111 protein-coding genes, 1 tRNA gene and 6 pseudogenes (2 of these 118 only partly in view) are annotated in these 111,943 nt (G+C 71.1%); 85 read left to right on the top strand and 33 right to left on the bottom strand.

Annotation, left to right across the window (positions count from 1 at the left end; translation table 11 throughout):
• Positions 1 to 908 carry the 3' end of a type I DNA topoisomerase gene (gene topA, locus O7626_RS31925; protein ID WP_278066408.1) on the top strand. Its footprint begins 2,002 nt before the window's first position, so only the last 908 of its 2,910 coding nucleotides appear in the window; its start codon lies beyond the left edge, outside the window; the stop codon is at positions 906 to 908.
• 85 nt (positions 909 to 993) lie between these two features.
• Here topA and O7626_RS31920 read toward each other — a convergent pair whose 3' ends face one another.
• A complete protein-coding gene (locus O7626_RS31920; protein WP_278064727.1) occupies positions 994 to 1,917 on the bottom strand; it encodes an N-acetyltransferase in 924 nt (307 codons plus the stop codon).
• A gap of 68 nt (positions 1,918 to 1,985) precedes the next feature.
• Positions 1,986 to 3,308 (bottom strand): D-arabinono-1,4-lactone oxidase, encoded by a 1,323-nt coding sequence (locus O7626_RS31915; RefSeq protein WP_278064726.1) that lies wholly within the window; start codon positions 3,306 to 3,308, stop codon positions 1,986 to 1,988.
• A gap of 273 nt (positions 3,309 to 3,581) precedes the next feature.
• On the opposite strand from O7626_RS31915, the gene O7626_RS31910 reads away from it, so the two are divergent.
• The gene (locus tag O7626_RS31910; RefSeq protein WP_278066407.1) at positions 3,582 to 4,151 is read left to right on the top strand and encodes a TetR family transcriptional regulator; all 570 of its coding nucleotides are present in this window, start codon (positions 3,582 to 3,584) and stop codon (positions 4,149 to 4,151) included.
• Between the two features lie 44 nt (positions 4,152 to 4,195).
• Here the strand turns inward: O7626_RS31910 and O7626_RS31905 are convergent, their stop codons facing one another.
• Positions 4,196 to 5,416, bottom strand: a complete 1,221-nt coding sequence (locus O7626_RS31905; RefSeq protein ID WP_278064725.1) for an amino acid deaminase/aldolase — start codon at positions 5,414 to 5,416, stop codon at positions 4,196 to 4,198.
• 337 nt (positions 5,417 to 5,753) lie between these two features.
• On the opposite strand from O7626_RS31905, the gene tmk reads away from it, so the two are divergent.
• The 11 genes from tmk to O7626_RS31850 all read left to right on the top strand — a co-directional run bounded on the left by tmk (position 5,754) and on the right by O7626_RS31850 (position 14,687).
• Positions 5,754 to 8,012, top strand: a complete 2,259-nt coding sequence (tmk, locus tag O7626_RS31900; RefSeq protein ID WP_278066406.1) for a dTMP kinase — start codon at positions 5,754 to 5,756, stop codon at positions 8,010 to 8,012.
• The gene (locus tag O7626_RS31895; protein ID WP_278064724.1) at positions 8,012 to 9,292 is read left to right on the top strand and encodes a DNA polymerase III subunit delta'; all 1,281 of its coding nucleotides are present in this window, start codon (positions 8,012 to 8,014) and stop codon (positions 9,290 to 9,292) included. The genes tmk and O7626_RS31895 overlap by 1 nt, the downstream gene beginning before the upstream one ends.
• Positions 9,293 to 9,448: 156 nt before the next feature.
• Positions 9,449 to 9,775, top strand: coding sequence for a YbaB/EbfC family nucleoid-associated protein (locus tag O7626_RS31890; protein WP_278064723.1), 327 nt, complete (start codon positions 9,449 to 9,451; stop codon positions 9,773 to 9,775).
• Complete coding sequence (locus O7626_RS31885) at positions 9,776 to 10,096, top strand: hypothetical protein (RefSeq protein ID WP_278064722.1); 321 nt, start codon at positions 9,776 to 9,778, stop codon at positions 10,094 to 10,096.
• Positions 10,096 to 10,761 carry a hypothetical protein gene (locus O7626_RS31880; RefSeq protein ID WP_278064721.1) on the top strand — a complete coding sequence of 222 codons (666 nt, stop codon included), beginning with the start codon at positions 10,096 to 10,098 and terminating at the stop codon, positions 10,759 to 10,761. The genes O7626_RS31885 and O7626_RS31880 overlap by 1 nt, the downstream gene beginning before the upstream one ends.
• 76 nt (positions 10,762 to 10,837) lie before the next feature.
• Positions 10,838 to 11,185, top strand: coding sequence for a hypothetical protein (locus O7626_RS31875; protein WP_278064720.1), 348 nt, complete (start codon positions 10,838 to 10,840; stop codon positions 11,183 to 11,185).
• Positions 11,182 to 11,616, top strand: coding sequence for a MerR family transcriptional regulator (locus O7626_RS31870; protein ID WP_278064719.1), 435 nt, complete (start codon positions 11,182 to 11,184; stop codon positions 11,614 to 11,616). Before O7626_RS31875 ends, O7626_RS31870 begins: the two co-directional genes overlap by 4 nt.
• A gap of 11 nt (positions 11,617 to 11,627) precedes the next feature.
• Positions 11,628 to 11,960, top strand: coding sequence for a YnfA family protein (locus tag O7626_RS31865; RefSeq protein ID WP_278064718.1), 333 nt, complete (start codon positions 11,628 to 11,630; stop codon positions 11,958 to 11,960).
• A 193-nt stretch (positions 11,961 to 12,153) separates the two neighbouring features.
• Positions 12,154 to 13,044: a hypothetical protein gene (locus tag O7626_RS31860; RefSeq protein WP_278064717.1), complete on the top strand. Its 891-nt coding sequence runs from the start codon at positions 12,154 to 12,156 to the stop codon at positions 13,042 to 13,044.
• A 62-nt stretch (positions 13,045 to 13,106) separates the two neighbouring features.
• Entirely contained in the window at positions 13,107 to 14,279 is a 1,173-nt protein-coding gene (locus tag O7626_RS31855; protein ID WP_278064716.1) for a hypothetical protein, read from the top strand.
• 162 nt (positions 14,280 to 14,441) lie between these two features.
• Positions 14,442 to 14,687, top strand: a complete 246-nt coding sequence (locus O7626_RS31850) for a hypothetical protein (RefSeq protein WP_278064715.1) — start codon at positions 14,442 to 14,444, stop codon at positions 14,685 to 14,687.
• 39 nt (positions 14,688 to 14,726) lie between these two features.
• On the opposite strand, the gene O7626_RS31845 is transcribed toward O7626_RS31850, so the two are convergent.
• Positions 14,727 to 14,948 (bottom strand): hypothetical protein, encoded by a 222-nt coding sequence (locus tag O7626_RS31845; RefSeq protein WP_278064714.1) that lies wholly within the window; start codon positions 14,946 to 14,948, stop codon positions 14,727 to 14,729.
• Between O7626_RS31845 and ricT the strand changes: the two genes are divergently transcribed.
• Positions 14,947 to 15,801 carry a regulatory iron-sulfur-containing complex subunit RicT gene (ricT, locus tag O7626_RS31840; RefSeq protein ID WP_278064713.1) on the top strand — a complete coding sequence of 285 codons (855 nt, stop codon included), beginning with the start codon at positions 14,947 to 14,949 and terminating at the stop codon, positions 15,799 to 15,801. The two genes, O7626_RS31845 and ricT, sit on opposite strands and share 2 nt — an antisense overlap.
• A 135-nt stretch (positions 15,802 to 15,936) precedes the next feature.
• Here the strand turns inward: ricT and O7626_RS31835 are convergent, their stop codons facing one another.
• On the bottom strand, positions 15,937 to 16,224 hold the full coding sequence (locus O7626_RS31835) for a hypothetical protein (protein ID WP_278064712.1): 288 nt from the start codon (positions 16,222 to 16,224) through the stop codon (positions 15,937 to 15,939).
• Between the two features lie 473 nt (positions 16,225 to 16,697).
• On the opposite strand from O7626_RS31835, the gene O7626_RS31830 reads away from it, so the two are divergent.
• Together O7626_RS31830 and O7626_RS31825 are read left to right on the top strand one after the other, a co-directional pair.
• Positions 16,698 to 17,480: a helix-turn-helix transcriptional regulator gene (locus tag O7626_RS31830; RefSeq protein WP_278064711.1), complete on the top strand. Its 783-nt coding sequence runs from the start codon at positions 16,698 to 16,700 to the stop codon at positions 17,478 to 17,480.
• The gene (locus O7626_RS31825) at positions 17,467 to 17,658 is read left to right on the top strand and encodes a DUF397 domain-containing protein (protein ID WP_278064710.1); all 192 of its coding nucleotides are present in this window, start codon (positions 17,467 to 17,469) and stop codon (positions 17,656 to 17,658) included. The genes O7626_RS31830 and O7626_RS31825 overlap by 14 nt, the downstream gene beginning before the upstream one ends.
• Before the next feature lie 50 nt (positions 17,659 to 17,708).
• Here the strand turns inward: O7626_RS31825 and O7626_RS31820 are convergent, their stop codons facing one another.
• Positions 17,709 to 19,433, bottom strand: a complete 1,725-nt coding sequence (locus O7626_RS31820) for a metallophosphoesterase (protein ID WP_278064709.1) — start codon at positions 19,431 to 19,433, stop codon at positions 17,709 to 17,711.
• A gap of 228 nt (positions 19,434 to 19,661) precedes the next feature.
• Here O7626_RS31820 and O7626_RS31815 point away from each other — a divergent pair.
• The 8 genes and pseudogenes from O7626_RS31815 to O7626_RS31780 all read left to right on the top strand — a co-directional run.
• Positions 19,662 to 19,735, top strand: a tRNA-Thr gene (locus tag O7626_RS31815).
• Between the two features lie 265 nt (positions 19,736 to 20,000).
• On the top strand, positions 20,001 to 23,348 hold the full coding sequence (locus O7626_RS31810; protein ID WP_278064708.1) for a DEAD/DEAH box helicase: 3,348 nt from the start codon (positions 20,001 to 20,003) through the stop codon (positions 23,346 to 23,348).
• Between the two features lie 58 nt (positions 23,349 to 23,406).
• Positions 23,407 to 23,870 (top strand): annotated as a pseudogene (locus tag O7626_RS31805) (ATP-dependent RecD-like DNA helicase); the annotation flags it as partial.
• Positions 23,871 to 24,362: 492 nt separating this feature from the next.
• The gene (locus O7626_RS31800; RefSeq protein WP_278064707.1) at positions 24,363 to 25,856 is read left to right on the top strand and encodes a fibronectin type III domain-containing protein; all 1,494 of its coding nucleotides are present in this window, start codon (positions 24,363 to 24,365) and stop codon (positions 25,854 to 25,856) included.
• Positions 25,857 to 26,197: 341 nt separating this feature from the next.
• Positions 26,198 to 26,524, top strand: a complete 327-nt coding sequence (locus O7626_RS31795; protein WP_278064706.1) for a PadR family transcriptional regulator — start codon at positions 26,198 to 26,200, stop codon at positions 26,522 to 26,524.
• Positions 26,521 to 26,877 (top strand): DUF1048 domain-containing protein, encoded by a 357-nt coding sequence (locus tag O7626_RS31790; RefSeq protein WP_278064705.1) that lies wholly within the window; start codon positions 26,521 to 26,523, stop codon positions 26,875 to 26,877. Before O7626_RS31795 ends, O7626_RS31790 begins: the two co-directional genes overlap by 4 nt.
• 1 nt (position 26,878) lies before the next feature.
• On the top strand, positions 26,879 to 27,184 hold the full coding sequence (locus O7626_RS31785; protein WP_278064704.1) for a DUF1048 domain-containing protein: 306 nt from the start codon (positions 26,879 to 26,881) through the stop codon (positions 27,182 to 27,184).
• Positions 27,185 to 27,217: 33 nt separating this feature from the next.
• A pseudogene (locus O7626_RS31780) lies at positions 27,218 to 27,743 on the top strand (ATP-binding cassette domain-containing protein); the annotation flags it as partial.
• A gap of 9 nt (positions 27,744 to 27,752) precedes the next feature.
• Here O7626_RS31780 and O7626_RS31775 read toward each other — a convergent pair.
• Positions 27,753 to 30,536 (bottom strand): BTAD domain-containing putative transcriptional regulator, encoded by a 2,784-nt coding sequence (locus tag O7626_RS31775; RefSeq protein ID WP_278064703.1) that lies wholly within the window; start codon positions 30,534 to 30,536, stop codon positions 27,753 to 27,755.
• A gap of 335 nt (positions 30,537 to 30,871) precedes the next feature.
• Here O7626_RS31775 and O7626_RS31770 point away from each other — a divergent pair, with 335 nt between their 5' ends.
• Positions 30,872 to 31,087 carry a hypothetical protein gene (locus O7626_RS31770; RefSeq protein WP_278064702.1) on the top strand — a complete coding sequence of 72 codons (216 nt, stop codon included), beginning with the start codon at positions 30,872 to 30,874 and terminating at the stop codon, positions 31,085 to 31,087.
• An 88-nt stretch (positions 31,088 to 31,175) separates the two neighbouring features.
• Here O7626_RS31770 and O7626_RS31765 read toward each other — a convergent pair whose 3' ends face one another.
• Positions 31,176 to 31,778 carry a response regulator transcription factor gene (locus O7626_RS31765; RefSeq protein WP_278064701.1) on the bottom strand — a complete coding sequence of 201 codons (603 nt, stop codon included), beginning with the start codon at positions 31,776 to 31,778 and terminating at the stop codon, positions 31,176 to 31,178.
• Positions 31,775 to 32,923, bottom strand: coding sequence for a histidine kinase (locus O7626_RS31760; RefSeq protein WP_278064700.1), 1,149 nt, complete (start codon positions 32,921 to 32,923; stop codon positions 31,775 to 31,777). The genes O7626_RS31765 and O7626_RS31760 overlap by 4 nt, the downstream gene beginning before the upstream one ends.
• Positions 32,924 to 33,031: 108 nt before the next feature.
• Between O7626_RS31760 and O7626_RS31755 the strand changes: the two genes are divergently transcribed.
• From O7626_RS31755 to O7626_RS31745, 3 genes are read left to right on the top strand one after another with little or no spacing between them, the layout of a single operon-like run.
• Positions 33,032 to 33,946, top strand: a complete 915-nt coding sequence (locus O7626_RS31755; protein WP_278064699.1) for an ABC transporter ATP-binding protein — start codon at positions 33,032 to 33,034, stop codon at positions 33,944 to 33,946.
• A gap of 24 nt (positions 33,947 to 33,970) precedes the next feature.
• A complete protein-coding gene (locus tag O7626_RS31750) occupies positions 33,971 to 34,690 on the top strand; it encodes an ABC transporter permease (protein ID WP_278064698.1) in 720 nt (239 codons plus the stop codon).
• A complete protein-coding gene (locus O7626_RS31745) occupies positions 34,687 to 35,367 on the top strand; it encodes a GPP34 family phosphoprotein (RefSeq protein ID WP_278064697.1) in 681 nt (226 codons plus the stop codon). The genes O7626_RS31750 and O7626_RS31745 overlap by 4 nt, the downstream gene beginning before the upstream one ends.
• A 141-nt stretch (positions 35,368 to 35,508) precedes the next feature.
• On the opposite strand, the gene O7626_RS31740 is transcribed toward O7626_RS31745, so the two are convergent.
• Complete coding sequence (locus O7626_RS31740; RefSeq protein WP_278064696.1) at positions 35,509 to 37,137, bottom strand: Ig-like domain repeat protein; 1,629 nt, start codon at positions 37,135 to 37,137, stop codon at positions 35,509 to 35,511.
• 345 nt (positions 37,138 to 37,482) lie between these two features.
• Here O7626_RS31740 and O7626_RS31735 point away from each other — a divergent pair, with 345 nt between their 5' ends.
• From O7626_RS31735 to O7626_RS31715, 5 genes are all read left to right on the top strand, one after another.
• Positions 37,483 to 37,986 (top strand): sigma-70 family RNA polymerase sigma factor, encoded by a 504-nt coding sequence (locus O7626_RS31735; RefSeq protein WP_278064695.1) that lies wholly within the window; start codon positions 37,483 to 37,485, stop codon positions 37,984 to 37,986.
• Complete coding sequence (locus tag O7626_RS31730; protein WP_278064694.1) at positions 37,986 to 39,125, top strand: sialidase family protein; 1,140 nt, start codon at positions 37,986 to 37,988, stop codon at positions 39,123 to 39,125. The genes O7626_RS31735 and O7626_RS31730 overlap by 1 nt, the downstream gene beginning before the upstream one ends.
• Before the next feature lie 221 nt (positions 39,126 to 39,346).
• On the top strand, positions 39,347 to 39,862 hold the full coding sequence (locus O7626_RS31725; RefSeq protein WP_278066405.1) for a DUF2231 domain-containing protein: 516 nt from the start codon (positions 39,347 to 39,349) through the stop codon (positions 39,860 to 39,862).
• Positions 39,863 to 40,005: 143 nt separating this feature from the next.
• On the top strand, positions 40,006 to 40,632 hold the full coding sequence (locus tag O7626_RS31720; RefSeq protein ID WP_278064693.1) for an Hsp20/alpha crystallin family protein: 627 nt from the start codon (positions 40,006 to 40,008) through the stop codon (positions 40,630 to 40,632).
• A gap of 11 nt (positions 40,633 to 40,643) precedes the next feature.
• Positions 40,644 to 41,750, top strand: a complete 1,107-nt coding sequence (locus O7626_RS31715) for a glycosyltransferase family 9 protein (protein ID WP_278064692.1) — start codon at positions 40,644 to 40,646, stop codon at positions 41,748 to 41,750.
• On the opposite strand, the gene O7626_RS31710 is transcribed toward O7626_RS31715, so the two are convergent.
• Positions 41,689 to 42,642 carry a glycosyltransferase family A protein gene (locus tag O7626_RS31710; RefSeq protein WP_278066404.1) on the bottom strand — a complete coding sequence of 318 codons (954 nt, stop codon included), beginning with the start codon at positions 42,640 to 42,642 and terminating at the stop codon, positions 41,689 to 41,691. The genes O7626_RS31715 and O7626_RS31710 overlap by 62 nt on opposite strands.
• 71 nt (positions 42,643 to 42,713) lie before the next feature.
• Positions 42,714 to 44,699 (bottom strand): D-glycero-beta-D-manno-heptose 1-phosphate adenylyltransferase, encoded by a 1,986-nt coding sequence (gene rfaE2 / locus O7626_RS31705; RefSeq protein WP_278064691.1) that lies wholly within the window; start codon positions 44,697 to 44,699, stop codon positions 42,714 to 42,716.
• Positions 44,700 to 44,885: 186 nt separating this feature from the next.
• Here rfaE2 and O7626_RS31700 point away from each other — a divergent pair, with 186 nt between their 5' ends.
• Positions 44,886 to 45,434 (top strand): type 1 glutamine amidotransferase domain-containing protein, encoded by a 549-nt coding sequence (locus O7626_RS31700; RefSeq protein WP_278064690.1) that lies wholly within the window; start codon positions 44,886 to 44,888, stop codon positions 45,432 to 45,434.
• 140 nt (positions 45,435 to 45,574) lie between these two features.
• Positions 45,575 to 47,203, top strand: a complete 1,629-nt coding sequence (locus O7626_RS31695) for an MDR family MFS transporter (RefSeq protein ID WP_278064689.1) — start codon at positions 45,575 to 45,577, stop codon at positions 47,201 to 47,203.
• 7 nt (positions 47,204 to 47,210) lie between these two features.
• On the opposite strand, the gene O7626_RS31690 is transcribed toward O7626_RS31695, so the two are convergent.
• A complete protein-coding gene (locus O7626_RS31690; RefSeq protein ID WP_278064688.1) occupies positions 47,211 to 47,705 on the bottom strand; it encodes an NUDIX domain-containing protein in 495 nt (164 codons plus the stop codon).
• 114 nt (positions 47,706 to 47,819) lie between these two features.
• Between O7626_RS31690 and O7626_RS31685 the strand changes: the two genes are divergently transcribed.
• The 4 genes from O7626_RS31685 (at position 47,820) to O7626_RS31670 (ending at position 52,596) form a co-directional block, all read left to right on the top strand.
• Positions 47,820 to 49,448: a long-chain fatty acid--CoA ligase gene (locus O7626_RS31685; protein ID WP_278066403.1), complete on the top strand. Its 1,629-nt coding sequence runs from the start codon at positions 47,820 to 47,822 to the stop codon at positions 49,446 to 49,448.
• A 153-nt stretch (positions 49,449 to 49,601) separates the two neighbouring features.
• Complete coding sequence (locus O7626_RS31680) at positions 49,602 to 50,516, top strand: NADP-dependent oxidoreductase (RefSeq protein WP_278064687.1); 915 nt, start codon at positions 49,602 to 49,604, stop codon at positions 50,514 to 50,516.
• 143 nt (positions 50,517 to 50,659) lie between these two features.
• The gene (locus O7626_RS31675) at positions 50,660 to 51,193 is read left to right on the top strand and encodes a sigma-70 family RNA polymerase sigma factor (RefSeq protein WP_278064686.1); all 534 of its coding nucleotides are present in this window, start codon (positions 50,660 to 50,662) and stop codon (positions 51,191 to 51,193) included.
• 497 nt (positions 51,194 to 51,690) lie between these two features.
• A complete protein-coding gene (locus O7626_RS31670; RefSeq protein ID WP_278064685.1) occupies positions 51,691 to 52,596 on the top strand; it encodes a sialidase family protein in 906 nt (301 codons plus the stop codon).
• A 72-nt stretch (positions 52,597 to 52,668) separates the two neighbouring features.
• On the opposite strand, the gene O7626_RS31665 is transcribed toward O7626_RS31670, so the two are convergent.
• Positions 52,669 to 53,694 carry an NADPH:quinone reductase gene (locus O7626_RS31665; RefSeq protein ID WP_278066402.1) on the bottom strand — a complete coding sequence of 342 codons (1,026 nt, stop codon included), beginning with the start codon at positions 53,692 to 53,694 and terminating at the stop codon, positions 52,669 to 52,671.
• A 249-nt stretch (positions 53,695 to 53,943) separates the two neighbouring features.
• On the opposite strand from O7626_RS31665, the gene O7626_RS31660 reads away from it, so the two are divergent.
• Positions 53,944 to 55,809, top strand: a complete 1,866-nt coding sequence (locus tag O7626_RS31660; RefSeq protein ID WP_278064684.1) for an acyltransferase family protein — start codon at positions 53,944 to 53,946, stop codon at positions 55,807 to 55,809.
• 100 nt (positions 55,810 to 55,909) lie between these two features.
• Here O7626_RS31660 and O7626_RS31655 read toward each other — a convergent pair whose 3' ends face one another.
• Both O7626_RS31655 and O7626_RS31650 read right to left on the bottom strand, forming a co-directional pair.
• Complete coding sequence (locus tag O7626_RS31655) at positions 55,910 to 56,737, bottom strand: FkbM family methyltransferase (RefSeq protein WP_278064683.1); 828 nt, start codon at positions 56,735 to 56,737, stop codon at positions 55,910 to 55,912.
• Positions 56,738 to 57,377: 640 nt separating this feature from the next.
• Positions 57,378 to 58,343: an SDR family NAD(P)-dependent oxidoreductase gene (locus O7626_RS31650; protein ID WP_278064682.1), complete on the bottom strand. Its 966-nt coding sequence runs from the start codon at positions 58,341 to 58,343 to the stop codon at positions 57,378 to 57,380.
• Between O7626_RS31650 and O7626_RS31645 the strand changes: the two genes are divergently transcribed.
• Entirely contained in the window at positions 58,273 to 58,476 is a 204-nt protein-coding gene (locus O7626_RS31645) for a winged helix-turn-helix transcriptional regulator (protein WP_278066401.1), read from the top strand. The genes O7626_RS31650 and O7626_RS31645 overlap by 71 nt on opposite strands.
• A 17-nt stretch (positions 58,477 to 58,493) precedes the next feature.
• On the opposite strand, the gene O7626_RS31640 is transcribed toward O7626_RS31645, so the two are convergent.
• From O7626_RS31640 to O7626_RS31610, 7 genes and pseudogenes are all read right to left on the bottom strand, one after another.
• Positions 58,494 to 58,865, bottom strand: coding sequence for an Mth938-like domain-containing protein (locus tag O7626_RS31640; RefSeq protein WP_278066400.1), 372 nt, complete (start codon positions 58,863 to 58,865; stop codon positions 58,494 to 58,496).
• Positions 58,866 to 58,874: 9 nt separating this feature from the next.
• A pseudogene (locus tag O7626_RS31635) lies at positions 58,875 to 59,498 on the bottom strand (HAD family phosphatase); the annotation flags it as partial.
• A 79-nt stretch (positions 59,499 to 59,577) separates the two neighbouring features.
• Positions 59,578 to 61,557 carry an FtsX-like permease family protein gene (locus O7626_RS31630; protein WP_278064681.1) on the bottom strand — a complete coding sequence of 660 codons (1,980 nt, stop codon included), beginning with the start codon at positions 61,555 to 61,557 and terminating at the stop codon, positions 59,578 to 59,580.
• Positions 61,554 to 62,273: an ABC transporter ATP-binding protein gene (locus O7626_RS31625; RefSeq protein ID WP_347404819.1), complete on the bottom strand. Its 720-nt coding sequence runs from the start codon at positions 62,271 to 62,273 to the stop codon at positions 61,554 to 61,556. Before O7626_RS31625 ends, O7626_RS31630 begins: the two co-directional genes overlap by 4 nt.
• Positions 62,270 to 62,629, bottom strand: a pseudogene (locus tag O7626_RS31620) (SgcJ/EcaC family oxidoreductase); the annotation flags it as partial. The pseudogene O7626_RS31620 and the gene O7626_RS31625, both read right to left, overlap by 4 nt.
• 10 nt (positions 62,630 to 62,639) lie before the next feature.
• Positions 62,640 to 62,801 carry a hypothetical protein gene (locus O7626_RS31615; RefSeq protein ID WP_278064680.1) on the bottom strand — a complete coding sequence of 54 codons (162 nt, stop codon included), beginning with the start codon at positions 62,799 to 62,801 and terminating at the stop codon, positions 62,640 to 62,642.
• Positions 62,802 to 62,951: 150 nt separating this feature from the next.
• Positions 62,952 to 63,455 carry a MarR family transcriptional regulator gene (locus O7626_RS31610; protein WP_278064679.1) on the bottom strand — a complete coding sequence of 168 codons (504 nt, stop codon included), beginning with the start codon at positions 63,453 to 63,455 and terminating at the stop codon, positions 62,952 to 62,954.
• Between the two features lie 296 nt (positions 63,456 to 63,751).
• Here O7626_RS31610 and O7626_RS31605 point away from each other — a divergent pair, with 296 nt between their 5' ends.
• Entirely contained in the window at positions 63,752 to 64,672 is a 921-nt protein-coding gene (locus O7626_RS31605) for a DUF5995 family protein (RefSeq protein WP_278064678.1), read from the top strand.
• A 60-nt stretch (positions 64,673 to 64,732) separates the two neighbouring features.
• On the opposite strand, the gene O7626_RS31600 is transcribed toward O7626_RS31605, so the two are convergent.
• Positions 64,733 to 65,782, bottom strand: a complete 1,050-nt coding sequence (locus tag O7626_RS31600; RefSeq protein ID WP_278064677.1) for a Ku protein — start codon at positions 65,780 to 65,782, stop codon at positions 64,733 to 64,735.
• 167 nt (positions 65,783 to 65,949) lie between these two features.
• Here O7626_RS31600 and ligD (O7626_RS31595) point away from each other — a divergent pair, with 167 nt between their 5' ends.
• From ligD (O7626_RS31595) to O7626_RS31575, 5 genes are all read left to right on the top strand, one after another.
• Positions 65,950 to 66,939: a non-homologous end-joining DNA ligase gene (ligD, locus tag O7626_RS31595; protein ID WP_278064676.1), complete on the top strand. Its 990-nt coding sequence runs from the start codon at positions 65,950 to 65,952 to the stop codon at positions 66,937 to 66,939.
• Complete coding sequence (ligD, locus tag O7626_RS31590) at positions 66,929 to 67,855, top strand: non-homologous end-joining DNA ligase (protein ID WP_278064675.1); 927 nt, start codon at positions 66,929 to 66,931, stop codon at positions 67,853 to 67,855. The genes ligD (O7626_RS31595) and ligD (O7626_RS31590) overlap by 11 nt, the downstream gene beginning before the upstream one ends.
• 112 nt (positions 67,856 to 67,967) lie before the next feature.
• A complete protein-coding gene (locus O7626_RS31585) occupies positions 67,968 to 68,288 on the top strand; it encodes a type VII secretion target (protein WP_278064674.1) in 321 nt (106 codons plus the stop codon).
• Between the two features lie 25 nt (positions 68,289 to 68,313).
• The gene (locus tag O7626_RS31580; protein ID WP_278064673.1) at positions 68,314 to 69,069 is read left to right on the top strand and encodes a hypothetical protein; all 756 of its coding nucleotides are present in this window, start codon (positions 68,314 to 68,316) and stop codon (positions 69,067 to 69,069) included.
• 13 nt (positions 69,070 to 69,082) lie between these two features.
• Positions 69,083 to 69,463, top strand: coding sequence for a hypothetical protein (locus O7626_RS31575; protein ID WP_278064672.1), 381 nt, complete (start codon positions 69,083 to 69,085; stop codon positions 69,461 to 69,463).
• Positions 69,464 to 69,563: 100 nt separating this feature from the next.
• Here O7626_RS31575 and O7626_RS31570 read toward each other — a convergent pair whose 3' ends face one another.
• Complete coding sequence (locus O7626_RS31570) at positions 69,564 to 70,400, bottom strand: IS5 family transposase (protein ID WP_278064671.1); 837 nt, start codon at positions 70,398 to 70,400, stop codon at positions 69,564 to 69,566.
• A 942-nt stretch (positions 70,401 to 71,342) separates the two neighbouring features.
• Here O7626_RS31570 and O7626_RS31565 point away from each other — a divergent pair.
• Complete coding sequence (locus O7626_RS31565; protein WP_278064670.1) at positions 71,343 to 71,693, top strand: hypothetical protein; 351 nt, start codon at positions 71,343 to 71,345, stop codon at positions 71,691 to 71,693.
• Between the two features lie 178 nt (positions 71,694 to 71,871).
• Positions 71,872 to 72,438, top strand: coding sequence for a Uma2 family endonuclease (locus tag O7626_RS31560; RefSeq protein WP_278064669.1), 567 nt, complete (start codon positions 71,872 to 71,874; stop codon positions 72,436 to 72,438).
• 43 nt (positions 72,439 to 72,481) lie between these two features.
• Here the strand turns inward: O7626_RS31560 and O7626_RS31555 are convergent, their stop codons facing one another.
• Positions 72,482 to 72,766: a hypothetical protein gene (locus O7626_RS31555; protein WP_278064668.1), complete on the bottom strand. Its 285-nt coding sequence runs from the start codon at positions 72,764 to 72,766 to the stop codon at positions 72,482 to 72,484.
• Positions 72,767 to 73,134: 368 nt separating this feature from the next.
• Here O7626_RS31555 and O7626_RS31550 point away from each other — a divergent pair, with 368 nt between their 5' ends.
• Complete coding sequence (locus O7626_RS31550; RefSeq protein ID WP_278064667.1) at positions 73,135 to 73,677, top strand: TetR/AcrR family transcriptional regulator; 543 nt, start codon at positions 73,135 to 73,137, stop codon at positions 73,675 to 73,677.
• Positions 73,674 to 73,852: pseudogene (locus tag O7626_RS31545) on the top strand (DUF397 domain-containing protein). Before O7626_RS31550 ends, O7626_RS31545 begins: the two are co-directional and overlap by 4 nt.
• A gap of 6 nt (positions 73,853 to 73,858) precedes the next feature.
• Here the strand turns inward: O7626_RS31545 and O7626_RS31540 are convergent.
• Positions 73,859 to 75,538, bottom strand: coding sequence for a DNA repair helicase XPB (locus tag O7626_RS31540; RefSeq protein WP_278064666.1), 1,680 nt, complete (start codon positions 75,536 to 75,538; stop codon positions 73,859 to 73,861).
• Positions 75,539 to 75,687: 149 nt separating this feature from the next.
• Between O7626_RS31540 and O7626_RS31535 the strand changes: the two genes are divergently transcribed.
• Both O7626_RS31535 and O7626_RS31530 read left to right on the top strand, forming a co-directional pair.
• On the top strand, positions 75,688 to 76,572 hold the full coding sequence (locus tag O7626_RS31535) for a L,D-transpeptidase family protein (protein WP_278064665.1): 885 nt from the start codon (positions 75,688 to 75,690) through the stop codon (positions 76,570 to 76,572).
• A gap of 92 nt (positions 76,573 to 76,664) precedes the next feature.
• Positions 76,665 to 76,919, top strand: coding sequence for a hypothetical protein (locus O7626_RS31530; protein WP_278064664.1), 255 nt, complete (start codon positions 76,665 to 76,667; stop codon positions 76,917 to 76,919).
• Positions 76,920 to 76,979: 60 nt separating this feature from the next.
• Here the strand turns inward: O7626_RS31530 and O7626_RS31525 are convergent, their stop codons facing one another.
• A complete protein-coding gene (locus O7626_RS31525) occupies positions 76,980 to 79,442 on the bottom strand; it encodes a helicase-associated domain-containing protein (protein ID WP_278064663.1) in 2,463 nt (820 codons plus the stop codon).
• A 105-nt stretch (positions 79,443 to 79,547) separates the two neighbouring features.
• Between O7626_RS31525 and O7626_RS31520 the strand changes: the two genes are divergently transcribed.
• Complete coding sequence (locus O7626_RS31520; RefSeq protein ID WP_278064662.1) at positions 79,548 to 80,165, top strand: HAD hydrolase-like protein; 618 nt, start codon at positions 79,548 to 79,550, stop codon at positions 80,163 to 80,165.
• 34 nt (positions 80,166 to 80,199) lie between these two features.
• Complete coding sequence (locus O7626_RS31515; RefSeq protein WP_101368382.1) at positions 80,200 to 80,586, top strand: cold shock domain-containing protein; 387 nt, start codon at positions 80,200 to 80,202, stop codon at positions 80,584 to 80,586.
• On the opposite strand, the gene O7626_RS31510 is transcribed toward O7626_RS31515, so the two are convergent.
• The gene (locus O7626_RS31510; protein ID WP_278064661.1) at positions 80,547 to 81,431 is read right to left on the bottom strand and encodes a 1,4-dihydroxy-6-naphthoate synthase; all 885 of its coding nucleotides are present in this window, start codon (positions 81,429 to 81,431) and stop codon (positions 80,547 to 80,549) included. The genes O7626_RS31515 and O7626_RS31510 overlap by 40 nt on opposite strands.
• A 491-nt stretch (positions 81,432 to 81,922) precedes the next feature.
• Here O7626_RS31510 and O7626_RS31505 point away from each other — a divergent pair, with 491 nt between their 5' ends.
• The gene (locus O7626_RS31505; RefSeq protein ID WP_278064660.1) at positions 81,923 to 82,780 is read left to right on the top strand and encodes a helix-turn-helix transcriptional regulator; all 858 of its coding nucleotides are present in this window, start codon (positions 81,923 to 81,925) and stop codon (positions 82,778 to 82,780) included.
• 8 nt (positions 82,781 to 82,788) lie between these two features.
• Here O7626_RS31505 and O7626_RS31500 read toward each other — a convergent pair whose 3' ends face one another.
• Together O7626_RS31500 and O7626_RS31495 are read right to left on the bottom strand one after the other, a co-directional pair.
• Positions 82,789 to 83,433, bottom strand: coding sequence for a futalosine hydrolase (locus tag O7626_RS31500; RefSeq protein ID WP_278064659.1), 645 nt, complete (start codon positions 83,431 to 83,433; stop codon positions 82,789 to 82,791).
• The gene (locus O7626_RS31495; protein WP_278064658.1) at positions 83,433 to 85,163 is read right to left on the bottom strand and encodes an MFS transporter; all 1,731 of its coding nucleotides are present in this window, start codon (positions 85,161 to 85,163) and stop codon (positions 83,433 to 83,435) included. Before O7626_RS31495 ends, O7626_RS31500 begins: the two co-directional genes overlap by 1 nt.
• A gap of 98 nt (positions 85,164 to 85,261) precedes the next feature.
• Here O7626_RS31495 and O7626_RS31490 point away from each other — a divergent pair, with 98 nt between their 5' ends.
• On the top strand, positions 85,262 to 86,101 hold the full coding sequence (locus tag O7626_RS31490) for a DUF3027 domain-containing protein (RefSeq protein ID WP_278066399.1): 840 nt from the start codon (positions 85,262 to 85,264) through the stop codon (positions 86,099 to 86,101).
• Positions 86,102 to 86,137: 36 nt separating this feature from the next.
• Here the strand turns inward: O7626_RS31490 and O7626_RS31485 are convergent, their stop codons facing one another.
• Positions 86,138 to 86,341: a DUF2530 domain-containing protein gene (locus tag O7626_RS31485; protein ID WP_278066398.1), complete on the bottom strand. Its 204-nt coding sequence runs from the start codon at positions 86,339 to 86,341 to the stop codon at positions 86,138 to 86,140.
• A gap of 171 nt (positions 86,342 to 86,512) precedes the next feature.
• Between O7626_RS31485 and O7626_RS31480 the strand changes: the two are divergent.
• Together O7626_RS31480 and O7626_RS31475 are read left to right on the top strand one after the other, a co-directional pair.
• A pseudogene (locus tag O7626_RS31480) lies at positions 86,513 to 87,418 on the top strand (NCS2 family permease); the annotation flags it as partial.
• A gap of 35 nt (positions 87,419 to 87,453) precedes the next feature.
• A complete protein-coding gene (locus tag O7626_RS31475) occupies positions 87,454 to 88,944 on the top strand; it encodes a recombinase family protein (protein WP_278064657.1) in 1,491 nt (496 codons plus the stop codon).
• 1 nt (position 88,945) lies between these two features.
• Here O7626_RS31475 and O7626_RS31470 read toward each other — a convergent pair whose 3' ends face one another.
• A complete protein-coding gene (locus O7626_RS31470) occupies positions 88,946 to 89,875 on the bottom strand; it encodes a helix-turn-helix transcriptional regulator (RefSeq protein ID WP_278064656.1) in 930 nt (309 codons plus the stop codon).
• Positions 89,876 to 90,168: 293 nt separating this feature from the next.
• Here O7626_RS31470 and O7626_RS31465 point away from each other — a divergent pair, with 293 nt between their 5' ends.
• From O7626_RS31465 to O7626_RS31340, 26 genes are all read left to right on the top strand, one after another.
• Positions 90,169 to 90,378, top strand: coding sequence for a helix-turn-helix transcriptional regulator (locus O7626_RS31465; protein WP_278064655.1), 210 nt, complete (start codon positions 90,169 to 90,171; stop codon positions 90,376 to 90,378).
• 234 nt (positions 90,379 to 90,612) lie between these two features.
• Positions 90,613 to 91,140, top strand: a complete 528-nt coding sequence (locus O7626_RS31460) for a hypothetical protein (RefSeq protein WP_278064654.1) — start codon at positions 90,613 to 90,615, stop codon at positions 91,138 to 91,140.
• On the top strand, positions 91,137 to 91,754 hold the full coding sequence (locus O7626_RS31455; protein ID WP_278064653.1) for a hypothetical protein: 618 nt from the start codon (positions 91,137 to 91,139) through the stop codon (positions 91,752 to 91,754). The genes O7626_RS31460 and O7626_RS31455 overlap by 4 nt, the downstream gene beginning before the upstream one ends.
• Before the next feature lie 134 nt (positions 91,755 to 91,888).
• Entirely contained in the window at positions 91,889 to 92,284 is a 396-nt protein-coding gene (locus O7626_RS31450) for a hypothetical protein (protein ID WP_278064652.1), read from the top strand.
• A complete protein-coding gene (locus tag O7626_RS31445) occupies positions 92,281 to 92,730 on the top strand; it encodes a hypothetical protein (RefSeq protein WP_278064651.1) in 450 nt (149 codons plus the stop codon). Before O7626_RS31450 ends, O7626_RS31445 begins: the two co-directional genes overlap by 4 nt.
• On the top strand, positions 92,727 to 95,117 hold the full coding sequence (locus tag O7626_RS31440) for a bifunctional DNA primase/polymerase (RefSeq protein ID WP_278064650.1): 2,391 nt from the start codon (positions 92,727 to 92,729) through the stop codon (positions 95,115 to 95,117). Before O7626_RS31445 ends, O7626_RS31440 begins: the two co-directional genes overlap by 4 nt.
• A gap of 837 nt (positions 95,118 to 95,954) precedes the next feature.
• A complete protein-coding gene (locus tag O7626_RS31435; RefSeq protein WP_278064649.1) occupies positions 95,955 to 96,314 on the top strand; it encodes a hypothetical protein in 360 nt (119 codons plus the stop codon).
• A gap of 79 nt (positions 96,315 to 96,393) precedes the next feature.
• Positions 96,394 to 96,600 (top strand): hypothetical protein, encoded by a 207-nt coding sequence (locus O7626_RS31430; protein WP_278064648.1) that lies wholly within the window; start codon positions 96,394 to 96,396, stop codon positions 96,598 to 96,600.
• A gap of 485 nt (positions 96,601 to 97,085) precedes the next feature.
• The gene (locus O7626_RS31425) at positions 97,086 to 97,475 is read left to right on the top strand and encodes a hypothetical protein (RefSeq protein ID WP_278064647.1); all 390 of its coding nucleotides are present in this window, start codon (positions 97,086 to 97,088) and stop codon (positions 97,473 to 97,475) included.
• A gap of 103 nt (positions 97,476 to 97,578) precedes the next feature.
• A complete protein-coding gene (locus tag O7626_RS31420) occupies positions 97,579 to 99,045 on the top strand; it encodes a terminase (protein WP_278064646.1) in 1,467 nt (488 codons plus the stop codon).
• Positions 99,046 to 99,124: 79 nt separating this feature from the next.
• Entirely contained in the window at positions 99,125 to 102,277 is a 3,153-nt protein-coding gene (locus O7626_RS31415) for a phage portal protein (protein ID WP_278064645.1), read from the top strand.
• A 23-nt stretch (positions 102,278 to 102,300) separates the two neighbouring features.
• The gene (locus O7626_RS31410; protein WP_278064644.1) at positions 102,301 to 102,687 is read left to right on the top strand and encodes a hypothetical protein; all 387 of its coding nucleotides are present in this window, start codon (positions 102,301 to 102,303) and stop codon (positions 102,685 to 102,687) included.
• Between the two features lies 1 nt (position 102,688).
• Positions 102,689 to 103,048, top strand: a complete 360-nt coding sequence (locus O7626_RS31405) for a hypothetical protein (protein WP_278064643.1) — start codon at positions 102,689 to 102,691, stop codon at positions 103,046 to 103,048.
• Entirely contained in the window at positions 103,045 to 103,425 is a 381-nt protein-coding gene (locus O7626_RS31400; RefSeq protein ID WP_278064642.1) for a hypothetical protein, read from the top strand. The genes O7626_RS31405 and O7626_RS31400 overlap by 4 nt, the downstream gene beginning before the upstream one ends.
• 9 nt (positions 103,426 to 103,434) lie before the next feature.
• Positions 103,435 to 103,851, top strand: a complete 417-nt coding sequence (locus tag O7626_RS31395; protein ID WP_278064641.1) for a hypothetical protein — start codon at positions 103,435 to 103,437, stop codon at positions 103,849 to 103,851.
• Between the two features lie 56 nt (positions 103,852 to 103,907).
• A complete protein-coding gene (locus O7626_RS31390; protein WP_278064640.1) occupies positions 103,908 to 104,195 on the top strand; it encodes a hypothetical protein in 288 nt (95 codons plus the stop codon).
• A 9-nt stretch (positions 104,196 to 104,204) separates the two neighbouring features.
• The gene (locus O7626_RS31385) at positions 104,205 to 104,507 is read left to right on the top strand and encodes a hypothetical protein (protein ID WP_278064639.1); all 303 of its coding nucleotides are present in this window, start codon (positions 104,205 to 104,207) and stop codon (positions 104,505 to 104,507) included.
• Positions 104,508 to 104,665: 158 nt separating this feature from the next.
• Entirely contained in the window at positions 104,666 to 105,109 is a 444-nt protein-coding gene (locus tag O7626_RS31380) for a hypothetical protein (protein WP_278064638.1), read from the top strand.
• Complete coding sequence (locus O7626_RS31375; protein WP_278064637.1) at positions 105,109 to 106,653, top strand: hypothetical protein; 1,545 nt, start codon at positions 105,109 to 105,111, stop codon at positions 106,651 to 106,653. Before O7626_RS31380 ends, O7626_RS31375 begins: the two co-directional genes overlap by 1 nt.
• Positions 106,653 to 107,432, top strand: coding sequence for a hypothetical protein (locus O7626_RS31370; protein ID WP_278064636.1), 780 nt, complete (start codon positions 106,653 to 106,655; stop codon positions 107,430 to 107,432). The genes O7626_RS31375 and O7626_RS31370 overlap by 1 nt, the downstream gene beginning before the upstream one ends.
• A complete protein-coding gene (locus O7626_RS31365) occupies positions 107,429 to 108,505 on the top strand; it encodes a DUF5047 domain-containing protein (protein WP_278064635.1) in 1,077 nt (358 codons plus the stop codon). The genes O7626_RS31370 and O7626_RS31365 overlap by 4 nt, the downstream gene beginning before the upstream one ends.
• Entirely contained in the window at positions 108,502 to 109,221 is a 720-nt protein-coding gene (locus O7626_RS31360) for a hypothetical protein (RefSeq protein WP_278064634.1), read from the top strand. The genes O7626_RS31365 and O7626_RS31360 overlap by 4 nt, the downstream gene beginning before the upstream one ends.
• 3 nt (positions 109,222 to 109,224) lie before the next feature.
• Positions 109,225 to 109,755 carry a hypothetical protein gene (locus O7626_RS31355; RefSeq protein ID WP_278064633.1) on the top strand — a complete coding sequence of 177 codons (531 nt, stop codon included), beginning with the start codon at positions 109,225 to 109,227 and terminating at the stop codon, positions 109,753 to 109,755.
• A 12-nt stretch (positions 109,756 to 109,767) separates the two neighbouring features.
• Positions 109,768 to 110,709 carry a hypothetical protein gene (locus tag O7626_RS31350; protein WP_278064632.1) on the top strand — a complete coding sequence of 314 codons (942 nt, stop codon included), beginning with the start codon at positions 109,768 to 109,770 and terminating at the stop codon, positions 110,707 to 110,709.
• Positions 110,709 to 111,563 carry a peptidoglycan recognition family protein gene (locus O7626_RS31345; protein ID WP_278064631.1) on the top strand — a complete coding sequence of 285 codons (855 nt, stop codon included), beginning with the start codon at positions 110,709 to 110,711 and terminating at the stop codon, positions 111,561 to 111,563. The genes O7626_RS31350 and O7626_RS31345 overlap by 1 nt, the downstream gene beginning before the upstream one ends.
• A 3-nt stretch (positions 111,564 to 111,566) precedes the next feature.
• Positions 111,567 to 111,943: the 5' portion of a hypothetical protein gene (locus O7626_RS31340; RefSeq protein ID WP_278064630.1), read on the top strand. The gene runs 34 nt beyond the window's last position; 377 of the gene's 411 nt are visible here — the first part of the coding sequence; its start codon is at positions 111,567 to 111,569; its stop codon lies beyond the right edge, outside the window.

Here is a 111,943-nt window from a genome sequence, read left to right as displayed (position 1 = left end):
ACACCGGCGACGGCGGCCCGCCCGAGGACGCGGCGGCGAGCGGCGACCGGGCACCGATCCCGGACGGGCTGGCGCCGGACGAGCTGACCCCGGAGAAGGTGCACGAGCTGTTCCTCGGCGGTGGCGGCGAGCGCAAGCTCGGCGAGCACCCGGAGACCGGCGAGCCGATCGTGCTCAAGTCCGGCCGGTTCGGCCCCTACGTCTCCAGCGGCGAGCGCAAGGCGTCGCTGCTGCGCACCCAGTCCCCGGATTCGCTGACCATGTCGGAGGCGCTGCGCCTGCTCACCCTGCCCCGGGTGGTCGGGGTCGGGCCGGACGGTGCCGAGGTGCTGGCCGCGAACGGCCGCTACGGCCCGTACGTCAAGCGCGGCGACGAGTTTCGCTCGCTGGAGTCGGAGGAGCAGCTCTTCACCGTCACCCTGGACGAGGCGCTGGCCCTGCTGGCGGCGCCGAAGACCCGGCAGCGCCGGGCGGCCGCCCCGCCGCTGCGGGAGATGGGTGCCGACCCGCTGACCGAGAAGCCGCTGGTGATCAAGGACGGCCGGTTCGGGCCGTACGTCACCGACGGCGAGACCAATGCGTCGCTGCGGCGCGGCCAGACTCCGGAGGCGCTGACCCTGGAGGAGGCGTCGGAGATGCTGGCGGAGAAACGGGCCAAGGGTCCGGCGCCGCGCAAGCGGGCGGCGAAGAAGACGACCGCCAAGAAGACGGCGGCCAAGGCGACCGGCGACGGCTCGGCGGCGAAGAAGACGACGGCGAAGAAGACGGCGGCGGCGAAGAAGACGACCGCCAAGAAGACCGCCGCCAAGAAGGCGACGACGTCGAAGGCGACGGCCGCGAAGAAGGCGCCGGCGAAGAAGGCCGCCCCGAGCAAGGCGACGGCCGCAGCCGCCGAACCAGCCGACTAGCCCCCCACCCCACCCCGGGCGCCATGATTCTTGTTGAGCTGTGGTCTCGGGCGGACCACCAGGCAACAAGAATCTTGCTCTGGGTTCAGGGGCGGGGGCGGCGGAAGCCGTACGTCTGGTGTTCGCGGCGGAAGCCGAGCGAGGTGTAGAGCCTGGCGGCCGGCAGGTTGTCGGCGTTGTGGTTTACGGTCGCCGTCGCCATCCCGGCCGCCCGCATCCGGTGCATCCCGGCCAGCATCACCGCTCGGGCCAGCCCGCGCCGGTGGAAGTCCCGATGCGTGCCGACCGGCTCGAAGTGCCCGACCCGGTTGCGCCCGTCCAGCCAGCAGACGGCGAAGGCGGCTATCCGGCCGTCCGGCGCCTCGGCGACGATCTCCCACTCGGCGGCGTAACCGGGTCGGGTCATCACCGCCGACCGGTAGAGCTGCCCGGTCCAGTCCGCCTCGAAGGCCGAGTTGCGGGCCGCCGCGAGCTGGTCGGCGTCGCCCGGCCGGGCGGTACGCAGTACGAAGCCGTCCGGCGGGGCCGGCTCGGCGACCGGGTCGGTGAGGTCCCGGACGGTCACGTCGTCCCAGGTGCGGAACCTGGTGAAGCCGAGCCCGTTGAGCAGCTGGATCCGGGTGCTGTCGCAGTCGAAGACGTCGGTGAGCACGTACGGCTCGGCGGTCCGGTCGGCGGTCATCGTCCGGGCGGTGGTCTGGTACGCCGTACGCAGCATCGCCAGCTCGGCCCCGCCGCCGCGCAGCGCGGGTGCGCAGAAGACGTCGAAGGCGGCGCCGAAGCGCAGGTTGACCGCCAGCCCGACGATCTCGTCCCCGAGCTCCCAGAGCTGGACAAGCTCCGCGATCGGTTTCCCGCGCAGGTTCTCGTAGATCCGGTGCGGCACCTCGCCGACGTGGTCGTACCCGCAGCTGCCGGCCTCGGCGATCCAGCCGGCGAAGGTCTCCACGAGCCGGGGCAGGTCGCCGTCGGTGTACGGCCGCATCCGGGGCAGGCTGCTGCTGTTCACCGGGCCTGTATACGGCATTGCCACCGGCCGGCTCGAACGAATTCCGCCCGCCGGGGCCTGGACGGACCTCAGGCGCCGAGCACCTGCTCGGTGTAGGAGTTCGCGAAGATCCGGTCCGGGTCGAGCCGGTCCCGGACCGCCAGGAAGTCGTCGAACCGGGGGTACGCCGGCCGCAGCGACCCGGCGTCCCGGTAGTGCAGCTTGCCCCAGTGCGGCCGGCCGCCCAGCCCGGCGGCGACCCGTTCGAAGGCCCGGAAGTACGGCTCGGCCGGCATCCCGGCGTACTGGTGGATCGCCACGTACGCCGACTCGCGCCCGTGGCCGTGCGAGAGCCAGATGTCGTCCGGGGCGGTGAACCGGACCTCGACCGGGAAGAGTACCCGGAACGGCAGCTCGTCGATCACCCGGCGCAGCCCGGCCAGCGCCTCGGGCAGGGCGGCCCGGGGCAGCGCGTACTCCATCTCCTCGAAGCGGACCCGTCGCGGAGTGCAGAAGACCCGGTCGGAGCGGGCGGTGTAGCTGCGTGCGGTGAGTGCCCGGGCGGAGACGGCGGAGATGGTCGGCACCAGTGCCGGGGCGGCCCGGCCGAGCCGGCAGGCTCCGGCGAAGACGCTGTTGGCCAGGAAGTCGTCGTCCAGCCAGCTGCGGAACCGGCGCAGCGGCTGGTCGTCGACGGGTACCCGGTTGTTGACCTTCACCTGCACCCGGTCGGTGTACGGGAACCAGTAGAACTCGAAGTGGTCGTTCCCGGTGACCAGTTCGGGGAGCCCGGCGAGTACCTCGACGAGCGGGGCGGGGCGTTCGTCGGCGCGCAGCACGAAGGCGTCGACGCAGTTCAGGGTCACCTCGACGATCACGCCGAGGGCGCCGAGCCCGACCCGGGCCGCCGCGAAGACGTCCGGGTGCCGGTCGGCGGAGCACTGCAGCAGTTCGCCGGTGCCGGTCACCAGGGTCAGTCCGGCGACGAACGTGGAGAGGCAGCCGAAGCCGGCGCCGGTGCCGTGGGTGCCGGTGGAGATCGCCCCGGCGATGGTCTGCGCGTCGATGTCGCCGAGGTTGGCCAGGGCCAGGCCGTGCGCGGCGAGGGCCTCGTTGAGCGCGTGCAGGGTGATCCCGCCGGGTACCGTGATCAGCCGACGCCCGGGATCGACCCGGACGGGTCCGGCCAGCGCGGTGAGATCGACCCGCTGGTCCTCGGCTCGGGCGATCGCGGTGAACGAGTGGCCGCTGCCGACCGGCTTGACCCGCCGGCCGGCGGCCCGGACCGCCCGGACCGTGGCGACGACCTCGTCCACGGTCGACGGTCGCAGCGCGTCGCCGGTGGCATGCTGATTGCCGGCCCAGTTGGACCACGAGGAGGTGACTCCGGGTGGCGCGGTTCGCCCGCTCATCTGACCTCCCCTGGCTCTGACCAGGTTACCGATCCACAAACACGAATTAGATTCGCGTCAAGGTGTGCCAGGGCGAGTAAATCAGGATCGTCACGGCGAGTAAATACCGATATCCGCTCGGCTCGTTAGTCCGGATAGCGTTCCGAAACCGTGACGCCTAGTAACCTTCACCCCGTCGAAAGGGAGTGGCGACGAGTGTCCACGTCAACCGCCACATCCGGTCCACTGCGCCGCGTACCGGTGCAGGGCCGCAGCGTCGCCCGGGTCCAGCGCATGCTCGACGCCTGTGCCGAGATAGTCGACGAGGTCGGCTACGAGGGGCTGACCACCACCCTGCTCGCCGAGCGCGCCGGAGTGGCCATCGGGTCGGTGTACCAGTTCTTCCCGGACAAGCGAGCGATCGTGCAGGCGCTGACCCTGCGCAACATGGAGGCGTACCTGGAGCGGCTCAGCGACCGCTTCTCCCGGGGCGACCTGACCCACTGGTGGGACGGGGTCGACGCCGCGATCGACGAGTACATCACCATGCACCGGAGGGTGCCGGGGTTCCGCACCCTGCACTTCGGCGACGTCGTCGACGTGCACCTGCTCGACGAGGACCGGGACAACAACGGCGTGATCGCCGAGCAGTTGGCCCGGGTGCTCGTCGAGCAGTTCGGCACCACCGACGCGCCCCGGCTGCGCTTCGCGCTGGAGATCGCGGTGGAGGCGGCCGACGCGCTGATCAAGCTGGCCTTCCGGCGTGATCCGGAGGGCGACGAGAAGGTGCTGGTCGAGGCGACCGCGCTGATCCGCGAGTACCTGCACCGGCACGTCGACGCCGCCCCCTCCTCGGCCGGCTAGCCGGCAGCCCGGCTCGGCCGGCTGGCCGGCAGCCGGGGCAGAGGTCAGAGGAAGGCCCGTCCCTCGCCGCGGTAGGTCGGGACGGTGTCCACCACCCGGTCCGACTCCACCAGGTGCAGTTCTCCGACATGTTCGGCCAGCTCGCCGGCCTTGGCGTGCCGGAACCAGACCCGGTCGCCGACCCGCAGTGACTCGGCGGGAACACCGGTCACCGGGGTCTGCACCTCCCCGGCGCCCTCGGTGCCGGTCAACCGCAGACCCGGCGGCAGCCACGGGGTGGGCAGCCGGGTCCGGTCGGCCGGCCCGGACGCCACCCACCCGCCGCCGAGCAGGGTCACCACCCCGGGGGCGGGCCGGCGGACCACCGGCAGGGCGAAGAACGCCGCCGGTCGGGGCCGCCAGCTCCGGTAGGCGTCGAAGAGCGTCGGCCCGTACAGGCCCGACCCGGCGGTGATCTCGGTTACCGCCGGGTCCGCCGCGGTCAGCGCGATGCTGCCGGTTCCGCCGCCGTTGACGAACTCCAGGTCGGCGTGCTCGCGTACCGCCGCGACCGCCGCCGCGCGCCGGTGCAGGAGTTCCCGGTACGACCGCCGTTGCAGCAGCCGGATCGTGGCGGCCCGTACCGCCTGCCGGGGCGGTGCGTCGCCGAGCCCGGCGATCTGCGCCTCGTACGCCATCAGCCCGACCAGCCGGAAGCCCGGCCGTTGCCCGATCGCGGCGGCCAGCGCACCGGCCTCGCCGGCCGAGCGCACCGGCGAGCGGCGGACGCCGATGTGCAGCCGGCCGCCGAGGGAGTCGGCCAGCGGGCGCCAGGAGGCGTCCAGTTCGAGGCAGATCCGGATCTCGGCGCGGCTGCCCGGCGCGGCGACCGCGTCGACCAGGTCGAGCTGGGCGGGGCTGTCCACCATCAGGCAGACCCGACCGGCCAGTTCCGGGTCGGCGGCGAGCTGCGCCAGTGCCTGCCGGTCGGCGCTGGGATAGCCGACCAGCGCGTCGTCGGTCACGCCGGACCGGACCAGCCAGATCGCCTCGGCCAGGGTGTACGCCAGCGCGCCGTGCCAGCCGGGTCCGGCCAGGGCGCGGCGGAGCAGGGCCCGGCAGCGCAGCGACTTGCTGGCGATCCGCAGCGGCCGGCCGCCGGAGCGGTCGACCATGGCCCCGGCGTTGGCGTCGAACGCGTCGAGGTCGACCGCGGCGAAGGGTGGTTCGAGGTGTGCGGTCGCCTCGTCGAGGCGGTTGCGCAGCAGGTCGCGTTCGGTGGCCATTCGAGCACGCTAACGCCCAGGACGATAATGCGAAACTGTCTCGCGTATCCGGGCGTGGCGTGGGACCGGCCGACCCCTAGGCTCGGGTTCCGGGGAATGTCGGGGTCGGGACGGCTCCGTACCGCGATTAGAGTGTGTGACCGGGGGAGCCCAGCCATGGGCCGGGGCGTGGAGGGGTACGGCCATCGACGACAACGACAGCAGCGCGGAGCGCGCGGCAGCGCCGCCGCCGTCCGGCGCTGGCACACCCTCCCCCGCCAGCGGCCCGGTCGACCGGACCGGCTACCAGGCACTCCGCTCGGTGATGCGGATCCGCCCGTTCCGCCGGCTCTGGCTGGTGCTCGGTGCCGCCTCGTTCGGTGACTGGCTCGGCCTGCTGGCCACCTCGGTCTTCGCCTCCAGCCAGGTCACCGGGGACACCGCCAAGGGCCTGGCGTTCGGCGCCGTGATCGCGGTACGCCTGCTCCCGGCCCTGGTCCTCGGCCCGGTCGCCGGAGTGCTCGCCGACCGGTTCGACCGGCGCTACACGATGGTCATCTGCGACCTGCTCCGGTTCGTGCTCTTCGCCTCCATCCCGCTGGCCGCCCTGCTGGACGTCGGCGGCGGCCTGGTGGTCGGCTGGGCGGCGGTCGCCACCTTCCTGATCGAGGCGATCACGCTGATCTGGATCCCGGCCAAGGAGGCCGCGGTCCCGAACCTGATCCCCCGGTCCCGGCTGGAGATGGCCAACCAGCTCACCCTGATCACCACGTACGGGCTGACCCCGGTGCTCGCCGCCGTCAGCATCGCCGTACTGGACCGGAGCATCCGGACGGCAGCCGGCGGTCCGCCGCCGGGCTGGGCCGACCCGACCCAGTTGGCGCTCTACTTCAACTCGCTGAGCCGGCTGGCCACCGCGCTCGTGGTGTTCTTCGGCATCCGGGAGATCAGCGGTCGCAGCGGTCGCCGGGACAGCGCCGGGCGGGCCGAGCAGAGCGTACTGCGCCAGTTCGTCGACGGCTGGCGGTTCATCGGCAAGACCCCGCTGGTCCGCGGGCTGGTGCTGGGCATCTTCGGCGCCTTCGCCGGTGGCGGCGTGGTGATCGGTACGGCGAACTTCTTCACCAAGTCGCTGGCCGCCGGTGACGCCGCCTTCTACCTGCTCTTCGGCGCGATCTTCCTCGGCCTGTCGCTCGGCATCGGGCTGGGGCCGATGATCGTCCGGGAGATGTCCCGGCGCCGCTGGTTCGGGGTGAGCATCGTGCTGGCCAGCGCCTCGGTGCTGATGCTGGCCGGCTCCATCCACCTCTCCATGGCGATCCTCGGCGCGGTACTCGTCGGCGCGGGTGCCGGGATGGCCTTCCTGGCCGGCATCACCCTGCTCGGCGGCGAGATCGCCGACGATATGCGCGGCCGGGTCTTCGCGGTGGTGCAGACCGGGACCAGGCTGGTGCTGATCCTGGCGATCTCGGTCAGCAGCCTGCTGGTCGGCGTCGGCGGCTCCTGGCAGCTGAACATCGCAGACCTCGGCATCTCGGTCTCCTCGACCCGCCTGTTGCTGCTGGCCGCCGGGCTGGTCGGCATCTACACCGGGATCAAGGCGTTCCGCCAGATGGACGACAAGCCGGGCGTACCGGTGCTGCCCGATCTCTGGGGCTCGGTCCGGGGCCGTCCGCTCTTCCCGGCCGAGCCGTTCGCCGCGACCGGTGCCTTCGTGGTCTTCGAGGGTGGTGAGGGCGCGGGCAAGTCGACCCAGGTGAACCGGCTGGCCGAGGAGTTGCGCCGGCAGCGGCACGAGGTGGTGGTGACCCGGGAGCCGGGCGCGACCGGGGTCGGGGAGCAGATCCGCGGCCTGGTGCTCGGCCGGACCAGCGGCCCGGACACCATCGCCCCCCGGGCGGAGGCACTGCTCTACGCCGCCGACCGGGCGCACCACGTCGCCACGGTGGTCCGCCCGGCGCTGGCCCGGGGCGCGGTGGTGATCAGCGACCGGTACGTCGACTCGTCGCTGGCCTACCAGGGCGCCGGCCGGACCCTGCCGGTCGAGGAGATCTCCTGGCTCTCCTCCTGGGCCACCGGCGGTCTCAAGCCCGACCTGGTGGTGCTGCTCGACATCGAGCCCCGGACCGGCCTCGGTCGGGTGACCGCCCGGGGTGGTGAGAAGGACGTGGTGGAGACCGAGTCGCTCGACTTCCACGACCGGGTCCGGTACGCCTTCCTCGACCTGGCCGCCGCCGACCCCAAGCGCTACCTGGTGCTGGACGCCTCCCGACCGGTCGACGAACTCGCGGCGACGGTGGTCGAGCGGGTCGCCGGGATGCTGGCCGACCCGGACCCGGACGGCCGGCCCGAGCCGGCCGACCCGCCGGACACCTCGACCCGACCGGAGTTATCCGAAGCCGAGCGCCAGGCGGCAGCACAGGCGGCGCAGGCCGCGCAGCCGGCCCAGGCAGCACAGCCAGATCCACGGGACGCTGCGGATTCGCGGGCCCGGACGGAGGTGCCGGCACCCACCGAGGCGGCCGAGGCGCCGGAGCGGTCGGCCCGGGCCGGCACCGGGAGGCGCGGCGGCGCGGCCGGCGCGGCGGGTGCCTTCGAACTCGAACGGCGCCCCTGATGGCCGACGTCTTCGCCGACCTGGTGGGCCAGCCGGAGGCGGTGGACCTGCTCCGCCGGGCCGCCGCCGCGGCGGAGGCGATCCGGGCCGCAGCCGTCGAGGGCGCTGGCGCCGACACCGCTGCCGCCGCTGCGGCCGAGACCCCTGCCGCTGCTGACACCGGTGCCGGTGTCTCCGACATCGGCGCCGCCGTCGGCAGCGCGATGACGCATGCGTGGATCTTCACCGGGCCACCCGGCTCCGGGCGGTCCGTCGCGGCCCGAGCGTTCGCGGCGGCCCTGCAATGCCATCGGGGTACCGGTTGCGGCGAGTGTGCCGGCTGCCACACCACGCTGGCCGGGACACACGCCGACGTCCGGTTCGTGGTGCCGGAGGGGCTCTCCATCGGAGTCGGCGAGATGCGGGCCCTGGTGCTGCGGGCGGCCAGCACGCCGAGCGGGGGACGCTGGCAGGTGCTCGTGATCGAGGATGCGGACCGGCTCACCGAGGCGGCCGGCAACGCGCTGCTCAAGGCGATCGAGGAGCCGCCACCGCGTACCGTCTTCCTGCTCTGCACCCCCTCGACGCACCCGGACGACGTCTCGGTGACCATCCGCTCCCGGTGCCGGGTGGTGGCGCTGCGGCAGCCGCCGGCCGAGGCGGTGGCGACCGTACTCCGGGATCGGGACGGGATCGCGCCCGACGTGGCCGCCTGGGCGGCAGCGGCGGCCCAGGGGCACGTCGGCCGGGCCCGCCGGCTGGCCCGGGACCAGGAGGCGCGCAGGCGGCGGGAGGCGGTGCTGGCCCTGCCCCGCAAACTGAGCGGCGTCGGTGCCTGCTTCGACGCCGCATCCGCGCTGATCGAGGCGGCCGAGGCGGAGGCGGCGGCAGCGGTCGCCGAGGCCGACGCCGCCGAGCGGGCCGCGCTGGAGACCGCGCTCGGTGCCGGCGGGACCGGGCGGGGCGCGGCCGGCGCGATCCGGGGCGCCGCCGGACAGCTCAAGGACCTCGAACGCCGGCAGAAGTCCCGGGCCACCCGGGCCCAGCGGGACGCGCTGGACCGGGCGCTCGTCGACCTGGCCGGCTTCTACCGGGACGTACTCACCATCTCGCTGCGTGCCCCGGTCGAGCCGGTGCACACCGATGTGGCCGGGTTGGCCAGCTCGGCCGCCGGAAAGTGGACCCCGGAGGGCACCCTGCGGAGGCTGGAGGCGGTGCTCGGCTGCCGTGCGGCGATCGAGACGAACGTCAAGCCACGGATCGCCGTCGAGGCGATGATGCTCGCCCTCTGGCGGGGCTGACCGCCGGCTCGGCCCCCTGGTGCGGGTTCCGTCCTGATCAGGGAGATCTTGGGGTGAAGGGTTCCCTTCGGGCGGGTCGCCCGGTACGGTTCGGTGCCGTAACGCAGCGAAGGCGGCACATTCGGTGAGCCGACGCGCCGACAGGAGGACCGGCCGGTGACGCGGGAGATCGACCAGTCGTGGGTCGAGGAGGCGATCGAGCGGTACCGGCGCATCGAGGCGCTGCGAGCCGAGTTCGACGAGGCGATCCGGCGGGTCGAGGTCACCGTCCGGTCGCCGGACGGCCTGGTCGAGCTGGTCGTCACCGCCGACGGGTCGGTCGGCGACGTACGGTTCGTCGGTGCCCCGCAGGTGCGTACCGGGCCGGAGCTGGCCCGCTCGGTCCGGGCCGCCATCACCGCCGCGGACGACGCCGCCCGGTGGGCCCGGGAGAAGCTCTACACCGAGACGTTCGGCGAGTACCGCCGGCTGGCGGAGGACTGAGTGGACGGCCTCCGGGACCTCGCCGTCCAGTTGGAGAGCGCGGCCGGCGTCCTCGCCGACCTCGCCCGCCGGGTGCCGTACGCCGGGCCGTCCGGCAGCGCCTTCGCCGCCGACGGGCCGGGGCGGCTCGGCGAGGTCGGCGCGATGCTGCACCGGCAGTGGACGGCTGCGCTCGACGACCGGACCCGCGAACTGCTCGGCACGGCAGAGCGGCTGACCGACACCGGCGCCGCGCTGCGGACCGCCGCCATCGGGTACGCCGACGGCGAGGTCGAGGCGTACCGGCGGGTGGTCCGGTCGGGCCGTCCGGAGGAGGCGTGATGGACGTACTCGACCAGCTCGCCGAGCCCGCCGTCGCGTTGACCGGGCGGGTCGACGACCTGCTCGCCGCCGCGGGTGCGCCGGACGGGCACCGGATCTGGCCGCTGCTGCGCCGGCTCCGGGTGCTGCCCGGTGACGCGGTCCGCGCCGTGCTGGAGTTGCGTCCCGAAGCGCTGGCCGGTGCGGGTGAGGTGGGCGCGGAACTGCGCCGGGCCTACCACGAGACCGGGGCGGTGCTCGCCGACGGCGGCTCGTGGCAGGGCCCGACCGCCGAGGTCTACGCGGCACACCGCAGCGGCCTGGCGGAGCACGTCACCGGGCTGACCGGCCGGGTCGACGCCATGACCGGGTACGCCGAGGCGGTCGCCGGTTGGATCGAGGAGACCCGGTACGCGCTGGCGCGTACCCTCGCCGACGTCCTCGGTTCGGCGGAGGCCGTCGCCGTGCTGACCACTCCGCCCCGGGCAGCCGGCGTCGAGCCTGGCGGGTTGCCGCCCGGTCCGGCCGCGGCCGAGATCGGCGCCCGGATCCTGGGCACGGTCGACGAGGCGTACGACCGGGCGGAGGCGCTGCCCCGGCGCTGGGCGGCGGAGCTGGACCTCCTCGACCACCGCCCCCCGGACCTGCCGACCGTACGTCCCGACGCCGGACGCATCGCCCTCTGACAGCGGTGCGGTCGGGGTGACCCGGTCGACGTCACGGGTTGCATCCGGTACCCGGGTACAGGGTTACCGTCGGAACATGACGGAGAGATCGCTTGTCGAGGAGTCGTGGGTGTCGCAGGCGTGCACCCTGCCGACGGCGGAGCAGCCGTTGCGGCTGGCCGAGTTCGACGACCTGGTCGCCTCGGCGGTGCTCGGGGTGCACCGGGTCGACGGGCTGCGGGTACGGCTGGAGCTGCGGCCGGAGCCGGAGACGGCCGGGCGGGTGGCGGAGCTGATGGCCCGGGAGACCGGCTGCTGCTCGTTCTTCACCTTCACCCTCGCCGCGACCGGCGGGCAGCTCGCCCTGGAGATGGCGGTGCCGGCCGGGCAGGTCGAGGTGCTGGACGCGCTGGCCGCCCGTGCGGGGGCGGGTGGCCGAGCGTGAGGTCAGGGCTGCGGTCGGGGCAGCTGGCCGAGGCGGCCGGGGTGAACCAGCAGACGCTGCGCTACTACGAGCGGCGGGGCCTGGTGGCCGAGCCGGACCGGACGCTGGGCGGGCACCGGCTCTATCCGCCGGAGACGGTCACCATCGTCCGGGTTATCAAGACGGCCCAGCGGCTCGGGTTCACCCTGGACGAGGTGGCCGAGTTGTTGAGTGTCGGCGCCCACCGGCACGGCCGGCGGCCCGAGGCGGGGCTGCGGGCCCGCGCCCAGGCCAAGCTGGCCGAGGTCGAGCGGAAGATCACCGACCTGTCGGTGATCCGGGAGACGCTGCGCGAGGCGGTCGCCGCCGGCTGCGACGACCTGGTCGCCTGCGCGGAGAGCCCGCGCTGCCCGCTGCCGTTCGTCGAGCTGACCAGTCAGGCCGGTTGCTAGGGGTCCCGGTGGTGACTGTCGCGCGTTCCCTGGTCCTGTTCGTGCTCGCCGCGCTGGCCGAGATCGGCGGTGCCTGGCTGATCTGGCAGGGCTGGCGGGAGCACCGTGGCGTGCTCTGGATCGCCGCCGGGATAGTGGCGCTCGGCGCGTACGGGTTCGCGGCCTCGTTGCAGCCGGACCCGAACTTCGGCCGGATCCTGGCCGCGTACGGCGGGATCTTCGTCGCCGGCTCGCTGGCCTGGGGCATCGTGGTCGACGGGTTCCGCCCGGACCGCTGGGACGTCACCGGCGCGGTGATCTGCCTGGTCGGCGTCGCCGTGATCATGTACGCCCCGCGCGGCTGACGCCCCTGAGGTCGGTCCCGTCGCGGACGAACATGCCCGACGAGCGTGATACCACCCTGTCATCATGATGACAGGGTGGTATCAGCGCGGAAGCGATTGTCCCTCGGCAGCGGTCACCGTCCCGCAGCCGGTGGGGGCGCCGGATCTTGATCACTCAGCGAAGCCTGTCGTACACGCCTCGTATTCTGTCGCGATGCCGAGTGGAGAGCACGAGTCGCCGATCGCGTTGGCCAGGCTGGACCCGGATCTGGTGACCTGGCTGCTGACGAACCTGTTCGACGTCAAGGTGCCCGACTATCACCACGCCCGGGCGCAACCCACCGACGTGCGGGTGCTGGTTCCGCGTACCTACCACGCCGACGGCATGCTGCTGTTCTGCGACGCGGCCGACAAACCGGTACTCGCGGTGGTGCTGGAGGTCCAGCGTGGCTGGGACACCCGCAAGCGGTGGACGTGGAAGCTCTACGTGGCCCAGTTGGAGGCCGAGCTGACGGTCAACGCCGCACTGGTCGTCTACTGCCCCGACGCCGCGATCGCCCGGCGCTACCGGGGAATGTTCGAGTTCGAGGGACTCAGCCTGCCGCTGCGTCCGTTCATCTTCACGCCGCGTGACGTGCCGCTGGTCATCGACGTGGACCTGGCCCGAGCCAACCCGGCGCTCGCGGTGTTCTCGGTGATCTGCCACGGCACGGCCGCAGACGTGGACGCCGTGTTCCCGGCGCTGGCGGAGGCGCTGCGAGCGCTCGGCCCGAAGCGGGCGATCTCGTACTATGACATTGTCTTGGCTGGGCTGCCGCAGGCGCCCCGTGCACGCTGGGAGGCTTACATGAGCACCACCGTCGGCTCGGAGTTCCGTAGCGAGCTGCTGCGCGAGGTCGACGCCCACGGCGAGGCCCGGGGCGAGGCCCGGGGCGAGGCCCGCGGGGAGGCCCGGGCGGTGCTGGCTGTTCTCGACACCCGGGGCGTGTCCGTTCCCGAGGTTGTCCGCGAGCGGATTCTCGGGTGCACGGACCTCGCTCAACTCGACATCTGGCTTCGCCGTGCGGTCACCGCCGGTACGGCCGAGGATGTCGTCAGCGGATAGTCCGATGCTCTGACGCGGGCACGCCGCTTGGTCAGCTGTCGTGGATCGGTAGGCTCCGGCCGATGAGCGAGTTCCAGTACTACGAGTTTCTGGCGGTCGACCGGCAGCTGAGCAAGCGGGAGATGGCCCAGGTGCGGTCTCTCTCCACCCGGGCGACGATCACCCCGACCAGCTTTGTCAACAGCTACCACTGGGGCAATTTCAAGGGTGATCCACAAGGGCTTGTCGAGCAGTACTACGACGCATTTCTCTACCTTGCGAACTGGGGCACCCGCCAGCTCATGCTCCGGTTGCCCATCAGTTCGCTGGATCTCAGCACCGCGGAGCAGTACTGCTGGGGTGGTTCTGCCTCGGCGTGGGCAACAGGCGACCATGTCGTGCTCGACCTGTGTTTCGAGAACGACGGAGAGGAGTGGGACTGGGAGGACAGCGACGGCAGCGGACTGCTGGCGTCCATCGCCCCCGCCCGTGCCGAGCTGGCCTCCGGGGAAGTCCGACTGCTCTATCTGGCCTGGTTGTTGAGCGTCTGTCGGGATGATATCGACGAGGGCGAATTTGAGCCGCCCGTGCCGCCGGGGCTGAGCGAGCTGAGCGGAGCATTGGACTCCCTCGTCGACTTCCTACACATCGACCGTGACCTGCTCGCGGCTGCGGCCGAAGCGAGCCAGCCGCTGACCGAACGCCCCGAGTCGTCGGCGGAACTGGCCAGTTGGCTGCGACAATTGCCGACCACCAGGAAGGATGCCCTACTGCTACGCGTCGCCCGGGGCGGCGCGAGCGGCGTACAGGCAGAGGTGTTGCGAGACTTCCGGGCCGCGACCTCCGACGAAGGCCCGGCGGCCGGCACGGGTGCGACCGGGCACCGCACCGTGGCCGAGCTGTGGGTCGCGGCCGAGGTACGCGGAGCTGAACGGATACTCCAGGCCGAGCGGGCGGCGGCGGAGGAGCAGGTCGCCCGGGAACGGGAGGCGGCGCTGGCCCGCGAGAGGCGCCTCGACGCGCTGGCGGCGAACGGCGGAGAGCGAGCCTGGCAGCAGATCGCCGAGCTGATCTCCGCGAAGAAGACCAGCGGGTACGACGCGGCCGTGGCAATTCTAGAGGACCTGTACGCGCTCAGCGAGCGGGATGGGTGGACCGACGAGTTCGCTCGACGTCTCGACGCGCTCCGGTCGGAGCACGCCCGGAAACCCTCCTTCGTGCAACGCGTCGACCGGGCACTGCTCCCACTCGGCTAGGCGCGGACACCGACAGGTCGGAAGCGGGACCCGGGAGAGATGTCGGCCGCGAGTGCACTGGCGGATGCGCTGCGAGCGGTCGGCTCGACGCGGGTGATCTCGTGCTATGACATTGTCCTGGCAGGGCTGCCTAAGGCGCCCCGTGCACGCTGGGAGGCTTACATGAGCACCACCGTCGGTTCCGAGTTCCGTAGCGAGCTGCTGCGCGAGGTCGAGGCGCGGGGCGAGGCGCGGGGCGAGGCGCGGGGCGAGGCGCGCGCGGTGCTGGCCGTCCTGGAGATCCGGGGCGTGCCCGTCCCGGACGCCGTCCACGAGCGGATTCTCGGGTGCACGGACCTTGCTCAACTCGACATCTGGCTGCGCCGCGCCGTCACCGCCACCACGATCGAGGACGTCGTCAGCGGATAGTCCGCTGGCCGGGCCGACAGGCGGTCGCCTCGATCTCGATCACCCGGCCGTCCCTCGCTCGATCAGCAGGGCGACTTCGCGTCGCCCGTTCGCGTCGCTCAGGTGGAACATGTCCGCGCCGACGACGCGGATCGCGCGTTCGGCGCGTAGCTGCGCGGTGACGAGGGTGTCGAGTAGCCGGCCAACAGGTCGCTGTCCCGGAGGACGGGAGGTGGCCACCAGGTTCGCGGGGCGTCGGATCCGTCGTAGGGTGGGCGGCATGGGGATGCTGTGCGCGGTCAGTTTCAACCGGTACGGCCGCCTCTACTACCTCGACCCGGGCGAGCTGCGGCCGGCGGTCGGTGACCGGGTGCTGGTCCCCACCGACGAGGGGACAGAGGTGGCCGAGTGCGTCTGGGCTCCGCAGTGGGTGTCCGAGGACACCAGCGGCTTTCCCCGGCTGGCCGGGCTGGCCGCCGAGGACGACCTGCGGCGTGACGAGATGCTTCGCAGGCGCAAGGCCGAGGCGAAGGTGGCCGCGAAGCGGCTGATCCGGGAGCACAAGCTGCCGATGAAGGTGGTCGCGGTGGACCACGTCGTCGAGCCGGCGGCGAACGGTGGCTCGAACGGCTCTCGGACCACGATCTACTTCACCGCGCCGCACCGGGTCGACTTCCGGTCCCTGGTCCGCGACCTGGGCGCCACCCTGCACTGCCGGGTCGAGCTGCGCCAGCTCTCCGCCCGGGACTCGGCCCGGGTGCAGGGCGGCATCGGCTCCTGCGGGCGGGACCTCTGCTGCGCCACCTTCCTCACCGACTTCGAGCCGGTGACCATCCGGATGGCCAAGGACCAGGAGCTGCCGCTCAACCCGCTGCGCATCTCCGGCGCCTGCGGCCGGCTGATGTGCTGCCTGAAGTACGAGCATCCGCTGTACGCCGAAAGCAGCAACTACCCGAGCCCTGGTCAGCGGGTCGAGACGCCGGACGGCACGGCGAAGGTCGTCTCCCGGCATCCCCCGAGCGAGACGGTGACGGTCCGGCAGCTCTCCGACGGCTCCGTCAACCGATGTGCCCTGGCCGACGTCTGCGGACCCCGCCGGGCCTACGACTCGCGTCCCGCGACCGCCACGGAATAGTGCCGCAGCCGCGGTGACCCCCGGCGGGGGGAAGGCCGGGGGTCACGCGGGCGGTCACCGCTGCAACGGTTTCCGCCGCCCCGACACGGCTGGACCGGCGTGCCGGGGCTGGGTGGGTGATGAGGAGATAGGTCGTCAGCGGCGCCGGGGGACCCAGTAGAGGATCTGGCCGGCGATCAGCGCGGGGTGTGTGTCGGGCATCGCCTGCATGGCGCGGGTGAGGTGCGCGCCGAGGTACATCATCAGGCCCACCCGGTTGCCTTTGAAGCCGATCAGCAGGGCGAGCCGGGCTGGGGCGCAGGGCCAGGGGTCGTCGCAGGTCAGGCAGCGGTACGTCGGCGCCGGGTTGTGCCGGCCGGCCGGGTGGCGGCGCTGGGCGAGCCGGCGCATGTGCCGGTACCAGCGCTCCTGCGGCCCGATCACGGCTACGTCCGACCGGCTCGTTGAACCTGGGACCGCCGTTCCCCGTAGCGGGCCCGGTGGGTCTGGGCGGGGGTCAGCGCGCCGACCCGGCCGATCTGGTGCCTGCCGGACGGCGAGTTCCAGAACGGGTCGTTCGTGGCCCGGCTCCGCGCAACGGCCGGTGAGGGCGGGGCGACGGGCTCTCGGAGGTACGGCGGCCACGGCCCCGGGACTCGTGTGCGGGTGAGTGTTTCCGGGCAGCGCCAACGGTGGCCGCATCGGCAGTACAGCCAAAGCCGCCGCCAGTCCCGTCGGTGTCGCCTTCGCTTTACCGGTCGCATTTCTGATCACCTCTCGGGCTTTCGCGGAATCACCATTTCTGCCTGTCGTCCACTCTGTACTCCCGGCGCCGGATGCCGGAAGATGCCTGGTGGTAGTGGTGGGCGAGAGATGAGTGGCGAACCCCAGTAGGCCGTAGCTGTGGAGTAATCGGAATGGACGATCTTCGGAAGACAATCCGTCGGGAGCGCAACCGGAAAGGGCTGACGCAAGATCAGGCGGGTGCGGCCGTCAGTGTCTCGGCTTCGTCCATCGGGGCGTTCGAGACCGGTCGCATGGTGCCCATGCCGGACACGGCGATGGCCCTGGACGCGCTCTTCGAGACCGGCACCGAGATCCAGGAAATGTCTGCCAAGGCCCGGGTCGACGGGGTGGCTCCGTGGCTGCGGCCGTGGACCGACAACGAGCAGCAGGCAACCCTGCTCCGCTGGTTCGAGCACTCCCTGATCCCCGGACTGTTGCAGACCGAGGCGTACGCCCGGGTGATCCTCGCCGCCGGGCCGCACCGGCGGGACAAGCTCGACGAGCTGACCGCGGCGCGGATGGCCCGGCAGACGGCGGCGCTGGACCGCGACGATCCGCCGACGCTTGTGGCGATCATCGGCGAGGCGGCCCTGCGGTTCGGCGACGGGGCGCTGATGAAGGAGCAACTGGAGCACCTGGTCGACGTCGGCCACCGGCCGAACGTGCACATCCGGGTGCTGCCGTTGTCGGCCGGCCTGCACGCCGGCCTGACCGGCGCCTTCGTCATCGCGAGCCTGCCCGGGTCTGGAAGTCCCCGCCTCGCCTACTTGGACGACCAGTTACGCGGGCGGACTGTCGCGGACACCGAGGAGGTAGGCGAACTCGACCGGACGTGGGAGAGTTTGAGTGCGCTGGCGCTGCCGTGTGACCAGTCCCGAGACCTGATCCTGAGGATTATCGATGAGTACAACTGAACCGACCTGGCGGAAGTCCAGTCGTAGCGGGTCGAACGGTGGCGCCTGTGTCGAGGTGGCCGACAACCTTCCGGGGCGCGTACTGGTGCGGGACAGCAAGGACCCGGCCGGGCCGGTGCTGACCTTCGGTCCCGGGCAGTGGCGCGGTTTCGTCAGTCTGGCGAAGTCTGCGGGCTGAACCGCCGGCTGACCCCGGCTGACCGGCCGACCGGCTGCCGAGCAGCCGGTTCAGCGGAGCGTGAACGGGGCTTCGGCGAGCCGGTATGTCAGCGGCTGGTCCGGTGCCAGCCAGGAGTCGTCCGGGGCGCCGCCCGGGTCGGCCCGCCAGCGCCGGCAGATTTTGTCCACCGCGACCGGATAGCCGGTGAGGGTGCCGTCGGCGGCGATGTGCAGCCGGAGGAAGCACTTCGCGTCCTCGATGCCCTGGCCGGCGAAGAGTTCGTTGAGGTTCACCCCGAACGAGCCGGCGACCAGCAGATAGAGTGCGGTGAGCTGGCTGGCCACCAGGCCGGCGATCGGCCCGTAGACCACCGCCGCCGCGACCACCGACATCGGCCACGGCCAGGCGTGGAAGAAGAGCTGGAGCCAGAGCCAGGTGCCGGCGGCGGCGAGCCCGACGTGCGCGAAGCCGTGGCAGAGCCCGAGGATCCAGTGCCGGGCGTGCCGTTTGCCGGTGGCGCTCGGCGGCTTGGCGAAGAAGACCGCACCGAGCACCGTGACGAGCAGCATGACGACCAGCGGGATGCTGAACAGCCGCTGCGCCGTCGCCTCGGAGCGCGGGGCGACCACGCCGGCCATCGCCAGCATCAGCAGGATGTGCAGCCCGCCGAGCAGGGTGGAGAAGCCCGGGTTGCGCAGCGGCAGCCGGCCGAAGATCCCCCAGCCGTACCGCCGGGAGCTGGCCGCGTCCGGATAGCGGGCGGCCAACTCGTACGCCTGGCTGGTGCTGGCCCGGCGGACCAGGGTGTCCTTCGGCGGCACCTCGATCCGGTCCGGCAGCTTGTGGGTGGGGTAGAGGTAGGCGCCCCCGCCGCCGCAGGTGACCAGGTCGCGGTCGGGGCCGCTGTAACGGGCGTAGTGGTGCAGGTCGCCGGAGAGCAGCAGCCGGACCTGGGCGCCGGTCGGCGCGACGATGGTACGGATGAAATAGTCGATCGTGTCGTACTCGTGGGGCTTGTCGACGGCCTTGACCCAGGACGGCTCCGGCACAGCGATGATCACCCGCGACTCGGCGGTGAGCTGCTGCGCCGCCTCCTCGAAGTAGCGCAGTTGCGGGTCGTCGAGGTACGCCCCGGACTGGCCGTCGAGCCCGAACAGCCACCAGTCGGCCGGCAGCTCGACGGCGAAGTAGGAGCGGCTCTGCGGGGTACGCCAGCCGCCGACGTTGTCGTCCCGGGAGCGGACGAAGAGCCGGAGGAAGGCGGTGAGGCCGTCGTACCAGTCGTGGTTGCCGGGGACGGCGTAGAGCGCCGGGGGCGGGCCGTCGGCCGGCGGCAGCGGCAGGGCGGCCTGGTAGGGGCCCTTGCACCTGTTCTCGTACGCCTCGCCGCTGGCGGTCGGATAGACCTGGTCACCGCCCATCAGCAGCATCCGGCCGCGCGGCAGCCGGTGCCCGTCGGCCTCCAACTCCCGCCGGCTGAGCAGGTAGGCGACCGAGTAGGTGGCGTTGAACCCGTCCCCGAGGTCGGCCACGAAGTCGAGCCAGAGGTCGCCGTCCGGGCCGACCTGCCGGCTGACGGTGCCGGGCAGCGAGTTCTGCAACTCCCGTTTGTCGAGGTATGCCCCGAAGAGCAGCGCCAGTAGGGTACGCAACCCGGTGCTGATCAGCAGCAGCGGCGCCAGCCAGGGCACCGGGCGCTGCGGGGTGAAGCCGAGTTCGCGCGGATCGAGGCTGCCGGGGCGGGGAGGGGCCGCCGGCTGCGCCGGGACCGGCGGAGCCTGGTGATCGCTCATCGATGGCAGCCTACTGGGGCACCCTGACGGACCACTGTCCGCCTGCCGACCGTTCCGGCCGCCCGGATGCCGATGGAGGCCGCTGACCGCCGATGGAGGCCGCTGAACGCCGCTGGCGGACCGCACCGGGGCGGTACCGGACGGGGGTACCGAATGATCTTCCGGGGGCTGGCCGTCGGGAAACCCCTGAGCCGGGTCGGCGCCCGGTGTCGTACACTTGCCGGCGTTGCCGCCTTAGCTCAGTCGGTCAGAGCGACGCACTCGTAATGCGTAGGTCGACGGTTCGATTCCGTCAGGCGGCTCAAGCTGATGCCCTGACCAGCGGATCTGCTGGTCAGGGCATCGGTTTCATCGATGAAAATTTGAGTCGGCCACCGAAAACGCCCCTGTTGTCGGCTGAGTGGAGTCAGATCGGGACGTCGTGCGAGCGTGGGTGGCCGGCGGTGACGATGCACCGCGGACGAGGCGTGAGGTGCGGACGCAGTTGCGGGTAGGCCATTGGTCACGTCGTCCAGCCGGACCAGAGTTCCCCCCAGCCGGGACCGGACTGTGGTCCCAGCATCTCGGATGGGTGACGCCTGGATCGGCGGCGCCTGTTCGCTCGGTAGCGTTGATGTCCGATCACAGATCTGGCGGAGGTTCCTTGTGGGGCGGCTGGTGCTGACGGCTGATGAGGCGGCGGTATGTGAGGCCGTTGGGGTCAGATCGTTCGTGCAGGCTCGTTCACTCGTGGCGAGCGGCGCGCTGGCCGAGGTGAGCTGGGACCCGCGTTCCGGCCGTGGGCGGGCCGCCGTGCAAGGCGAGAGATCTGGTTGGGTGACGGTGTCGGTCGTCGTCGGCGTCGACGGCGCGCTCAAGAGCGTCAGGGGCGCGTGCACGTGCTCGGCAGCTCCGGTGTGCGCGCATCCGGCTGCCTTGGCGTTGATCGCCTGCACCTCCGAGGCGTCTAAGCCGCAGCCGCCGTCGTCATGGGAGTTGGCGTTGACTGGCCTGGTCAGCGCTGACAGCCCGGCCGTCGTGCCAGGTGCTCCGGAACTGGCGTTGCAGTTCGAGCTCGAAGACGGCGACGGCCGTGGGAAGTGGCGGATCGGGCTCCGGCCAGTAGTGCCGGGCAAGAGGGGCTGGATCCGTAGCGGTGTCTCGTGGGGGACCCTCGGCTTTGGGAACGTCCCTGATTCACCGCACACGCAGCATCATGTGGATCTCTTGGCGGAGTTGCTCGCGCTGGCGGACGACGAGGGGGGCGACCCGTACGGTTATCGCTACTACGGCTCGGGTCAGCGCGTCGTCTACCTGGATGAGTTCCGTAGCCGGCGGGTGTGGGACGTTCTGGCCGAGGCGCGGGAGGCGGGGCTGCCGCTGGTGCAGAGTGGCCGCGCGGCGTCACCGGTTCAGGTCTCGGCAGGGCCGGTGCGATTTTCCGTGCGGGCCGATCGAGTCGCTGCGGGCCTGCGGCTCCGTCCGGCCCTGAGCGACGATGCGGGGACGATCGATCCCGAGAAGTTGATCGTGGTCGGGCGACCGGCGCATGGCGTTGCCTGGTGGGGTACGACGGGGCCGGGTTCCTCGACGGATCCGGGTACCCTGCGGCTCGCGCCCCTGGCGAGACCCCTGCATTCGCGGGTCATCGAGGCGCTTGCTGCGCCAGAGATCGTCGTTCCGGCCGCCGAAGAGCCTCGTTTCCTGCGGCAGTACTATCCGGGGCTCGTCCGTCAGGCCGCGGTGGTGCCGGCCGACGAGACGGTGGGTCTGCCTGAGCTCGGGAAGGCGATGCTGACGCTGTCGGTGCGGCCGCTACCGGATCACCGTATGTCGTTGTCCTGGGAGTGGGTGGCCGTCGTCGGTTCGGAGAACCAGGTGGAGCCGCTGCACGCCGGTGTGCACGACGACCCCGACCGGACCGCGACGTTGCAACGCGTCACGGCGCTGGTGGCGGACCCGGCGTACGGGCTGACGGAGCCGTTCCCGGCCGGACGGCGGCTGCTGGAGCATGCTGTCGTCGCCGACGACGCGATGCTGCGGCTCGTACGCGACGTGCTTCCCCGACTTGGCGCGCTGGACGGCGTCGACGTGGTCGTCAAGACGGATGACGACGTTCCGGAGTATGTCGAGACGCAGGAAGCCCCGGTGGTTTCGTTTGCGGGCGCGACCGAAGCCAGCGCCGGCGCACAGGACTGGTTCGACCTGTCTGTCCGTGTCACCGTCGATGGTGAGGAGGTCGGCTTCGAAGGGCTGTTCCTTGCGCTCGCCGCCGAACAGGAGTTCATGATCCTACCCAGCGGTCGCTACTTCCGGCTTGAGCAGCCAGAGTTCCGGCAGCTGCGCGACCTGATAGCGGAGTCCCGTGAGTTGGAGGACGCCCCGCCCGGTGTGCTGCGGGTCGGACGCTTTCAGGCGGGGCTGTGGCAGGAGTTGTCCGAGTTGGGCGAGGTCACCGGTCAGGCGGCGGTCTGGAAGGAGTCCGTGCGCGCGCTCAGCGATGCGAAGGCTGGTCCCGCCGACCCGCCCCCGGTGGGGCTGGACGCTACCCTCCGGCCGTACCAGCTGGAAGGCTTCCGATGGCTCGCCACCCTGCACCGGCATGATCTCGGCGGGGTGCTTGCCGACGACATGGGGCTGGGCAAGACGCTGCAGGCGCTGGCCCTGATCTGCCACGCCGTCGAACAGGCGCCCGCCGGGGCCCCGTTCCTGGTGGTCGCCCCCGCCAGTGTCGTCAGCAACTGGGCGCACGAGGCGGCGCGCTTCGCCCCGCATCTCACCGTCACGCCCATCGTTCAGACCGGCGCGCGTCGGGCCGGCGCGCTGGAACAAGTGGTCACCGGATCGCACGTCGTGGTCACGTCGTACACCCTGTTCCGGCTCGAGTACGACGACTACGCGGCGTTGCCGTGGACCGGACTGATCCTCGACGAGGCGCAGTTCGTCAAAAACGCTCAGTCGCAGACGTACCGGTGCGCGAAGCAGTTGCCAGCCGCGTTCAAGCTCGCGATCACCGGCACACCGATGGAGAACAACCTGGCCGAGCTCTGGGCCCTGCTCTCCATCACCGCGCCCGGCCTGCTGCCCCGGCTCGACCGTTTCACCGACTACTACCGCCGGCCGATCGAGAAGGACCACGACGAGGCGCGGCTAGCGCAGCTACGTCGCCGGATCCGCCCGCTCATGCTGCGCCGCCGCAAGGCTGAGGTGGTCACCGAGCTGCCGGCAAAGCAGGAACAGGTCATCGAACTGGATCTGAACCCCAAGCATCGCCGGATGTACCAGACCTATCTGCAGCGGGAACGGCAGAAAGTCCTCGGCCTGCTCGGCGACATGCAGAAGAACCGCTTCGAAATCTTCCGGTCGCTGACCCTGCTGCGCCAGGCCAGCCTGGACCTGACCCTGGTCGACCCGAAACACCACGCCATCGCGTCGACGAAACTCGACGCGCTCTGCGACCAGGTCACCAATCTCGCCGCCGAGGGGCACCGGGTTCTCATCTTCAGCCAGTTCACCCGGTTCCTGGCCACCGCCCGGCAACGTCTCGAAGAGGCCGGCGTCGCCTGCTGCTATCTCGACGGCAAGACACGGCGGCGGGCGGAGGTCATCGCCGACTTCAAGAACGGGACGGCGCCGGCCTTCCTGGTCAGCCTCAAGTCGGGCGGCTTCGGGCTGAACCTGACCGAGGCCGACTACTGCATCCTGCTGGACCCGTGGTGGAACCCGGCGACCGAAGCTCAGGCGGTCGACCGTGTTCACCGCATCGGTCAGACCCGCAAGGTCATGGTCTACCGCCTGGTCGCCAAGGACACCATCGAGGAGAAGGTCATGGCGCTTCAAGCCAGGAAGGCCGAGCTGTTCAGCAGCGTCCTCGACGGCGGAGAGTTTACCTCCGCCGAACTGACCGCCGCTGACGTCCGCAGTCTGCTCGACTGACTTTCGACGAGGTCGACCATACGCCGGGAATTGGTATCCAAGCACCACCAACGGCACGATGGTCTGCGTGCCCACGACTGTCTCTTCTCGCCCGTCTCCGCATGTCGTTGAGGCGGTGCTGGAGCGGCTGACGTACGTCAACGAAGAGACCGGGTACACCGTCGCCCGAGTGGCGACCGGGCGTGGTTCGGATACGGCCGCCAGTTCGAGGTCGTCTCCTACACCACCGTGCTCCCCGCCACGATCCAGGGCATCCGCCGCTACCTTGGTTCCGGGCTGGTCAAGGGCATCGGGCCGGTGTTCGCCGAGCGGATCGTCGAGCATTTCGGCCTGGACACGTTGCAGATCATCGAGGACGAGCCGGGTCGGCTGGTGGAAGTGCCGGGGCTGGGCCCGAAACGCACGGCGAAGATCACCGCCGCGTGGGCGGAGCAGAAAACCATCAATGAAGTGATGATCTTCCGCCAAGGTGTCGGAGTGTCCGCCTCGATCGCGGTACGAATCTACAAGAAGTACGGCGACGCGTGCTCGTCGGCTCCCGCCGGGCGCTCGCCGCCGCCGTGCGCACCGTCGGCGCCGGCCGCCGCCACACCGCCCTCACCCACCGCCTCAAGCCATAGCCGGCGATTCGGTGACGACGTTCCGATCGCCCACTCGAACGCGAATCCCGATCCCGCGTTGGGTAATCGGTCAGACACGGCGCGCTCCCTGGTTCGGTGACATGTCGACGGTTCGATTCCGTCAGGCGGCTCCAGGTGAGGCCCTGACCAGCAGATTCGCTGGTCAGGGCCTCATTTACCGATGTAGTTCTGAATCGCCCCCGAAAGCCACCAGGACGGAGGCTTGCAGGGCCGCACGAGCTGAGCGCCGGTGGCGGGGCTGATCCGGCGCCGAAGCCCTCGCGGCGGGTCTTCAGCCAGGAGCACGAACGCGCTTGACATGGCGTCGATGCGCCAGTTTCCTGGATATGATTGATTGCAGTCGATAAACGGTCGTGTCAATGGAGGGACAGCCGTGCGTACCCCATCCCACTGGCGCGGCACCGCCGTGCGGACCAGCGCCGCACTCATCGCCGTCATTCTGCTCGGCGCATCCCCCGCCGCCGCGCGGTACGGCGGACCGACCGGCCCAACGACCCCGACCGCGCTCTGGGCCAGCACCAACGGCACCGCGATCAGCCTGACCTGGCAGCAACCGCCCACCGGGACACGGGTCCACTCCTTCCGGGTGTACGAGGGCGGAGAAGTGGTCGCCCGCACCACCACCACGTCGGCGACGACGAACGTGCCCTTCGGCTCGTCGCACGCGTACACCGTCACCGCTGTCGACCGGCACGGGCGGGAGTCGGCGCCGACCGACCCGGTGACCGGCCGGTCCTGGCTCTCCGGGGTCAACCCGGAGTGCCTGCCGACTCCGACCCTGCCGATCACCGTCACCGCCGTCACCGCGTCGGCGGTCTCGCTCTCCTGGCCCCGGCACCCGCTCGGCGGCGAGTTGGAACTGCGGGTGGACGGCGTCAGCGTGGGCTGGACATCGCTGACCAGCGCCCGGGTGGGCGGTCTGGCGCCCGCCACCGATCACCAGATCCGGCTCTACCGGCTCAACCAATGCGGTCCCGGATCGACCGAACCGGTCGGTTCGACCAGCGCCACGACCGCCGCCGGTGATCCCGCCCGGCCCGCCCCGCCTGCCGGGCTCACCGTCACCGGGCGCACCGACACCACAATCAGCCTGGCCTGGACCGCGCCGGCCGGACCGGCGCCGGACCGGTACGCGGTCTACGAGGGCGGCACCCGGGTCGCCGTCACAGTCGGCACCACGGCCACCGTTCAACGGCTCTTCCACGCCACCTGGCACCGCTTCACCATCGCCGCGCTCGATTCCGCCGGCAACGAGTCGACGCACAGCCCAGCGGTGTCGGCCAGTACCGAGACCTGCCTGAGCAGCCCGACCCAGCCGGTCGGGCTGACGGCGACCGCGCTCTCCCCGTCGTCGGTGCGGCTCGGCTGGACCTTCGACGCCACCGCCACCTCGTACACCATCTGGGACGGTGACACGGCTGTCGCCACCTCCCGCTACCCGGAGACGGTCGTCTCCGGTCTGCCGTCCGCGTCCCGACACGTCTATCGGGTCAGCGCGACCCTTCCCCAGTCCTGCGGCGAGACCCCACGCTCCGCCCAGGCGCGGGTCACCACCACACCCGGTCCCGCCGCCCGGCCAGCGGCACCGGCGTCGCTCGAGGTCACCGGCAACGCCCCCGGCAACTGGCCCACCGACGCTCGGCTCACCCTGGCGTGGTCTGCCTCCACCGGAGGCGAACCCGCTGTCAGCTACCGGGTGTACGAGGGCGCGACCGTCGCCGGAGCGGCCGACGGGACCCAGCTGACGTTGGCGGTGGGCGGGGCGACTTGGCACACGTACACGGTGGTCGCCGTGGATGCCGCCGGCAACGAGTCGGCGGCTAGTCCGCCGGTGACCGCGCAGGGCATGTTCTTTCCGCCGCCGTAGGGCAGGCGACGCCGCCCGAAGGGTTCCGGCCGCGTCGGTCCGTAGGGCCGGTGACGGCCGGACCCAGCCGGGACAGACGTTGAAGGCCGCTGACTGGGCTTGCCCTGGTCAGCGGCCTTGTCGTGCAGGTCAGGACGAGTGCCCGGCGGGATGCCGACCTGCGCAAGCCGGTTCGACCGGCGCCTGCGCGGGTTGGACCCGCCTTCTCGCACAGCCTGACTCGGGCCAGCTTCCTCCGCTGACCGCCGGAAATCCCCGGTACTCGGTACTACCGGCTAGCGGTACTCGGTGCTACCGTATACCAGTACCCGGTCATACCGAGTACCGGATTGGGGGTCGGGGTGGAGGATCTGACCGAGATGCTGAAGGGCACGCTTGAGGGCTGCGTGCTCGAAATCATCGGCCGTGAAGAGACCTACGGGTACGCCATCACGCGCCGGCTGAACGAACTCGGGTTCACCGACGTCATCGACGGCACGGTGTACACCATCCTGCTTCGCCTGGAACGCAACAAGCTCGTCCAGGTGTCGAAGCGGCCGTCCGAGGTGGGGCCGCCGCGCAAGTTCTACGCGCTCAACGACGCCGGGCGCAGGGAGCTCGCGACGTTCTGGACGAAATGGCAGTACATCTCCTCGCGGATCGACAAACTCAAGGAGGGCGGGGCATGAAATTCTGGGAGACCATCACGGGCAGCGATCTGACCCGGGAGTGGAAGGCGTTCGAGGGCCGGGCGCAGGCGTTGCCGCCCGACTATCAGGCCGCGTGGGGACGGATCGTGACCCACCTCTTCCCGTACGGGAGCTTCACGGGCCGCAACCTGACCCCTGTCGCCGACGCCGCTCTCGGGTTGCTCGAGGAGGCCGCGGCCGACGGGCAGCGTGTCGACGAGGTGCTCGGCGACGACATCGCCGGTTTCTCGGCGGCGCTGGCCGGCGGAGCGGGGGCCGGCACCTACCGCGACCGGTGGCGGGAGCAGTTGAACCGGAACGTCGCACGCAAACTGGCCCGGCTGGGAGACTGACATGAGCATCAGGGACATCATCGAGGGCAAGAAGCAGTGGCGGGCGCACGTCGCCCGGGTCAAGGCTCTCCCGCCCGACTACCGGATCGTCTACCAGGAGATGCAGCGCTACCTGTTCAAGGTCGGGCCGACCGATCTGCTGGACGGGGGCCTGCTGCCCGGGATCGTCGACTTCTTCGAGGAGGGCGTCGCGGCCGGCAAGGGCGTGCTGGAAGTCACGGGTACCGACGTCGCCGCCTTCTGCGATGACCTGATCAAGGACTCGCGCACCTACGCCGACGTCTACCAGGAGTCCCGCACCCGCTAGCTCGGGCATTGGTTGTACGTATAGGTGTACGTATCGATCAGCCTGACCGGGCAGTTCGCCGCCGTCGACGAGGTCCTGACCGGCCGGGAGAACCTGGTCATGGTCGGCCGGCTCCGCCGGTCGGTGACCTCCGCGAAACCGCGGACGAACTGCTCGACCGGTTCGGACTGCCCGATGCCGGCGGACGCCGCGTCGGGACCTACTCGGGCGGCATGCGTCGCCGGCTCGACATCGCGATGAGCCTCGTCGGCAACCCTCCGATCATCTTCCTCGACGAGCCGACCACCGGCCTCGACCCAGAGGGGCGCATCGAGGTGTGGACGAGATCCAGAAGCTCGCCGGCGACGGGACGACGGTGCTGTCGACCACGCAGTACCTGGAGGAGGCCGAGAAGCTCGCCGACCGGATCGCGATCCTGCACGAGGGCACGATCATCGTCTCCGGCACCCTGGTCGAACTGCGAAAATTGCTTCCGCCAGCCAAGGTCGAGTACGTCGAACGGCAACCCACCCTCGAGGAAGTGTTCCGCCGGTCAGAGCCTCATGTGTCAATTCGGTGACCGTCGGGTTCAGCGGGCGAGGCGGGGCCGGAGCGCCTCCGCGTCCGGGTGGTCGAGCTCGTCGAGGATCGCCACGGCCTGCGACCAGGCGTCCCGCGCGGCGTCGGCCGCGCCCCGGGCGTGCTGGGTGTCGCCGAGCTTGGTCAGCACGCCCGCCTCGTTGTAGCGGTCGCCGAGTTCGCGGCACAGGGCGAGCGCCCGCCGATAACTGGCGAGCGCGTCGTCGTACCGGCCGAGGTGTTGGTGGGCGTGGCCGAGGCTGTCCCAGCCCGCCGCCTCGCCGTGCCGGTCGCCGATCTCCTGATGCAGCGCGAGCGCCTGCTCGCAGTACGTCACCGCCTCGCGGTGCCGGCCCAGCAGGGAGTGGTGCCAGCCGATAGTGCTCAGCGTGTTGGCCTGGCCGAGACGGTGGCCGCTGGCCCGACACAGCTCCAGCGCCGCCTGCGCGTGCCGGAGCGCCTCCTCGTACCGGCCGCGGCGTTCCGACACCTGGGCGCGGTTGTAGTGCGCGCGTGCGCGACCGGCGTCGTCACCGAGCTGCCCGAAGATGTCGAGGGCCTGGCGCAGGTGTGCGTCGGCGTCGTCGTACCGGGCGAGCTTCTGGTAGACCCGGCCGAGGCTGGTGTGTGCCTGGGCCTGGCCGGGCAGATCGGCGAGCGACCGTGCGGCGGCCAGGGCTGTCTCCTGGCTGCTGGCCTGGTCGGCCCAGTGGCCACGGCGGTCCAGGAAGTCGTCGAGGGTCCAGGCGAGTTGCCAGGCGTGCGTGTCGAATCCGGCCCGTACGGCCAGTCGGATCATCGCCAGCAGCGCCGGTCGTTCGGCCGTGAGCCAGCCGAGCGCCGCGTCGTGGTCGGCCGGGGCGTCGAGGCTCGTGCCGGGCGCGGGCGGGGAGAGCGCGATCGGGTCGCGTGGCGGGTTCAGGCGCAACGCGGCGGCGCGCGACGTGTGCAGGTAGTGGTCGAGAAGCCGCCGCAGCGCCGCCCGCCGTTCGTCGTCGGCGTCCTCCTTGTCGGTCAGTTCGGTGGCATAGACGTGCAGCAGGTCGTGTGTGGTGTACCGCCGGTGGTCGTGCACGGTGGCGAGGCTGGCCGTGGCCAGCTCGGCCAGCAGCGGCCGGATCTGGTTTGCGGGCAGCCCGGCGAGGCTGGCGGCGGCGTGCGGACCGACGTGCGGGCCGGGATGCAGGCCGAGCAGTCGGAACAGTCGCGCCGCTTCGGCTCCGAGCAGGTGGTACGACCAGGAGAAGACCTCGCGTACGTCGACCGCGCGGTCGTCGCCGGCCAGGGCGTCGAGCCGGTCGCGGGCGTCGCCGGCGTGCAGGTCGGCGGCGAGGCTGTCCAGCGACAGGTGGCTGCTCGTCGCCGCCCGTGCGGCCACGACCGCGAGCGCCAGCGGCAGGTTGGCGCAGCCAGCGATGATCATGTCGAGTGGGCGGCGGTCGGCGGTCCGTTGCGCGCCGATGCGCCGGGCGAGCAGCTCGCGGGCCTCCGCGTCGCTCATCACGTCCAGGAACAGCGCGTGGGCACCCTCGGCGGCGACCAGGCTCGGCAGCTGGTTACGACTTGTCACGATCACGGCGCAGCTTGCCGCTCCGGGCAGCAGCGGGCGCACCTGCTCGGCGTCGCGGGCGTTGTCGAGCAAGACGAGCATCCGGCGGCCGGCCAGCATGCTGCGGAACAGCCCGGTGCGGGCATCGAGGCTGGCCGGGACGCGGTGCGGCGACACCCCGAGCGCGTCGAGGAACCCGTGCAGTGCGTCCTCCGGCGAGACCGCCGCGCCACCCTGGTCGTAGCCGCGCAGGTTCAGATAGAGCTGGCCGTCCGGGAAGGCGCCGGCCGTCCGGTGGGCCCAGTGCACGGCCAGGGCGGTCTTGCCGATGCCCGCGATGCCCGAGACAGCGGCGATCATCACCGCTGTGGGGTGGCTGCTCGCGGCGCTGAGGAGCGCGTCGAGACGCGCGATCTCGGTGGCACGTCCGCTGAACCCGTACACGTCCGGCGGCAGTTGGGCCGGAACCTCGACCTCCGGTGCCGCCGGGGCCGGTGCCGCCGGCGCCAGCTCGCCGCGGAGGATGGCACCCTCCAGTCCGGTCAGCACCGGCCCCGGATCCAGGCCGTGCTGCTCGGCCAGCGCTGCCCGCAGGCGCCGGAACCGGTCCAGCGCCTCGGCGGTACGCCCAGCGCGGTGCAGCGCGCGCATGAGCAGGCCGCAGAACGCCTCGTGTAGCGGGTACTCGTCCATCATCGGTGCGAGTTCGCTGAGCACCTCGATGTCGTTGCCGATCGCCAACTCGGCCTCGGCCAGGGTCTCCAGAGTGGCCCGGCGGCGCTCGTGCAGGTGTTCGCGGGCGGCCGGGACGAAGGCGCCCCGGGCATCGCCGAGCGGCTCACCCCGCCACAGCCGCAGACCGGCCCGTGCGGCGCTTGCCGCGTCGGCGAATCGCCGCCCGACCAGGTGTCCCTTCGCCTGGGTCAGGTGACTGGCGAAGCGGGCGGCGTCGAGTTCACCAGGCTCGACGTGGATGGTGTAGCCGCCGGCCGACCACGGGATCGATACCTCGCAGCCGGCGTCGCGCAGCTGTGCGCGCAGCGCGTAGACGGCGGAGTGGACCTGCGCTCGCGCCGTCTTCGGTGCGGCTGGGCCCCAGAGCGCCTCGGCGGCCGCGTCAGGGCTCACCGCGCGGTTGGCGTTGAGCAGCAACAGGGCGAGTAGCGCCCGCCGCTGCGGGCGGGCCACGACCACTGGCCGCCCGTGCGCTGACACCTCCACCGTGCCCAGGATCCTGTACCGCATCGGTCCCGCCCCCGTGGATCTTCCGATCGTCCGTCCCCGGCGCGTGTAGCAAATGTATCGCCGACGTGTAGCTGGTGTAACTGCCCTACCAAGAAAGATCGTTGACGACCGGGACGCCCGCACGACCTGCTCGCGGTGCTGGGTGGACTGTCGGACCGGCTGCCAAGGCCGCAACCCCGGCGGTGACCCGTGGTGCGGCTGCACCATCCGGGCCGGCAGCCGCTGATGTCACGCTCCGGCGACGGCCAGCCCCCCTGGCCGTCGCCGGTCCAACTGCCGTCGGAGGTCACGTTGCAGCCGTACCTCGTTCCCGCCTGCCTGATCAGGTGGGCGGGGTGCGGCTCGTGCGTGCCGTGCGGCGGCCGGCAGGTGCCTCGTGCGACTGCCTGGGCGTGGGCACCGAGCCGGTGTCGGAGCGGCATGTCGTCCGCGACGTCGCGCTTCCCGCCGCCACGGCGGTGGGCGCGGCGGGCACGACGACGGGGGATGCTGCCCCGATCGATCCGGCCGGTGCCGCGTTCAGCGTCGCGGGCGCGTCCTCGCCGTACTGATGATCGTCGTGCACGACGTCCGGGCAGGCGTGCGGAAGCCCGCCGAGACCGGCTGGTGGCATGCGGCGTCCACAGCCGCACGTGACGTCTACAGCCAGTCGTGTTCGCGGGCGTACCGCGCCGCCTCGTGCCGGGTCTGGGTCTGGGTCTTCTGCATCGCGCTGGAGAGGTAGTTGCGTACGGTGCCCTGCGCGAGGTGCAGGCGGGTGGCGATCTCGGCGACCGAGTACCCCTCCCCGGTCACCCGCAGCACGTCGAGTTCGCGGTCGCTGAGCGGGCAGTCGTCCATCACGGCGAGCGCGGAAACCTCCGGGTCGATCCAGCGCCGGCCGTCCCGCAGGGTGGCGATGACCGAGGCGATGTGCGCCGGCTCGGCGGACTTGCTGACGAAGCCCTGTACGCCCAGCTTCAGGGCCCGGCGCAGCACCCCGGGGCGGGCGTGCCGGGTCAGCATCAGGATCACCTGCCCGGGTCGTACCCGGCGGATCTCGGTGATCGCGGCGAGGCCGTCCACGTTCGGCATCTCAAGGTCGATGACCAGCACGTCGGGCTGGTGCCGCAGGGTCGCCTCGACGGCGCTCTCGCCGCCGTCCGCCTCGGCGAGGACGGTGATGTCGCCCTCCAGCGGAAGCAGCGCGGCCAGGGCCTTGCGGAGCAGGGCCTCGTCGTCGGCGAGCACCACTGTCGTCATCGGGCCTCCTCTTCCAGGGTGGTCGCGGGCGTCCCGGACCGGGCGAAGGTCGCGGCGGTCCGGAACTCTCCCGCGCGCCGCTCGGCCGTCAGCTCGCCGCCGCCCTCCGTCACCCGCTGCCGCAGGGCGGAGAGCCCTCTCAGCTCCGGGCGGGTGTCGCCGGGCGCCCCGTCGTTGACGATCGCGATGCCGGCGGCGGAGAGTGTGATCCGCACCTGGCTGGCCTGGGCGTGCCGCAGGATGTTCGTGGTCGTCTCGCGCAGCACCAGGCCGAGCAGTTCGCCGAACCGGGAGTCGACCTCGGACCGGCGAGTTATCCGCACCCGGATGCCGGCGGCCTCGAACAGGTTCCGCGCGTTCTCGAGTTCGGCGGAGAGGTTGAGCCGCCGTTGGGCGTACGCGAGTTCCTTGGTCTGGGTGATGGTGTCGCTGACCAGGTCGTGGATCTCGCGAAGCTCCTCGTCGGCGCGTGCGGCGTCGCTGCGGACCAGCCTCCGGGCCAGTGCGAGTTTCAGCTTGACCACGTGCAGGGTGTGGCCCTGGATGTCGTGCAGGTCGCTGGCGAAGCGGACCCGTTCGCGGGTGACGGCCAGCTCCGCCTCGCGCTTTCGGGAGGCTTCCAGCTCACGGATGATGTCGTAGAACCGCTCGCCCAGCAACGTCAGGACGGTCACGACCACGGTGGCCGCCGTCGGGACGACGACGTAGCTGACCAGGGTCCGGCGTACGTCGTCGTGGTCGAAGAGCAGCCGTGCCGAGCCCACCGCGGCGACGAACCCGAAGAGCCCGGCCGCCGCCAGCCCCCGATGCCGGCGCGGCCGGGTGAGGGCGAAGGAACCGACGGTGCAGATGCCCCAGTACGAGTTCGGGGCGCCGATCAGCAGCGCCCCCGGCGGCCAGACGGCCCCCGCCACGATCACGCAGGGCAGGGTGACCCGGTCGAGGTCGTCCGCCGTCCACCGTTCGTAGGTCAGCAGAGCCGCCACGACACCCGGGGTCAGGATGACGGCGTGCCACCAGGCGCGGGTGTCGACGATCACCACCACGGCCGCCCCGATCACCAGCGGCGGCATCGTCGTCAGGAGGTTGAGCCGGCGCAGCCGTCCCTGCGTCGCCTCGTCGATGCGCAGCGATCTTGCTGTCACCCACCCAGTATGCTGCGGCTCCGGACCGGCAGGCAGTGACACCACGTCACATCTGGTCGTGACGTGCCTGCACTGACGGTTGGGCCGGACCGCTGCTGTCATTGGGGCATGTCCAGCACACCAGTAATCGAAGTCGAAGGACTGAACGTCACGTACGGTGACTTCCGTGCCGTACGGGACCTCTCCTTCGAGGTGCGGCCGGGGGAGCTCTACGCCCTGCTCGGCACGAACGGGGCGGGGAAGACGTCGGCCCTGGAGACCATCGAGGGCCACCGGACGCCGACCTCCGGCACCGTGCGCGTCTTCGGGCACAGCCCACGCGACCGACGCCTGGTGCGTCCCCGGATAGGCGTAATGCTCCAGGAGAGCGGATTCTCCCCGGACCTCACGGTTCGGGAGTCGGTCCGCCTGATCGGCCAGCTCACCCGGCGGACCGACGACGTCGACCGGATACTCGACCTCGTCGACCTGACCGGAAAGGCCAGGACCAGGGTGTCGCAGCTGTCCGGCGGGGAGAAGCGGCGGCTGGACTTCGCCACCGCGATCTACGGTACGCCGGAACTGATCTTCCTGGACGAGCCGACCACCGGGCTGGACGTCCGGTCCCGGGACGCCCTCTGGGCGACGGTCGACCGGCTGCGTGAGAACGGCTCGACGATCGTGCTCACCACGCACTACCTGGAGGAGGCGCAGCAGCGCGCCGACCGGATCGGGCTGATGCACGAGGGCACGTTCCACCGGGAGGGGACGGTCTCCGAGCTGACCCGTACCCTGCCGGCGGTCATCCGCTTCACGCTGGCCGCACCGGCACCCGCGCTGCCCCTGGCCGGCACCGTCGACGGCGACGGCAAGGTCGTGATCGAGACCTTCGGACTCCAGAAGGACCTGCACGTCCTGCTCGGCTGGGCGGACGAGTACGCAGTCGAGTTGCGGGACCTCCAGGCCGGGCCGACCCGGCTCGACGACGTCTTCCGGGCCATCGGCAACCGACCCGCCGACACCGCGGCCGCCGCCGCCAGCTGACCCGTCCCCGAGAGGAACGACACCGTGTTGTCCATCGCGTCCAGCGAGTTGATCCAGATCTTCCGGAACCGGCTGGTACTTGTCACCAGCCTCATCATGCCGGTAGCCGTCAGCGTGTACTTCGTCCGCCAGCGCGACACCTTCACCGCTATCGGCAGCCTCGGCTACATCGCGGCGATCATCCTGTTCACGGTGGCGGCGTTCGGGCTCTACGCCACCGCCGTCACCACCCTGGCTTCCCAGCGGCAGAACCTCTTCCTCAAGCGGCTGCGCTCCACCGCCGCCGGGGACAGCGAGATCCTCACCGGCCTGCTGCTGCCCGCCACCGTGCTCGCCCTGGTGCAGGCGACCGCGATCCTGAGCGCGCTGGCCGTGGTCGCCGACGGACCGGCCAACGTACCCCTGCTGGTGGTGGCGGTCCTCGCGACCGTGGCCATGATGGTCGGCCTGGCGCTGGCCACCGCCGGACTCACCAACTCTCCCGAGCACGCCCAGGTGACCACCCTGCCGGTCTCGCTCGGCGTGATCGCCGTCGCCAGCTGGGTGGGCATCAGCGGCACCGAACAGCTCACCCTGGTCAAGCGGCTGCTGCCCGGCGGCTCCGCGACCGAACTGGTGTTGAACGCCTGGAACGGCGGCGTCGCCGTGACCGACTCCCTGCTGCTGCTCGGACCGACACTGGGCTGGGTGGTCGTCGCCGTCCTACTCGCCACCCGACTCTTCCGCTGGGAGCCCCGCCGATGACCACCGACTCCGAGTTCACCCCGCCGACCCTGCCGGAAGACCTCCTGCTCCTGCTCTTCCAGCCCAGCTCCGGGACGATCGCGGGCGAGAACACCCTCTTCTACGTCCTCGCCGGCGCCGTACTCGCGGATCTCACCCTCGGACAGCGGGTGGAGATGGCCGGCCGGAGCCGGGTGCGGGTCGTCGAGGGCGCCGCCCCGTCGGACGACCTCCTCCGCCCCGCCTGGGACTACCTCTCCGGCAAGCCCCGGGGCGTGCAGACGCTGCTTGCGGCAGTCGGGCCGGCGCTGCGCCAGCCGGTGTTGGAGCGGCTCGTCCAGCGCGGCGACATCGAGCGGGAGGACCGCAAGGTGCTCGGCCTGTTCCGGACGACCGCCCTGCGGGAGGGCAGGAACGGACGCCGGGCCCGCCTGCTCGAAGAGGTCCGGCAGGTCCTGGTCGAAGGCGCCGAGCCGCCGGCCCGGGTCGCCGCACTCGCGGCACTGCTGTCGGCGAGCGGAACCCTTCCGCAGTTCCACCGCGAGATCCCGTGGAAGTCACCCGTGATCAAGCGGGCCAAGGAACTCGAGCAGGGCAACTGGGGAGCTGGCGCCGCCGCGGAGGCCGTGACCCGCACCGTGACGGCGACCGTCGTCAACAGCGTGGTCGTGGCCACCACCGTGATCCCGCGAAGCTAGGTCCTCGCGGAGCTGGGTCCTCGCGGGGGCGGGCGTGGGCGGCGCGGCGGATGCGTGACGGGACGGGCTGTCGTCGCCGGAAGGGCGGGCCGCGGATGGTGGACCGGCCACGGGAGATGGCCGGCCCACCATGCCGGCCGGCTATCGGACGCGCAGCTGTTGCAGGACCGCCCTGCCGGGCGCGTAGGTCGGGTCACCGGAGTAGGCGACGTGGACCGGGTAGGACCCCACGGGCAGTCCGGTGGTCGGCAGCTTGACGACCGCCGCACCACCGGTCAACGGAACCAGCCGGGTGGCGCCGCCGAAGGTGACGGCGACCTCACCGGTCGGCTTCGGCGCCTTCCGGTGCTGGGTTCGCGGTCTGACCTCGACCTGCAACGTGAACGTGCCACCACGGACGACCGACGCGGGCGTGGCTTTCGCCTTGACCACGACCCGTGCGGTGCCCGGCACGGAGTCGACCCCCGACCACAGGTGGTCCCGGGCGAAAATCGTGAACAGCTGCCCCGCCGTCATCCCGTCGTGCGCGCCGGGAACCTGGGCCGTCGCGGCAGCGTACCCGCGCGCCCTGAAGTTGTCCGCGATGGCGTTCTGGGCGTCGAGGTTGCCCTCGAAGACGCCGTTGCCGAGGAACACGAAGAGGTCGTCGTCCCCGACCGCGTTCGCGATGTTGTCGTAGTCCTGCGCGCTGAGGAACGGATTCCCGGAGAAGTGTCCGTAGAACGCGAACGTGGTCGGGTAGGCCCTGATTACGTGGGCGCCGGTCATCCCGCCGTAGGAGAACCCGGCGTAGGCGCGCCCGGCCCGCTCGGTCGAGACGTTGTAGTTGCTCTCGACGAGCGGAAGGATCGTCTGGACCAGGTTGTTGGCGGCGTTGGTCTGGTTGTAGGAGGCGAAGCCGAGGCTGGTGCCGGTGAAGTGGTTTCCCATCGTGACAACCACCGTCGGTTCGATCTCGCCCTTCGCCGTCATGTTGTCCAGGATGTTCGGCACGTTCGCCGGAACCATGAGGTCGGTCTCGTCACCGAAGATGCCGTGCGCCAGATACGCCACCTTGTAGGGCTCCGCGCGGTCGGGATCGTAGCCGGCCGGCAGGTAGATGCCGAGGTAGTGGCCGCTGTCGCCGAGGATGGTGGTGTACGGCACGTACTGGACGGTGCCGCGCCGGGAGGGGTTGGCCACCGGCAGCTCGTACTCCGCGCGCTCCTTCAGCACCGGGTCGTTCTGCTTCCGGGCGTACGGCACGTACACGGCGTCGAGCACGTCGTTGTTCCGAACCCGGAACGAGGACTCGCCGGGGGGTCGGGGGTTCGTCGAGGCGGGATCCCAGATCCGCTTGTTCTCCCAACCCCGGGTCGGGTCCCAGACCCGGTACCAGTAGCTGAGGGCTCCGGCGTGCAGGGGTACGGAGACCGACCAGTATCCCTTCGAATCCCTGGTCATGTCCCTGAGGAACTCGGTACCCCCGGAGTGGTACCGCCCCGTCTGCCACGCTTCCGGCTGATACCGCGTGTTGCCGGTGTCGACGTCTAGCAGGGTCAGGTCCCCGGCCAGGCGGACCTGGGTGGCGTGGGGATTGCGGTAGACGAACCTGACGGTGTATCCGGTCGGCGAACCGCGATCCGCCCGGACGGTCGCGCCCTCCACGATCCGGTGTCCACCTGCCGCCGCGACGGCCGGCGCGGGGACGATGGCGCCCGCACCGAGTGACATGAACGCGAGCAACGAGATCGCACGCCTGAGCCTGCGTCCTGCGATCGCCATCTTCATCTGCTCCCACTCCTCTGTGGTCTGGCTCTGTGGTCCGATCCCGACTCCGTCGTGTTGTGCGCGGGCCAGCTGGGTTTTCCTCACTGTTCGCCCAGTTCTGCCATGTTATAAACCTGAATCTCTGCTAAATCGAATTAGCAGGCGTAGTGTGGCTGGCTGTGCCCGACGGTGTCAAGGGTGTCCACGGCGACGACCGTCGGGTTGCTCCTGGTCACGGTGTTCCGCCAGGATGTCGCGGCACTGTGGCGGGTTCGCCGGGAACATCTCGGAACCTTCGACGTCGCTCGGTTGTGGAACCTTTCGACGCCTCTCGATGGTGGAAGAGGTGAGGGAGAGGGGCGACTGGTGACGCATGCGATCGCGATTGCCGAGGTGTACGCCGCCAGCTTCCGGCGCCTGACCGTCCAGCTGTATGCCGTAACCGGCGACCTGAACGAGGCGCAGGAGGTGGTGCAGGAGGCGTTCGTCCGGGCGCTGAGCGCGCCGGAGAGGTTCGCCGACCTGGAGAACCCGGAGTCGTGGCTGCGCCGGGTGGCGGTGAACCTGGCGCACACCCGGCACCGGCGGCGGCGGACCCTGGACCGGCTGCTGCGCCGGGTCGGGCCACCACCGGTGGTGCCGGACTCCTCTCCCGAGCACATCGCGCTGATGACCGCGCTACGCAGGCTGCCGACCGGCCAGCGACACGCCATCGCCCTGCACTACCTGGTGGACCTGCCCGTCGACGAGGTCGCCCGCACCCTCGACGTGTCGGTGGGCACGGTCAAGTCGCGGCTGTCCCGTGGCCGTACCGCCCTGGCCGCTCTCCTCACCGGGCCGGCCGAACTCGTGCGCTCCGGGAGCAAGTGATGCAGACGTACCCGTTCGACGTCGTCGAGGTGGCCCGGACCGTCCGCCAACCGCCCCTGACCGACCTGGTCGGCCGGGCGGCCCGCCGGGTCCGCCGCCGCCGGGCGCTCCTCTCCGCCGCCGCCGTCGCCATGACGGCGCTGGTCGCGGTGACCGCGGTGCCGGTGCTCCGCGGCGTCAACCTGACCGCCGTGCCGGCCGAGGACGGCACCCGGGCCGGCGTCCGCACCGCGACCGCCGTGCTCGACCGGGGCACCGTGGTCACCGTCCGGTACGGCGAGTGCGCGGCAGAGTTCAGCGTCACCACGGACGGCGGCCGGACCTGGTCGCCGTACCGGGGGCCGGTCCCGTGGCGGGACTGTGGCGCCCCGACCACCACCTCCTACCGGCTGCTCGGTCCCCGGGTGTTCGCCGCCGAGGTGCAGGGCGCGCGGTACCTGACCCGGGACGCCGGGGAGAGCTGGCACCGGGAGGAGGAACGGGTCCGGACCGGCGGCAGCGTGCCGCCGCAGGCCCGGGAGCAGGGGGACGTGCCCGGCCAGCTCGTCGACCCGGACACCGGCACGCTGTACCAGCCCGACACGCTCGCCGGACCGGCGGACGGCGCCGGTCTGCTCCGGCGGGCGTCCGACGGCACCCTCTGGGCGCTGCTTCCCGGCAGCGCCCCCGGCGGGGACGGGCAGCCGGCGGTGCCGAAGGTGGCCCGCAGCGACGACTCCGGGCGGAACTGGCGGTGGTCCGCCCCGTTCCCGGCCAGCGTGGCACGCGCGCTGCTGGTGGCCGTCGGGCCGGAGCAGGCGTACGTGGTCGGCGACTGCCCGGACGGGGCGGCCGTCTACCGCACCGACGACGGCGGCGAGGCGTGGTTCGCCACCTACGTGGCCTGGGAGTCGGCGGAGGCCGCCACCGTCAACTCCGGCGGAGACCTGCTGGTCGGCGGCTGGGAGGAGGACGGTAGGTTCGCCGCCTGGGTCAGCCGGGACGGCGGCCGGTCGTTCAGCAGGGGAGAGGCGATCACGGTGCCGGACGGTTCCGCGGCCGGGGTGGCCGACGGGCGCCTCTGGGTGGCCGGCGGCAGTGGCTGGGCCGCGACCAGCACCGACGGCCGCTGGCGGGTGACCGAGCCGAGGCGCGACTGACGCCCGCGCCCCGACTCCCTGGCAAGCAGCGAGGCGCGACGGACGACCTGCCCGACGCCCCTGCCGAGCAGCGAGGCGCGGCCGACTCCCCGCCGGCCTCCCGGCCGAGTAGCCCGGAAATAGCGGATGACCTCGGTACGGAGGGTTTGCTGGCGGACAATTCGGGTACCGCGTCAGCAGCGCGTGCAGCCGTCTCGACCGGCGCCTGGGAGGCGACGATGATGGAGAGCCGATTCAAGGTGCTCGGGCACCCGGTCCATCCGATGCTGGTGATGTTCCCGATCGCCCTCTTCGTGGCCGCCACGATCTTCGACGTCGTCGACGTGGCCGGCGGACCGGCGTTCCTCGGCGAGTTGGCGTACTGGAACATCCTGGTCGGCCTGATCGGCGGCGTACTGGCGGCGGCGGCCGGCGCCGTCGATCTGCTGGCCGTGCCGTCCGGTACCCGGGCCAAGCGGGTCGGGGTGGCACACGCCGCGACCAACTTCGCCGTGCTGCTGCTCTTCGCCGCCGTCTGGGCGGTACGGCTGGCCGCGGAGACCCGGGCGGCCGGCGGAGCGCTGGTCGCGATCGAGGTGGTGGCGGTCGCCGGCGCGGGGCTCGGCGCCTGGCTCGGCGGCGAACTGGTGGACCGGCTCGGCGTCGGGGTGGACCCGGACGCCGGCCTGAACGCGCCGAGTTCGCTGCGCCCCCGGACCACCGCCGCCGCCTCGGCGGACCGGACCGATCAGGGCTGAACCGCACGGACGACCGCGCCGACCGAGCTGCCCGGGTGCCGGGTGCCGGGTGCCGGGCGGTTGCGCGGTGGGCGGTGGGCGGTGGGCGGCGGCCGGGTGGATCCGGCGAACGGCAGGACGACAACGGGAGGAGAGATGGCGGCATGACTGAGCCAGGACGCGGCGGGGAGCAGAGCACGGGCCGGGGCGGGGACCAGAGCGGGGTGCGCTTTGGCGACCGGGGCGGAGACCGGGGTTGGGACCCGTTCGGCGAGTTGCAGGCGCTCCGCGCGGAACTGGGCCGGCTGGTCGGCTCCGCGCTGGTCGGCGGGCGGAGCGGGCAGCCCGACGTCGAACTCCGGCCGAGCGAGGGCGGCTGGACGGTGCTGGCCCGGCTGCCCGGGGTGGCACCCGAGGAGGTTGCCCTGGAACTCGACGACCGGGAACTCTGCATCCGGGCCCGCTCCGAGGCCGAGGTCAACGCGGATCACGGGATGGCCGGCAGCGGATCGCAGACCCGGGCCTTCGAGCACCGGGTGCAGCTGCCGGCACCGGTCGACCCGGACCGGATCGACGCCGTGATGGACCACGGACTGCTCACCGTCGTCCTGCCGAAGACAACCCGGCCGGGCCGGCGGACCATCACCATCGGCAGCCGGAGCTACGACCCCGGCCAGCGCGCCGGGCGTACCGGTGGGGGCCGGCCCGGAGCCGTGGACCCGGCCGCCGACCGGGAACTGCACCGGCCGGACACCGCGGCCGGCACCCCGACGCCCCCGGTCGCGCGCTGAGCGGACGGCGGATGATCGGCAGGGTGCGCGATCTGGTCGACGGCGTCGAGCGGATCGCCGTACTCCGGGCCAACGCGCTCGGCGACTTCATCTTCGCGCTGCCGGCGCTCGACGCGCTGCGCGCCGGCTATCCCGACGCCGAGCTGGTGCTGCTCGGTGCACCCTGGCACGAGCGCCTGCTGCGGGACCGGCCCGGCCCGGTCGACCGGGTACTCGTGGTGCCGCCCGCGCACGGCATCCGGGTGGCCGGGATTGGCGAGGCGGAGCCGTCGGCGGAGTCGATGGCCGGCTTCCTCGACGCGGCCCGCCGGGAGCGCTTCGACCTCGCGCTCCAGATGCACGGCGGCGGCGCCAACTCCAACCCGCTGGTCGCGGCGCTCGGCGCCCGGGTCACCGCCGGGCTGCGCAGCGAGGACGCGCCGCCGCTGGACCGCTGGATCCGGTACGTCTACTACCAGCCGGAGGTGGTCCGCTATCTGGAGGTCGCCGGCCTGGTCGGTGCCGGCCCGGCCGGCCTGGTGCCCCGGCTGGTCGCCACCGAGGCGGACCTGGCCGAGGCGCGGGCGGTGCTCGGCGAGCCGGATCGCCCCCGGATCGCCCTGCACCCCGGGGCCAGCGACCCGCGCCGCCGCTGGCCGCCGGACCGGTTCGCCGAGGTCGCCGACCAGCTGGTCGACGACGGGTACGAGGTGCTGGTGACCGGCACCCCGGAGGAGCGGGAAATCGTCGAGCAGGTGGTGACGGCGGCCCGCCGACCGGTCCGTCCACTGGTCGGGGCGCTGTCGCTGGGCGGGCTGGTCGGCTGTTACGCCGGCTGTCGGGTGGTGGTCTCCAACGACACCGGGCCGGTGCACGTCGCCGCCGCCCTGGACACCCCGACCGTCGGCATCTTCTGGGTCGGCAACATGATCAACTGTGCGGTGCCGCTGCGCGACCGGCACCGGCCGATCATCTCGTGGACCCTGAACTGCCCGGTCTGCGGCCGGGACTGTAGCCGGGAGATCTACCCGGCCCGGGGCGGCGGCGGCCCCGCCTGCCCGCACCGGGTCTCCTTCGTCACCGACGTACCGGTGGTGGAGGTGCTGGCGGCGGTGGCCGATCTGACCGGCCCGCGGTGACCTCCCACGCCTCCATGGTCCGCTCGGTGACCGTGGTCGGCGCCTCCAGGTGGTACGCGCCGCTGGGCAGGATGCCGGCTCCGGCGTACTCGGCCAGCACGGCGAGCTGGGCCGCCACGTCCTCGCCCTGGTGCCCCGGATCGAGCCGGGTCCAGAAGTCGAACCCGCCCGCCGCGCACAGCCGGGACCGGTCGTAGAGCACGCAGCCGCCGATCCAGGAGACCTTGTACGCCCGCCACTGCCCGGCCGGCAGTGCCCGGGCCCGCGTGACGTGCAGCAGGTTCGCGGCCGAGTGGATCTGCGCCCGGTGCCACTCCGGCGTCCCCGGGTGCAGCCGCTCCGGCACCGGCCGGCCCGCCCACTCCACGTAGTGTCGGTGCGTCTCCGGGCGTACGTCGTCCAGATAGGACAGCCCGTGCACCGCGTTGCCGACGAAGCCGCAGTCGAGTTCCCCGATGGCGGTCAGCAGCCGGTCGACGGTGCCGGGTTCCAGCCAGACGTCGTCGTCGAGGAAGAGCACGTACCGGGCCGCCGAGGCGGCCAGCAGGTAGGCGCGGTGTTCGGCCAGGCCCCGCCGGGGCAGCCGCCGGGTGAGCAGCACCGGGTGCCCCCGGTGCCGGAGTACCCGGACCATCGTCGCCGCCGCCGGTGCGGCCCAGCCCGGCTCCCCGTCGGACTGGTCGCTGACCACCACGCCGAACGCCGCCGACCCGCTCCGGCCGTCCTCGGGCGCCGGCCCGCCGGCGGTGCCGGGCTCGGCTGGGTACTGGGCGGCCAGCCCGGCCAGCGTGACCGCGAGTTCGGCGGGGCGGTCGCGGGTCGGCACCAGCACGTCGAGCAGCCGGGGGTTACGGAACTCCGTCGGGCAACCCGGGGCGAGCGGCCGGGTCAGGGTCCTCGGTGCCGCGCCCGTGCCGTCCGGTGTGCCACCCGGGGCGTCGGGAGCGTCGTCCGGACCCGCGTTCACGCCCGGTGACTCGCCCCGGCCGCCGAGCCGTCCTCGTCGACGGAGCCGGCCGCCACCGCCTGGCGGCGGTCGTCGCCGTGCGAGCGGATCCGGTCGATCACGGCCGAGGTGGACCTGTCGGGTACGTAGCCGAGGGTGCGGACCTGGCCGCCGAGCCGGCGTACCAGGGGTGCCTCGGGGACCATGTCCGGCGGGTAGTCGCCGCCCTTGACGTACACGTCGGGGCGGATCGCCTCGATCAGGGCGACCGGCGAGTCCTCCTCGAAGACCACCACGTGGTCCACACAGGAGAGTGCGGCGAGCACCGCGACCCGGTCCTCGACCGGGTTCACCGGCCGGTCCGCGCCCTTGAGCCGGCGTACGCTGTCGTCGGAGTTGACCGCCACCACCAGCAGGTCGCCGAGTTCCCGTGCCTGGTCGAGATAGCGCACGTGCCCCCGGTGCAGCACGTCGAAGCAGCCGTTGGTGAAGACCACCGCCCGCCCCTCGGCCCGGTGCCCCGCCACGAGTTCCAGCAGGGCGTCCCGGTCGAGCACGGTCCGGCCCGGTCCGCCGCCGGCCGGGTTGAGCGCGGCGAGCAGGTCCTCGCGCAGGCAGACGCAGGTGCCGGTGTCCGAGACGGTGGTGGTCGCGGCGAGCTGGGCCAGCTGGGCCGCGCTCGGCAGCGGCGCACCGGCGGCCAGCGCCAGCGTCATCGCGGCCAGGTACGCGTCACCGGCGCCGACGGCGTAGCTCGCCGGCACCGGTGTGGCGTGGCTGCGCCGGGAGTGCCCGTCGGCGCCGCCCACCACCGCGCCCTCGGCGTCCAGGGTCACCGCCACCACGTCGGCTCCGGTGCGTTCCCGCAGCTCGGCGAGGCGGGCCTGGGCGACCAGCGCCCGGCTGAGGCCGCCGCCCGCGACCGGGCGACCACCGGCGGCTCCCGGCGCACCGGCGGCACTGGACGACTCGTCGCCGGCCACCACGATGTCGTCGCCGGAGACCCCGATCTCGTCACCGGTCACCGTGATGCCGTCACCGCCGGCCGGGCCGGTCTCCCCGCCGCCCGGCGTCGTACCGTCCGGTGCGGCGGAGCCGTCGCCGTCCCGGCCGCCGTCGTCCGCGCCGCCGGCGGCGAACGTCGGAGCCGGCCGCCCGGCACCACATCCGGTACCGGTCACCTCGGCCGCGCCGCCGTCCGCGTCCTTGCCGGTGTCCGGCCCGGCCCGGCCGCCGACGGCCACCGTGCTGCCGTCCTCGGCGACGCTGACCCGGGTGCCGGCGACCGCCGCCGTCGGGCTGGCCGGACCGGTGGCCACCGCCTCGTCGAGCAGCCGGGTCGCCTCGGCGAAGCTCGGGGTCACCACGGTCGGGGCGAGCCCACGCCAGTAGGCCAGGTCGTGCGCGTCCAGGGCGACGGTGGCGAACGAGTCGCGGTGCCGGACCAGCCAGCTCCGGACCGCCTCCGGCAGCGCGCCCAGGCCGTAGTCGCAGACCACCAGGGTCGGCGGTTGGCCGTCCCGGTCCGCCCGCAGCTCCTCGGTCGCCCTGGCCAGGGCGTTCAACATCCGGTGTACGCCCTGCTCGGGCAGGGTCTCGTCGGCGTCGCCCTCGTCCTCGCGGAGCAGGATCTGGTCGGCGGCGAGCAGCCTGCGCTTCACCGGGGTCGGCCGGCCGGGCTGGCTGATGGTCCGGTCCCAGACCCCGGCCCGGTCCAGGCAGTCGTGCAGTTCGTCACCGGCGACGTCCGCACCGACCGGGGCGACGAGTGCGGCCCGGCCGCCCAGCGCGGTGAGGTTCACGGCGGTGTTCGCGGCGCCTCCGGCGGCGGTCAGCCGGCGACGCAGGGTCAGCACCGGCGCCGGCGCCTCCCGGCAGAGCCGGTCCGACTCGGCGAACCGCCACTCGTCGAGCATGGCGTCGCCGACCACCAGTACGCCCCTGCCGAGCCAGCTCTCCACCACCGAGGCCAACCGGCGCTGTTCCGCTGCGTCTGTCGCCATGTGGCGCGGGTCCCCGGTGCCCGACCGGGCAAACCTGCTTCCGCCGTACCCGTCCCGAGGGTGGTGGTGGCAGGTGCGGCGGGTTTGGCCCCCGGCGTACCGGGAACGTCATTTCCATGCCGACGTGACCGATCAGGTCGTCGCGGCACATCCCCCTGTTCCCAGCTCTCGGAAAGGAGAATCGACATGACCGCGACGTTGCAGGGCAAGCGCATCGCGTTCCTGGCCACCGACGGGGTCGAGGAAGTCGAGTACACCAAGCCCCGGGAGGCGGTCGAGGCGGCCGGCGGACAGGTCGAGCTGGTCTCCCTGGAAAGCGGCCAGATCCAGGCTTTCCAGCACCTGGACAAGTCCGGCCGGTACGACGTCGACACGACCGTGGCCGACGCGGACCCGACGGCCTACGACGGGTTGGTGCTGCCCGGCGGGGTGGCCAACCCGGACGCGCTGCGGGCCGACCCGGACGCGGTCCGGTTCGTCCGGGCGTTCTTCGACGCCGGGAAGCCGGTCGGGGCGATCTGCCACGCGCCATGGACGATGATCGACGCCGACGTGGTGAAGGGGCGTACCCTCACCTCCTGGCCGAGCCTGCGCACCGACCTGTCGAACGCCGGCGCGAACTGGGTCGACGAGGAGTGCCACGTCGACAACGGCCTGGTGACCAGCCGCAAGCCGGACGACCTGCCGGCGTTCTGCGCCAAGCTCGTGGAGGAACTCGCCGAGGGCCGGCACTGACCCTCCGGCGCCGGGGAACCAGCCGTACGGTTGCCCGCCGGGCCCCGTCGACCGCTCGTGCGGATCGGCGGGGCCCGGCCGCGCGGACAGCCGGGGACGGGCGGTAGGCATTTTCCGGGCCAACGGGGGGAGAAGGCACTATGAGCACCGCCGACGGGGCGCGCCCGTCCCTGACCCACCGGCAGATCCTGCTCCTGATGAGCGGCCTGATGACCGGCATGCTGCTGGCCGCCCTGGACCAGACGATCGTCGGTACGGCGCTGCCGACGATCGTCGGTGAGCTGGGCGGGATCAACCACTACTCCTGGGTGGTCACCGCGTACCTGCTGGCCTCCACCGCCTCCACCCCGCTGTACGGCAAGATGGCCGACCTGTACGGCCGGCGCCCGGTCTTCCTCTTCGCCATCGGGGCGTTCCTGGTCGGCTCGCTGGCCGCCGGCTTCGCGCAGGACATGACCCAGCTCATCGTCACCCGGGGCGTGCAGGGGCTCGGCGCGGGCGGCCTGATGACGCTTGCCTTCACCATCATCTCCGACGTGGTGTCCCCTCGGGACCGGGGCCGCTACCAGGGCCTCTTCGGCGCCGTGTTCGGGGTCTCCTCGGTGGCCGGGCCGCTGGTCGGCGGCTACTTCGCCGAGCACGACTGGCGGTGGATCTTCTTCCTGAACGTGCCGCTGGCGGTGGTGGCCATCATCGTCTGCTACCACGTCATGCGGCTGATCCCGTTCCAGCGCCGGCAGCACACCGTCGACTGGCGCGGCGCCGGGCTGCTGGTGGCCGGGGTGAGCGCGCTGCTGCTCGCGCTGAGCTGGGGCGGCAACGAGTACGCCTGGGGCTCCGGGATCATCGTCGGGCTCTTCGTCGCCGGTGGGGTGCTCGGGGTGCTCTTCCTGGTCCAGGAGGCCCGGGTCGCCGAGCCGATCCTGCCGCTCAAGCTCTTCCGCCGGTCCACCTTCGCGCTGGCCAACGCCGCCGGCTTCATCCTCGGCCTGGTGATGTTCGGGTCGATCATCTTCATCCCGCTCTACCTCCAGATCGTCAAGGGCGCCTCGCCGACCGACAGCGGCCTGCTGATGCTGCCGATGATGGCCGGCGTGATCGTCACCTCGGTGCTCTCCGGGCGGGCGATCAGCCGGATCGGGCGGTACAAGTGGTTCCCGGTGGCCGGTGCGGTCGTACTGGTCGCCGGGATGCTGCTCTTCACCCGGTTGCAGGTCGACACCCCGCTCTGGAACGCCTTCGTCTACATGGTGATCATCGGCGTCGGGCTGGGGCTCTGCATGCAGTCGCTGATCCTCGCCGTGCAGAACGCGGTGGAGGTGCGCGACCTCGGCGCCGGTACGTCGGCGGCCACCTTCTTCCGGTCGCTGGGCGGCTCGTTCGGGGTGGCGATCCTCGGCGCGGTGCTCTCCACCGGGCTCTCCGGTGCGCTGGCCGACCGGCTGCCCGGCGCCGTCGCCCAGCTTCCGCCCGCCCAGCAGGCGCAGTTCGCCGGTGCCACCACGGGCTTCTCGGTGAACGAGCCGTCCCGGATCCTGGCCCTGCCGGCGCCGATCCGGGCCGCCGTGCAGGAGTCGTTCGTCGACGCGCTGCACACCGTCTTCCTGGTGGCCGGGTTGATCGCCCTGCTGGCCGTGGCGGTCACCCTGGCGATGCCGAACAGCGAACTGCGCGGCGGCCCGCCGGCCGGCTCCGACGAGGGGCTGGCCCGGGAACGCCGGGGCGACGCGGCCACCGAGATGGAGGCGAACGCCCAGACGATGATCTGAGCCGGGGCTATTTCAGGACGATCTGGCTGGTCCGCTCGAAGACGGCCAGGTCGTCCAGGGTTTCCGGCACCGTGCCGGCGAGCGGCGCGGGCAGCGAGCGCGGGGGGAAGAAGCCGGCGTTCGTGGTCTCGTCGGTGCTGGTGAGCAGCTCGCCGGACCAGGCGTCGACCCGGAAGGCGACCACGAAGAGCTGGTACGTGTCGCCGTACATGTTGGTGAAGGTGCGGTCCGGGCCGGTGTACATGGCGAACGGGGTCACCGCACCGGCGGTCAGCCCGGTCTCCTCCCAGACCTCGCGGACGGCACACTCGGCGATCGACTCGCCGAGTTCCATCGCGCCGGCCGGCATCGCCCAGTAGCCGTTGTCGGAGCGTTCGATCAGCAGCACCTGGCCGGCCGCGTCGCGCAGCACGGCGCGGGCACCGACGAACATCAGCGTACGGTCGCCGGCCAGGGCGCGAAGCTGACCGAGGTACGACTCGGCCCATGGGATGCTGCTCATCGACTCGTCCCCATGCCTTTCATCGGCTCGTCCTCCGGGTGCTCATCGGCTCGTCCTCCGGGTGGTCAGGATGTGAGCTGCGACACTAGGTTGTGATCTATGCGTAGCACGATGATGGACGCGCCCCTGCTCATTTCCCGGATCCTCGAACACGGCAGCACGGTGCACGGCCGCGCCGAGGTGGCCACCTGGCTGGGCGAAAGCTCCCGCCGGACGACGTACGCCGAGGTCGGTGCGGCGGCGGCCCGGCTCGCGCACGCGCTCCGGGACGACCTCGGGGTCACCGGTGACCAGCGGGTCGCCACCTTCATGTGGAACAACGCCGAGCACCTGGTCGCCTACTTCGCGGTGCCGAGCATGGGCGCCGTGCTGCACACCCTCAACATCCGCCTCTTTCCCGGCCAGGTGGCCTACATCGCCAACCACGCCGAGGACCGGGTGGTGCTCGTCGACTCGACCCTTATCCCGCTGCTGGCCATGGCGTTACCCGAGATGTCCACTGTAGAGCACGTCGTGGTGGTCGGCGACGGTGACCCGGAGCGGCTGCTGGCGGCCGGCGGCGGGCGGGTCGCCGTACACCGGTGGGACGACCTGCTGCGCGACAGGCCGGACCGGTACGACTGGCCGGAGCTGGACGAGCGGGACGCCGCGGCGCTCTGCTACACGTCGGGGACCACCGGCAACCCGAAGGGCGTCGCCTACTCGCACCGGTCGATCTGGCTGCACTCGGTGCAGATCTGCCTGCCGGAGTCGTTCGGGCTCGGCCCGACCACCCGGGAACTCGCCATCGTGCCGATGTTCCACGCGATGTCCTGGGGCATCCCGTACGCCGCCTTCATGTGCGGTGCCTCGCTGGTGATGCCGGACCGGTTCCTCCAGGGTGCGCCGATCGCCGAGATGATCGCGGCCGAGCGGCCCACCCTGGCCGGCGCGGTGCCGACGATCTGGACCGACCTGCTGAACTACCTGGACAACAACGAGGTGGACACCTCCTCGCTGACCGAGGTGATCGTCGGCGGCTCGGCCTGCCCACCCGCGCTGATGCACGCCTTCGCCGAGCGGCACCGGATCGACGTGATCCACGCCTGGGGGATGACCGAGATGTCCCCGCTCGGCTCGGTGGCCCGCCCGCCGGCCGGGGCGACCGGCGAGGCGGCCTGGCGCTACCGCTACACCCAGGGCCGGGTGCCGGCCGGGGTCGCCGCCCGGATCGTCGGCCCGGACGGCAGGCAGCTGCCCGCCGACGGCAGCTCCGTCGGCGAGCTGGAGGTGCGCGGGCCGTGGGTGACCGCCCGGTACGTCGGCGACGACGCACCCGACGAGGAGAAGTTCCGGGACGGCTGGCTGCGTACCGGTGACGTCGGCACGCTCTCGGCGGACGGCTTCATCACCCTCACCGACCGGGCCAAGGACGTGATCAAGTCCGGTGGCGAGTGGATCTCCTCGGTCGAGTTGGAGAACGCGCTGATGGCCCACCCGGCGGTGCTGGAGGCGTGCGTGGTCGGCGTACCGGACCCGCGCTGGGAGGAGCGTCCACTCGCGACGGTGGTACGCCAGGAGAACGCCACGGTCGGTGCCGAGGAACTGCGGGACTTCCTCGCCGACCGGGTCGCCGGATGGCAGCTGCCCGAGCGGTGGTCGTTCGTCGACGGGGTGCCGAAGACCTCGGTCGGCAAGTTCGACAAGAAGCGGGTACGCGCCGACTACGCCGCCGGCACCCTGGAGGTGATCGAACTGCCCTGACCGTACGTCCGGCTGTCGGCCGTCACCCGTGAGCCGTCGGCGCTCGGCCGACCAGCGCACCTGCCGTCACCTGCCGGTCCGTTCTTCCCGGGTGACCCGTTGCCAACCCGAAGTCGCGCCGGAAGGATGTTGGCCACGCGGAAGGGGTTGGCGATGCGAGCGGTGGCGGTGACGGCACTGGGCGGTCCCGGTGTGCTGCGGGTGGTCGAGCGACCGGACCCGGTCGCCGGCCCCGGCGAGATCCTCGTCCGGGTACGCGCGGCGGCGGTGCACCCCGCCGACCTGGCCGCCCGGACCGGGCACATTCCCGGTGGACCGGTCGAGCCGCCGTTCCTGCTCGGCTGGGACTTCGCCGGTGACGTGCTGGCGGTCGGCGACGGGGTGCCCGGACACCGGCCCGGCAGCCGGGTCGCCGGGATGGTGCCGTGGTATCTCACCCGGGGCGCCGTCGGGGCGTACGCCGAGTTCGTGGTGGCCAAGCCGGACTGGCTGGTCGGCGTACCGGACGAACTGGACGCGACCGAGGCGGCGACCGTACCGCTGAACGCGCTGACCGCCCGGCAGGCGCTGGCGATGATGTCGCTGGCTCCCGGCTCGACGGTGCTGGTCACCGGCGCCAGCGGCGGGGTGGGCGGCTTCGCCGCCCAGTTGGCGGCCCGGGCCGGACACCGGGTCATCGCAGTCGCCAGCTCCGACGACGAGGAGTGGGTACGCGGCCTCGGGGTGGCCGAGGTGCTGCCCCGCTCCGCCGACCTGTCCGACCTCGAACCGGTTCCGGCGGTCCTCGACGCGGTGCCGGTCGGGGCGCCGGCCGCGGCCCCGCTCGCCGACGGCGGCATCCTGGTGACGACCCGGCCGGTCCCACCGCTCGACCCGCCGCGCGGGATCCGGCAGCAGACGGTGCTGATCCGGCTCGACCAGCCGAGGCTGGCGGAGTTGATGACCGAGGTCGCCAAGGGGCGGCTGCGGACCAGGGTCGCCGCCTCGCTGCCGCTGGCGGAGGCGGCCCACGCGCACCGGTTGGTGGCGGCGGGCCGGCTGCGCGGAAAGATCGTCCTCGTCCCGTAGCCTCGTCCACCGCCTCCAGGGGCGGAGCCGTGGCACCACCACCAGCACCGACCGGCCACCGCAGGCGGCCATCGATCCCGGATGTCACCGGACTCCCCGGCCAGGGGTCGTAGGAGTGACACGGTCGGTAGGCAGGGGATGGTGTGGACGGACAGCAGGCAATTCGAGAGGTGTACGCGGCTTCGGCGGCCCGGCTGGTGGCCCAGCTCTTCGGGGTGACCGCCGACTACGCCGAGGCGCAGGACGCCGTGCAGGAGGCGTTCGTCCGGGCGCTGGCCCGGCCGGGCCGGTTCCGCCAGGTCGAGAACCCGGAGGCGTGGCTGCGCACCGTCGCGCTGAACGTGGCCCGGCGCCGGTTCCGGCGCCGGCTGTGGCTCGACCGGCTGATCCGCTCCGGCCGGCTGGGCAGGGCCGACCGGGCCAGCCCGGAACTGTCGCCGGACCACGTGGCACTGGTCGCGGCCCTGCAACGGCTGCCCCGGGCCATCCGGGAGACCGTGGTGCTGCACCACCTCGGCGACCTGCCGGTGGCCGAGGTAGCCGCGACGCTCGGCTGCTCGGTGGATGCCGTCAAGGCCCGACTGGTACGCGGCCGGCAGGCCCTCGCCGGGCACGTGATCGAGTCGTCCGGTCCGGGAAGCACCGCCACCGTCGGTGGCAGGACGCAGCGTCGCTGAACCGTCCGGTTCTCATCCATCGTGACCGATACCCGCTCCAACCGGAGGTTCTCCATGTCCGAATTCGATTTTTCCGGCCTCGGCCAGACGGCTCAGGCCGCGTTCCGGCCGCACTTCGCCGACGTGGAACGCCGAGCGCGGCAGCGGCAGCGGCGTACCCGGGCAGCCGGTGCCGCCACGCTGGCAGCCGTGGTCGCCGTCGGCGCCGGGGCCGTCTGGCGTGTCCTGCCGCCCGGTGACGGCGGTGGTGACCGGTCGCACCCTCGGCCCGCCGCTCAGACCCGACCGCACGCCAGACCTGGTGCCGACGCCGGGACCGAGCGCCTCGGCCGTCGGCGGTGTGCCGAATCCGTCGACGCTGACCGGCCGGATACTCGCCGGCGACCTGCGCCACCTCTACCTGCGGTACAGCGACTGCCAGGGTGACAACAACTGCGCGATCCGGCTCGCGGCCAGCGTGGACGGGGGGCGCGAGTTGGAGGTCGTACCAGTTGCCGGTGCCGGACAACAGCGGGGTCCACCTGCGGGTGGTGGCGCCCCGGACGCTTGTCGCCGAGGTGCAGACAAATCCGCGAACCGCCGAGGGGTGGATCGACATCCAGCGGCGCGAGGAGTTCTGGCTGGCCAGCACCGACGGCGGGGTCAACTGGCGGAGGACCGGGATCACCGAGGTCGCCGCGGTGCCGGAGACGTTCCGGCCGGTGGAGCGGAGGTCCGGCATCGACGGGTTGACCGTGCTCGCGGCGGACCCGACGACCGGGGACGTCGTCAAGCTCGCCCGACTAGTGCCGCTGCACGGCGCCCGGGTGATCGAGGGCCTACCAGCCGGGGCCGGACTGTGGGCCACCGGCTGGACGGACAAACGAGTCGGCTCGGTGCAGGAGCCGAACGGCACCGTCTCGGAGGGGGCGGTCATCTTCAGCGGCAGCGCGATAAGCACCAGCCGGGACGGCGGGCGGACCTGGCGGCGGTCGGTCCTCCCCGAGGACGTCGCTGCCGGCGGCAACTTCGGTGCGGCTGACCTGGCGATCGGCGACGGGGTGGCGTACGCGGTCGGTCAGGTCGACGGCGACCTGCGGGTGTACCGCAGTGCGGACCAGGGGCGGAGCTGGCAGCGTACGGCCGCGCGGGCCGAGGTCGGCGACCGGAGGATCGAGGCAGCGCTCCGGCCGGACGGCACACTGCTGATCCAGGCTGGCATCCTGGCCGGCGAGAACCCGCTGATGTTCGAGGGCCTCGACCGGGGTGAGCGGCTCCGGGAGATCCCGGTCGGGCCCGGCGCGTCGGCGGTCGCCGTCCCCGGCGGGTACGCACAGTCCGGCAACCAGGACTCCTCCGTCGGATGGCTCTCCGCCGACGGCAGGCAGTGGTGGCACGTCAACCCGCCCACGGTCCGCCGCTGACTGGCCCGTCGTGGCGGCACCCGGCCCGTCGTGGCGGCACCCGGCGGACCGGCGCCGCCGCGCGGGGCGGGGTCAGGAGTCGCTTGTCACCACCAGCACCTTGCCGACCGCCGAGTTCTGCACGGCCTCGTGCGCCCGGGCCACCTCGTCCAGCGGGTAGTAGTGCAGCGGCAGCCCCGCCTCGGCGCCGACCCGGAGCACCCCGGCGGACGCGGCGGCGGCGACGTCGGTCACCGCGTGCGCCTTGGCGACCGTCGGCAGCGTGTAGACGAGGACGAACTGCCAGCGGGCGTTCGGCACCATCAGCGGGCGGACCGGCAGAGTGAGCGCGGCGCCGCCGTCGTCGGCGTACACCGCGACCGCGCCGTTGGCGCCGATCACCTGGCAGTCGACCTCGGCGTTGCGGGCGGCGGCGACCTCGACGATCGCGTCCACCCCGCCCGGCGCGACCTTCCGGACCTCGGCCACCACGTCCTGCTCACGATAGTTGATCACGTGGGAGGCGCCGGCCGCGACCGCCAGCTGCGCCTTCTCCGGGCTGCTGACCGTGGCGATGATCGTGGCATCCGCCCAGCGGGCGAGCTGGATGGCGGCGTTGCCGACCGCACCCGCCCCACCCTGGACCAGTACGGTGCGCCCGGTCAGCGCCCCGACGTCGAGTCGGTCCGGCATCGTCTCGCCGGCCGTCAGACAGCGGTGCGCGGTCATGAACGGGATGCCGAGGGCGGCGCCGAGGTCGAACGAGGCGGAACCGAGCCGCACCACCTGGCGTACCGGTACCACCGTGTACTCCGCCGCGGTGCCCCAGGGCCGCTGCCAGGCCGCCTCCCAGATCCACACCCGCTCGCCGAGCAGCTTGGCGTCGACGCCGGTACCGACCGACTCGACGATCCCGGCACCGTCCTGGTTCGGGATCTGCCAGCCGTGCGGGGGCGGTGCGCCGGAGCCGTCGCCCTGCCGTGACTTCCAGTCGGTGGGGTTCACCCCGGAGACGGCGACCCGGACCAGCACCTCGCCCGGACCCGGCTCCGGCACCGGCCGGTCCAGCACCTCGATCACGGACGCATCGCCGGTGCGCTGGTAGACGGCCGCCTTCATCGTCGACTCCTCCGGTGCTGCCACGTCCGACCACCTCTCGTCTCGATCCGCCGGCCCGGGGTACGCGCCACGGCCGATCACCATCTTGCTGCCCGAACGGGTGGATCGCCGGGTTTCCCCGCCGCCGGGCCGGTGGCTGGCGTCACATTCGGCGCACGGCATGAACGCCTGCTCAGGGTTCGTTCAGGTTTGTGGGATAGGACTGTTGGGCAAGGGTCCGTCGGGCCGACCGGAGACGTGGAGACGCCGATGAGAACCTCAGCCGAGCCTTCGATGGCGGCTGCGGTCCCGGCGTCGGCCGAACCGGTGAGCCACGACACACCCGCCCCGCCCGGTGGCCCGCCGGGTGGCCGGGACCGCTGGCTGGACCTGTGGCGGGCGGCGGCGCTGGTCCGGGTGGTGACGTACCACGTACTCGGCTGGATCTGGCTCACCGTGCTGTTCCCGGCGATGGGGCTGATGTTCGCCCTCGCCGGTTCGCTGATGGCCGGTTCGTTGGACCGTACCGGCGGGAAGGCGGTCGGCCGCCGGCTGCGCCGGTTGCTTCCCCCGCTGTGGGGGTTCGGGGCGGTGGCGGTCACGCTGCTGCTGGTCACCGGTTGGCGTACCGCACCGGGGGCGGCGCTCGGCTGGGGCGAGCTGGCCTGGTGGATCTTCCCGGCCCGTACCCCGCCGGTCGGGGACCAGCCCTGGGCCTGGGCCTGGAACGTGGTGCTCTGGTACATCGTCACCTACCTGTGGCTGGTGCTGCTCTCGCCGGTCCTGCTCGCCGCGTTCCGCCGCTGGCCCTGGTACAGCCTGGCGGTGGCGGTCGCGCTGCCGATCGCCTTCCGGTTCGACGTGGTCAACATCGGCGGGTACTTCAACGAGCAGGCGCTGAACGTCAGCACCTACCTGGCCTGCTGGATGCTCGGGTTCGCGCACCACGACGGTCTGCTGCGCCGCATCCCGGCCCGGCGGTACGCGCTCGGCGTCGGGCTGCTCGCGGTCACCGGCGCCGGCTGGGTGCTCGCGGTCGGCTGGTCGACCGGCAACTACGACCTGAACCGGATCGCGGGCGGCAACACGCTGTGGTCGATGGCGTTCGTCGCGGCGGTGCTCCGGTTCCGGCCCCGACTCGACTGGCTGGCCCGGCTCCGCCTGCTGGACCGCCTGGTGGCGCTGCTGAACGCCCGCGCGGTCACCATCTATCTGTGGCACCTGCCGCTGGCGGTGGTGGCCGGGGCGCTGATCGCCCCGCTGGCCGTCTCCGGCTGGGTGCAGACCGTCACCGTCCGGCTGGCCGCCGTCTGGCTGCTGGTGGCGGTGGCGGTGGCGCTGTTCGGCTGGATCGAGGACCTGGCCGCCCGCCGCCGCCCGGCGCTGCTGCCTGCCGGGGTCGGCCGGTCCCGGCGCCGGCCCGCCACTGCCGCGCCGTCCGGCCGGGGTGCCGCTGCCGGCGTACCCGCTGCCGTGGCCGGCCCCGCACCGGCCGGGCCTCCGCCGCCCGCCGCGACCCGGACGGCGCTGCCCGCCGTGGCGCCGCCCGCCGTAACCCGGACGGCGCCGGCTGTCGCGGCCCGGACGGCGCCGGCCGGGTCGGTGCGGCGCTGGCACCGGGCGATGGCCGCGACCGTCGCGGTGCTCGCCGTCGGCCTGGGCGTGATGGCGCTCAACCTGTGGCCCGGGGTGACGACCCGCAGCCAGGCCCAGCCCGCCCCGCCCGAGGTCACCTACCACCTCTCCGACCTGCCGATGCTGGTGGACGGCGACTCCGAGCGGCCGTCGCCGGCCCCGGCCACCGGGTCGGCGCCGGGTTCCGTCACCGTGCAGGGCCAGGTCTATCCGCGCGCGGTGCTGACCGCCGCGCCGGGCCGGGTCCGGGTGCAGCCGCCGGCCGGCTGTGAGCGGCTCCAGGCCGTGATCGACGTCGGTGCCGACGACGTCGAGGTCGCCTTCGCGGTGCGCGCGGACGACGTGACCGTCTTCGAGTCGGGCGTACGCAGCCGGGCGGACACCGCCGAGCAGATCGACGTGGTGATCGCCCAGGCCAGCGTCGTGGACCTGGTGACCAGCAGTTCCTCGGGCGGCGCGGTCGGCGTCTGGGCCGATCCCCGGTTCGTCTGCGCGTCGTAGCGGCCGGCGCTCGCCCGCCCCGTCGGCGATCGGTGGCCGTCCGCCCCCGTCGGTGGCCGTCCGGCCGCGCGCTCGGCTGGCCCGGGGAGCGGATCGGCGGTCAGCGGGAGCGGAGTACGACGTCCTTGCTGAGGTCGCCCCAGCCGGTCTCCCTGGCCCGGGCGACGGTGTCGCGCAACTGCGACTCGTCCACCGGCTGCTCGCGGCCGGCCTGTTGCAGGGCGACCGCGAAGGTGGCACAGAGATATTTCAGCAGGTCGTCGTCGGCGTGCAGCACCTCGCAGATGCCGGCGACCCGGCGCCGGTGGAAGAGCCCGGCCATCCCCTCCAGCGCGGCCTGCTCGTGCCCCTCGACGTCGATCTTGAACAGCAGCGCGTCGTCGGCGCCGAGCCGGATCCGCTCGTCCAACCGGAAGCACTCCACCTCGACGCCCCGGTCGTTGGGCACCCGCAGCGAGGCGACGCCGGTGTGCTCGTGCAGGTAGAGCCTTGCGGTGCCGGCCCGGTCGCTGGCGGCGCCGGCGTGCAGCACCGTACCCGGGTAGTCGCCGGTGGCCGCCGCGACGGTCTTGCGCAGCCAGGGCAGTACGGCCGGGTTCGGCTCGACGAGGTGCAGCTCGCGCAGCCCGTAGTAGCAGGTCGAGAACGCCACCTCGCCGTAGTTGGCGCCGACGTCGACCGCCACCGTGGGCCGGACCTCGGCGACCAGGCGCCGCCAGGCCGCCACCGCCTTCCGGTCGAGGTTGCCCTTGTAGACGGCGAGTTCGGTGCCCCTGATGTCGGTGTGGTCGGCGTGCAGTACCACGCCGATCTCGTTGCGGAACGCCCCTGCCCGGGTGCGCAGGGCGATCCGGTGTGCGGCCCGGCGCACGTGCTGGGCGCCGGACTGGTGGAAGGCACGGCGCAGTGTCGATCGAAAAGATGACATACCTTGACCGTTCTCGCGGATCGGGTCGGGGGCTGTTCCCCGGGCATGTTAAGCAGACAATCACCTAGAGCAACAGTGCAGATACTCAGTGAAGTGAGACGCGGAATCCTCTCGCGTTATCCCTGCTGGTGACTGGTGCGCCGGACAGTCCCGGCGCATCCGGGCGTACCCCGGCACAAACTCCGTTGTCCGGCACCGTTCCGCCGGCCCGGTGACCCGTCCCGGCATGCCCCGTCCGGCCGCGCGCACGGCGGGGGTTGGCCGCACGCACCTCCGAAGGGTCGGAAAGCCGACACGGCGCTGGCGCGGTTCCGAGACGGTTCGGGCGCGGCCCCGGCGCGGCTCCGGCGGGAGAACCGGAAGCGGCTCGGGAAGCTGGCCGGGGTAGTCCACCGACGAAGCTTTAGAGCTGGGCGCACGAATAGGACACCAGTCCGGCCCGAGTTCGGGGTGCGGAGGTTCGCCGGTGGCGCGGACCGGTCCGGCTGCGCCTCCGGCTGCCCCGGAGGGGGTCGGTCGCGCCGACCCGGGTTGGGTGCACAAACGGGGCAGCTCGACAGTCTCGCGAACAGGTATACCGCCGCCGGGAGACGGCGCTGCCGCTGGCGGGAACTCGTGCCGACACCGGGCCGGTGAGCGATCAGCGGTCAGCGGTCAGCTCGGCGAGCACGCGGTGCAGCCGTAGGGCGGTCTCCTGATCGAACTCGGGGCGGCCCAGGTCGACCGGCGTCTTCCGGCGGAAGGCCGAGAGCGGCCGGGCCGGTGGGTCGGTCAGCAGGTCGAGCAGCCCGGGGGTGATCTGTTCCACCCGGGTGGCGAAGAGCCGGGCCGCCAGCCGGACCAGCGACCTGGCCGGCTGCGGGAACGGGTCGGCCAGTCCGGTGTCGACGAAGAGCGGGTTGTAGAGCACGTACCGGATCCCGCTGTCGCCGTACCGGGCCGCGAAGGAGACCCCGAGCAGGTCGTTGACGCGGGCGCCCTGCATGGTGGCCCGCAAACCGCTGTACCGTCGCCGCAGCTGCGGGTCGTCCCAGTGGATCCGGCCGGCCCGGATCCCGCCGGTGCCGCAGAGGTTCAGGACCACCGGTCGTACCGCCCTGGCCAGCGACTCGCGCAGCAGTTCCGGCAGCAGGAACCGGCTGAGGGTGTAGAGCGCGAAGGTCCGTTCGAAGCCCTCCGCGGTCTCGACGCGCCGGGTGTTGAAACGCCCGGCGCCCAGGACGAGGGCGTCGAGCACCTCGTGCCGGTCGCGCAGTCGCTCGGCGAGCGCGGCCGTGCCGGCCATCGAGGCGAGATCGGTCCGGTGGAAGTCGAGCCGGTCGGCGTGGCCGGCCCGGACCGCCTCGGCGCGCAGTGCCGCACCGCCGGCAGCGGTGCTGCCGACCACCACCACCCGGTCGCCGCCGGTCAGCAGCCTGCTGATCCTCGGTCGGCTGACGAAGGCGGGAAAGAGGGCACATCCATGTTCCCTGAGGAGCGGTCGGTGGCGGTGGCGGCCGGCATCCGGGTGCCGGTGACCGAGGCGGACCGGACGGCTGGTCCGGGACGGGCTGGTCAGCCGTACCGGGCCGGTGGCGGTCGCCGGCCGGGTGGAGTACGCCCTCACCGGGTTGGGGCGCTCGCTGCTGCCGCTGGTGGTCGCGCTCGGCGAGTGGGCGATGGCCAACCAGCCCGCCATCGACCGGGCCCGGGCCCGGCACGACGACCGGGCCGGCTCGGGTGCCGCCGGGGCAGGATAAGCCCGGCGTCGGGTCGTTCAGCAGGTGGAGTGGAAGAGGCCGCCCACCGGCTCCCTGGCGGCCAGCGTGTTGTACAGCTCGACGGCCTCCTCGGTCCGGGCCACGTGCACCTCGACCGCCCGGTCCTGGAGGAACCGCAGCGTCGCCGGATCGACCCTGAGCCGCCCGTCGAAACCCTCGGAGAGCACCACCAGGGTGGCGCCGTTGTCGAGCAGTTCCTCGACGTCGGCGGGCTGGATCCCGGGCTCGTGCCGGGTGCCGGTCTCGGTCCAGTCCCACGGCCGGCCGCCGCCGGGATAGAGCTTGAAGTCCTTCCCCTCGCCGAGCCCGTCGACCGTCATCCGGCCCCAGGAGATCTCCTGGATCCGTGGCGACCGGGCCGCCGGCACCGTCTCCTCGGTGAGTTCCGTGACGTGTGCCAGGACCACCGTGGCGAGCTGCTCGGCGTCCGGGTCGAGCGGGTACGACCCGTGCGGGACCGCCACCACCCGCATGCCGGCGGCGGCGGCCGAACGTACCCCGTTGCTGGAGTCCTCGACCGCGACGCAGCGGCCCGGCGGCACGTCGAGACGGCGCGCGACGGTCAGGTAGGCGTCCGGGGCCGGCTTGCCCCGGGGCACCTCCTCGGTGGAGAGGGTCACCCGGAACTGGTCGGTGAGCCCCATCGCGTCCAGCGCCACGTCGATCAGCCGGCGCGGGGACGAGCTGGCCAGCCCGAGCGGCCAGCGTTGGGCGAGCCGGCGGACCACGTCCGGCGCACCGTCGATCACCGGCAGGTGGTTGCGGTATTCCGCTGCCATCGCGTCGACGACGTCGGTGGCGATCTTCTCGGGGCCGCCGGGTACGCCGAGTTCGCCGAGGTAGCCGCTCCACTCGGCGGTGTTCATCCCCATCAGCCGGCGCTGGGTGTCGGGCTGCCACCGGCCGCCGACGGCGTCGACGTAGCGCCGCCGGACCCGCTCCCAGACCGGTTCCGAATCCACGAGTACGCCGTCCAGGTCGAAGACCACCGCATCCACCACGGCTCCATCCTGCCGCCGCCGCTCGCCGCCGCCCGGGCCGCCCCGAACCTTCGGTGGCCGGCGACGGTATCCCGGTGACCTACGGCCGCTCGGAGAAATCGGTGGAGACTCGTCGCAGGATCGGGCGTGTCGTCCGGTCGGCGAGTAGCAGGGCCATCGCACCGACCCCCAGGAGGCCCGCGAAGATGCCGAGGCTGTAGGGGTTCAGCAGGCTGGCTGCTCCGAGGGACGATCCGCTGGCGAGTCCCGCGACCGCGGCTGTCCCGCCGAGCATTGCGGTCGGCAGCACCACCTCGCGACGTTGCGCCGCGAGCAGGACCGGTTGGGGAGTACCGGCCAGGTTGAGGGCGATCAGGGTCTCCCGTTGGTCGAAGATCCGCGCGATCGCACCGACGACCATGGAGGTGAGTGCGACAAGTGCGGCGATCAGCAGTACGAGGAGGCCGATCACGGTTCCGTCCCGTACCAGCCACACGGTCGGCAGGTCCTCGGCCATCCTCATCTCCGGCCCCCAGAGGCCAGCCTCGATCATGGCGGTGCGGGCCAGGTCCCGCTCCGTGGACTGCGGCCCGACGAGGGCGAGTGTGGCCCATCCGTCGTCGAGCCAGGATGGTGGCGCGGTCGCCTCGACCTTCGCCCGGACGGCCGCGGTCCGCAGCACCGCCTCGGCTCCCCGAACGGTGGCGTCGAGGGAGTCGGCAGGTATGACGATCTCGAGCCGGTCCTTTCCGGCCGCGTACTGGCCGGCGTTGCCGAGCCCGACCGGGAGGCCGGCGGCGGCGAAGCCGGCCACGAAGGAGGCCAACGCCATACCCGCGACCGTCCGCCATGCGCTCTGCGGGCTGTCCGAGAGGCGCCGTCCGGCAAGGAAGGTCGCCGGCCCCCGGGCTCGTCCGGCGAGCAGCCTGCCGAGCGCGGCGACGATCCACGGGCCGGTCGAGACCAGGCCCCAGCCGAGGACCACCACTGCGGTGAACCCGACGCTCACGAAGGGGTTGCTGCTGCGGATCCAGAAGAGTGCCACCGCGGCCCCGATGAAGACAACGCTCCACCAGCGGGTCCGTGCCGGACGAGGGCGGGCCTCGCGGTAGGTGGCCAACGGGTCGCGCACCGCCGGTAGGAGGCCGATCAGTGCACCGAGGGTCAGCACGACAACCACCGCGACGACCGTGGCGACGGTGAGCGGAACTCCCGGGGTGACGTCCGGCGGAAACCAGCCGCCGCCCTTGATCGGTACCCGGGCGGCCGTCGGCCCGAAGATCCGATGGAGCAGAGCGCCGCAGACGGCTCCGACACCGGTGAACGTGGCCAGTTCGAAGCTGGTCAGTCGGGCCACCTGCGAGGTGGTGGCGCCGAGCAGCCGAAGGGTGGCCAACCGCCGGTGGCGGCGTCCCGCCATCAGGCGGGAGGCGAGCCCGCCGAGGCCGCTGAGCGGAAGGGCGGTCAGGACGACGGCGAGCAGAGCCATGTCCCGATACGTGGTCTGGTAGAGGTCCGGCGTGGTCGACCAGCCGTCGATCCTGGTCGGGGTCATCGAGGCGGCATGGTTCCACTGATGGGGTGCCCGGTCGTCCGTCATCGAGGGATCGTCCGGGCTCCGACCGACCACCGCGACGAGTTCGTCGGGACCCTCGAGGACGGCGGGACCGAGTTCGGCGGTGACCGGGCCGGGGAACCTGTCGGCGAGCTGGTCCGCCGGCCGCTTCGCCATCAACTCGGCGAGGGCGGGTGAGGCCCACACCTCGCCGGGGGCGGGAAACCTGCCCATGCCCGGCACGGCAGGCGGCTCCCGGGTCAGCGCGGCGAGTTCGATGACCGCCAACGGTTGCTCTCCGACGTAGTCGGTGAATCCGCCCTGGACCGCAGTTGGCTCGCTGGTGGCCGCGTCGGGGGTGCGCCATGCCGTCCGATCCGCTCGATCGTCCAGCCCCTGCTGAAGCCCCAGCAGGATCAGTAGGACGAACGTGATGACGCCGCCGGCCACGACGGGCAGGCCGACCTCGAGGCGGGCGGACCGCCCGCTGCCGCGCAACAGCCGCAGCCACAGCCCGTCCATCATCCCGCACTCCTCGAAGGGGAGGACGTCCGACCGTCGACCACCCGAACGATCCGGTCACATCGGCCGGCAACCCGCTCGTCGTGGGTGACCAGGACCAACGCCGCCTGTCTGGCCCGCAGCGTCGAGACCAGCAGTGACATGACGTGGTCGCCGGTCTCGGTGTCGAGCGCGCCGGTCGGCTCGTCGGCGAACACCACCGCCGGTTCGAGGATCAGGGCACGGGCTATCGCCACCCGCTGGGCCTGGCCGCCCGAAAGCTCGCCGGGGCGTCGTCGCTCGAGACCGTCGAGGCCCAGCGCCGGGAACATCCGCCGGGCCCGCGAAACCGCCTCCCGGCGGCGGGTACCTGCGAGCATCAGCGGAAGCGCCACGTTCTCGTCGGCGGACAACTCCGGAAGCAGGCCGGGAAACTGGAAGACGAACCCGAAGTCGGACCGGCGCAGCTCGGCCCGTCGGGAGTCCGAGAGTTCGTTGACACGAATCCCGTCGAAGAACACGTCTCCGCTGTCGGGTGTCAGAACGCCTGACAGACAGTAGAGAAGCGTCGACTTCCCCGATCCGCTCGGTCCCATGACGGCAACCGACTCCCCGTGATGGACCGTCAGTGAGGTCTGGTGCAGGACGGCGTTGTCGCCGTACCTCTTCGTGAGTCCCGCGCCGGACAGCACCGGCCGAGGGCGCGGTGCGCGGCGGTGGGTGTGCGACACCGGCCTCATTCCTGGCCGGCCTGGATGCGGGTGTTCTGGAATGCCGCGATCAACCATCCGTCGGCACCCTTCGTCGCCACGAAGGTCTGCACCGACTCGTCACCGGTGGGAACGATCTTTCCCTCGGTGTGGAAGATCGCCACCGCGGGCGACAGGAACCGGAAGTCGACGATACGTGCTTCCACCCGGGTGTTCCTCAGTACGGTGTCGAAGGCCGGCTGGAGAAGACCGACGATTCCATCCCGGCCGACGACGTGGGTACCGCGGAAGTCGACGAGGTCGGCATCCGGGGTGTGGAACGAGGCGTACGCCGCCGCGTCGCCGCGCGCCCACGCGTCGTTGATCTGGTCGAGGAGACGCCGGACGGCGGCCTCGTCAGTGGCTGTGGGCGCATCCTGGGCGGACGTGCCCGGGGGGCGTGGACGCCGAGAACCTCGCCTTCTCGTCGCTCGTGCCCGGCCCGCAGGCGGTCAGCGCGACGATGGCGGCCAGCAGGACCGCAGAGAACGAAGCGAGGGTGGAACGTCTGGTTTCCATGGGGCACCTTCCGCTGACGGGTCGGGATCTCGGGTGCCGAGACCGGGTGTCTGCGGAAGCAAGTCAAGCATTAGCTGCTTCAAGCAACTAGTGCTTCAAGCAGGAATAGGGGCCAACTCGGGGTGATCCCTGAGTCGGCTCAGTGGCCGATCAGTCGTCACCGCTGGTCCGGCGGCGTCGGCTGCCGTGCGCCCGCCCGTCGGTGCGCAGTCTCGCGGTCTCGGCCTTGCTGTCCTCGCGCCCCTGCCGGAGGAACTCGAGCAGGAACTCCAACTCGGCCTCGGAGTACCGGTCGATGTTCCGCTGCCAGCGGGCACCGATGGGTGCGTAGAACTCCGCGATGTCAGCAACGCGCTCCGGAACAAGTTGCAGGAGAACCCGCCGTCGATCGACCGGGTCCGGTTGTCGCCGTACGTAACCGCCGCGTTCCAGCCTGTCCACCAGGCGCGTCACCGCCCCGGTGGTCATGCCCAGCAACTCCGCCAGCCGGCTCGCCCCCGCCGGCCCGGTCTCCAGCAGCGCCCCCAGCGCGTGCAGGTCGGTGACCGGCATGTCGAGCTGGTGGGCGATCGCAACCTGGAGTCGCACCGCGGCGGAGATGTACCACGGCATCTCCTCCACCAGGGCCCCGATCAGCTCCTCGCGGCTACTCATCGTCCGCCCATCCTTCCTGGCCCTGTGCCGGCCGCCTACCCAGACCGTAACGACCGGGCCCGGGAGCCGCGTTCGGGGCGACGCCGGGGCGCACCGGGTCGTGGCAGGCGCCTGCGGCGGCGACAACCCGGGCGAACCGGACCAGTGGCATCCGAGCAGGTCGTGGATCATCGAGGTGTTCTCACCGGTGGAGTCGGGTATCGGACCTATGTTCCTGACTGGTCACTCAGATCCGAGATGATGTCCATGCATTGACGTCGATCATCATCTGAGGAAGGCGGGCCATGGGACGGTGGGTGGCGACACGGACCCTGCTGGTGGCGACGCTGGGCGTGACCGGAGTGCTTCCGCCCGCCCCGGTGGTCGCCGCCGCGCCGTCGGGCTCCGGGACGGCCGGGGCGGCGGTGCGGGCCGTCATCCCGGAGACCTGCCCGGACGGCGACGACGACTGCGTGGCCGACACGATCGCCCGGCTGCGGGAACGGTTCGGCGCCCTCGGGCGGTCCTGCGACCACCATGCCACCTTCACGCTGGCCTACCTGCGCACCACCGAGGGCTTCAGATGGGGGCGGGACCAGGACGGGTACTTCGCCGACAACGCCTGGGTCAACCGGGAGGGCGCACTCTTCGCCGAGTACTACTACCGGGCGTACGACGACTGGGCCGCCGGGCGGCGCTCCGCCGTACCGGGCGCCTGGCTGGCCGCCCTCGACGCGGCCCGGTCCCGCCGGCTCAGCGGTGCCGGTGACCTGCTGCTCGGGATGAACGCACACATCAACCGCGACCTGCCGTACGTGCTGGAACGGGTCGGACTGACCGCGCCGGACGGCAGCAGCCGGAAACCCGACCACGACAAGGTCAACGAGATCCTGGCCGCGGTGATGGACCCGCTGCTCGCCGAACTGGTCGCCCGGCTCGACCGCGCCGGCTTCGACACCGGCATCCCGACCAGCGCCGCCCTCGGCCTGCTGGTCGGCTGGCGGGAGCAGGCCTGGCGCAACGCCGTACGGCTGACGAACGCCCGTACGCCCTTCGCCCGCAGCCTCGTAGAACTCGACATCGAGGCCGGTGCGGTGGCGATCGCGACCGGCATCGCCACACTGACCAGCTACGTCCCGCCGTTCACCGGCCCTGCCCCCCGGGCGGCGTACTGCGCCGCGCACAACGCCGACCCGCCGCCGGTGGCATACCCGTTCGGCATCCCCCCGCCGTACTGACGTGTAAGGAAGGGCCCCCGCTACAACAGAAAACGATAACGGGGGGCCCTTCCTTACACGTCAGGCGGATTTGCGCGGTGCCTTCTTAGGGGCGGCCTTCTTCGTCCCGGCCTTCTTCGCCGTACCCGACTTCGCGGCGCCCGACCCGGCGGCGCTCCCGCCGCCCTCGGCCGCCTTCTTCGCCCCGGTGGACTTCTCCGCCGTCTTCTTCGCCGCAGCCTTCTTCGGGGCGGTCTTCTTCGCTGCCGCCTTCTTCGCGGCGGCGGCCTTGGCGGACTTCGCCGACGAGATCGGGGTGGGCTGGCCGGCGCCGGCTCCGGCCGGCTCCTCGCCCCGGGCCGCCCGGGCCCGGTCCACCGAGGCGCGCAGCGCGGCCATCAGGTCCACCGCTGCCGCCGGAGCCTCCTCGACCTCCTCCGGCTGCACCACCTCCCGGCCCTCGACCTTGGCGTCGATGACCTCCTGGAGGGCGGTCCGGTAGTCGTCGGTGAAGACGTCCGGCTCGAACTCGCCGGCCATCGAGTCGATCAGCGAACTCGCCATCGCCAGCTCGGGCGGCCGGACCTTGATGTCCTCGTCGAGGAAGCCGAAGTCGGGCCGGCGGATCTCGTCCGGCCAGAGCATCGTGTTGAGCAGCAGTACGCCCTCCCGGACCCGCAGCGTGGCGAGCTGTTCGCGCTGCCGCAGCGCCACCTTGACGATCGCCACCCGTTCCGAGTCGGTGAGCGCGTCCCGGAGCAGCACGTACGGCTTCGCGGCCGCACCGTCCGGCTCCAGGAAGTACGCCTTGTTGTAGAGGATCGGGTCCACCTGCTCGGCCGGGACGAACTCCAGTACGTCGATCGCGTGCGAGGTGCTCAGCGGCAGCTCGGCGAAGTCGGAGTCGGTCAGGATGACCATCTCGCCCCCGCCGATGTCGTATCCCTTGGCGATGTCGTCGTAGCTGACCTCCTCGCCGTCGATCGAGCAGACCCGCTTGTAGCGGATCCGGCCACCGTCGGTGCGGTGCACCTGGTGGAACCGGATGTCCTTCTCCTCGGTCGCCGAGTAGACCCGTACGCCGATCGAGACCAGCCCGAACGAGACGGCCCCGCGCCAGATAGCCCGCATGATGTCGTACCTTCCCCTCTCCGGGCGGTTATTCACCCCGTCGAGTGAAAGTGCCCCCGAGCAGCCGGTACTCCGCGTTGCTGCCGGTGCGGACGACCGGTTCGATCCAGGATCGCACCGGATCGAACCGGGCGCGAGTGTTTCGGTGCGGACCTAGAGTGGGGACCGTGCCCGGCACCCCGGTCAAGCCGATGCTCGCGGTCACCGGGGAGCTGCCCGCAGGCCCCGGCTGGGTGCATGAGTTCAAGTGGGACGGGGTCCGCGCCATCTCCGACTTCGCCGGTGGCGAGCTGCGGCTCTACGCCCGATCCGGGGTGCAGATCACCGCCGCCTATCCGGAACTCGCCGGCCTGCGCGACCAGCTCGGCCGGCTCGGACTCGCCGGGGCGGTGCTGGACGGCGAGGTGGTGGTGCTGACCGAATCGGGGCAGCCGTCGTTCACCGCGCTCGCCGAGCGGATGCACGTCCGGGAGCCGGGCCGGGCCGCCCGGCTGGCGGCGAGCCTGCCCGTGACGTACATGATCTTCGACCTGCTGGGCCGGGACGGGACGGACCTGACCGGCTGGCCGTACTCCCGGCGCCGGGCGGCGCTGGAGGACCTTGGGCTGGGCGGGCCGCGCTGGGCGGTGCCGCCGGTCTTCCCGGACGGCCCGGCGACCTACCAGGCGGCCGGCGAGCACGGGCTGGAGGGCGTGGTCTCGAAACGGGTCGACGGGGTGTACCGGGCCGGGGCGCGCTCGCCGGACTGGGTGAAGGTGAAACTGGAGGTCACCGACGACTTCGTGGTCGGCGGCTGGCGCCCCGGCGTACGCCGGATCGGCGGGCTGCTGGTCGGGGTGCCGGCACCGGACGGCGGGCTGGTCTATCGCGGCCGGGTCGGCGGCGGGATCGGCGCGGCGATCGAGCGGGAACTGCTGGCGGTGCTGGAGCCGCTGCGCAGCGGCGTATCGCCGTTCGTGACTCCGGTGCCCCGGGAGGATGCCCGGGGCGCGATCTGGGTAACCCCGAACATCGTGGTGGAGGTGAAGTACGGCCAGCGCACCCCGGACGGGCGACTGCGGTTCCCCCGGGTCCGCCGGCTGCGCGCCGACAAGACCGTGGCGGACGTGCTGGACGTCTTGGACGTCCCGGACGTGGGGAACGTCGATGGCAGGTGAGCAGCGGGCGCGTGAGCAGCGGGTCCGGGTCGAGGTCGAGGGCCGGGCCCTCGAACTGTCCAACCTGGACAAGGTGCTCTATCCGGCCTCCGGGTTCACCAAGGGCGAGGTGATCGACTACTACACCCGGGTCTCCGAGGCACTGCTGCCGCACCTGCGGGACCGGCCGCTGACCCGGATCCGCTACCCGAACGGCGTCGACGGCAACTTCTTCTTCGAGAAGAACGCCCCGGCCAGCACCCCGGACTGGGTACGCCTGGAACGGCTGCCCGTGCCCGGCTCCACCAAGGGCCGGGAGATGCTCGACTACGTGGTCTGCGACGACCTGCCGACCCTGGTCTGGCTGGCCAACCTCGCCGCGCTGGAACTGCACACCCCGCAGTGGCAGGTCGGCGCCGACCCCGACCTGATGGTGATGGACCTGGACCCGGGCGCGCCGGCCGGGCTCGCCGAGTGCTGCGGCGTCGCCCTGCTGATCCGGGACCGGCTGGCCGTCGACGGCGTCGACAGCTATCCGAAGACCTCCGGGCGCAAGGGCATGCAACTGCTCTGCCCGATCTCCGGCCGGCAGTCCGCCGACACCGTCTCCGGGTACGCCCGGCGGGTCGCCGACGAGCTGGCCCGGGAGGCGCCGAAGTCGATCACCGCCCAGATGGCGAAGCGGCTCCGCCCCGGCAAGGTCTTCATCGACTGGAGCCAGAACAACGCGGCGAAGACCACCGTGGCGCCGTACTCGCTGCGGGCCCAGCCGGTGCCGTCGGTCTCCACCCCGCTGACCTGGGCCGAGGTCGAGGCCGCCGCCGGGGGCGAGGCGGGCGCCGTCCGCCAGTTCCCCGCCGCCGAGGCACTGGCCCGGATCGAGGAGTACGGCGACCTGCTGGTCGGGCTCTTCGACGGCGGCCCGGAACTGCCGTAGCCCGCTGACCCGTACCCGGGTGGGGTTCGGTTCGGGTTCCGGGTGAAGCCGGTTTGAAGCCGCCCGGTGGCACCCTCGGGATCGTCGTCGTGTCCGACGACCGTGTGCAGACGTGACCCGGGGGGAAAGGGTGCCGTACTTCAAGGCGGAGCCGGCCGTCATCCGCGAGTTCGGCGCCGAGATCGCCGGGCTGATCGACGACGCCGAGGCCGCGCAGCGCTACACCGACCGGTGGCTGGAGATAAGCGGCGCCAAGGGGCCGCTCTACCAGACGGTCTTCGATGCCGTCAGCCGGGTCAGGGGGACGCTGACGATCTCCTACGCCCAGCTCGCGAACGTATTCACCCTGTCCGCCGAAGAGGTCGACCGGGCCGCCGACTACTACCAGAACACGGACGTCGCCTCGGCCGAGAAGTTCGACCGGACGTACTGAGCGGGCGAGGAGGAGCACGACCGGCATGGCCGCACCCATCGACGACCTGGTCGAGCCGAAGGCGCAGGACCCGATCCCCGACACCCTGGAGAACGTACTCGGGCTGCCGCAGTACATCAGCCCGTCGTACTGGCTGGGCCGGGCCGCCGAGTTCGTCTGCGGCACCAACCCGTGGCAGTGGCTCGCCGAGGAGCTGACCGGCGACTGGCAGGCGCTACAGACCGCCGGCCAGGCGGTGCAGCATCTGGGCGCCTTCAACGACGCCTGTGCCAGCACCGTCAACTCCGCCGTCGCCACCGTCGGCTACGGCTGGGAGGGGAACGCCGCCGACGCCGCCGACGAGTACTTCAGCGGGATCTCGAAGGTGCTCCGGGGGCAGATCAGCGTCCTCGTCTCGCTCGGCCACCAGTTGGAGACGACCGCGTTCAGCGTCTACGAGACGGCCGGCGCCCTGAAGGGGCTGCTGGAGGGGTTGACCGACCTGCTGATCGCGATCGGGATCGAGATGGCCGCGACCGCCGCCTCGGCGGTGACCGTCATCGGGCCGTTCCTCGGCGGTGCCAGCATCGCCTTCACCGCCGGTCAGGCGGCGGCGAAGTGGCAGCAGATCCTCAGTGTGCAGAACCACCTCTGGAACATCGCCCAGGCGTACACCGGGGTGGTCGCCGGGCTGCTCGGCGAGGTGGAGAACGCCAAGCTGCCGTACCTGCCGTCCCGGGAGTACGACCACCCGGCGGTACGGCCGCCGAAGGAACCGCCCGTCTCGCACCACCGGGAATGAGCCGGAGGACCAGATGACCCGACCGAACAAGCAGGACGAGCAGGACGAGCCGATGCTGGACGTGGCCGGGGGCGACCCGGCGCTCTCCCGACACCTGCGCGAGTCGCTGAAGGTGCTCAGCGAGCGTACCGACGACCCGGAGTTCCGCCGGCTCGTCGCCGACGTACTCGCCGGCCGGCGCGGGCTGCGCGAGGCGGCCGGCACACCGGTCTTCGCCTCGGCGGTCGACGCGCGGGTGGACCAGTTCATCGAGCGCTGGGCGGAGATCCCCGAGGAGGAACGGGCCGAGCTGGCCGCACAGGGCGAGCGGGAGTTCGCCGCGCTGCGCGAGCGGCTGGCCTGGGAACGCCGGGACCGGGAACGCTGGCTCCGCGACCACCCCGACGGGTACTGACGGCACGCGGGGACGACACCGTCGAACCGCTGCCTCGCGGGTACGTGCTCTGGCCGCGATCGAGAGCCACAGCCGATGTGAGTGCGCGTTTTAGATGTGGCTACTCCGGCGTGTGGAAGGTGCGTCGGGGTTGGCGGGTGGCGGGTCCGCCGCGGGCGAGGTAGCCGAGCATGCCGTTGATCGCGGCCCAGCGGATCATGTGTTCGGAGACCTCCGGGTGGGTTTCGTAGTCCCGTGCCAGGCGGCGGTGGAGCATCAACCAGCCGAACGTGCGCTCTACCGGCCAACGGCGGGGGATCAGCACGAATCCCTTCTGCCCTTTGGGTTTGCGGACGATCTCCAAGGTCAGCTTCAGGAACCGCTGGCACCAGTCGACGAGTACACCCGCGAAGCCGCCATCGGCGAGGACGTATCGGACTCCGAGGGCGTGGTAGAGGCTCAGCAAGGTGCCCTTCGCGCCGTCTCGGTCCTGCACGCTCGCCGCGACCACGCACACCACGAGCAGCAGCCCCAACGTGTCGGTGACGACGAACCGTTTCCTCCCACTGATCTTCTTGCCCGCATCGTAGCCCTGGGTGGTCGTCGGGACGGTGTCGGCGGTCCTGACGCTCTGGGAGTCGATGATCCCCGCACTCGGTTGCGGGTTGCGGCCCTGGCTGATCCGGACCTGTTCGCGCAGCTCGTCCAGGATTCTCTCGGTGGCGCCGGTCTTGTTCCACTGCCGGAACCGGCCGTACACGGTCTGCCACGGCGGGAAGTCCGCTGGCAGGTACCGCCAGGCGCAGCCCGTCCGCACCACGTACAAGATCGCGTCAACGATGGCCCTGCGGGAGTGCTTCTCCGGGCGGCCCATCCACTTCGGCGGCGGTAGCACCTGCTCGATGAGCGCCCACTGTAGGTCCGTCAGGTCGGAGGGGTACCGGCGCGATCGATCCATACCGGCACATCGACCACTGCCTCACCTACCGACGCACACGCCGTGCGACCACATCTAAAACGCGCTCTTACAATCACTGCGGCAACACTCGCGTGGTTCTCCGGGCGACGGATTTCTGGGGCACGGACTACTATCCGTGTGTGGGGCCAGGGGAAACCCACCTGGGTCACCTTTCGACGTGGGTCATCCGGTACGCCGTATACATCGGATACACCTGCTGAAACCCTCTTCGGAATGTCCGGCAGATACCGGTGTGGACCGCGCGGAGCAACGGGCAGCCACGCCGGTATCTGGGCCGGGGCCGATCGCAGGAACAGCCGTTCCGTAAGTACTCCGACTCCGGACGCCCCTCCCGCACGGCAGCCTGCTTGATGACCCTCAGGTCAACCTTGCTGCCTCGCTCCCAGTCAAGGTCGACGGGTTCGGCGTCGTCGCACTCTCGTGCTGAGTCGCCCGCCGCCGCATAGATCACCTGTCGAGTATCGGCCGGTCGGCGGGTCGCCGCCAACCAGTGCCGGGGCCTGCCGGGCGTTGCAGACGCTGACAACGCAACCCTTCACTGTTCGGACGGATACGAACCCTTGAGGTGAAAATCTCGAGGTCGTACCCGATCCTGCCGCCTACACTCGGCCGGTGATGAAGGGGCGCTTCGTTGACGATGGGCGGCGGCTGGCCCGCTTTTCCGGTGAGTTCGTCGTTCAATGCCCGCAGTGCCGCGCGGCGGCGAGGGTCTCGCGGGAATGGGACGGCGCCGGGCGGACCTGGCGGCCGGCGGCAGTCGCCTGCGTGACCTGTGGGTTCTCGCGCCGACAACACAGGCCCGCCGGCTGTGAATGTGGCCACTGTCGACGCCACCTCCCCGACAGCTGGGCTGGTCCGGCAGTCATCAGCATGCGGCAGCGGTGCGGTCACTGCGGGCGCCGGATGTACGTGGATCGCCAGGTGAAAACGGCGCCGAAGCATCGATTCGTCACCCTGCACTGCGACGGCTGCGGTGCCACGACCAACGCGATCTACGAGTTGCGTCCGGTCATGGTGCCCGCAGCTCTGGTGGACAACTGCTTCGGTCTGCCGTTGTGGCTGCAGACCCCTTGCGCCGGTCACACATTGTGGGCCTTCAACACGCATCACCTCGATTACCTCAAGGAGTTCCTGCGGGCCGGGCTTCGAGAACGGCACGGCACGGCGAACGCCTCGGTGGTGTCCCGACTGCCCGGCTGGCTGAAACAGGCCAAGCACCGGGGCGAGGCACTGCGTGCTGTCGAGCGCCTTGAACGACTGCTCCTGCCCTGAAATGTGGCGGCCGACTGCATCCAGTCCAGATTGCCCTGGTTCAGATTGCCGATGATTGAGGGCGCTGAGTCGGAGGTTGAATCGGGGACAAATCGGCATAAAAGTGTCGAGAGGTCTGCTTGTCGCCAGAGCCACGGTACCTTGAGGTTGGCAGCCGGCCACGATTCAGGAGGTGTGTATGACTGTCGAGATGGTCGCGCCGGCCTGGATGCATGAGCAGGTCACGGCCGAGCAATACGCGACGTGGACAGAAGAGCAGTGTGTGGGCATCGAGATCGTGGATGGGATGGTCCTCGTGAGTCCGAGCGCCTCCAAGCGGCATAACCGCCTGGCCAGGCTTCTGGCGAACGCCTTGGACGCCGCTGCGGGGCCTGATTGGAACGCCGACACCGACTTCGATGTCCGGCTCCAGGACGTGCCGCTGAACAACCGTCGTCCTGACGTCACGGTCTACCGGGCGGACACCATCGACGTCACTCCGACCCGGCCCGAGCACGTGCTCCTCGTGGTCGAGGTGGTCTCTCCTGGCTCGGAGACGACCGATCGGATCGTCAAGGCTGATCAGTACGCGAGGGTTGGCATCCAGTTCTATTGGCGTGTCGAACAGGCCCTGACCGGGGCGCCTCTCGTCTACACGTACGTTCTCGACCCGGCGACCGGACGCTACCGCGATGGCGAAATCTTCACCGGCGTCGTGAAGTTGACCGTGCCCTTCTCTGTCGAGGTCGATCTCAACCAGATTTGACTTCTAGTCCCAACGCCGTTCAGTTAGGGCGGTGGCTGGTTGGTCAAGGGTCGTTGGTGATGACGTCGATGCTGGTGGTCGCTTTGTAGGTGCGGCGGTCGACGTTCGGTCCGCGGGCTTGGTATTTGGAGTTCGAGCGTTTGATCATGCGGGTCTTCGTGCGGACGCGGCGGTCGGGCAGCTTCCCGAGCGCCTCGACGTGCGTCTGACCGCCCCGGCTGACCAGGGCGACGAGCCCGGGAATCCTCCTGGACTCGACGTGCCGGGCCAGCACGTCGCGCAGTCTGCGCAGCCCTGACTCGGAGAAGCCCCTGTTGCCTGTGTCCATCGTGTATCTCCCTGCGTCCAGTGTTCCGATCTGCGAGACCTGACCCGCGTGGCCCTGATGGCCCCGGTGAGCTGGGCTCGCAACGTCGGTCTTGCGGCAGCGGCCTGCCGTGACGTATGTGCCTGCACGGCGATGTTAACGAAACCATAGTAGCGTTAAGCGTGTTCAAGGTGGCACCGCAGCACCGCTAACGCAACCGTCGTTTTCTTAACGCCTCGATGGGGGTGGGCAAAAGAGAACGTGGTTGCGTTAAGCTAGCTGGACAGGACGCCGATCACCCGAGAGAGGAGCCGCTCTTGTCCGACGACCGCCCGGCCCCTGGAACAGTGCGACCCCGCGGGCGCACCGAACGTGTCCGCGCCGCCGTCTTGGCCGCCACCCGCGCCGAACTGGAGGCCCACGGGTACCCCGCCCTGAGCATGGAACGCGTCGCGGAGATCGCCGGAGTCGCCAAGAGCACCGTGTACCGTCGATGGCGCGACCCGGTTGGCCTACTCGCCGAACTCCTCCACGACCTGTCCATGGCCGAGGTGCCCCTGCCGGACACCGGTTCGATAGAGCTGGACCTGCACGGTTTGGCGTTGGGTATCTACCGCTTCTACACCCACCCGGCCTGGCGTCCGATAATGCTCGGCCTGATCGCCGCGGGCGTACACGACCCGCGAGCCGCGCAGGCGCTGCACGATTTCTTCCAGGCCCGCAACGACCTGGCAGCCGAGCTCGTGCGACACGCCATTAAGCGCGGGGATCTACCCACCGACACCGACCCGGTAGAGGTGATCCGAACTCTCGGCGCACCCTTCTATTACCGGATGCTCGTCACCCATGAACCGATCGACGAAACCGTCGCCGAACAGGCCGCAGCGGCCGCCGTCGCCGCAGCGAAGGCCGGAACGTGTTCGACGCGATGACCGCGCGCTGGCGGACCTAAACTCGCAGCACCGGCACCGGACCTGCGTGGAGGTCGCCGACAACCTTCCCGGTCGGGTGCTGGTCCGGGACAGCAAGGACCGGCAGGGGCCGGCGCTCACCTTCGAACCGGAGGCCTGGCGGGCCTTCGTCCGGCTGACCCGTGAGGGCGCCTGACGCTGCTCAGTCCACGCTGGGCAGTGGCGGCCCGAGTACGTCGTCGGCGTCCACGATCGTGTACGCGTACCCCTGCTCGGCCAGGAAGCGCTGCCGGTGTGCGGCGTACTCGGTGTCGATGGTGTCCCGGGAGACGACGGTGTAGAAGTGCGCCTGCCGGCGGTCCGCCTTGGGTCGGAGCACCCGGCCGAGCCGCTGCGCCTCCTCCTGGCGCGACCCGAAGGTGCCGGAGACCTGGATCGCCACCGCCGCCTCCGGCAGGTCGATGGAGAAGTTGCCGACCTTGGAGATGACCAGGGTGGAGACCTCGCCGGCCCGGAACGCGTCGAAGAGGCGTTCCCGTTCCTTGTTGGTGGTGGAGCCCTGCACGATCGGCGCGTCGAGCGTCTCGCCCAGCTCGTGCAGCTGGTCGATGTAGCCGCCGATCACCAGCACCTGGTCGTCGGCGTGCCGGTCGACGAGCGCCTTCACCACCGGCAGCTTGGTCCGGGCGGTCGCCGCCACCCGGTAGCGCTCCTCCGGCTCCGCGACCGCGTACGTCATCCGCTCGGCGTCGGTGAGCGTGACACGCACCTCGGTGCAGTCGGCCGGGGCGATCCAGCCCTGCGCCTCGATGTCCTTCCACGGCGCGTCGTACCGCTTCGGGCCGATGAGCGAGAAGACGTCGCCCTCCCGGCCGTCCTCCCGGACCAGCGTGGCGGTCAGGCCGAGCCGGCGGCGGGCCTGGAGGTCGGCGGTGAACCGGAAGATCGGCGCCGGCAGCAGGTGCACCTCGTCGTAGATCACCAGGCCCCAGTCCCGGGCGCCGAACAGGTCAAGGTGGGTGAAGGCGCCGCCGCGCCGCGCGGTCAGCACCTGGTACGTCGCGATGGTGACCGGGCGGATCTCCTTGCGCTCGCCGGAGTACTCCCCGATCTCCTCCTCGGTCAGCGAGGTGCGGGCGATCAGCTCCCGCTTCCACTGCCGGCCGGCGACGGTGTTGGTGACCAGGATCAGCGTGGTCGCCTTCGCCTCGGCCATCGCGGCGGCCCCGACCAGGGTCTTGCCGGCCCCGCAGGGCAGCACCACCACGCCCGACCCGCCGGCCCAGAAGGTCTGCACCGCCTCCCGCTGGTAGGACCGCAGCTCCCAGGCCGGCTTCCCGTCGGCACCGGCGGTGGCCAGCTCGATCGGGTGCGCCTCGCCGTCCACGTAGCCGGCCAGGTCCTCGGCCGGCCAGCCCAGTTTGAGCAGCGCCTGCTTGAGCCGACCCCGCTCGGACGGGTGCACGACCATCGTGTCGTCGTCGACCTTCGCGCCGAGCATCCCGGCCAGCTTCTTGCTCTTGGCGACCTCGATCAGCACCATCCGGTCCACCGCGCGCAGCACCAGGCCGTGTGTCGGATGCGCGACGAGTTGCAGCCGGCCGTACCGGTCCATGGTCTCGGCGACGTCGACGAGCAGCGCGTGCGGCACCGGATAGCGGGAGAACCGCAGCAGCGCGTCGACCACGCCCTCGGCGTCGTGCCCGGCCGCCCGCGCGTTCCACAGGCCGAGCGGGGTCAGCCGGTAGGTGTGCACGTGTTCCGGCGAGCGCTCCAGCTCGGCGAAGGGCGCGATCGCCATCCGGCAGGCGACCGCGTCCGGGTGGTCGACCTCCAGCAGCAGGGTCTTGTCCGACTGCACGATGAGTGGTCCGCCGCTCACGCTCACGCCCTTCCGTTCCGGGTCGGGCGTCCCACGCGCCGACCCTCAAGTCTTGCACGACGCGGATCAACCCGGAAAAATTCTTCACCTGGTGCAACCAGAGCGGTACTCCCGTGCGTCTAGCTGTCGACGGCTTCTGGGGAGGGCAGATGGTACTGGCGCGTCATGGCACCGGTCTGATCACTCTAGCGGCGGTCGTCCTGTTCGGCGCCGGTGCGTGCGCGTTTGATCCGCAGTCGGACCAGTCGGGAGCAGCTGGAGGGCTCCCGCCGGTCGAGGTGGCGGAGGACGCAACGGGGGCGAGCGCGCCGCCCGCGCCGGACCGGGAAGCATCGGCCACCCCGAGTCCGCGTACCACCCCGCCCAAGCGGGCACCCGGCACCGGCACGCCGACGGAGAAGCCGAAGAAGCCGGCCAAGAGCGGTTCGCCGAAGGCGCCGACCGGCTGCCCACAGGGGGAGCGGCAGCGCGAGGTCGAGGGCTACCTCGCCCGGCTCGGCGGGTTCGGCCGGGTCACCGTCGACGGCCGGCAGTCCGCCGCCGACTGCGCCGCGATCAAGAAGTTCCAGCGCCGCTACGACATCCGCCCCGCCGAGGGCCGGGCCGGGCCGACCACCGCCGACGTCGCCCGCCGGCTGGCCCGCACCGACACCGGGAAGTGCAGGACCGGCAGCGGTACGACGTTCTGCGTCGACCTGACCCTGCAGACCGTCTGGGCGATGCGCGGCGACACGGTGGTGATGGCGCCCACCGTCACCCGCACCGGCATGTCCGGGTACGCCACCCCGGCCGGCACCTACAAGGTCAACTTCCGGAACACCAGGGAGTGGTCGGACCCGTACGAGGTGTGGTTGCCGTACTGGCAGCGTTTCGTCGGCGGGATCGGCTTCCACGAGACCACCACCTACCTGCACAACAAGGGGATCGGGTCACACGGCTGCGTCAACCTGCTGCCGGCCGACGCCCGGCGGATGTGGCAGCTCGGCAAGGTCGGCACCCGGGTGCACGTGCTGGGGCGGCGTCCGGGGACCTGACGTGACATTCGGGCGGTGAGCCTGTCATATCAGCCGGCCAGGTGCGAGTCTGGACTATCGGACGCAGACGCGGCGCGGCGGGAGGTTCGCAGATGTCGGTCGACGGCGAGGTGAGGTCCGAGACAGGCCCCCCGTCCGATCCCGCCCCCGCACCGGCACCCGTCTCCCGGGCCACCGTGCTGGCGTACGCCGCCGTGGCGGTGCTGCTGGCCAGCTGGGTGCTCTTCGGCTGGCTGGTGCAGCAGCAGGGCTTCGTCAACTCCCTCGGCGAGGGGCTCGGCGCCGCCTTCACCCTGCTGCTCATCGTCTCGGTCGTCGGCTCGGTCCGCCAGCACCGCCGCGACTGAGGTGTAAGGAAGGGCCCCCGCTTATCGCTTTCTGTTGTAGAAGGGCCCCCTCCTAACAGCTCACTCGTCGAGGACCGCCGCCGTGATCCGGTGCAGGGCGAAGGTGTGCAGCATCTCGGTGCGCTCGTCCTCGGCCCGCAGGTAGCCGGCGCCGATCGACACCGGCCGGACCAGCCGGGACGCGGTGGCACCGTGCGCGTCGACGTAGCCGACCCAGACCAGCGCCTTGTCCCGGACCGCCTGCTGGAGCACGGCAAGCGCCTGGGTGTGCGCGTGCGCGGCCGGCAGCCCCGGTCCGGCGGCACCCGGCCGAGCGGCACCCCGGACCGTACTCGGCGCCCGGCGGGCCGCCCTCGCCGCGGCGTCGCCCCGACGGACCTGCTCCACGATGCCGAGCAGCCGGGGCGTGGAGAGCCTCGGCTTGGCCAGCGGGTCGCTGCCGCGGTTGGCCACCGAACCCCGGGCGGGTGCCCAGCGTATCTTCGGCCGGGTCAGCACCGTCGCCCCGGTGGCGTCCTCGGAGACCGGCGCGTACCCGGCCTCACGCAGCGCCGCGAGCAGCCGCCCCACCAGGTGCGGGGTGGTGAGGACGGTCGGCGCGAGCCGGCGCAGCGACATCGGGGCGAGCCGCCGGTCGGCGAGTACCTCGGTCAACAGTGCCTCGTCGTCACTGCGCAGGTACGCCCCGGCCGAGCCGACCCGGAGCCCGCCGTGCTTGCGGGCCACGTCGTCGATCAGATAGGTGAGGCCCTGCGGGACCGGGGTCCGGGACCGGCGTTTGAAAAGTGTGTGCAGGTCCTCGGCCGCATAGCCGGCGTCCAGCGCCCGGCGCACGCTCGCCCCGGTCACCCGGTGCACGCTCGCCCCGCCGGCCGACTCGGGCTCGGCCACGGTGGCCAGCTCGGCGGCGACGGTCGGCTCCGGCGGGCCGGGCACCACAACTGTCAGGTCGGCCTGCACCAGGAAGTGGTCGACCGGCGCCGGCAGCAGCGCGTCCAGTGCCCGGACCGCGGCGGAACCACCACCGGCTGCCCCGGCCGCGTCCGGCCGCACGCCGAGCGGGTCGTCGCCGGACTCGCCGAGCCGGACGTCCCCGGCACTCCACCGGGCCAGCAGCAGCCGGCCGTACGTGGTGAGCGCGCCGAGCCCGGTCACCCCGAGCAGGGCCGCCTCGGCGAGTACCTCCCGCTGCCCGGCCTCCCGACCCAGGCTGCGCCGGGGTGAGCGCCAGGCGAGCAGGTCGACCACCTCGTCGACGCTCGGCGCGGTACCCGGTTCCAGGTCGGCAAGCGTGTCGAGGACGGCCCGGCGCACCGCCGGCGCACCCGCCCGCTCGGCCTCGGCCGAGAGCACCGTGACCGGCCGGTCCCGCTCGTCGCGCTGGCCGACCAGCCCCACCTGGCGGGTCATCCCGAGCCAGGCCCGGGCCAGGTGCTCCCAGCGGTGGGCCAGCGAGCCGTCCCGCCAGCCCTCGTAACCGGCGGCCGGCAACATCTGCTGGTCCGCCCCGTTGCGACTGGTGGCGGCGCCGGGCAGGTCCAGTTCGCCGAGCAGGCCGGCCCCGTACGCCACCTCCAGCAGCAGCGCGGCGGTCGACTCGTCCAGCCCGGTTGCCCGGGCCAGCCGGCGCAGGTCGCGCACCCCGAGCCCGCCGGAGCGGAGTATCGGGGCGGGTTCGGCGGCGAGTTGTTCGAGCAGCGCCTCGGTGTGCCGTACCGCCTCCATCGCCTGCCCGGCCCCGGCCGAGTCGGCGGCCTTCGGCTCCCGGGCCGCGCCCGCGACGGCCGGCGGGGTGGGCCGGAGCGGCCCGAGTGGGCCGGAGTCGCGGCGCAGCAGCAGGCCGATCTCCCGGGGCAGTTCGACGGCGGTCGGCGCCCCGGCCGGGCTGCCCGGCTCGGTGACCGGCACCAGCAGGTGGTTGTCGACCAGCCAGGAGACGGGGGCGGCGGCGCCGGTGCCGGCCGGGGCGGCGGCCGGCAGCGTACCGATCGGCGGGCCGGCGGCGAGCCGGTCCAGGATCGCCCGGGCCGGTGGCGGCGCGGCCAGCAGCGTCCGGCGCAGCCGGGCCGGGTCGGCGACCAGGGCCGCCGTCGCCGGGTCCAGTTCCGCGGCCGGCCGGCCGAGTCCCGCCGGGTACGGCGAGCAGACCTCGTCCACGCCCGGCACGACAAGCAGCGCCTCCTCCGGCCCGTGGAGCAGGAAGAGCGCCCGGAGCCGGTCGACGGCCGACCGGACCGGGGTGCGGTCCGCCCGGCGGTCGGTCCCGACGGCCAGGGTGAGGATCTTCTCGGTCGACGTCTCGCCATGATCTGCGTCACGGCTGAGCCGGGCCGCGTCCAGGATCCGCAGGGTGAACTCGTCGAGCCCGTCCAGGGCGCGGGCCACCGACACCCGGGACTGGGCGCGGACCGCCAGGGCGGACAGATCGGTCGGTACCGGCACGGCGAGATCCGGACGCAGCCGGAACAGGGCGGCCAGCGCCTCGTCGGGCAGCGCCCGCAGGTGATCGGCGAGTGTGGTCATCGTCTTTCCACGCTATCCGGCCGGGCGCCGGTCGCGCCTGTCGGTCGTGTGCCTTTGCCCGAGCGGAACGCGGGCGGTCGCCACCCAGCATGCGATCATGGCCGCGTGACTGCCGCTGCGGTCGGGTTCGACCTCGACATGACCCTGATCGACACCAGGCCCGGCATCGCCGCCGCCTTCCGGGCACTCACCGCCGAGACCGGGGTGTACGTCGACACGGACCTCGTGGTGAGTCGGCTCGGCCCGCCGCTCGCCACCGAGCTGCGGAACTGGTTTCCGGCCGACCAGCTGGACGAGGCCGTCCGGCTCTACCGGTCGCTCTACCCGGAGTACGCGATCACGGAGTCCCGGCCGCTGCCCGGCGCGGTCGAGGCGATCGCCGAGCTGCGCGCGGCCGGTCTGCGGTCGATGGTGGTCACCGCCAAGCACGGTCCGCTGGCCAGGCTGCACCTGGAACACCTCGGCATCCGGGTGGACGAGCTGGTCGGCGATCTTTTCGCGGCCGAGAAGGCGACGGCGCTGACCACGCACGGCGCGGAACTCTACGTCGGCGACCACGTCGCGGACATGCTGGCGGCGCGGGCCGCCGGCATCCCCGCACTCGGTGTGACCACCGGCTCGCACGACGGTGACGACCTGCGAGCGGCCGGTGCCGACCTGGTGGTCGCGGACCTTACCGGATTCCCACAGGCGCTCCGGCGGTTGATGCGGCTAGCCTTGTGAGGACAGCAATCTCATCAGGGAGTCGAGGTTTCAGGTGCCGACGGGTCGAGTGAAGTGGTATGACGCGGCCAAGGGCTACGGGTTCGTCACCAGTGACGAGGGTGGCGACGTGTTCCTGCCGAAGGGCGCGCTGCCGGCTGGTGTCACCGACCTGAAGGGCGGCCAGCGGGTCGAGTTCGGCGTCGTGGACAGCCGCCGGGGCGCGCAGGCGCTCGGGGTGAAACTGCTGGACGCGCCACCGTCCATGGCGGAGCTTCGCCGCCGGCCGGCGGAGGAGCTGCACGGCCTGGTCGAAGACATGATCAAGGTGCTGGAGGCGAAGGTCCAGCCGGACCTGCGCCGGGGCCGGTTCCCGGACCGGAAGACTGCGCAGACGGTGGCTCAGCTCGTCCACGCGGTCGCCCGCGAACTGGAGATCTGAGGGGTCAGCCCGGCAGCCGCGGCCCGGCCGAGCAGGGCGTCGACCGCGGCCTGCCCCTCGGCGCCCAGCTCGGCGGTGAACTCGTTGACGTAGAGCGCGATGTGCCGGTCGACCACGTCGCGCTCCATCTCCTGGGCGTGCGCGAGCACGTACTCGTCAGTGCCGGCCGGGTCGGCCCAGGCCCGGCGTACCGAGTCGCGGATCCAGCGGGCCGCCTCGGCGGGGTCGACGGCACCCCGGCGAGCCAGGATGGCGCCGAGCGGGATCGGCAGGCCCGTCTCGACCTCCCACCACTGTCCCAGGTCGACCAGGGCGGTCAGCCCGTACCGGGGGTACGTGAACCGGGCCTCGTGGATGACCAGCCCGGCGTCGTAGCGGCCGGCCGCCACCCCCGGCATGATCTCCTGGAACGGGACGACCTCGATCCGCGCCGGAGGTCGCCGCGCCGACCAGAGCCGGAACAGCAGGTACGCCGTCGTCCGGTCGCCCGGCACCGCCACGGTCGCCCCGGTCAGGTCGGCGAGACCGCCCCCGCCGCTGCCCGGTGTGCCGCCGCTGCCCGGTGTGCCGGCCGCCTGGTCGCCCCGGGTCAGCACCAGCGGACCGCAGCCCCGGCCCAGCGCCCCGCCGCAGGGCAGCAGGTGGTAGTCGTCGAGCAGCCACGGCAGCGCCGCGTAACTCACCTTGACCAGGTCGTAGGCCCCGCGTTCGGCGGCGGTGTTTGTCACGTCCACGTCGGCGTAGGTCACGTCGACCGCAGGTGCGCCGGGGACCAGCCCGTGCACCAGGGCGTGGAACACGAAGGTGTCGTTGGGGCAGGGCGAGATCGCCAGGGAGAGCGCCACGCTCCAACGCTAACCCCGGCGCCTCCCGCCGCCACCCTGCCGTCCCCGCCCGGTTGGCCAGGTCACGTCCGCCGCAATTGGCCGCACCCACGCGTGCGGCCTGCCGATCGGGCCCGCCCCACGCCTGCCGATGGGAGCCCGCACGTCGAGCTGTCGATCGGCAGCATCCGCATGTCGAGGCTGCCGAGCGGGACTGACCGCAGGTCTAGGCTGCCCGAGCGGTACTACCTTCCACGGAGACTGTCGAGCTGGGTGCACAAACGGGGCAGCCAACTCCTGGCGGCCTGGCGGCCCGCCGGCGGCCGGCGCGGCGGAGGCTCAGCGGGCGCACAGGCGGGGCAGCTCGACAGTCTCCGAAACAGGAGTTGCCCGGCCGCGCTCCCAGGTTCGGTGAGTGGTTGTGGCGGAAGTTATCCACAGGGTGCGCTGTTGTCCACAGCCCGCTGAAGCGGCCTTGGCGGGTGCGGCGGGGCCTTGGATCATCGATCCCCATGACACGGCAGAGCGAGCCGCCGCGCCTCGACGAGCCGCTGGATTCTGATCGGCCGCTGGATCTCGGCGGGCTGCTCCGGAGGCTTCGGCGGCGGGCCGATCTCAGCCAGCGTGAGCTGGCCCTCCGGGCGGGGGTGCCGAAGAGCACGGTCTCGCGGATCGAGGCGGGCCGGCCCGGCAACCCGAGGTTCCGCACGGTCGAGCGCCTGGTGCTGGCGGCCGGCGGCACGTTCGGGCTCGGCGGCACGTTCGGGCTGGATGACCTGCCCGCGCATCCGCACGAGCACCGCCGCGACGAGGGCGGCCGGCGCTACCCCGCGCACCTGGACGTGCGGGACGTCCACGGGCCGAAGGACTGGCCGGGAGCGTGGTGGGCGCACTGGTACAACCTGCCGCCGGAGCAGTGGCCGCTCAGGGTGCCGGAGGCGACCTTCGACCTGTGCCGGGAGCGGCGGGACCGGCGACGCTGGCGCGAGGAGATACGCCGCCGGGTGCGGGTGCGCGCCGTCACCGGGGCTCTCCCGCCGGACGCTTGGCAGTGGGTGGCCGAACTGCCCGACGGTGAGCTGATCGGCGAGCTGCGGGCGCACCTGCGTGGCCGGCACCCGGTCGAACTCGGTTGCCCGGGCGAACCGGACCAGGAGGTGGTGCTGGACGGAGTGGTCGTCGTCGCCCCGTGCCGAGGGCTCGGTATCGGGCGCCTGCTCTTCGCCGAGCTGGTGGCCGAGATGGACCGGGTCGGGATCCGGGTCGCTCGGGCGGTGACCGAGTTCGACGGCGTGGAGTTCCTGGTCCGCTGCGGGTTCCTGCCCGAAGCGAGCCGCCCGGTCCGGCTGAGCCTGCACCGCCCCGGCTGACCTCCCGGTCAGAGCTTCGGGCCGACCGTGCCGAAGGCGGTGGTCAGCGCCGCGAAGGCGTCGCCGATCCGCCACGCCGACCGGTCCCGGGGGCCGATCGGGTTCGAGATCGTACGCAGTTCGGCGAAGGGGAGACCGGCGGCGACGGCGGCGCTCGCCACCCCGTACCCCTCCATCGCCTCGGCCACCGCGTCCGGGTGCCGGGCCAGTAGGGCCGCCGTGGTCGCGGCGGTGCCGGTCACGGTGCCGAGGGTGAGGACCGCGCCGGTGACCGCCTGTGGCAGCCCGGCCCGCAGCACGTCCAGCAGGCCCGGGTCGACGGGCAGCGTGCTGGTGCCGAAGCCCAGCTCGTCGAGGGGAAGGAAGCCCTCCGGCGACTCGGCGCCGAGGTCGGCCGCGACGCTGCGGGTCGCGACGACGATCCCGCCGACCGGGGCGCGGCCCGGGAAGCCGCCGGCGATGCCGGCACTGACCACCGCGCGGTACGGCCGTCCGGCCGCCTCGGCCAGCGCGATCAGCCGGGCGGTCCCGGCGGCGGCCGCCGCCGGCCCGACCCCGACCGGTTCGACGGTGACCGCTTCGGCGACCAGTCCCGCACGTACCGCTTCGGCTTCGGCGGCGACCGCCGTGGCCACGAGTACTCCGTCGCCCACTACGTCCCCCGGTTCTCCCGGCGCGAGCCCTCCTCGCCGGTCCCCGGGCTGGGTACCGCGGACGACGGTCGGTAGATGTGGTAGCCGGGCGGCGCGAGCTGCGGATCCTCGTCGCGGTCGTCCGGTCTGCCGTCGGGCGGCTCGTCGCCGGTCCGCCGGGCCATGGCGGGGGCGGGGGAGGTGGGTGCCGGATCGCCACCGGGCCGTCGGTCGGCCGGACGCTCCCGCTCGGCCCGTCGGTCGGCCGGCGGCTCGCGGTCGGGGCGCCGCTCGACAGAGTGCTTGTCGGTCGGACGGTCCGGTGCGGTGCCGCTGGCGGGCAGAAGATCGGCCTCGGCCATCGCCCGCCCGGAGAGCCGCTCGCGGCGCAGCCGGGTGGCGGCGACGAACGCCCAGACGGTGCCGGCGGCGGCGAGCCCGGTGAGCAGGCCCACTCCGATCCGGCCGTCCAGCGGCACCAGACCGAGGCCGCCGCCGGCCACGAAGGCGAGCATCAGCACCGTCTCGGAGTGCGCGAACCCGGTCGCCCGGAGCCGCTCCGGCACCCGTTCCTGGATGGAGGCGTCGACGGCCAGCTTCGCGATGCCGCTGATCACGGCGGTGACCAGGCAGAGCAGGGCGACAAGCAGCAGCGAGAACCGGAGCGTGGCGAGGATCCCGACCACGGTCACCAGGACCAGCCCGCCGGCCTGGAGCGCGACCGGTCGGTGGATGCGCAGCCGGGTACCCACGGCGGTGGCCAGGAACGTCCCGACGCCGAGCGCGCCGCCGACCGCGCCGAGCGCGACCTCGGCGCCGTGCTGCCGGCCGAAGAGTTCGGTGTCGAGGTCACCGCCCTTGATCGCGAAGGCGAGGAAGAGCAGCAGAAAGCCGTAGATGCCGCGCAGGGTGGCGCTGCCGACCAGGGCGCTGATCACCAGTCGGCCGCCCGGCCCGCTGCGGCTGAGCGCCCGCTCCCGCCCGTTCCGGCCGGGACGGAGTGCATGGAAGGCCCTCGGCACCGTCTCCGGCGGGTCGGAGTCGGCCCGGGGTGGCAGCCGCAGCGCGATCACCATGCCGACCAGGAAGATCAGCGAGGCGACCCGGAGCGGCCACTGTGGACCGAACCAGAACGCGGCCAGCCCGATCGGCAGCACCAGACCGCCGGCGATCGAGCCGTAGACGCTGGCCCGGGCGCCGGCCTGGGAGAGTCCGATCCCCTCTGGCAGCAGCCGGGGCACGGCCGCCGACCGGGCCACCCCGTACGCCCGGGACAGCGCCAGTACGCCGAAGGCGGCCGGGTAGAGGCCGAAACCGTGGATGTAGTCCGAGATCAACCAGGCCAGGAAGGCCCGCCCGAGCATGGTGGCGGCCAGGGCGTAGCGGCGCCCGTGCCGGAAATGGTCGAGCAGCGGTCCCACCACCGGGGCGAGCAGCGCGAACGGCACCATGGTGACCAGCAGGTAGAGCGCCACCTTGCTGCGCGCCTCGCCGAGCGGGGCGTTGAAGAAGATCGTCCCGGCCAGGCCGATCGTGATCAGCGTGTCCCCGGCGCACGAGGCGGCGTGCAGGTCGAAGAGCCGGACCATCCCGGTCTCGCCGCCGGCGCCCCGGGCGCGTACCCGGGCGACCCGGCGGGTCGTCCAGCGGGCACTGCCGAGCGAACCCCGGAAGAGCAGCCGGACGGCCCGGATCGCCGTACCGACGACGTGCCCGGGGACCGACCGCCCAGAACGGGTGAACAGCGGCATGAGCACCATCCTTGCCCATCCGGCCGGCGACCGTCGCCACCTGTGCGGAGATATCTCTGTGGGAAGGCGCGGGGAGTGCCGCCGACCCGTCGTCAAGGATAGGCAACAATGGGTGGGTGACCAGGAGCAGCACGGCCCGAGCCGCCCGCCTCGACCAGGTCTGCGCCAGCGCCGTCGACGTGGCGCGGGAGGGCATCACCGAGGTCGACCCCGCCGACATCGGCGACCACCAGGGAGTCATCGCCGAGGGCGACCGGCTCGTGACGCACCTCTTCGAGTGCCGGCTGCCCGGCTACCAGGGCTGGCGGTGGGCGGTCACGGTGACCAGGGTGCCGCGCAGCCGGCACGTCACCATCTGCGAGACGTTCCTGCTGCCCGGCCCGGACGCGCTGCTGGCGCCGAGCTGGCTGCCCTGGCAGGAGCGGCTCCAGCCGGGCGACCTCGGGGTCGGCGACCTGCTGCCCACCCCGGCCGACGACGAGCGGCTCGCCCCCGGCTACCTGCTCTCCGACGACCCGGCGGTCGAGGAGACGGCCTGGGAGCTGGGCCTCGGCCGGCCCCGGGTGATGTCCCGGGAGGGCCGGATCGACACCGCCCAGCGGTGGTACGACGGCGACCACGGCCCGAGCGCGCCGATCTCGGTGGGTGCCCCCCGGGCCGCCCGCTGCGGCACCTGCGGCTTCTACCTGCCGCTGGCCGGCGCGCTGCGGCAGTCCTTCGGGGTCTGCGGAAACTTCTTCGCCCCGGACGACGGGCGGGCGGTCAGCGCCGACCACGGCTGCGGGGCACACTCCGAGACGATGATCGAGTCGGTCGAGACGCCTGTCGAGGAGCTGCCGACGATCTACGACGACAGCGAGGTCGAGGCGATGGCGGTCAGCCGGGCGCCCGGCTCGGTCGAGGCCGCCGAGCCGCCGGAGCCGTACGGGCACGGCTGAGCGGGCACGCCCCGGCGGCGGATCGGGTCGGGCGGGTCAGCGGGCGGCGCGGCGGCGACGGCGGTTGGCGTCGTGCCGGAGCATCACGGCCAGCCCGGGGAAGCCGACCAGGGAACCGGCCAGACAGGTCCAGAGCCAGTGCTCGCGGCCGGTGTCGGCGAGCCACTCCCGGAAGAAGACCAGCAGTACCAGACCGACGACCGCCCAGATCACGATCCCGGCGACGGCGAACGGGACCATCGGCGGGTCGAGCGGCTCGATCAGCTGCTTCTCCTCCGACACCGCTCAAGGGTACGGGCGGGCCGGTCGGGGTTGGTAACCGGGAAGGTCTTTGCCGGTAACGGGTGATCTGGGACGATGCCCCGATCGACGATCACCCGAGTACGCTCGTACACCCCCTGCGAGGACGCGATGGACAACGTCCCGACGAAGCCGGCCGGACGACCCGGCGCCGGTAACGCGTTCGACCGGTACTTCGAGATCACCGCCCGCGGCTCGACGGTGAGCCGGGAGGTGCGCGGTGGTCTCGCCACCTTCTTCACGATGGCCTACATCGTGGTGCTCAACCCGCTGATCCTGGGCAACGCGGTCGACGGCGACGATGCCCGGCTGGCCATTCCGGCGCTGGCCGCGGCGACCGCGCTGGTCGCCGGGGTGATGACCGTCCTGATGGGTGTGGTGGGCCGGTTCCCGCTGGCGGTGGCCGCCGGCCTCGGCGTCAACGCCCTGGTGGCGTACGAGATCGCGCCGCAGATGACCTGGGCCGACGCGATGGGCCTGGTGGTGATCGAAGGTGTGATCATCGCCGTGCTGGTGTTGACCGGGCTGCGTACCGCCGTGTTCCGGTCGGTGCCGACGCAGCTCAAGACCGCCATCGGGGTGGGCATCGGGTTGTTCCTGACCATCATCGGGCTGGTCGACGCGGGCTTCGTCCGGCGGCCGGAGTCGGGCACCGTGCCGGTCGGCCTGGGCATCGGCGGCAAGCTGGTCACCTGGCCGGCGCTGGTCTTCGTGCTCGGGCTGCTCTTCACGTTGGTGCTGGTGGTACGCCGGGTCAAGGGTGCGATCCTGATCGGCATCCTCGCCTCGACCGTGCTGGCGATCGTGGTGGAGGCGATCGCCGGAGCCGGCCCGTCGGTGGTGGACGGCAAGCCGAACCCGGCCGGCTGGTCGCTGAACGTGCCGGCGCTGCCGGAGCGGGTGGTGGACACTCCGGACCTGTCCCTGCTGGGCCAGTTCGACCTGCTCGGCTCCTGGCAGCGGGCCGGGGTACTGGTGGCGCTGATGTTCGTCTTCACGCTGCTGATCACCGACTTCTTGAAGAGTAAGTGTCTTGCGCCTAGTCTGCAAGGGTGACAACGGCAGACTTTTACGGGAGAAAGTCCAACCGCGACGACGGGCAGTCCGTCGCCGGTCAGGAAGCGGAGTTCCGCGACGACTGCGAAGACCAGGGGTTCGATGTCGGGCGGATCTTCGCCGACCCGGACCGGTCCGCGTCCCGGTACGCCCGACGGCCACGACCCGACTTCAACGAACTGCTCACCCACATCCGCTCCGGCAACTGCCAGATGCTCTCCATGTGGGAGTCCAGCCGAGGCAGCCGAGACGAAGTCGAGTGGTTCACCTTCCTGCGCGACTGCCGCAAGCAGGGCGTACCGATTCGGATCATCTCCCACGACCGGACCTACAACCTGAACGTCCGCCGGGACTGGCGCACCCTCGCCGACGAAGGGGTCGACGCGGCCGACGAGTCAGCGAAGATCAGCGAGCGCACCCGCCGAGGGAAGCGGATCGCAGCCAAGCAGGGCAAACCGGTCGGCCGCCTGGCGTACGGCTTCGCACGCGTCTACGACGAACGCGGCAAGTTCCTCGACCAGGTGGCAGACCCGGCAGAGGCGCCGGTTGTCCGGGAGGTGATCCAACGGATCGCCAAGGGTGAGCCGTACCGGCAGATCGCCATGAGCCTGAACGACCGGCAGATCGCCCCACCACAACGCCCCTGCGACCCAGGCTGCGACCGGGACCACAAGCACATGAAGCTTGGGCAGTGGACCGACCGGCAGGTGAGGCAGCTCGCAACCCACCACAGTTACGCCGGCCTTCGCGTCCACCAAGGCAAGGTCATCGGCAAGGGTGTCTGGAAGCCGCTCGTTGACCTCCAGGTGTGGCAGCGTGCCTACGACCGGGTGACCAAGTCGCGGGGCCTGCACAACGATTCGAGAAGCAGGCATTGGCTGACGGGCGCGGTTCGGTGCAGCGAGTGCAACCACACCCTGCGCTCGGTCACCCGCAACAACAACGGCGGGTACGCCTACCAGTGCCGCAACGCCGAGTGCTTCAAGGTGTCCGGGTCCGCGCGTGGGCTTGAGGAGGTTATCGAGGGGATGATCCTCGCCTGGCTCGACCGGCCAAGTTCGAGGCGGATCTTCCAGCAGGATGGCGACAACACCGCGCTACGGGCAGCCGAGGCCGAAGAACAACGCCTACGCGACCACCTGAACACCTTCTACAGCCGGGCCGCCAACCCGGCCGCCGGCCTGTCCGCCGCCGGGCTGGCCGCGATCGAGGCCGAGTTGCTGCCACAGATCGACGCCGCCGCCGCCAAGGTGAAGCGGCTGTCGACCCCGCCTACCCTGGTGGCGCTCGCCGACGTCGACATCGTTTCGGAGTGGGCCAACCTCGGTCCGCTCGTGCGTCGGGACGTCGTGCGGGCCATCGCCGATGTTGTGTTGGTCCCCGGCGGCCGGGGGGCGGGGCCGAGGTTCGATCGGTGGAGACTCGCCGGTTCCCGGTACCACGGTGACGAGAAGACTTGGGGCGATCACTGGAAAGAGCAGCAGTGACCTAGTCGCCGCCGCCTTCCTCGTCCCGCCGCTGCATCTCGCGGATGATCTGCTCAAGCTCCACTAGGAGCTGAACATCGAACCGGGCTCGGCGGCGGCGGACGTACATCGCCAAGCCATCCTGATCCTCCTGAGACAACCCAGAACGGGCAATGGTCAGTATCTCTCCCGGAGACGCGGACCCGAGGATCCTCTCCTCCATGTCGTACCGCTCCCGGGGGGAACTCAGGACGTCGGCCCACAAATGACCGAAGCTCCGAACCCATGCCACCTGATCATGGAGAAGTTGCAGCCTCCTACGCACAACCTCCCTGTCGACCGCAGACGTGGGGATCGGAGAGTCGCTGTCGTACGGTGCGAACACGTCTTCCCCGGTCGGTGGGTCCGGCATCTCGGGAGCATCCAGCGTCCCGACCGCCTTGCCCATGTGGCCGGCGCGATGTTCCGGATCGACATCGGAGCCGATCGGTTTGACGGTGAGTCCGAGTTCCAGAAGGTCGTCGAACAGCAAGGCAACGTCACGAGGCTTACCGGCCCTGCGGATGAAGCGGGTGACCTTCTCGAACGCGACCGGCAAGTGTGGGGGTTGTTCGCCGATGGCCAAGATCAGTGCCATGAAGTCGGCGATGTTCCGACGTCGCTCCAGTGCCTCCGGGGTGATCTCGTCGTCGACCAGCGCCTTGCCGATCCGAGAGAGCGTCTCGGCACCGAGCACCTGAACGGGGACGGGGGACAGGGGCAGGGGGAAGCTGGGACGCCATCCGACGGCCGCCTCCAGCGCCTTCAAGGACCCGGCGCTCATAGCCTTCCCCGCCTCGGCGTTCCGCACGGTGCCCCGAGATACGTTCGCCAGCTCGGCTAGTTCCTCTTGGGAGAACTCCAACTCCTCGCGGCGTAGCCGTAGCCGATCACTGAACGGCAAATCTGCCATGTCCCTACGCGGCCCAATCTGCTCGGACCGATCCCGTCGGTGCTCCCCAGCACGCACAGCGATAACCCCCTCTACGTGGAACTTGGCAGACCGTACAGGGTATGACCTGCGCAAGCGTGGCCCAAGCATGACACCTGCCTGCCGCAAGGATGACCCAACGGACGGCGCACTGATTATCGCGCCGCATCTAAAGTTGACCACGATTTTGCAAACTTAGCCAGATCATGGCAGACTCAACGATCGTGAGAGAGGCACGAGCAGGAGCCCGAGGCCCACGACTGAACCGGCACGCGTTGCGTGCGCTGCGCCTCGAAACCGGGCTGACACAAGTCGCTTTGGCCAGGCGTTCCGGTGTCGACGACACCTACATCTCCCGGCTCGAAGCTGGCCGCCGCGTATGGCCGGCCATCCGTATCACGCAGGCGCTCGCGGCGGCACTCAACGTGCCGACTGATGCCCTGCTCGCTGCTGACCGTGGGGTGGTCAACGATGACCACCGCTGAGATCCCAGAGTGGGCGCGAGCGGCGGCTAAGAATGCCCCGGCAGCCACGCCGAGTCAGGTTGACGCCCTGCGCGCACTGTTCGGAGTGGCACAACCAGCGCGCGAACTCCACCGAGTGGACGTCCGCCAACCGCGACCGCCACGAGACGTCGCCGCCTAGCCGGGCGGCAGAAAAAGCTGGCCGGCTCGGTGTCCTACCACCGGCCGGCCGGAGAACCCGAAAGGGGTCCATCTATGTCCGGGTCCATTAAATCACAGGTCATCCGTTACGTCAGCGGAACTCCCGTCGACCGCGACGCCCACAACGAACTCGTTGCCCACCGCCTCGACCTTCACGCCACACAGCCGCTCGACCCCAACGACATCCGCCTCGTCCTGCACACCTGGCCGGACGACAACCGGACCTGTCACCGCTGCGGCGGCCCGTACGAGAGCGAAGACGGCCCGTACGACGGTGAGTACGACGACGGCGGCCCGACCCACGTCCACCTCGTCCTCGGCGAGACGTCACCGTCGATCGCCACGGCGCTCTGCCGGATCTGCGTCCAGATCGCCGACCACGAGTACGGCGCCGCCCTCGTCGCCCTCCGGGACGCCCTCGAAGAGATCCACTCCGCCTTCGAGTTGACGCCCGACAACCGGCTCCGGCAGATCAGCGCCTTGGCCATCAACGCCCTCGGGCTTCAGATCGAGGCACACCGAGCCGCCGAGCAGGAGCGGTACATCCGGCTTCACTCGGTTCCGACCGGAGCCGACCTGTGACCGGCGGGATGACCCCGATCGGGTTCCTCACCGCCCAGGGCGTCACCGACGAGATGGGCGAACTCGTCACCGTCTTCACCCAGCGGTACCAGCTGGCCCACCACGACAAGCACCACACCGACAGCGGCATCGTCGTCTACGACCAGGGCCTAGCCGCCCGGGTCTTCGACGAGATGGTGACCGAGGTGTGCCGCTGGTGCGACGCCAGCGAGCCCGGCTTCGACGAAGACGGCGCGTGCACAGTCTGCGAGACGTTGAAGGCACGCCGGTTCGTGCTCTCCAGCCGTCTGCCGATCACCCTCGGCTACGGCGACAAGGTCACCTGCGGGGACTGCGGGCGGGTCCGGACCGTCCAGGGCCACCACGTCGAAGTGAGCGTGCCACCGCTGAAGGTGCTCCGGCTGTGCCGGCCGTGCGCGATCAAGAACCCGATCTACGTGGCGTGGCAGCGAGCCGCCGACGTGTGCGACGAGATCGACGAGCTGATGCAGCAGGCGTTCGACCAGCGGCAGCGGGACCTGATCGCAGCCCACCTCGGAACCGTCGCGTCGTGGTTCTCCCGCTGGCGCTGGCCGCAGGACGACTCCGACGACGGCAACCCGTCGACCGACTGATCCTGATGCACCACCACCTGAACACCAGCCCCGAGACCGGGACCGGCCGGGACACGTCGCCATCAAGTGGCGGCCGGGGCGCGCTGGGGAGCGAACCACTTGAACGGCACCACCCACACCGAAAGGCCAGCATCATGGACGACCAAGGCGCACAGGATGGCCTCTTCGCTCTCCTCGACCAGGTTGCCGCCGACGCCGCTCGGGCCGAGCCGGAAGACGACAGCCTCAGCCCGAGCGAGAAGTTCTGGCGGTACCACGAGGCGAACCCCGCGATCTACTCGCTGCTGGTGGCGTTCGCCAGGGAGTGGCGGGACCGAACCGGCAGGCCGAAGCTCGGCATCAACTCGCTGATCGAGCGGGTCAGGTGGGAGGTCGCGGTCCGGACCAACGATCCCGACTTCAAAATCAACAACAACTACGGGCCTTGGTTCAGTCGGTTGATCATGCGGCAGGAACCGGACCTCGACGACTTGTTCCACACCCGCCGTTCCGTCGCAGACGACGACTCGTGGATGGAGCAGGCGGCGTGAGCGCCATCGAGCAGGTCGAGTACCTGTACTGCATCGTGCCGAGAGGCGACGACCCGGACGACCGCGACCGCGTCATGCCCCTGCGCGTCGTGAAGAAGACCCCCAAGCGGATCTACTTCCGGCGGTGGCTCACCCACGACATCGGCTACGTCGACCGTCAGGCCATGGAGGCGTCCGGCGCCGACGGCTGTTCGGCCCGTAAGCGGACTTCGTGGTGGGACCCGGACGCTCACCTCTACCTCGAACCGCCCCAACTCGACGCGCGGGGCCGCCGGGTCGACACGACCGCCCTCAAGGCCGAACTGTCCCGACTCAAAGCCGAGATGGCAGCCGCTCACCCCGACGTCGGCGGCACGCACGAGGCGTTCCTAGCCGCCCACAAGCGGTGGAACAACGCGCGTAACCAGTTCGCCCGGCTGGTCGACGTGCCGGAGGCAGGCGCGTGACCGCCACGCTTCCGGACGTCGCCACCCTCACGGCCGAGGATGTACGGACCGCAGCCCGAGCCTGGCACGCCGCCGGTTGCGCCGTCCTGCCCGTCAAGGCAGACGGCAGCAAGCGACCCGACCTCGCCGGATGGACCCGATACCAAGCCGAACAACCGTCCGCCCAGCAGATGGCCGCCTGGTTCAACGATGCCGACCGGACCGGGCTCGGCGTGGTCTGCGGCGCCATCTCCGGTGGGCTGGAGATGTTCGAGTTGGAAGGCCGCGCCGTCGCCGACGGTGCCCGCGAACGTCTCGTTCCCGCCTTCGACGCGGCCGGGGTGCTGGACGTATGGCGCCGCTTGAGCAAGGGATACGCCGAGTGGACCCCCAGCGGTGGACTGCACCTGCTCTACCGGCTCGCCGACCGCGAGGTGCCCGGCAACACGAAGGTCGCCCGCCGACCGAAGCGGGAGGACGAGTACACCGACGAGGACCGGGCGCTGCTCGCGAAGCATCCCAACAAGGTCATCCCGACTGTGTTGGCCGAGACACGCGGCGAGGGCGGGTTCGTGGTCGTCGCACCAAGCCACGGCACCACCCACGACAGCGGCAAACCGTGGCAGTTCAGCGGCAGCAGCACCCCCGGTGCCGTCCCGACGATCACATGGGCCGAGCGGGACGCCCTCTTCGCCGCCGTACACGCGGTGCTCGACCAGATGCCGGAACCGGAGCCACCGACCCGACCGGCGGCACGCCAAGCGGCGCAGTCAGGCGATCGGCCCGGTGACGTGTGGGCCGCCCGGACCGGGTGGGCGGACATCCTCGAACCGCACGGATGGAAGCACGTCTGGCGCAAGGGCGACATGGACTACTGGCGGCGGCCGGGCGACGACAAGAAGGTCGGCTGGTCCGCCCGTACCGGCGGCCGGCACGACGCCCTCTGGGTGTGGTCGACGAGCACCGAGTTCCCGACGGAGGAGAGCATCACCAAGTTCCGCGCGTACGCGATCCTCGACCACCAGGGGAACGACCACCAAGCCGCATCGGCGCTACGGGCCGCTGGGCATGGTGGTGACCGGTGGCCAGTCAATGAACCGCACCGACAGGGCAGGGCCCGGACCGAGTCGCCGCAGAAGCGGGCGGCGACGGCTGGTCCCGCCTGGCCGGTGCTTCACGAGGACGCCCGTTACGGTCTAGCCGCCGACCTCGTGAACCTCTACGACCCGCACACTGAAGCCGATCCGGCCGCCGTCATGTTGACCTTCCTAGCCACGGCCGGTTGTCGCTTCGGGTCGGGCTACTACATCACCGGCGGAAACACCCGGCACGCACCCAAGGTGTGGCCCATCCTCTGCGGCGACACCGCAACCGGCGCCAAGGGCACCGCCGTAGCAGTCGTCCGATCCTTCTGGCGAACCCATGACAAACAGTTCGTGGAGATGAACACCGCCACCGGCCTGTCGACCGGTGAAGGCTTGATCCGTATCGTCCGAGACGCGAACGGCGACGACCCGTCAGCGCCCGGGTTCGACGAGGGTGTGCACGACAAGCGGTTGTGGGTCGACGCCCCCGAGTTCGCCAGCGTCTTGGAGCGCGCCCGACGGGAGGGGAACTCCCTCTCCGGGACCCTCCGGGAGGCGTACGACGACCTGCCGTTGCAGACGATGACCAGCGGCTCGCCGCTACGGGCTACTGGCTCTCACGTTGTCATCGTTCCGCAGATCACGCCGACCGAACTGGTCGGGAAGCTCACCGCTACCGACGTGGCGAACGGGCTCGCGAACCGGTTCATGACTGTCTGCTCCCGGATGAGTAAGACCCTGCCGGAAGGGTCGGCGCCCGATCCGGACGACGTACGCGACTTCAGCCGTCGGCTGGACGAGGTCACCGGGGCCCTGTTCCGCGCCTATCACGACCGTGGTGAACTCCGCCGTACGGCGGCAGCGCGGAAGCTGTGGGCATCGGAGTACCACAAGCGGATGAACCAGCGACGCGACGAGGCCGAGTCGCCGGTCAAGTCGCTGCTCGCTCGCTGGCACGCCAACAGTGCCCGACTGTCGGTCATCTACGCCCTCCTGGACGGCACGCTCGATGTCGACGAGCGGCACGTACGGGCCGCCCTCGCATGTTGGGACTACGTCGAGGCCAGCACCCGCTACGTGTTCGGGTCGGCCGCCGGAGACCGGGACCTGGGTCGGCTCATGGAGTTCATCGACGAGTCGGAGACCGGGCGTACCCGCAAGGCCATCTCGGTTGAGCTGTTCCAGCGCCACAAGACCAAGAAGGAGCTGGACGAACTGCTCGACAAGCTGCTCAACCTCGGTGGCTACGCCTGCTCACGGCAGGTCGGTCCGAACGGTGGGGCGCCGGCAGCGACGTACTACCGGGTGCGGTCCGGGGGTTAGTTCGCGAGTTGGTTCGCAGTTAGTTCGCCGAGGTGGCCAGTGGCAGCAGATGGGGGATGAGCAGGACAGATGTAGATCGACTAAGGCATTGGTTCGCTTAGTTCGCTTAGTTCGCAGGGAAAGGTGTGTGAGGGGTGATCACTATGACGTACGGAGATTATATTGATGATGTTGTATATCTACTGCTTATAGGGCCTGTCCCCGGTTCTCAGAGCCTTGTGCCCACCCCCCGTCACCCTCTCTTCCCTGCGAACTATGCGAACTTGCGAACTAACCCCTCGCTGGAGCCGCAACAGCGCAGGTCACCCCGTATATCCACGCCAAAACCCACCCTGCGAACCATCCGCGAACTAACCCGCGAACTAACCCCCGAGGCGGTGTCATGACATCCCGCCCCGATCGCACCCAGTGCGACCAGCCACAGAGGGACACCCTGTCCCCGTGCGGACCGGATGTGGACGCCCCACAACTCCAACCCGGTACGCACACCGAGTCGGCAGACGACTGGCCGGACCGGCTCCGACGCGCCGTCGCCGCGACGATCGCCGCCCGGGAAGCCCGACGCGACCAACGCACCCAGCTCGCCGAACGACGCGACCACGGTCTCACCCAGCGGCACGCGACGAAACTCCGTCGCCACAACCCGGACGACCAGGGACCCACTACAGGCGACACGTCCGGGTCTCAGGGTGAGACCGTCACCGCGACGGGCTCAACACCAGCCGGCGAAACCGTCTCACCCGAGACACCCACGGCGGTCGACCACCACGCCGCCGCACTCGCACGCCTACGCCGAGCCGCACAACACGGCTGGCAACCCACCCCCAAGGAGAACCGATGCCCGTCCGACTCATGACCGAACACGGCCCCGAACTCGACACCACCGGACCCGGCCACCAGATCGGCCGCCGATCCACCTGCCGCTACTTGACCCGACGTACCTTCAGCCGCCGCACCACCGGCGCCCTCGACAGGTGCACCGCCCAAGTCGCCGAAGAAGGCGCCGAAATCGAGCTGTGCCTCGAACACCTCGCCGCCGCACTCCAACTCCTCACCCGACGCGGCATCACCCCCCAGACGCTCACCTACACCGTCACCGTCGGCCCCGAAGAAATCGACCGGATGAACCTCGCCACCCAAGCCACCGACGCCCTCGCAGACGCCTACCGCCGGTACACCCAGGAGAACCCGTCATGACCTGGCCTGACGCCATCGTCTACCTCGCCATCCTCACCCTCGCCGGCTGGTATGCCTGGCTCGACAAAAGGCCACCACGATGAGCGGAGAACTACGGGTACTCACCTTCGGCGCCACCACCCGCGACATCGACCACTGGCCCGCCGACCAACTCGCCGCCGCCGAAGCATCCGGCGCCGACAGCTACCACGACTGGATCTTCAACCAGCTCGAAGAAGCCATGCACAAAGCCGGACAAGAGTTCATCGACCAGCACCCCGACATCTTCGCCTGCGAACTCGGCTGATGTCCCACGGATGGAAGGGCGGCAGCACCAGGCGCTACCGGCGCTTCCGTGCCGCCGTCCTCCTACACAACCAGCAGGTGAACGGCGGCCGGTGCCAACTCGCCCTACCCGGCACCTGGTACACCCGCCGAGGGGAACCCCGCCACTGCCTCGGCCAAGCCGACTGCCTCCACCACCCACGCGGCAAAGCAGCCGGCGACACCTGGGACAACGCCATGGCCGCCTGCACCCCATGCAACCTCAAGGTCGGAGACCCACTCGCCGCACCCGACCCACCACCACGACCAAGGACACAATGGTGACCATGGACATGAAGACACCCTACATATCCGCAGGTCAGAGGCTTGCAAGCGAGACTGAGTTTTCCCTGGTCAGATGGGGTGGGGACATCCACGTCCCTCTGTCCTCTCTCTCCCCGGGGTCGCTTAGCGACGCTAAGTGACTAGTAAGTAAGGAAGGGACGCAGCGTGACGACACAGGGGCCTATGGCACGCGCGCTCGCCGCTGCGTTGCGGGAGGCGAAGCCGGAGAAGCAGGACGGCGGGGCGGTGGCGCTCGCGAAGCGGTATGCGGCGCTGATCGATGACGCGGTGCCGTTGGCGAAGTATGAGGCGCCGTTGCGGGCGTTGCGGCTGGCCGTCACCGAGTCGAGTGATCCGAAGGCGCCGGATCACATGGCGAAGATCGAGCAGGCGTTGGCGGCACACAGCGTCGCATCGGACCTTGGCCCGAAGCTGCTGGCCGCGCTGACCGCGTTGGGGATGACCGCCGCCGGCCGTACGGTGAAGGGAGGTGCCTCGGGTGGGAACCCTGTCGCTGCCCAGCTCGACGAGTTCACGAAGCGACGCGCTCGACGTCGACAAGGTGCTGGGTAGCACCACGCCGCGTCTGTGGACCCCGCCGCTGGTGACCGGTCCACCCGGTCCGTGCGGGTGCGGGTGCCCGCTCACCCCAGAGACGTCGATCGGGTTTGACCAGGTGGACTTCGCGCGGGATGTGTTGGCGCATCCGTACGACCCGTGGCAGCGGTGGACGGTCATCCACGCCGGGGAGCTGCTGCCCGACGGCCGGGAGCGGTTCAAGTACCGGCTGATCATCGTGGCCAGGCAGAACGGCAAGTCCGAGATCGTCGTCGTGCTGGTGCCGTACTGGATGTTCGTCGAGCGGGTCCCGCAGATCCTCGCTACCAGCACGAAGTTGCCGATGGCAAAGAAGCTGTGGAAGAAGTCCCTGAAGCTGATAGAGCAGTCCGGGCTTGACCAGATGTTGGGTCGGCGCTGGTATCGGGAGGCGAATGGCGAGATCGAGATGTTCGCCCCGGCCCGGACGGCGGCCGGTGAGCCGTGGGGGTCAAGCTACGCGATCGACGCCAGCAACGAGGAGGGCGGCCGGTCCCTGTCGGTGAACCGGCTCGCTCTCGACGAGCTGCGCCAGCACACCGACTACTCGGCGTGGGGTGCCTCGGTCCGCACGATGGGGTCGATCGACGACGCGCAGGCGTGGCTGTTGTCGAACGCCGGATCGGACCGCAGTGCGGTGCTCAACGACCTTCGCGACGCCCTGGTTGACGAGTTGCCCGACGGCACCGAGTACGTGCCGCACGATCCGGACACCGACACGTTCCTCGCCGAGTACTCCGCCGCGCCAGACGCGGACCCGCTGGACGTGTTCGCGTTGGGGCAGGCCAACCCGAATATGAACCGGCGCGGACAGAAGGCCCGGGATCTGCTCGCCGACGCCCGTCGCGCGGTGAAAACCGGCGGTAAGGCGCTGACCGAGTTCCAGACCGAGGTCATGTGCATCAGGGTCAAGATCCTTAACCCGGCGATCAACGCGGGGTTGTGGTCGGCGTGCCTCGACGTCGGCACTCTCGACGATGCCCGGTCCCGGATCGCGCTGTGTCTGGACCTCGCTCCCGATGGCTTGCACGCCACGTTGGCCGCTGCCGCTGTTCTGCTCGACGATCGGGTGCGGGTCGAGGTCGTGGCGGCGTGGGACGGGCCGACGTGTGTGGACGACCTTCGCCGCGAGCTGCCGAACGTTATCGCCCGTGTGCGGCCGCAGGTCCTCGGCTGGCTGCCGAACGGCCCGTCGGCGGCGTTCACGGCCGACATGGCGGAACGCAACGATGCTGGCGGCCGGCGGTGGCCGCCGCGTGGCGTGAAGGTGGAGGCGATCAAGGCTGAGGTGCCGGCGGTGTGCATGGGCTTCGAGGAGCAGATCCGGTCGCAGCGGATCGCACAGTCGGATGATCCGCTGCTGAACGGGCAGGTGGCGGGCGCGGAGCGGTTGAAGCGGGGCGGGGTGTGGGTGTTCGCCCGTGGTGGCGAGTCACACGTCGATGCCCTGTACGCGACGGCTGGTGCCGCCCACCTGGCGCGGACGTTGCCGCCGCCGGTCGGTGGTCTACGGATCGTGACAGCTTCCGACGAAGACGAGGACTGACCGAAAGTCTTGCTCAAAAAAGGTCATCCGGCCGGATCATCTGTTTGGCAGATAGTTGCCGTGCTGCAATGATCTACACATGGGCTTCTGGCGGGCGGTCGGGCAGTTCTTCGGGCTGCCCTACGCGTTCTCCGCCGAGGAGTCGGAGCCACGCCCAATCGACCGGCTGATCATGGAGATGGCCGGCATGGGCGCGATCCCGGCGGTCAGCCGTTCGGAGGCGCTGTCGGTGCCTGCGGTTCAGAAGGGCCGCAACCTGGTCTGCGCGGTGGCGACGCTGCCGCTACAGCAGTACGCCCCGGACCGGCGGGTGGTCCGAAGTCCGCTCCTTGACCAGCTTGATCCGGACGTGCCGAACGTTGTCACCCTGACGCAGACGATCGAGGATTTGCTGTTCGACAGCATCTCGTGGTGGTTGGTGCTGGAGACCGGGTGGAACGATTACCCGACGAAGGTTCGGCACCTCGACGTCGGCACGGTGTCGGTGGATCCGCCCAAGGGTCGCTCACCGGCCCCGCTGCCGTCCGGCTACGACCCCCGAACGCCGGGTGTGTGGGTTGACGGGACGTGGACACCAGCCAGCAAGATCATTCGGTTTGACTCGCCGAACCCGCCGGTACGCAAGGCGGGTGGTCGGGCGATCCGAAAGGCGATCCTGCTCGACCAGGCCGCCGCCATGTACGCCGACGACCCGCGCCCGCTGGACTACTTCACCCCCGCCGAGGGCGCTGATCCGGCCGACGACACGAAGGTCGAGAAGTTCCTGACCAAGTGGCGTGCGGCACGGAAGAAGCGCAGCACCGCCTACATCCCGTGGGCGTTGAAGTACCACTCCGTTGACACTCCGTCGCCCGCTGAGCTGCAACTGGTCGAGTTGCAGAAGCAGGCCGCGTTGGAGATCGCGAACGCGTTGGGGGTCGACCCGGAGGAACTGGGGATCAGCACCACCAGCCGCACGTACGCGAACGACGTCGACCGCCGCCGGAACAAGATCAACGATGTGTTGGGCCCGTTCATGCGGGCGATCACCGACCGGTTGTCGATGGACGACGTCACTCGGCCCGGCTACACGGTGCGGTTCGACCTGACCGACTACCTGAAGCCGGACCCGGCTGGCCAGGTCGCGTACTGGAGGGGCCTCTACGACATGGATGCGATCGACAGCGCCGAGGTTCGTACGCTGGCAGGGTTGTCCGGTCCGCCGCCGAAGCCGAAGGTCACACCTGCTCCGGCCACCGACGCCGCTACCGCCCGCAGCGGGGCCGACGCGTCGGTCGACACGATGGTTTCCTTCGCCGACGACCAGGGCGCGGCGATGACGTTCGCCGGCATGGACTTCGCCGACGGGGTTGAGCCGCCGAAGGTCGACGTCGACAAGCGCACGATCACTGGCCTGGCCGTCCCGTACAACAAGATCGCCAAGAAGTACGGGATGAAGTTCCGGTTCCGGCCCGGGTCGCTTCGGTACGTCGACGTGTCGCGGGTGAAGCACCTCAAGGACCACCACACTCCGGTCGGCGTGACGCTGTCGGTGCAGGACACCAAGCGTGGCCCGATCGTGAAGCTGTCGGTGCTCAGTGGCCCCGAGGGGTCAGCGGCCCGGCTGGAACGAGACCAGCTTCTCTACGACGCCCAAGAGGGTCTGTACGACGGCCTCTCAATCGGCGTCGACTTCTCGCTCAACCCAGACGACGGCGACGTCGAGTGGAACGAGAAAGACCAGGTGTACGACGTGCTGCGCGCGACCTGGCGCGAGACGTCGTCGACCCCGCTGCCCGCATTCGATGACGCGAGGGTCACGAAAGTGGCTGCCTCCCGAGGAAACGGAGACCGATCCATGCCATGCACCACCTGCGGGCAGGTCCACGCGGAGGGCGTGGCGTGCACCGCTCCCACCAACCAGCCGCCGGCCAACCAGCAGCCGGAGGGTCTGGCCCTGAACCAGGACCAGATCACCGCGCTCCTGTCCCGGCCCGGCGCGATTCAGGCGCTCGTCGCCGCCCAACAGCCGCCCCGCCCGGACCAGCCGGCACCTCCGTCGGGTGCGCTGACCCTGTCGGCGGAGCAGGTCGACGGTCTGATCAAGGCTGGTCAGCTCGGAGCCCTGCTCGGCGTGCCGAACCTGACTCCGCCGGCCCAGCCGGCGCCGGAGCAGCGGGCGGTCGTCGACCCGACCCGCCGGACCACCGTCACCGTCAGCGAGCCGGCGCCGTATTCGTTCGACCGGCAGGGCAACCTCACCAAGGGTGCCTTCGACTTCTCCACCGACCTGATCGCCGGCAGCAAGGGCGACAAGACGGCGTGGCAGCGGGCCGAGCAGTTCATGCGGGACCAGTTCGAGCAGCAGGAAGCGGCAGCGCAGTTCGACGTCGACAAGGCCGACGCCGCCGCCCTGAACCCGGCCCGCCCCCGGCCGGACCTGTTCGTCGACCAGCGGTCGTACCGCTACCCGATGTGGGAAGCGATCAGCAAGGGCACGATCGCCGACGCGACCCCGTTCGTCATCCCCAAGTTCAACTCGGCGTCCGGCCTGGTCGCCGACCACGCCGAGGACACCGAGCCGACCCCCGGCACGTACACCGCCACCTCGCAGACGATCACCCCGACCCCCGTGTCCGGCAAGGTGGAGATCACCCGTGTGGCCTGGGACCAGGGCGGTAACCCGCAACTGTCCGGCCTGATCTGGCGACAGATGCAGAAGGCGTGGTACGAGGCGCTGGAGGCCGCCGCCGTGGCGGTGCTCGACGCGGCGTCGCCGACCGCCATCGCGCTGACCGCCGGTGGCGGCACGACCGGGCAGACCCTCGACAGTGAGATCACGGCCGCGTTCGCCTCGCTCCAGTTCATCCGGGGCGGGTTCTCCATGGACACCGGATTCGCGCAGATCGACCTGTACAAGGCGCTCGTCGCCGCCAAGGACAGCCAGAACCGGCGCCTCTACCCGGCAATCGGCCCGATGAACGCGTCCGGCACCACGTCGAGCCGGTACTCGGCGATCGACGTCAACGGCGTGGTGATGCTTCCGGCGTGGGCGCTGGCCGCGACCGGCAGCGTCGTCGCGTCGAGCTACCTGTTCGATCGGGAGTCGGTGCACGGCTGGGCGACCACGCCGCAGCAGTTGGAGTTCCAGTACCGGGTCGCGTACGTCGACCTCGCCATCTGGGGCTACAAGGCCACCGCGATCACGGACATCGCGGGCGTCCGGGAGATCACCTACGACCCGGTGGCCTGAGCCACCAGAGAGGGAGCGGCGACATGCCATCCACGACCACTCAGCCGACGGGCGACCAGAATCCGCCGGAGCAGCCGCCGACCGGGTCTGCACCGGACAGCACGGAGCAGACCGAACTGGACCGGTTGCGGGCCGAGAACGCGCGACTGCGGGAGCAACTGGCCGAAGTCGGCCAGCCGGTCACGTCTGCCGTTTCCAGCGAGCCGAGGTTCACCTTTTCGGAGGGGCAGCGAGACGAGCTGGAGCGGACCGGCCGCACGGTGAGCCCGTTCACCGGCAAGCGGTACGTTGGCACCGGGGTCGACGACGCCCGTGAGGCGACGGCGGAAGAGTTCAACAAGGCCAAGCCGCCGGAGCGGGCGAAGGCGGACACCAAGACGAAGCCGTCCGGCCGGTCGCGGAAGTCCTGACATGACGACGTGGCCACCGACGCTTACCGACCTCAAGCAGGACATGGGGCCGGAGTTCGAGGACGACGGCGGGCAGGATGACGACCGTCTCCAACTCGTTCTCGACGCGTCGGTGGCTTTCGTCGAACGAGTCCGGTCCGATGTCAACTTCGACGGTGACCTCGGGTCCGACCTTGAAGACGTCTCGCCGGATCTGGTCCTCGGCACACTACGGCTGGCCAGCCGGTGGCACACCCGCCGCCGCTCACCGGACGCGCTGATCCAGATGGCGGAGATGGGCGCGTCCCGGGTACCGACCTTCGATCCGGACATCGAGCGGTTATTGCAGATCGGCCGCCACCAGCAGTGGGTGTGCGGATGAGTGACGAGATCAAGAACGCGGCCAATGACCTGTACGACGCACTGAAGGCGCTGGAGGGAACAACCGGGTTGCGGGTGTACCGGGACATCGCCGGTCCGGGCGCGGCCATTCAACCTCCGGCGGTCGTTCTCAGCGCACCCCGCTTCGCCTGGCAGACCGGTTGTGTGGGAGCGCCGACCGACGCGCGGTGGTTGGTGTACGTGATCGCGGCGGCCGGGGAGCGGGCTCTCGAAGTGTTGTGGGGGTACCTGCCGGCGGTCGCTGAGGCGATCGACAGCGTGCCGTCCGCTGCCGTCATCCAGGCCGACCCGGGCGCCTACCAGGCGTCGTCGGCTGAACTGCCCTGTTACGAGATCCAAGTCGACGTCGGCCTGTAGGAGACACCGATGCCACCGCACAACCGCAGGCTTAAGCAAATCGAGTTTGCCCTGGACTCGGTCAGCTTCGAGTGCCAGGTGCAGAACTGGACGATGCAGAACAACTCCGAAGACGGCGAGAAGCAGTACACCCAGTGCCCCGACGGGGAGTTCCGCGAGGAGACCGACCCCGACTACGCGTTGGAGCTGACGTTCTTCTCCGACTGGCGGGAGAACGGCATCTCCGACTGGCTCACCCAGCACGACGGGGAGCTGGTCGACTTCACCCTCGACCATCACCCGAACATCCCGGCCGAGCACGTCCAGTGGACTGGACAGCTCTACGTCCGGGCGCCGTCGGTCGGCGGCGAGTCCCGGGCCACCGAGCAGACCGAAGTCACCCTCCAGGTCGCCGGCAAGCCCGTCTATGCCCGGGTCGGTGCGTGATGGCACGCGTATCGCAGACCACGCAGCGGATCGTCCTGACTGGCCTGGAGCCGGACTTGACCGAGCCGACCGCTGACGGGGACATCGTCGACTGCGGCCAGGTCGCGCTGTACGTCGTCAACGGCTCCGGCGGGTCGATCAACGTCACCGTCCTGGCCACGGCCGGGCAAGACGGCCTCGATCTGGAGGACCTGATCGTGGCGGTGCCGGCCGGCGACACCCGCCTCATCGGCCCGCTGCCCCGGCGCACCTTCGGCCAGGCCAGCGACTCAGCCGACGCCGGCCGGGCGTACGTCAACTACTCCGCGCAGACCGACGTCGACCGCGCGGTCGTCAGCTTCTAGGAGGCCGTGGTGTTCACGTTCCAGGTCACGCCCGACAACGGCGAACCGTACAAGGTCACCGCCGGCAGCCGGGACATCCTGCACTGGGAGAAGACGACCAAGGGCAAGTCCGTCGGCGCCCTGTCGGAGCCGGAGAACTTCCTGATGACGGACATGTTCAAACTCGCGTGGATCGCCGCCCGGCGGGCGTCGCTGTTCGCCGGGCGGCTGGACGAGTTCGAGGCCGCCCACGAAGTCGAACTGGTCGACGACGAGGACGAGGCAGGCGACCGCCTGGACCCTACCCCGCAGGCAGCCTCCACTACGACGTAATCGCCCTGGCCATCCGGACCGGCATTCCGCCGATGGCGTGGATCGAGATGGGTCAGCGGGGGATCGACACGGCGTTCCACCTGCTCGACCAGGCGGACCGTCGAACCCGGAGCCGGGAGGACCCCGACGGCCGGCAGATGAGTGGATAGGAGGGGGTCATGGCCAAGTCTTCACTGGTGGTGACCCTCCGGCTCGACGGCGCCCGGGACGTGATCCGCGCGTTCCGGGATCTGCCGAAGGACGCGAACAACGAACTGCGCAACGCGTCGTTGGCGCTGGCCGAAACCCTTGCCCCGAAGGTCGCAGCCGCCGGCCGGTCCGAAGGCCGTCAGGCTGCGTTGCTGGCCGGCACCGTGAAGGCGCAGCGGGACCGGGTGCCGGTCATCGTCGCAGGTGGTACGCGCCGGCTCGGCCGGAACCGTAAGCCGGCGTTCAAGCTGCTGTTCGGCTCCGAGTTCGGTGCCAACTTCTACCGCCAGTTCAAGCCGCACCTTGGCTCCGGGTCGTACTGGATTTTCCGCACGGTCGACGACGAGCAACCCCGGATCAGTCGTGAGTGGAACAAGGCTGCTGACCGGGTCATCCGTAGGTGGGCCGACTGATGGCCACCGGACAGAAGACGGTCAAGGTCAAGTTCGATGGCTCCACCAAGGGCCTGTCGGCGGCGGCGAGGGTTGCCCAGCGGGTCATGCGGTCGTGGAGTAAGCAGACCGACAAGGTTCGGAAGAAGGCCGAGGCGTGGTCGAATTCCGACAGCGCAGCGAAGAAGTGGGCGGGCCGGGCGGCATCGGCGCTCGCCGGTCTGATGGGGGTTGCCAGCAAGGTCGGCTCCGGGATCATGTCCGGGATTTCCGGCGCTGTCTCGGCAGCCGGCCCGGTGGTCAAGGGCGCCCTGGTCGCGGTGCTCGCCACGGCGGCGGCAGCGGCGGCACCGGTCATCGCCGCCGCGATCTCCTCCGGGGTGATGCTCGGCCTCGGTGGCGGTGTCATCGCGGGCGGGATCGCCTTGGTTGCCAAGTCACCGAAGGTGAAGACGGCCGCCGAGAACCTGAAGAACCGGTTCTTGGACATCGACACGGCGGACCTGGAAGAGAACTACAAAGCCGCTCAGGAGCGGATGTCGCAGGCCACCGGCCGGGAGGCGAAGAAGCGGGCCGCCGCCGAACTGCGGGAGGCGAAGAAGGCCCTCGACGAGGCGACCGCCTACAACAAGAAGAACTTCAGCCTGCGCGACGCCGCCGCCCCGTTCATTGAGCCGGTCACGCGGGCGCTGGAAACCTTCCAGAAGGCGGCCGGTCGGGTGATGCCGGTCTTCGCCGACATGTTCGAGAAGATGGCGCCGCACATCGACAAGCTCGCTCCGGCGCTCGCGTCGATGGCGGAGAAGGCGCTTCCGGGGATCGCTGCCGCTGTCGAGCGGGCAGGTCCGCTGTTCGACAAGCTGGCCGAGGTGTTGCCGCAGTTCGGGGTGTACATCTCCCAGTTCTTCGACAACATCTCCGCGAACGCGCCGCAGTCGGCTCAGTTCCTCGGCGACATGGTCAACATTTTGGGGATTGGCCTGGCCACGCTCGGCATGTGGATCGGCTGGCTGACCAAGTTCTACTCGTGGGCGCGGACGGTCTGGATCGGCTTCGGTGGACTGGTGCGGTCGGCGATCCTCACCGTGCTTGACGCCCTCGACTGGGTGGTCACCGGGGCGGCGAAGGCGTTCGGCTGGATACCCGGCCTCGGCCCGAAGCTGACCAAGGCCGCGAACGAGTTCGAGGTGTTCCGCAACAAGGTCAACAAGGCGTTGAACGGGATTCATGACAAGACCGTCGGCGTCAACGTCGCCGTCCGGGTCACCGGCTACAAGGGCAAGAACACGTCGGCTGTCGCGCACGCCCTGCGGAAGCAGGGATACGCCACCGGCGGTTGGGCGCGCGGAATGTACCTCGCCGGTGAGAATGGCCCCGAGCTGATCGCGGCTGGTAGCGGCGGCAACAACCCCGACCGGGTGTACTCCAACCGGGAGACGAAGTCGATGATGCAGCCTGAGGTCCGCGTCTACGTCGGCACGGAGGAACTGGACGCCCGGACGGCCCGGGTCGCAGGCCGGATGCAACGCCGGCAGACGTGGCGTGCTCGGGTGGGACGGCGCTGATGGCTGTCGCGATCACCGCCGACGAGCAGGCGTCGTACCCGCCCCGCGTCCTGGTCTCCGTCACCGGCCTGACGCTCGGGGACACGATCATCGTGTACCGGTCTGTTGACGGTGAACGGACCGAGATCCGCGACGGCTACGAACTGTCCGTCAGCGACACCAGCTTTCTCCGGATCGACGCGGAACTCCCGTACGGCGTACCCGTGGCCTATGTCGCCGTCGTCAACGGCGTTAGTACCTACACCACCAGCGCCACCACCTACGACCTGCCCGGCGGGAAGGTTGCCGTGTCCGATGCGATCACCGGCCTGTCCGCAGAGGTGCTGATCTACAGCTACGGTGAGCCGGCCCGCGACGCGGGGGCGAGCGTTCTGCGGGCCGGTGGCCGTAACGTTGTCGTGTCCCGGGGCTTCGCCGGCTTCTCCACCACGCTGGACCTGATCACCGAGTCGCCGGAGCAGCGGGACAACCTGGTCGCGCTGCTCCAAGCCGCGACCGAAGGCACGATCCAGATCCGGCAGCCGGGCGGTTACGAGCAGATCGACGCCTACCTGAATGTCACCGGCTACGGCATGCGCTGGTTGCTGCCCAGCAACAGCCGTTCACCCCGCCGGGGTTGGACCCTCGATGTCGTCGAGGTGGAGCCGTGGGCGCCGACCCTGGAAGCCCGTGGCTACACGCTCCAAGACGTCGCGGATGCGTACGACGGGCTCACCCTCGACGACGTCAGTGATGACTTCGCCACCCTGCTGGACATTGCTCAGGCGGACTTCTCATGATCGAACTGTCGGAGGCTGCCCAGGATGTGCTGACCCGGTCGTACCGGATGCACCTGGCCGTCGAATCGTGGCTCGGCGACGAACTGCTGTCCGATGCGGTGCCGGTCGACAGCGGCGGCGAGGAGACCGACCGCACGTCGAACGTGCCAGAGCGGGTGACATTGACGGTGCCGCGCCGCTACCGGGGCGAGTCGTGGACACCCATCGCCGCCGACCATCCGCTTGCCGCGAACGGCCAACGGCTGCGAGTGCAGCTCGGGATCGAACTGGCAGGCGGGACGGTGGAGTGGTTCCAACGGGGCTGGTTCCTGATCGAGGAGTCGGCGGTCGACGGGGACTCGGTGTCCGTCGAGGCGGTCGGCCTGCTTGCCCTGATCGACGAGGCGCGACTGGTCACCCCGTACCAGCCTTCCGGGACGTTCGTGTCGACGCTGCGGGGCCTGGTCGAACCCGCCCTGACGGTCGTGGTCGACCCCGCGCTGACCGACCGGAGCGTGCCGTCCGGCCTCAACTTCGACGACGACAGGCTCGGGGCTGTCATGGAACTCCTCGACGCCTGGCCAGCGGACGCGATGGTGACCCCGGACGGCTACCTGTCGGTTGTTCCGGCCGTCCAGTCGCAGGATTCGGTGCTGCTGATCACCGACCTGGCTGGCGGCACGATCATCGAGGCGACCGGCGGATCGTCCCGTGACGGCGCGGCGAGCGTGGTTGTGGCCCGGGGTACCGCCTCCGACGGTGGTCAGGTCCAGGGCGTCGCGTACGCGCAGAGCGGGCCGACCCGCATCTCCGGCCCGTTCAACCCGCTCCCGGTGCCGTTCTACTACGAGAGCCCGTTGCTGACCACGGCCGGTCAGTGCAGCTCGGCCGCCGCGACGATCCTTGCCCGCCGGATGCGGGAGACCGCCGTCGAGTTGAACGTCGAGATGGTGCCGCACCCCGGCTTGCAGGCCGGTGACACGGTCCGTGTCTCCACCGTCGACCACCCCGACCTGCTGTGCTCCGTCGAAGCCCTGTCACTGCCGTACACCGCCGACGGGCCGCAGCAGCTCACCGTTCGGAGCCTGACGTGAACGGGGCACTGCTGGCCACCGCGACCGCGAACAAGTCCGGGTCGACGGTGACCGCCCTCGTCAACGGCATCTCGACCACTGTGCAGGTTGCCCGGGATCTGACCGTCGCGTCCGGTGACGTTGTCGTCGTGCAGCGGGTCGGGGCGCAGTGGTTCGCGTTTGCCCGCGCCTACTCTGCCGCCCCGGCCGCCACCGACCCCGAAGGCTCGCCGCAGCCGAAGCCGTCGGTCACGACCGGCACGCTCGTCGTGTCGCCGGTGGAAACCCGCTCGTATCGCAGCAGCTACGGATGGCGTACCGACAACACCGACGTCTACCAGGGCGAATACGGCGGTTGGGGCAACCACATCGGTGCCGTCTTCTACGGCAGCAAGCCGCGCAGCCTAGACGGGGCCACGGTCACCGACGCCCGTATCCGGGTGCGCCGGATCTCGGCCGGCACCTACGCCGCCCAGTCCACCAGCATGCGGCTGATGACGGAGGCGACCCGCCCGTCCGGGTCGCCGACCCTGACGTCCAGTTCCGCCGGCCCGTCTTTGGCGGTCGGTGCCACCGCGTCCGCGTTCGACATTCCGACGTCGTGGGCGCAGGCGTTCGTCAACGGCACCGCCGGTGGGATCGCGTTCTACGACTCCGACGGGTCGCCGTACGTCCGGTTCGCCGGCCGGGGTTCCTGGTCGCCCGCGTTCACCCTCACGATCACCTGGAGGCGATAGTCGATGCCCACCACCGGACGCGGCTACACCTACCCGGCCAGCACCGGACATACCCGGATCTGGGAGCACCTGGAAACGCTGGCCGAGGACATCAACGACGACGTCGACGACATCGCCAACCCGGCCTGGACGACGTACACCCCGACCTGGACCGGGTCACTGACCAACCCCGTCTTGGGTAACGGCACCCTGGAAGGGAAGTGGCGACAGGTCGACCCGCTGATGGTCGCCGTCCGTATCAAGTTGGTCCCCGGCTCGACGACCACCTTCGGCAGCGGCAACTACAAGTTCGCCCTCCCGGTCGCCGCCGTCTCCGGCGGCCCGCACCCGCTGCTCCAGGCGTCCGCGCTGATGGGCAGCAGCCTCTACCGGTTCGTCGGCTGGGTCAGCACGGTGTCGGGCTCGGCAACCGAGGTGACGGTGTACCGCGACAACTTGACCTCTGAGCCGCTGTCCGGCTGGACGCCGACCGCCCCGGTCACCTTCGCCAACGGGCACAGCTTCGGCATGTACGGCTTCTACTTCAGCGCGTGAGGAGGTGGACTGATGGTGGACGCGAACGGCTGGTACGAGCGGACCGATGACGCGGTCAGCCGGTTCCGCCAGCTCGACGACGGCGCGCAGGGCGTGATGGCGTACAGCCTGATGGCGGGCGCCTGTGGGCCGATGTACGGCTGGGACCACGACTGGACGGCCGGCTACCTCGACAAGGTTCTCGCCTTGCAGAACCCCGACGGCGGCTGGGGACTCAACCGCCCCGCCGACTCGTTCGGGGACGGGTCGGTCAACCCGGCCAGCACCAGCTACGCGGTCACCGTAGCGGGGCACGTCGGCCCGACCCTGCTGGCCGGCTGGCAGGCCGGAGTGGTACCCCGGGCCCTGGTGCAGCAGTGCGTCAACTTCCTCGTCGGCATGCCTCGGGTGTCGGTCACCCACGGCCAGTGTGTCGCCTACTCGACCACCCTCGCGGACCGGACCGGGTCCAACAAGAACGTCCACAACGTCAACGCGGGCGCCGGAAGCTTCCTCGCACAGGCAGCCGAGGCCGGAATCTCGCAGTCGGGGATGCACCGACTCATCGCCGACATCACCTGCCACGAAGTCGATTGCTACCGGCCGGCGACGAAGTGGTGGCCGTACGCGGGTAGCACTGGCGGTGGGCAGGACGTCGACCACAACTCGTACTCCGCCGAGTCCATGTACCGGCTGGCGTACTGGATCGGCCGGGAGGCGGTCTACAACCACATGGCAAACCCGCAGAGCGACAACGCCATGGCGCCGCTCGCCCGGCTGCGACTGGTCAGCCTGCCGGCAAGCGGGCCGGCGGCGATGTCGGTCACCGGCACCGGCCAAACCCTCTGGGCGGACCTGGTCGAGCAGTGGATGCCCGAACTCGACGCGTGGATCGCCAACCCGCCGGCACCGCTGGGCGGCCGGCTGGCACAGATCGCCTACTACGGCGCCCGAGCGATGACGGCGGCCCTCTGATGCGTATCCCCGGGGTGCCCTACGTGCAGGGCCGCAACGACTACTCGGACTCTGACGGCCGCAAGTACGGCGTCGCGATCCACAACACCAGCAACGACGCCACCGCCGAACAGGAGGCCAGCTACGCCACCCGGCGCACCGACGGCATCTCGGCCCACCTGTACGTCGACCGGGACTCGGTGGTCCAGTCTCTCGACACCGAGGACCGGGCCGGGCACGCCGGCAGCAGCGAGGGCAACAACCACGCCGTCGCGGTCGAGATCACGGGTGTGAACGGCTGGACCCGACAGCAGTGGCTCGACCGGGTCGCCTGGGACAAGCTCGGCGCCGCCCTGGCCCACGTCGTCCGCAAGTACGGGGTGGCGGTCCGGCGGGCGAGTGTCGCCGAGATGCGCAACAACCCGAAGGTTCGGGCGTTCTACGGCCACGACGACATGCGTCGCGCCTGGGGCGGCACCACCCACACCGACCCGGGGTCGAACTTCCCGTGGGACAAGCTGTTCAGTTCGGTCAATGCCGCGCTGGGCAACTCGACGAAGACCGGAGAGGACGACATGAGTAGACGAGACGCGCTGCTGGGCGTGCGGGACTGGATGGTCGCCGCGCAGACCGGCACCCCACCGTCGAACGACTACGGCATGGGCGAGTCGACTGCCCGCGAAGCGAAGCGCACGGTGGACGCGCTCCTGAAGCCACTCGCGGACCGGATCGACGCGCTCGCCGCCCGGCCGCAGGTTCAGCCGGCGCCGGTCGACGCCGCTGTCCTCGCCGCCGAACTCGCCGGGAACACCGCCTTCATCAACGCCCTGGCGAAGGCCGTCAACGACGACCACGCAGCACGGATGCGGGACTGACCCATGCTCGTCGTCACGGGCCGACACCGACCACACGAGGTGCTGTTCCTCGGCTTCTCGGCCGTGACCGGCGCCGCGTTCGTGGCCGGCGCGAAACCACCCGGCACCCTCGAAAGCCTCATGGACCTCTGGGTGTTGTGGACCTGGTATGGGCTGCTGCTGGCCTCCGGTGTCGTCGGCCTGATCAGCTTCCTGCTTTCCGACCTGTACCGGGCGTTGGTGTACGAGCGGGCGGCGATGGTCGGCCACGTCACCGCCCCGACCATGTACGGGGTGGCCCTGCTCGCGACCGGCCAGGCGACCGCCTTGTTCGCTGGCGCGTTCTGCCTCACCTGGGCGGCGGCTTCGGGGTGGCGTTGCTGGCAGGTGCAGCAGGACAT

This window comes from Micromonospora sp. WMMD1102, assembly GCF_029626265.1.
Classification (GTDB): domain Bacteria; phylum Actinomycetota; class Actinomycetes; order Mycobacteriales; family Micromonosporaceae; genus Plantactinospora.
The sequence above is the reverse complement of the archived record's forward strand: the minus strand, read 5'-3'. Positions and strand labels throughout refer to the sequence as shown.

What these genes read in the sequence shown, in the direction of transcription:
- O7626_RS31915 (WP_278064726.1), bottom strand. Translation starts at nt 3,308, where the DNA reads ATGAGCGGGCGAACCGCGCCACCCGGAGTCACCTCCTCGTGGTCCAAC.
- O7626_RS31910 (WP_278066407.1), top strand. Translation starts at nt 3,582, where the DNA reads ATGCTCGACGCCTGTGCCGAGATAGTCGACGAGGTCGGCTACGAGGGG.
- O7626_RS31905 (WP_278064725.1), bottom strand. Translation starts at nt 5,416, where the DNA reads ATGGCCACCGAACGCGACCTGCTGCGCAACCGCCTCGACGAGGCGACC.
- O7626_RS31895 (WP_278064724.1), top strand. Translation starts at nt 8,012, where the DNA reads ATGGCCGACGTCTTCGCCGACCTGGTGGGCCAGCCGGAGGCGGTGGAC.
- O7626_RS31880 (WP_278064721.1), top strand. Translation starts at nt 10,096, where the DNA reads ATGGACGTACTCGACCAGCTCGCCGAGCCCGCCGTCGCGTTGACCGGG.
- O7626_RS31875 (WP_278064720.1), top strand. Translation starts at nt 10,838, where the DNA reads ATGACGGAGAGATCGCTTGTCGAGGAGTCGTGGGTGTCGCAGGCGTGC.
- O7626_RS31860 (WP_278064717.1), top strand. Translation starts at nt 12,154, where the DNA reads ATGCCGAGTGGAGAGCACGAGTCGCCGATCGCGTTGGCCAGGCTGGAC.
- O7626_RS31855 (WP_278064716.1), top strand. Translation starts at nt 13,107, where the DNA reads ATGAGCGAGTTCCAGTACTACGAGTTTCTGGCGGTCGACCGGCAGCTG.
- O7626_RS31850 (WP_278064715.1), top strand. Translation starts at nt 14,442, where the DNA reads ATGAGCACCACCGTCGGTTCCGAGTTCCGTAGCGAGCTGCTGCGCGAG.
- ricT (WP_278064713.1), top strand. Translation starts at nt 14,947, where the DNA reads ATGGGGATGCTGTGCGCGGTCAGTTTCAACCGGTACGGCCGCCTCTAC.
- O7626_RS31845 (WP_278064714.1), bottom strand. Translation starts at nt 14,948, where the DNA reads ATGCCGCCCACCCTACGACGGATCCGACGCCCCGCGAACCTGGTGGCC.
- O7626_RS31830 (WP_278064711.1), top strand. Translation starts at nt 16,698, where the DNA reads ATGGACGATCTTCGGAAGACAATCCGTCGGGAGCGCAACCGGAAAGGG.
- O7626_RS31825 (WP_278064710.1), top strand. Translation starts at nt 17,467, where the DNA reads ATGAGTACAACTGAACCGACCTGGCGGAAGTCCAGTCGTAGCGGGTCG.
- O7626_RS31820 (WP_278064709.1), bottom strand. Translation starts at nt 19,433, where the DNA reads ATGAGCGATCACCAGGCTCCGCCGGTCCCGGCGCAGCCGGCGGCCCCT.
- O7626_RS31810 (WP_278064708.1), top strand. Translation starts at nt 20,001, where the DNA reads ATGGGTGACGCCTGGATCGGCGGCGCCTGTTCGCTCGGTAGCGTTGAT.
- O7626_RS31790 (WP_278064705.1), top strand. Translation starts at nt 26,521, where the DNA reads ATGAAATTCTGGGAGACCATCACGGGCAGCGATCTGACCCGGGAGTGG.
- O7626_RS31785 (WP_278064704.1), top strand. Translation starts at nt 26,879, where the DNA reads ATGAGCATCAGGGACATCATCGAGGGCAAGAAGCAGTGGCGGGCGCAC.
- O7626_RS31775 (WP_278064703.1), bottom strand. Translation starts at nt 30,536, where the DNA reads ATGCGGTACAGGATCCTGGGCACGGTGGAGGTGTCAGCGCACGGGCGG.
- O7626_RS31765 (WP_278064701.1), bottom strand. Translation starts at nt 31,778, where the DNA reads ATGACGACAGTGGTGCTCGCCGACGACGAGGCCCTGCTCCGCAAGGCC.
- O7626_RS31755 (WP_278064699.1), top strand. Translation starts at nt 33,032, where the DNA reads ATGTCCAGCACACCAGTAATCGAAGTCGAAGGACTGAACGTCACGTAC.
- O7626_RS31745 (WP_278064697.1), top strand. Translation starts at nt 34,687, where the DNA reads ATGACCACCGACTCCGAGTTCACCCCGCCGACCCTGCCGGAAGACCTC.
- O7626_RS31740 (WP_278064696.1), bottom strand. Translation starts at nt 37,137, where the DNA reads ATGAAGATGGCGATCGCAGGACGCAGGCTCAGGCGTGCGATCTCGTTG.
- O7626_RS31730 (WP_278064694.1), top strand. Translation starts at nt 37,986, where the DNA reads ATGCAGACGTACCCGTTCGACGTCGTCGAGGTGGCCCGGACCGTCCGC.
- O7626_RS31725 (WP_278066405.1), top strand. Translation starts at nt 39,347, where the DNA reads ATGGAGAGCCGATTCAAGGTGCTCGGGCACCCGGTCCATCCGATGCTG.
- O7626_RS31720 (WP_278064693.1), top strand. Translation starts at nt 40,006, where the DNA reads ATGACTGAGCCAGGACGCGGCGGGGAGCAGAGCACGGGCCGGGGCGGG.
- O7626_RS31715 (WP_278064692.1), top strand. Translation starts at nt 40,644, where the DNA reads ATGATCGGCAGGGTGCGCGATCTGGTCGACGGCGTCGAGCGGATCGCC.
- rfaE2 (WP_278064691.1), bottom strand. Translation starts at nt 44,699, where the DNA reads ATGGCGACAGACGCAGCGGAACAGCGCCGGTTGGCCTCGGTGGTGGAG.
- O7626_RS31700 (WP_278064690.1), top strand. Translation starts at nt 44,886, where the DNA reads ATGACCGCGACGTTGCAGGGCAAGCGCATCGCGTTCCTGGCCACCGAC.
- O7626_RS31695 (WP_278064689.1), top strand. Translation starts at nt 45,575, where the DNA reads ATGAGCACCGCCGACGGGGCGCGCCCGTCCCTGACCCACCGGCAGATC.
- O7626_RS31690 (WP_278064688.1), bottom strand. Translation starts at nt 47,705, where the DNA reads ATGAGCAGCATCCCATGGGCCGAGTCGTACCTCGGTCAGCTTCGCGCC.
- O7626_RS31685 (WP_278066403.1), top strand. Translation starts at nt 47,820, where the DNA reads ATGGACGCGCCCCTGCTCATTTCCCGGATCCTCGAACACGGCAGCACG.
- O7626_RS31680 (WP_278064687.1), top strand. Translation starts at nt 49,602, where the DNA reads ATGCGAGCGGTGGCGGTGACGGCACTGGGCGGTCCCGGTGTGCTGCGG.
- O7626_RS31665 (WP_278066402.1), bottom strand. Translation starts at nt 53,694, where the DNA reads ATGAAGGCGGCCGTCTACCAGCGCACCGGCGATGCGTCCGTGATCGAG.
- O7626_RS31660 (WP_278064684.1), top strand. Translation starts at nt 53,944, where the DNA reads ATGAGAACCTCAGCCGAGCCTTCGATGGCGGCTGCGGTCCCGGCGTCG.
- O7626_RS31655 (WP_278064683.1), bottom strand. Translation starts at nt 56,737, where the DNA reads ATGTCATCTTTTCGATCGACACTGCGCCGTGCCTTCCACCAGTCCGGC.
- O7626_RS31630 (WP_278064681.1), bottom strand. Translation starts at nt 61,557, where the DNA reads ATGATGGACGGGCTGTGGCTGCGGCTGTTGCGCGGCAGCGGGCGGTCC.
- O7626_RS31625 (WP_347404819.1), bottom strand. Translation starts at nt 62,273, where the DNA reads ATGAGGCCGGTGTCGCACACCCACCGCCGCGCACCGCGCCCTCGGCCG.
- O7626_RS31615 (WP_278064680.1), bottom strand. Translation starts at nt 62,801, where the DNA reads ATGGAAACCAGACGTTCCACCCTCGCTTCGTTCTCTGCGGTCCTGCTG.
- O7626_RS31610 (WP_278064679.1), bottom strand. Translation starts at nt 63,455, where the DNA reads ATGAGTAGCCGCGAGGAGCTGATCGGGGCCCTGGTGGAGGAGATGCCG.
- O7626_RS31600 (WP_278064677.1), bottom strand. Translation starts at nt 65,782, where the DNA reads ATGCGGGCTATCTGGCGCGGGGCCGTCTCGTTCGGGCTGGTCTCGATC.
- ligD (WP_278064675.1), top strand. Translation starts at nt 66,929, where the DNA reads ATGGCAGGTGAGCAGCGGGCGCGTGAGCAGCGGGTCCGGGTCGAGGTC.
- O7626_RS31580 (WP_278064673.1), top strand. Translation starts at nt 68,314, where the DNA reads ATGGCCGCACCCATCGACGACCTGGTCGAGCCGAAGGCGCAGGACCCG.
- O7626_RS31575 (WP_278064672.1), top strand. Translation starts at nt 69,083, where the DNA reads ATGACCCGACCGAACAAGCAGGACGAGCAGGACGAGCCGATGCTGGAC.
- O7626_RS31570 (WP_278064671.1), bottom strand. Translation starts at nt 70,400, where the DNA reads ATGGATCGATCGCGCCGGTACCCCTCCGACCTGACGGACCTACAGTGG.
- O7626_RS31560 (WP_278064669.1), top strand. Translation starts at nt 71,872, where the DNA reads ATGACTGTCGAGATGGTCGCGCCGGCCTGGATGCATGAGCAGGTCACG.
- O7626_RS31555 (WP_278064668.1), bottom strand. Translation starts at nt 72,766, where the DNA reads ATGGACACAGGCAACAGGGGCTTCTCCGAGTCAGGGCTGCGCAGACTG.
- O7626_RS31535 (WP_278064665.1), top strand. Translation starts at nt 75,688, where the DNA reads ATGGTACTGGCGCGTCATGGCACCGGTCTGATCACTCTAGCGGCGGTC.
- O7626_RS31530 (WP_278064664.1), top strand. Translation starts at nt 76,665, where the DNA reads ATGTCGGTCGACGGCGAGGTGAGGTCCGAGACAGGCCCCCCGTCCGAT.
- O7626_RS31525 (WP_278064663.1), bottom strand. Translation starts at nt 79,442, where the DNA reads ATGACCACACTCGCCGATCACCTGCGGGCGCTGCCCGACGAGGCGCTG.
- O7626_RS31505 (WP_278064660.1), top strand. Translation starts at nt 81,923, where the DNA reads ATGACACGGCAGAGCGAGCCGCCGCGCCTCGACGAGCCGCTGGATTCT.
- O7626_RS31495 (WP_278064658.1), bottom strand. Translation starts at nt 85,163, where the DNA reads ATGCCGCTGTTCACCCGTTCTGGGCGGTCGGTCCCCGGGCACGTCGTC.
- O7626_RS31485 (WP_278066398.1), bottom strand. Translation starts at nt 86,341, where the DNA reads ATGGTCCCGTTCGCCGTCGCCGGGATCGTGATCTGGGCGGTCGTCGGT.
- O7626_RS31470 (WP_278064656.1), bottom strand. Translation starts at nt 89,875, where the DNA reads ATGGCAGATTTGCCGTTCAGTGATCGGCTACGGCTACGCCGCGAGGAG.
- O7626_RS31460 (WP_278064654.1), top strand. Translation starts at nt 90,613, where the DNA reads ATGTCCGGGTCCATTAAATCACAGGTCATCCGTTACGTCAGCGGAACT.
- O7626_RS31450 (WP_278064652.1), top strand. Translation starts at nt 91,889, where the DNA reads ATGGACGACCAAGGCGCACAGGATGGCCTCTTCGCTCTCCTCGACCAG.
- O7626_RS31435 (WP_278064649.1), top strand. Translation starts at nt 95,955, where the DNA reads ATGCCCGTCCGACTCATGACCGAACACGGCCCCGAACTCGACACCACC.
- O7626_RS31430 (WP_278064648.1), top strand. Translation starts at nt 96,394, where the DNA reads ATGAGCGGAGAACTACGGGTACTCACCTTCGGCGCCACCACCCGCGAC.
- O7626_RS31425 (WP_278064647.1), top strand. Translation starts at nt 97,086, where the DNA reads ATGGCACGCGCGCTCGCCGCTGCGTTGCGGGAGGCGAAGCCGGAGAAG.
- O7626_RS31415 (WP_278064645.1), top strand. Translation starts at nt 99,125, where the DNA reads ATGGGCTTCTGGCGGGCGGTCGGGCAGTTCTTCGGGCTGCCCTACGCG.
- O7626_RS31410 (WP_278064644.1), top strand. Translation starts at nt 102,301, where the DNA reads ATGCCATCCACGACCACTCAGCCGACGGGCGACCAGAATCCGCCGGAG.
- O7626_RS31405 (WP_278064643.1), top strand. Translation starts at nt 102,689, where the DNA reads ATGACGACGTGGCCACCGACGCTTACCGACCTCAAGCAGGACATGGGG.
- O7626_RS31400 (WP_278064642.1), top strand. Translation starts at nt 103,045, where the DNA reads ATGAGTGACGAGATCAAGAACGCGGCCAATGACCTGTACGACGCACTG.
- O7626_RS31395 (WP_278064641.1), top strand. Translation starts at nt 103,435, where the DNA reads ATGCCACCGCACAACCGCAGGCTTAAGCAAATCGAGTTTGCCCTGGAC.
- O7626_RS31380 (WP_278064638.1), top strand. Translation starts at nt 104,666, where the DNA reads ATGGCCAAGTCTTCACTGGTGGTGACCCTCCGGCTCGACGGCGCCCGG.
- O7626_RS31375 (WP_278064637.1), top strand. Translation starts at nt 105,109, where the DNA reads ATGGCCACCGGACAGAAGACGGTCAAGGTCAAGTTCGATGGCTCCACC.
- O7626_RS31370 (WP_278064636.1), top strand. Translation starts at nt 106,653, where the DNA reads ATGGCTGTCGCGATCACCGCCGACGAGCAGGCGTCGTACCCGCCCCGC.
- O7626_RS31365 (WP_278064635.1), top strand. Translation starts at nt 107,429, where the DNA reads ATGATCGAACTGTCGGAGGCTGCCCAGGATGTGCTGACCCGGTCGTAC.
- O7626_RS31355 (WP_278064633.1), top strand. Translation starts at nt 109,225, where the DNA reads ATGCCCACCACCGGACGCGGCTACACCTACCCGGCCAGCACCGGACAT.
- O7626_RS31350 (WP_278064632.1), top strand. Translation starts at nt 109,768, where the DNA reads ATGGTGGACGCGAACGGCTGGTACGAGCGGACCGATGACGCGGTCAGC.
- O7626_RS31345 (WP_278064631.1), top strand. Translation starts at nt 110,709, where the DNA reads ATGCGTATCCCCGGGGTGCCCTACGTGCAGGGCCGCAACGACTACTCG.